The organism is Fulvimarina thalattae, assembly GCF_040239565.1.
In the GTDB taxonomy this organism is placed as follows: Bacteria; Pseudomonadota; Alphaproteobacteria; order Rhizobiales; family Rhizobiaceae; genus Fulvimarina.
The window spans coordinates 55,383-167,383 of the sequence record NZ_JBEHWS010000007.1; the positions used below are offsets into that span (position 1 = coordinate 55,383).

The 112,001-nt window shown below is 61.8% G+C and carries 113 protein-coding genes (2 of these 113 cut by a window edge); 72 read left to right on the forward strand and 41 right to left on the reverse strand.

The window, feature by feature from the left end:
• Both bchC and ABRA89_RS10945 read right to left on the reverse strand, forming a co-directional pair.
• Window positions 1–221, reverse strand: partial view of a chlorophyll synthesis pathway protein BchC gene (bchC, locus tag ABRA89_RS10940; protein ID WP_349941510.1) — the 5' end (the start) only. It extends 718 nt beyond the left edge of the window; only the first 221 of its 939 coding nucleotides appear in the window; it begins with the start codon at window positions 219–221; its stop codon lies off the left edge, out of view.
• Window positions 222–302: 81 nt separating this feature from the next.
• Entirely contained in the window at window positions 303–1,337 is a 1,035-nt protein-coding gene (locus ABRA89_RS10945; protein WP_349941511.1) for a methyltransferase, read from the reverse strand.
• Between the two features lie 211 nt (window positions 1,338–1,548).
• Between ABRA89_RS10945 and crtD the strand changes: the two genes are divergently transcribed.
• The 5 genes from crtD to ABRA89_RS10970 all read left to right on the forward strand — a co-directional run bounded on the left by crtD (window position 1,549) and on the right by ABRA89_RS10970 (window position 5,524).
• Window positions 1,549–3,111, forward strand: coding sequence for a 1-hydroxycarotenoid 3,4-desaturase CrtD (gene crtD, locus ABRA89_RS10950; RefSeq protein ID WP_349941512.1), 1,563 nt, complete (start codon window positions 1,549–1,551; stop codon window positions 3,109–3,111).
• Window positions 3,112–3,233: 122 nt separating this feature from the next.
• Complete coding sequence (locus tag ABRA89_RS10955) at window positions 3,234–3,944, forward strand: carotenoid 1,2-hydratase (RefSeq protein WP_349941513.1); 711 nt, start codon at window positions 3,234–3,236, stop codon at window positions 3,942–3,944.
• A 207-nt stretch (window positions 3,945–4,151) separates the two neighbouring features.
• A complete protein-coding gene (locus ABRA89_RS10960; protein ID WP_349941514.1) occupies window positions 4,152–4,421 on the forward strand; it encodes a type II toxin-antitoxin system Phd/YefM family antitoxin in 270 nt (89 codons plus the stop codon).
• The gene (locus ABRA89_RS10965; protein ID WP_349941515.1) at window positions 4,418–4,684 is read left to right on the forward strand and encodes a Txe/YoeB family addiction module toxin; all 267 of its coding nucleotides are present in this window, start codon (window positions 4,418–4,420) and stop codon (window positions 4,682–4,684) included. The genes ABRA89_RS10960 and ABRA89_RS10965 overlap by 4 nt, the downstream gene beginning before the upstream one ends.
• Before the next feature lie 135 nt (window positions 4,685–4,819).
• On the forward strand, window positions 4,820–5,524 hold the full coding sequence (locus ABRA89_RS10970; protein ID WP_349941516.1) for a hypothetical protein: 705 nt from the start codon (window positions 4,820–4,822) through the stop codon (window positions 5,522–5,524).
• 132 nt (window positions 5,525–5,656) lie between these two features.
• On the opposite strand, the gene ABRA89_RS10975 is transcribed toward ABRA89_RS10970, so the two are convergent.
• From ABRA89_RS10975 to ABRA89_RS10990, 4 genes are all read right to left on the reverse strand, one after another.
• On the reverse strand, window positions 5,657–6,163 hold the full coding sequence (locus ABRA89_RS10975) for a lysozyme inhibitor LprI family protein (protein ID WP_349941517.1): 507 nt from the start codon (window positions 6,161–6,163) through the stop codon (window positions 5,657–5,659).
• A gap of 231 nt (window positions 6,164–6,394) precedes the next feature.
• A complete protein-coding gene (gene bchO / locus ABRA89_RS10980) occupies window positions 6,395–7,267 on the reverse strand; it encodes an alpha/beta fold hydrolase BchO (RefSeq protein ID WP_349941518.1) in 873 nt (290 codons plus the stop codon).
• A complete protein-coding gene (locus ABRA89_RS10985) occupies window positions 7,267–9,036 on the reverse strand; it encodes a VWA domain-containing protein (RefSeq protein WP_349941519.1) in 1,770 nt (589 codons plus the stop codon). Before ABRA89_RS10985 ends, bchO begins: the two co-directional genes overlap by 1 nt.
• The gene (locus ABRA89_RS10990) at window positions 9,036–10,061 is read right to left on the reverse strand and encodes an ATP-binding protein (RefSeq protein WP_349941520.1); all 1,026 of its coding nucleotides are present in this window, start codon (window positions 10,059–10,061) and stop codon (window positions 9,036–9,038) included. The genes ABRA89_RS10985 and ABRA89_RS10990 overlap by 1 nt, the downstream gene beginning before the upstream one ends.
• 144 nt (window positions 10,062–10,205) lie before the next feature.
• On the opposite strand from ABRA89_RS10990, the gene ABRA89_RS10995 reads away from it, so the two are divergent.
• Entirely contained in the window at window positions 10,206–11,333 is a 1,128-nt protein-coding gene (locus ABRA89_RS10995) for an ATP-dependent DNA helicase (RefSeq protein ID WP_349941521.1), read from the forward strand.
• Between the two features lie 6 nt (window positions 11,334–11,339).
• Here ABRA89_RS10995 and ABRA89_RS11000 read toward each other — a convergent pair whose 3' ends face one another.
• From ABRA89_RS11000 to ABRA89_RS11025, 6 genes are all read right to left on the reverse strand, one after another.
• Window positions 11,340–11,765, reverse strand: a complete 426-nt coding sequence (locus ABRA89_RS11000; protein ID WP_349941667.1) for a DUF6691 family protein — start codon at window positions 11,763–11,765, stop codon at window positions 11,340–11,342.
• A gap of 12 nt (window positions 11,766–11,777) precedes the next feature.
• On the reverse strand, window positions 11,778–12,212 hold the full coding sequence (locus tag ABRA89_RS11005; protein WP_349941522.1) for a YeeE/YedE family protein: 435 nt from the start codon (window positions 12,210–12,212) through the stop codon (window positions 11,778–11,780).
• 87 nt (window positions 12,213–12,299) lie between these two features.
• Window positions 12,300–13,205: a hypothetical protein gene (locus ABRA89_RS11010; protein WP_349941523.1), complete on the reverse strand. Its 906-nt coding sequence runs from the start codon at window positions 13,203–13,205 to the stop codon at window positions 12,300–12,302.
• Window positions 13,206–13,423: 218 nt separating this feature from the next.
• Complete coding sequence (locus tag ABRA89_RS11015) at window positions 13,424–14,050, reverse strand: DUF1254 domain-containing protein (RefSeq protein WP_349941524.1); 627 nt, start codon at window positions 14,048–14,050, stop codon at window positions 13,424–13,426.
• Window positions 14,043–14,630, reverse strand: coding sequence for a DUF1214 domain-containing protein (locus ABRA89_RS11020; protein WP_349941525.1), 588 nt, complete (start codon window positions 14,628–14,630; stop codon window positions 14,043–14,045). The genes ABRA89_RS11015 and ABRA89_RS11020 overlap by 8 nt, the downstream gene beginning before the upstream one ends.
• A gap of 42 nt (window positions 14,631–14,672) precedes the next feature.
• Entirely contained in the window at window positions 14,673–16,853 is a 2,181-nt protein-coding gene (locus ABRA89_RS11025; protein WP_349941526.1) for a transglycosylase domain-containing protein, read from the reverse strand.
• Window positions 16,854–16,989: 136 nt separating this feature from the next.
• On the opposite strand from ABRA89_RS11025, the gene ABRA89_RS11030 reads away from it, so the two are divergent.
• The 26 genes from ABRA89_RS11030 to ABRA89_RS11155 all read left to right on the forward strand — a co-directional run bounded on the left by ABRA89_RS11030 (window position 16,990) and on the right by ABRA89_RS11155 (window position 39,690).
• Window positions 16,990–17,478 carry a YcgN family cysteine cluster protein gene (locus tag ABRA89_RS11030; protein WP_349941527.1) on the forward strand — a complete coding sequence of 163 codons (489 nt, stop codon included), beginning with the start codon at window positions 16,990–16,992 and terminating at the stop codon, window positions 17,476–17,478.
• 207 nt (window positions 17,479–17,685) lie between these two features.
• Window positions 17,686–18,075 carry a hypothetical protein gene (locus ABRA89_RS11035; RefSeq protein WP_349941528.1) on the forward strand — a complete coding sequence of 130 codons (390 nt, stop codon included), beginning with the start codon at window positions 17,686–17,688 and terminating at the stop codon, window positions 18,073–18,075.
• A 122-nt stretch (window positions 18,076–18,197) separates the two neighbouring features.
• On the forward strand, window positions 18,198–19,418 hold the full coding sequence (locus tag ABRA89_RS11040) for a DNA-packaging protein (protein WP_349941668.1): 1,221 nt from the start codon (window positions 18,198–18,200) through the stop codon (window positions 19,416–19,418).
• A 49-nt stretch (window positions 19,419–19,467) separates the two neighbouring features.
• Window positions 19,468–20,688, forward strand: coding sequence for a phage portal protein (locus ABRA89_RS11045; protein WP_349941529.1), 1,221 nt, complete (start codon window positions 19,468–19,470; stop codon window positions 20,686–20,688).
• Between the two features lie 173 nt (window positions 20,689–20,861).
• A complete protein-coding gene (locus tag ABRA89_RS11050) occupies window positions 20,862–21,383 on the forward strand; it encodes an HK97 family phage prohead protease (RefSeq protein ID WP_349941530.1) in 522 nt (173 codons plus the stop codon).
• A gap of 52 nt (window positions 21,384–21,435) precedes the next feature.
• Window positions 21,436–22,683 carry a phage major capsid protein gene (locus tag ABRA89_RS11055; RefSeq protein ID WP_349941531.1) on the forward strand — a complete coding sequence of 416 codons (1,248 nt, stop codon included), beginning with the start codon at window positions 21,436–21,438 and terminating at the stop codon, window positions 22,681–22,683.
• 85 nt (window positions 22,684–22,768) lie between these two features.
• Window positions 22,769–23,320 carry a head-tail connector protein gene (locus ABRA89_RS11060; RefSeq protein ID WP_349941532.1) on the forward strand — a complete coding sequence of 184 codons (552 nt, stop codon included), beginning with the start codon at window positions 22,769–22,771 and terminating at the stop codon, window positions 23,318–23,320.
• Window position 23,321: 1 nt separating this feature from the next.
• Entirely contained in the window at window positions 23,322–23,660 is a 339-nt protein-coding gene (locus ABRA89_RS11065) for a phage head closure protein (protein ID WP_349941533.1), read from the forward strand.
• 314 nt (window positions 23,661–23,974) lie between these two features.
• On the forward strand, window positions 23,975–24,394 hold the full coding sequence (locus ABRA89_RS11070) for a DUF3168 domain-containing protein (protein WP_349941534.1): 420 nt from the start codon (window positions 23,975–23,977) through the stop codon (window positions 24,392–24,394).
• A 90-nt stretch (window positions 24,395–24,484) separates the two neighbouring features.
• The gene (locus ABRA89_RS11075) at window positions 24,485–24,898 is read left to right on the forward strand and encodes a phage major tail protein, TP901-1 family (RefSeq protein ID WP_349941535.1); all 414 of its coding nucleotides are present in this window, start codon (window positions 24,485–24,487) and stop codon (window positions 24,896–24,898) included.
• Between the two features lie 4 nt (window positions 24,899–24,902).
• Complete coding sequence (locus ABRA89_RS11080) at window positions 24,903–25,346, forward strand: gene transfer agent family protein (RefSeq protein ID WP_349941669.1); 444 nt, start codon at window positions 24,903–24,905, stop codon at window positions 25,344–25,346.
• Window positions 25,343–25,489, forward strand: a complete 147-nt coding sequence (locus ABRA89_RS11085) for a phage tail assembly chaperone (RefSeq protein ID WP_349941670.1) — start codon at window positions 25,343–25,345, stop codon at window positions 25,487–25,489. The genes ABRA89_RS11080 and ABRA89_RS11085 overlap by 4 nt, the downstream gene beginning before the upstream one ends.
• A 12-nt stretch (window positions 25,490–25,501) precedes the next feature.
• Window positions 25,502–26,056: a phage tail tape measure protein gene (locus ABRA89_RS11090; RefSeq protein WP_463671281.1), complete on the forward strand. Its 555-nt coding sequence runs from the start codon at window positions 25,502–25,504 to the stop codon at window positions 26,054–26,056.
• A 3-nt stretch (window positions 26,057–26,059) separates the two neighbouring features.
• Entirely contained in the window at window positions 26,060–26,695 is a 636-nt protein-coding gene (locus tag ABRA89_RS11095) for a DUF2460 domain-containing protein (RefSeq protein WP_349941536.1), read from the forward strand.
• On the forward strand, window positions 26,692–27,585 hold the full coding sequence (locus tag ABRA89_RS11100) for a DUF2163 domain-containing protein (protein ID WP_349941537.1): 894 nt from the start codon (window positions 26,692–26,694) through the stop codon (window positions 27,583–27,585). Before ABRA89_RS11095 ends, ABRA89_RS11100 begins: the two co-directional genes overlap by 4 nt.
• Window positions 27,582–28,043, forward strand: coding sequence for an NlpC/P60 family protein (locus ABRA89_RS11105; protein WP_349941538.1), 462 nt, complete (start codon window positions 27,582–27,584; stop codon window positions 28,041–28,043). The genes ABRA89_RS11100 and ABRA89_RS11105 overlap by 4 nt, the downstream gene beginning before the upstream one ends.
• A gap of 7 nt (window positions 28,044–28,050) precedes the next feature.
• Complete coding sequence (locus ABRA89_RS11110) at window positions 28,051–31,944, forward strand: baseplate multidomain protein megatron (protein WP_349941539.1); 3,894 nt, start codon at window positions 28,051–28,053, stop codon at window positions 31,942–31,944.
• 27 nt (window positions 31,945–31,971) lie between these two features.
• Window positions 31,972–32,178 carry a hypothetical protein gene (locus tag ABRA89_RS11115; protein ID WP_349941540.1) on the forward strand — a complete coding sequence of 69 codons (207 nt, stop codon included), beginning with the start codon at window positions 31,972–31,974 and terminating at the stop codon, window positions 32,176–32,178.
• 173 nt (window positions 32,179–32,351) lie between these two features.
• Window positions 32,352–32,690: a hypothetical protein gene (locus ABRA89_RS11120; protein WP_349941541.1), complete on the forward strand. Its 339-nt coding sequence runs from the start codon at window positions 32,352–32,354 to the stop codon at window positions 32,688–32,690.
• Between the two features lie 29 nt (window positions 32,691–32,719).
• A complete protein-coding gene (locus ABRA89_RS11125) occupies window positions 32,720–33,379 on the forward strand; it encodes a response regulator transcription factor (protein ID WP_349941542.1) in 660 nt (219 codons plus the stop codon).
• A gap of 139 nt (window positions 33,380–33,518) precedes the next feature.
• A complete protein-coding gene (locus ABRA89_RS11130) occupies window positions 33,519–34,862 on the forward strand; it encodes an ATP-binding protein (protein WP_463671284.1) in 1,344 nt (447 codons plus the stop codon).
• Between the two features lie 109 nt (window positions 34,863–34,971).
• Complete coding sequence (locus ABRA89_RS11135) at window positions 34,972–35,340, forward strand: hypothetical protein (protein ID WP_349941544.1); 369 nt, start codon at window positions 34,972–34,974, stop codon at window positions 35,338–35,340.
• Window positions 35,341–35,505: 165 nt separating this feature from the next.
• Window positions 35,506–36,738 carry a c-type cytochrome biogenesis protein CcmI gene (gene ccmI / locus ABRA89_RS11140; RefSeq protein ID WP_349941545.1) on the forward strand — a complete coding sequence of 411 codons (1,233 nt, stop codon included), beginning with the start codon at window positions 35,506–35,508 and terminating at the stop codon, window positions 36,736–36,738.
• Window positions 36,735–37,208, forward strand: a complete 474-nt coding sequence (gene ccmE / locus ABRA89_RS11145; RefSeq protein ID WP_349941546.1) for a cytochrome c maturation protein CcmE — start codon at window positions 36,735–36,737, stop codon at window positions 37,206–37,208. Before ccmI ends, ccmE begins: the two co-directional genes overlap by 4 nt.
• A complete protein-coding gene (locus ABRA89_RS11150) occupies window positions 37,205–39,190 on the forward strand; it encodes a heme lyase CcmF/NrfE family subunit (protein ID WP_349941547.1) in 1,986 nt (661 codons plus the stop codon). Before ccmE ends, ABRA89_RS11150 begins: the two co-directional genes overlap by 4 nt.
• Window positions 39,190–39,690 (forward strand): cytochrome c-type biogenesis protein, encoded by a 501-nt coding sequence (locus ABRA89_RS11155; RefSeq protein WP_463671285.1) that lies wholly within the window; start codon window positions 39,190–39,192, stop codon window positions 39,688–39,690. The genes ABRA89_RS11150 and ABRA89_RS11155 overlap by 1 nt, the downstream gene beginning before the upstream one ends.
• 27 nt (window positions 39,691–39,717) lie before the next feature.
• Here the strand turns inward: ABRA89_RS11155 and ABRA89_RS11160 are convergent, their stop codons facing one another.
• Window positions 39,718–40,767 carry an aldo/keto reductase gene (locus ABRA89_RS11160; protein WP_349941549.1) on the reverse strand — a complete coding sequence of 350 codons (1,050 nt, stop codon included), beginning with the start codon at window positions 40,765–40,767 and terminating at the stop codon, window positions 39,718–39,720.
• A 176-nt stretch (window positions 40,768–40,943) separates the two neighbouring features.
• Here ABRA89_RS11160 and clpS point away from each other — a divergent pair, with 176 nt between their 5' ends.
• Entirely contained in the window at window positions 40,944–41,249 is a 306-nt protein-coding gene (gene clpS, locus ABRA89_RS11165) for an ATP-dependent Clp protease adapter ClpS (RefSeq protein ID WP_349941550.1), read from the forward strand.
• Window positions 41,250–41,255: 6 nt separating this feature from the next.
• Here clpS and ABRA89_RS11170 read toward each other — a convergent pair whose 3' ends face one another.
• From ABRA89_RS11170 to ABRA89_RS11190, 5 genes are all read right to left on the reverse strand, one after another.
• Window positions 41,256–42,464 (reverse strand): molybdopterin molybdotransferase MoeA, encoded by a 1,209-nt coding sequence (locus ABRA89_RS11170; RefSeq protein WP_349941551.1) that lies wholly within the window; start codon window positions 42,462–42,464, stop codon window positions 41,256–41,258.
• Window positions 42,461–42,916, reverse strand: coding sequence for a cyclic pyranopterin monophosphate synthase MoaC (moaC, locus tag ABRA89_RS11175; protein ID WP_463671286.1), 456 nt, complete (start codon window positions 42,914–42,916; stop codon window positions 42,461–42,463). The genes ABRA89_RS11170 and moaC overlap by 4 nt, the downstream gene beginning before the upstream one ends.
• Window positions 42,917–42,978: 62 nt before the next feature.
• A complete protein-coding gene (trpC, locus tag ABRA89_RS11180) occupies window positions 42,979–43,809 on the reverse strand; it encodes an indole-3-glycerol phosphate synthase TrpC (RefSeq protein WP_349941553.1) in 831 nt (276 codons plus the stop codon).
• Window positions 43,806–44,837 (reverse strand): anthranilate phosphoribosyltransferase, encoded by a 1,032-nt coding sequence (gene trpD / locus ABRA89_RS11185; protein ID WP_349941554.1) that lies wholly within the window; start codon window positions 44,835–44,837, stop codon window positions 43,806–43,808. Before trpD ends, trpC begins: the two co-directional genes overlap by 4 nt.
• Window positions 44,834–46,723 (reverse strand): peptidyl-prolyl cis-trans isomerase, encoded by a 1,890-nt coding sequence (locus ABRA89_RS11190; RefSeq protein ID WP_349941555.1) that lies wholly within the window; start codon window positions 46,721–46,723, stop codon window positions 44,834–44,836. The genes trpD and ABRA89_RS11190 overlap by 4 nt, the downstream gene beginning before the upstream one ends.
• A gap of 168 nt (window positions 46,724–46,891) precedes the next feature.
• On the opposite strand from ABRA89_RS11190, the gene tpiA reads away from it, so the two are divergent.
• From tpiA to eno, 7 genes are all read left to right on the forward strand, one after another.
• The gene (tpiA, locus tag ABRA89_RS11195; RefSeq protein WP_349941556.1) at window positions 46,892–47,701 is read left to right on the forward strand and encodes a triose-phosphate isomerase; all 810 of its coding nucleotides are present in this window, start codon (window positions 46,892–46,894) and stop codon (window positions 47,699–47,701) included.
• A 64-nt stretch (window positions 47,702–47,765) separates the two neighbouring features.
• On the forward strand, window positions 47,766–48,536 hold the full coding sequence (gene secG / locus ABRA89_RS20425) for a preprotein translocase subunit SecG (RefSeq protein WP_463671282.1): 771 nt from the start codon (window positions 47,766–47,768) through the stop codon (window positions 48,534–48,536).
• 139 nt (window positions 48,537–48,675) lie between these two features.
• Window positions 48,676–50,304: a CTP synthase gene (locus ABRA89_RS11205; RefSeq protein ID WP_349941557.1), complete on the forward strand. Its 1,629-nt coding sequence runs from the start codon at window positions 48,676–48,678 to the stop codon at window positions 50,302–50,304.
• Window positions 50,305–50,334: 30 nt separating this feature from the next.
• Window positions 50,335–51,168 (forward strand): VOC family protein, encoded by an 834-nt coding sequence (locus tag ABRA89_RS11210; RefSeq protein ID WP_349941558.1) that lies wholly within the window; start codon window positions 50,335–50,337, stop codon window positions 51,166–51,168.
• 8 nt (window positions 51,169–51,176) lie between these two features.
• A complete protein-coding gene (kdsA, locus tag ABRA89_RS11215; RefSeq protein ID WP_349941559.1) occupies window positions 51,177–52,010 on the forward strand; it encodes a 3-deoxy-8-phosphooctulonate synthase in 834 nt (277 codons plus the stop codon).
• 68 nt (window positions 52,011–52,078) lie between these two features.
• The gene (locus tag ABRA89_RS11220) at window positions 52,079–52,474 is read left to right on the forward strand and encodes a type II toxin-antitoxin system HicB family antitoxin (RefSeq protein ID WP_349941560.1); all 396 of its coding nucleotides are present in this window, start codon (window positions 52,079–52,081) and stop codon (window positions 52,472–52,474) included.
• A 140-nt stretch (window positions 52,475–52,614) separates the two neighbouring features.
• Window positions 52,615–53,895 (forward strand): phosphopyruvate hydratase, encoded by a 1,281-nt coding sequence (gene eno, locus ABRA89_RS11225; protein WP_349941561.1) that lies wholly within the window; start codon window positions 52,615–52,617, stop codon window positions 53,893–53,895.
• A gap of 104 nt (window positions 53,896–53,999) precedes the next feature.
• On the opposite strand, the gene ABRA89_RS11230 is transcribed toward eno, so the two are convergent.
• The 3 genes from ABRA89_RS11230 to ABRA89_RS11240 form a co-directional block, all read right to left on the reverse strand.
• Window positions 54,000–54,401, reverse strand: coding sequence for a response regulator (locus tag ABRA89_RS11230; protein WP_349941562.1), 402 nt, complete (start codon window positions 54,399–54,401; stop codon window positions 54,000–54,002).
• Window positions 54,402–54,723: 322 nt separating this feature from the next.
• Entirely contained in the window at window positions 54,724–55,269 is a 546-nt protein-coding gene (gene hpt, locus ABRA89_RS11235; protein ID WP_349941563.1) for a hypoxanthine phosphoribosyltransferase, read from the reverse strand.
• Window positions 55,266–56,009, reverse strand: coding sequence for a hypothetical protein (locus tag ABRA89_RS11240; protein ID WP_349941564.1), 744 nt, complete (start codon window positions 56,007–56,009; stop codon window positions 55,266–55,268). Before ABRA89_RS11240 ends, hpt begins: the two co-directional genes overlap by 4 nt.
• 234 nt (window positions 56,010–56,243) lie before the next feature.
• Between ABRA89_RS11240 and ftsE the strand changes: the two genes are divergently transcribed.
• The 4 genes from ftsE (at window position 56,244) to ABRA89_RS11260 (ending at window position 59,735) form a co-directional block, all read left to right on the forward strand.
• Complete coding sequence (gene ftsE, locus ABRA89_RS11245; RefSeq protein WP_349941565.1) at window positions 56,244–56,903, forward strand: cell division ATP-binding protein FtsE; 660 nt, start codon at window positions 56,244–56,246, stop codon at window positions 56,901–56,903.
• Window positions 56,887–57,885, forward strand: a complete 999-nt coding sequence (locus ABRA89_RS11250) for a cell division protein FtsX (RefSeq protein WP_349941566.1) — start codon at window positions 56,887–56,889, stop codon at window positions 57,883–57,885. Before ftsE ends, ABRA89_RS11250 begins: the two co-directional genes overlap by 17 nt.
• 94 nt (window positions 57,886–57,979) lie before the next feature.
• Window positions 57,980–58,714, forward strand: coding sequence for a YdcF family protein (locus ABRA89_RS11255; protein WP_349941567.1), 735 nt, complete (start codon window positions 57,980–57,982; stop codon window positions 58,712–58,714).
• A gap of 223 nt (window positions 58,715–58,937) precedes the next feature.
• A complete protein-coding gene (locus tag ABRA89_RS11260) occupies window positions 58,938–59,735 on the forward strand; it encodes a lysophospholipid acyltransferase family protein (protein WP_349941568.1) in 798 nt (265 codons plus the stop codon).
• A gap of 6 nt (window positions 59,736–59,741) precedes the next feature.
• On the opposite strand, the gene ABRA89_RS11265 is transcribed toward ABRA89_RS11260, so the two are convergent.
• Window positions 59,742–60,281: a gamma-glutamylcyclotransferase gene (locus ABRA89_RS11265; protein ID WP_349941569.1), complete on the reverse strand. Its 540-nt coding sequence runs from the start codon at window positions 60,279–60,281 to the stop codon at window positions 59,742–59,744.
• Window positions 60,282–60,334: 53 nt separating this feature from the next.
• On the opposite strand from ABRA89_RS11265, the gene ABRA89_RS11270 reads away from it, so the two are divergent.
• Both ABRA89_RS11270 and ABRA89_RS11275 read left to right on the forward strand, forming a co-directional pair.
• Window positions 60,335–61,345 carry a DUF2125 domain-containing protein gene (locus ABRA89_RS11270; RefSeq protein WP_349941570.1) on the forward strand — a complete coding sequence of 337 codons (1,011 nt, stop codon included), beginning with the start codon at window positions 60,335–60,337 and terminating at the stop codon, window positions 61,343–61,345.
• Window positions 61,346–61,396: 51 nt separating this feature from the next.
• The gene (locus ABRA89_RS11275) at window positions 61,397–61,909 is read left to right on the forward strand and encodes an ankyrin repeat domain-containing protein (protein ID WP_349941571.1); all 513 of its coding nucleotides are present in this window, start codon (window positions 61,397–61,399) and stop codon (window positions 61,907–61,909) included.
• Window positions 61,910–61,934: 25 nt separating this feature from the next.
• On the opposite strand, the gene ABRA89_RS11280 is transcribed toward ABRA89_RS11275, so the two are convergent.
• Complete coding sequence (locus tag ABRA89_RS11280; RefSeq protein ID WP_349941572.1) at window positions 61,935–62,219, reverse strand: SlyX family protein; 285 nt, start codon at window positions 62,217–62,219, stop codon at window positions 61,935–61,937.
• Window positions 62,220–62,333: 114 nt separating this feature from the next.
• Between ABRA89_RS11280 and ABRA89_RS11285 the strand changes: the two genes are divergently transcribed.
• The gene (locus ABRA89_RS11285) at window positions 62,334–62,747 is read left to right on the forward strand and encodes a cytidine deaminase (RefSeq protein ID WP_349941573.1); all 414 of its coding nucleotides are present in this window, start codon (window positions 62,334–62,336) and stop codon (window positions 62,745–62,747) included.
• On the opposite strand, the gene ABRA89_RS11290 is transcribed toward ABRA89_RS11285, so the two are convergent.
• The 5 genes from ABRA89_RS11290 to ABRA89_RS20430 form a co-directional block, all read right to left on the reverse strand.
• Window positions 62,744–63,295, reverse strand: a complete 552-nt coding sequence (locus tag ABRA89_RS11290; RefSeq protein ID WP_349941574.1) for a TIGR02281 family clan AA aspartic protease — start codon at window positions 63,293–63,295, stop codon at window positions 62,744–62,746. The genes ABRA89_RS11285 and ABRA89_RS11290 overlap by 4 nt on opposite strands.
• A 142-nt stretch (window positions 63,296–63,437) precedes the next feature.
• Complete coding sequence (gene upp / locus ABRA89_RS11295; protein ID WP_349941672.1) at window positions 63,438–64,067, reverse strand: uracil phosphoribosyltransferase; 630 nt, start codon at window positions 64,065–64,067, stop codon at window positions 63,438–63,440.
• Window positions 64,068–64,116: 49 nt separating this feature from the next.
• The gene (locus ABRA89_RS11300; RefSeq protein WP_349941575.1) at window positions 64,117–65,313 is read right to left on the reverse strand and encodes a phosphopentomutase; all 1,197 of its coding nucleotides are present in this window, start codon (window positions 65,311–65,313) and stop codon (window positions 64,117–64,119) included.
• A 78-nt stretch (window positions 65,314–65,391) separates the two neighbouring features.
• A complete protein-coding gene (locus tag ABRA89_RS11305; RefSeq protein ID WP_349941576.1) occupies window positions 65,392–65,862 on the reverse strand; it encodes a pilus assembly protein N-terminal domain-containing protein in 471 nt (156 codons plus the stop codon).
• A gap of 140 nt (window positions 65,863–66,002) precedes the next feature.
• Window positions 66,003–66,362, reverse strand: coding sequence for a hypothetical protein (locus tag ABRA89_RS20430; protein ID WP_463671283.1), 360 nt, complete (start codon window positions 66,360–66,362; stop codon window positions 66,003–66,005).
• Between ABRA89_RS20430 and ABRA89_RS11315 the strand changes: the two genes are divergently transcribed.
• The 8 genes from ABRA89_RS11315 (at window position 66,361) to ABRA89_RS11350 (ending at window position 75,088) form a co-directional block, all read left to right on the forward strand.
• Window positions 66,361–66,864: an A24 family peptidase gene (locus ABRA89_RS11315; protein WP_349941578.1), complete on the forward strand. Its 504-nt coding sequence runs from the start codon at window positions 66,361–66,363 to the stop codon at window positions 66,862–66,864. The genes ABRA89_RS20430 and ABRA89_RS11315 overlap by 2 nt on opposite strands.
• Window positions 66,865–67,016: 152 nt before the next feature.
• Window positions 67,017–67,838: a Flp pilus assembly protein CpaB gene (cpaB, locus tag ABRA89_RS11320; protein ID WP_349941579.1), complete on the forward strand. Its 822-nt coding sequence runs from the start codon at window positions 67,017–67,019 to the stop codon at window positions 67,836–67,838.
• Window positions 67,835–69,451 (forward strand): type II and III secretion system protein family protein, encoded by a 1,617-nt coding sequence (locus ABRA89_RS11325; protein ID WP_349941580.1) that lies wholly within the window; start codon window positions 67,835–67,837, stop codon window positions 69,449–69,451. Before cpaB ends, ABRA89_RS11325 begins: the two co-directional genes overlap by 4 nt.
• A gap of 18 nt (window positions 69,452–69,469) precedes the next feature.
• Entirely contained in the window at window positions 69,470–70,162 is a 693-nt protein-coding gene (locus ABRA89_RS11330) for a CpaD family pilus assembly protein (protein WP_349941581.1), read from the forward strand.
• Complete coding sequence (locus ABRA89_RS11335) at window positions 70,156–71,433, forward strand: CtpF protein (RefSeq protein ID WP_349941582.1); 1,278 nt, start codon at window positions 70,156–70,158, stop codon at window positions 71,431–71,433. Before ABRA89_RS11330 ends, ABRA89_RS11335 begins: the two co-directional genes overlap by 7 nt.
• Window positions 71,434–71,519: 86 nt before the next feature.
• Window positions 71,520–73,031 (forward strand): CpaF family protein, encoded by a 1,512-nt coding sequence (locus tag ABRA89_RS11340; protein ID WP_349941583.1) that lies wholly within the window; start codon window positions 71,520–71,522, stop codon window positions 73,029–73,031.
• A complete protein-coding gene (locus ABRA89_RS11345; RefSeq protein WP_349941584.1) occupies window positions 73,031–74,038 on the forward strand; it encodes a type II secretion system F family protein in 1,008 nt (335 codons plus the stop codon). The genes ABRA89_RS11340 and ABRA89_RS11345 overlap by 1 nt, the downstream gene beginning before the upstream one ends.
• Before the next feature lie 63 nt (window positions 74,039–74,101).
• Window positions 74,102–75,088, forward strand: coding sequence for a type II secretion system F family protein (locus tag ABRA89_RS11350; protein ID WP_349941585.1), 987 nt, complete (start codon window positions 74,102–74,104; stop codon window positions 75,086–75,088).
• 67 nt (window positions 75,089–75,155) lie between these two features.
• Here ABRA89_RS11350 and ABRA89_RS11355 read toward each other — a convergent pair whose 3' ends face one another.
• Window positions 75,156–76,298, reverse strand: a complete 1,143-nt coding sequence (locus ABRA89_RS11355; RefSeq protein WP_349941586.1) for an alpha/beta hydrolase — start codon at window positions 76,296–76,298, stop codon at window positions 75,156–75,158.
• Between the two features lie 646 nt (window positions 76,299–76,944).
• Between ABRA89_RS11355 and ABRA89_RS11360 the strand changes: the two genes are divergently transcribed.
• Window positions 76,945–77,412 (forward strand): Hsp20 family protein, encoded by a 468-nt coding sequence (locus ABRA89_RS11360; protein WP_349941587.1) that lies wholly within the window; start codon window positions 76,945–76,947, stop codon window positions 77,410–77,412.
• 136 nt (window positions 77,413–77,548) lie between these two features.
• Here the strand turns inward: ABRA89_RS11360 and ABRA89_RS11365 are convergent, their stop codons facing one another.
• Both ABRA89_RS11365 and ABRA89_RS11370 read right to left on the reverse strand, forming a co-directional pair.
• Window positions 77,549–77,776: an Rmf/CrpP family protein gene (locus ABRA89_RS11365; protein ID WP_349941588.1), complete on the reverse strand. Its 228-nt coding sequence runs from the start codon at window positions 77,774–77,776 to the stop codon at window positions 77,549–77,551.
• A 65-nt stretch (window positions 77,777–77,841) separates the two neighbouring features.
• On the reverse strand, window positions 77,842–78,897 hold the full coding sequence (locus ABRA89_RS11370; RefSeq protein WP_349941589.1) for a threonine aldolase family protein: 1,056 nt from the start codon (window positions 78,895–78,897) through the stop codon (window positions 77,842–77,844).
• 349 nt (window positions 78,898–79,246) lie between these two features.
• On the opposite strand from ABRA89_RS11370, the gene gltB reads away from it, so the two are divergent.
• The 6 genes from gltB to ABRA89_RS11400 all read left to right on the forward strand — a co-directional run bounded on the left by gltB (window position 79,247) and on the right by ABRA89_RS11400 (window position 87,822).
• Window positions 79,247–83,986 carry a glutamate synthase large subunit gene (gltB, locus tag ABRA89_RS11375; RefSeq protein WP_349941590.1) on the forward strand — a complete coding sequence of 1,580 codons (4,740 nt, stop codon included), beginning with the start codon at window positions 79,247–79,249 and terminating at the stop codon, window positions 83,984–83,986.
• Window positions 83,983–84,816 carry a hypothetical protein gene (locus tag ABRA89_RS11380; RefSeq protein WP_349941591.1) on the forward strand — a complete coding sequence of 278 codons (834 nt, stop codon included), beginning with the start codon at window positions 83,983–83,985 and terminating at the stop codon, window positions 84,814–84,816. The genes gltB and ABRA89_RS11380 overlap by 4 nt, the downstream gene beginning before the upstream one ends.
• Complete coding sequence (locus tag ABRA89_RS11385) at window positions 84,816–85,451, forward strand: glutathione S-transferase family protein (RefSeq protein WP_349941592.1); 636 nt, start codon at window positions 84,816–84,818, stop codon at window positions 85,449–85,451. The genes ABRA89_RS11380 and ABRA89_RS11385 overlap by 1 nt, the downstream gene beginning before the upstream one ends.
• Window positions 85,452–85,574: 123 nt before the next feature.
• The gene (locus ABRA89_RS11390) at window positions 85,575–85,880 is read left to right on the forward strand and encodes an antitoxin (RefSeq protein ID WP_349941593.1); all 306 of its coding nucleotides are present in this window, start codon (window positions 85,575–85,577) and stop codon (window positions 85,878–85,880) included.
• Window positions 85,877–86,281 (forward strand): PIN domain-containing protein, encoded by a 405-nt coding sequence (locus ABRA89_RS11395; protein ID WP_349941594.1) that lies wholly within the window; start codon window positions 85,877–85,879, stop codon window positions 86,279–86,281. Before ABRA89_RS11390 ends, ABRA89_RS11395 begins: the two co-directional genes overlap by 4 nt.
• 86 nt (window positions 86,282–86,367) lie before the next feature.
• Complete coding sequence (locus tag ABRA89_RS11400) at window positions 86,368–87,822, forward strand: glutamate synthase subunit beta (protein ID WP_349941595.1); 1,455 nt, start codon at window positions 86,368–86,370, stop codon at window positions 87,820–87,822.
• Window positions 87,823–87,942: 120 nt separating this feature from the next.
• Here the strand turns inward: ABRA89_RS11400 and ABRA89_RS11405 are convergent, their stop codons facing one another.
• Together ABRA89_RS11405 and ABRA89_RS11410 are read right to left on the reverse strand one after the other, a co-directional pair.
• Window positions 87,943–89,382, reverse strand: coding sequence for an SGNH/GDSL hydrolase family protein (locus tag ABRA89_RS11405; RefSeq protein WP_349941596.1), 1,440 nt, complete (start codon window positions 89,380–89,382; stop codon window positions 87,943–87,945).
• An 82-nt stretch (window positions 89,383–89,464) separates the two neighbouring features.
• Entirely contained in the window at window positions 89,465–90,703 is a 1,239-nt protein-coding gene (locus tag ABRA89_RS11410) for a lytic murein transglycosylase (protein ID WP_349941597.1), read from the reverse strand.
• A gap of 217 nt (window positions 90,704–90,920) precedes the next feature.
• Here ABRA89_RS11410 and galU point away from each other — a divergent pair, with 217 nt between their 5' ends.
• Entirely contained in the window at window positions 90,921–91,808 is an 888-nt protein-coding gene (gene galU, locus ABRA89_RS11415) for a UTP--glucose-1-phosphate uridylyltransferase GalU (RefSeq protein ID WP_349941598.1), read from the forward strand.
• A gap of 12 nt (window positions 91,809–91,820) precedes the next feature.
• On the opposite strand, the gene ABRA89_RS11420 is transcribed toward galU, so the two are convergent.
• Window positions 91,821–93,518, reverse strand: a complete 1,698-nt coding sequence (locus tag ABRA89_RS11420) for an outer membrane beta-barrel protein (protein ID WP_349941599.1) — start codon at window positions 93,516–93,518, stop codon at window positions 91,821–91,823.
• A gap of 236 nt (window positions 93,519–93,754) precedes the next feature.
• On the opposite strand from ABRA89_RS11420, the gene ABRA89_RS11425 reads away from it, so the two are divergent.
• Window positions 93,755–94,795, forward strand: coding sequence for a KpsF/GutQ family sugar-phosphate isomerase (locus ABRA89_RS11425; RefSeq protein ID WP_349941600.1), 1,041 nt, complete (start codon window positions 93,755–93,757; stop codon window positions 94,793–94,795).
• A gap of 83 nt (window positions 94,796–94,878) precedes the next feature.
• On the opposite strand, the gene ABRA89_RS11430 is transcribed toward ABRA89_RS11425, so the two are convergent.
• From ABRA89_RS11430 to ABRA89_RS11440, 3 genes are all read right to left on the reverse strand, one after another.
• A complete protein-coding gene (locus ABRA89_RS11430) occupies window positions 94,879–95,931 on the reverse strand; it encodes a magnesium transporter CorA family protein (protein WP_349941601.1) in 1,053 nt (350 codons plus the stop codon).
• An 85-nt stretch (window positions 95,932–96,016) separates the two neighbouring features.
• Window positions 96,017–97,762, reverse strand: a complete 1,746-nt coding sequence (locus ABRA89_RS11435) for an HWE histidine kinase domain-containing protein (protein ID WP_349941602.1) — start codon at window positions 97,760–97,762, stop codon at window positions 96,017–96,019.
• A gap of 283 nt (window positions 97,763–98,045) precedes the next feature.
• On the reverse strand, window positions 98,046–98,441 hold the full coding sequence (locus ABRA89_RS11440) for a DUF2780 domain-containing protein (protein WP_349941603.1): 396 nt from the start codon (window positions 98,439–98,441) through the stop codon (window positions 98,046–98,048).
• Window positions 98,442–98,622: 181 nt separating this feature from the next.
• Here ABRA89_RS11440 and ABRA89_RS11445 point away from each other — a divergent pair, with 181 nt between their 5' ends.
• The 3 genes from ABRA89_RS11445 to ABRA89_RS11455 all read left to right on the forward strand — a co-directional run bounded on the left by ABRA89_RS11445 (window position 98,623) and on the right by ABRA89_RS11455 (window position 100,934).
• Window positions 98,623–100,299, forward strand: coding sequence for a helicase HerA-like domain-containing protein (locus ABRA89_RS11445; protein WP_349941673.1), 1,677 nt, complete (start codon window positions 98,623–98,625; stop codon window positions 100,297–100,299).
• A 135-nt stretch (window positions 100,300–100,434) separates the two neighbouring features.
• On the forward strand, window positions 100,435–100,674 hold the full coding sequence (locus ABRA89_RS11450; protein WP_349941604.1) for an NINE protein: 240 nt from the start codon (window positions 100,435–100,437) through the stop codon (window positions 100,672–100,674).
• A complete protein-coding gene (locus tag ABRA89_RS11455; RefSeq protein WP_349941605.1) occupies window positions 100,671–100,934 on the forward strand; it encodes a TM2 domain-containing protein in 264 nt (87 codons plus the stop codon). The genes ABRA89_RS11450 and ABRA89_RS11455 overlap by 4 nt, the downstream gene beginning before the upstream one ends.
• An 84-nt stretch (window positions 100,935–101,018) precedes the next feature.
• Here ABRA89_RS11455 and ABRA89_RS11460 read toward each other — a convergent pair whose 3' ends face one another.
• Entirely contained in the window at window positions 101,019–102,590 is a 1,572-nt protein-coding gene (locus tag ABRA89_RS11460) for an FAD-dependent oxidoreductase (protein ID WP_349941606.1), read from the reverse strand.
• A gap of 185 nt (window positions 102,591–102,775) precedes the next feature.
• Window positions 102,776–103,522 carry a L,D-transpeptidase gene (locus tag ABRA89_RS11465; protein WP_349941607.1) on the reverse strand — a complete coding sequence of 249 codons (747 nt, stop codon included), beginning with the start codon at window positions 103,520–103,522 and terminating at the stop codon, window positions 102,776–102,778.
• 216 nt (window positions 103,523–103,738) lie between these two features.
• On the opposite strand from ABRA89_RS11465, the gene ABRA89_RS11470 reads away from it, so the two are divergent.
• From ABRA89_RS11470 to ABRA89_RS11485, 4 genes are all read left to right on the forward strand, one after another.
• Window positions 103,739–104,623, forward strand: a complete 885-nt coding sequence (locus ABRA89_RS11470) for a branched-chain amino acid aminotransferase (RefSeq protein ID WP_349941608.1) — start codon at window positions 103,739–103,741, stop codon at window positions 104,621–104,623.
• A 155-nt stretch (window positions 104,624–104,778) separates the two neighbouring features.
• Window positions 104,779–105,381 (forward strand): superoxide dismutase, encoded by a 603-nt coding sequence (locus tag ABRA89_RS11475; protein WP_349941609.1) that lies wholly within the window; start codon window positions 104,779–104,781, stop codon window positions 105,379–105,381.
• 181 nt (window positions 105,382–105,562) lie between these two features.
• Window positions 105,563–106,024 (forward strand): c-type cytochrome, encoded by a 462-nt coding sequence (locus tag ABRA89_RS11480; protein WP_349941610.1) that lies wholly within the window; start codon window positions 105,563–105,565, stop codon window positions 106,022–106,024.
• A gap of 135 nt (window positions 106,025–106,159) precedes the next feature.
• Entirely contained in the window at window positions 106,160–107,089 is a 930-nt protein-coding gene (locus ABRA89_RS11485) for a cytochrome c (protein ID WP_349941611.1), read from the forward strand.
• A gap of 81 nt (window positions 107,090–107,170) precedes the next feature.
• Here the strand turns inward: ABRA89_RS11485 and ABRA89_RS11490 are convergent, their stop codons facing one another.
• Window positions 107,171–108,607: an MFS transporter gene (locus ABRA89_RS11490; protein ID WP_349941612.1), complete on the reverse strand. Its 1,437-nt coding sequence runs from the start codon at window positions 108,605–108,607 to the stop codon at window positions 107,171–107,173.
• Window positions 108,608–108,713: 106 nt separating this feature from the next.
• Window positions 108,714–110,828, reverse strand: a complete 2,115-nt coding sequence (locus ABRA89_RS11495; protein ID WP_349941613.1) for a S9 family peptidase — start codon at window positions 110,826–110,828, stop codon at window positions 108,714–108,716.
• 276 nt (window positions 110,829–111,104) lie between these two features.
• On the opposite strand from ABRA89_RS11495, the gene ABRA89_RS11500 reads away from it, so the two are divergent.
• On the forward strand, window positions 111,105–112,001 hold the beginning of the coding sequence (locus ABRA89_RS11500; protein ID WP_349941614.1) for a putative monovalent cation/H+ antiporter subunit A. The gene runs 1,470 nt beyond the window's last position; the window shows 897 of its 2,367 coding nt (coding positions 1–897); it begins with the start codon at window positions 111,105–111,107; the stop codon falls past the right edge of the window.

A 112,001-nucleotide genomic window follows, 5' to 3' on the forward strand; every position in this document is an offset into this window, starting at 1 on the left:
GCGACGATGCGGCCGACGGCTTCGTAGCCGGGGACGAGAGGATAGCCCATGCCCGGGAAGGGAGGCATCTCGCCTGTGAAGAGAAGACGCTCGGTGCCGGTGGAAATGCCGGAGGCTTCGATCTCGACCAGCGCTTCGCCTGCTTCGACAGCCTTCAGACCGGTCGCGGCGAGCGCGATGGCATTCGGTTGTTCGATGATGATGGCTGGCGTAAGGCCCATCCCAGATGACTCCTCTGCTTTGTGTCAAGTTAACTGGACACACTCAAATGTCAATCGGGGTTGTCACGGGGTCGGGCTGTGCTACCGCGCCTGTGCTGTGAGAGCGGAGGTCGCGATCGGCATGCCTGTCGGGAGGGCTCGGATGCGCGTAAAGCCTGCTTCTTCAAGCATTTGCGTCAATTCGCGTGGCGTGCGCGGACGCCCGGAGCCCATGGCGTGGAGATAGATGTTGAAATAGGCGTCCCCAATCCGCGAGCGGGCGCGCTCGTCGGCCATCGGCTCGGTGACAAGGAGCGTGCCGCCGGTCGGGCGAAGGGCGTCGAAGACCCGCTTCAGAAGGGTGCGGACGATCTCGTCGTCATGGTCGTGAAGGATGCGCACGAGCGTGATCAGGTCACAGTTCCTCGGGAACGGACTCTGGAGAAAATCGCCGCCGTGGATCTGGAAGCGACCGTCGTCATGCCGTGTTGCGAGTGATTTCCGGGCCAGTTCGGCGACCGTCGGTCGGTCGAAGAGATGCAGTTCGGCGGTGGGATTGCGCCCTGCGACATGGGTGAGGAAACGACCACTGCCGCCGCCGATATCGAGAATGCGCCGAAAGGGTGCGACGTCGAAGACGCGGAGGGTTTCGGTGGCGACGAGGTCCTGGCTTGCGGCCATCAATGTCGTATAGCGCTCGGTCTCGGCGGTCGGTTGATCTTGTTCTGGGGCTGCGTAATCCCAGAGCCTTGCGAGTTCTCCAGCGCCGCGCTTTTGGAGCGCTGTAACCGGATCGGCGAGGTCGGCGTAGAGCGCGTCGTGGTGAAGAACCATGGCCGCGACACCGGGATTGGCGAGGAGCGCCGCGCCCTGCGGGCCGAGCATGAAACGGCCGTCTGGCAGCTTGTCGAGGAGGTCGAGAGAGGCTGATGCGGCGAGGAGACGGCGCGTCGCATCGGGCGGCAAGTCGATCTCGGAGGCGATCGTTTCTGGCTCCATCGGGCCGTCAACGAGGCGTTCGAAGAGCCCGGTTCGGACGCCGGCCAGAAGAACCTGCGAATAGATGAAGCCGGCCGTCAGATCGAAAAGTTTCTGCGCCGAGCGCCGGGCGAAGAAACGGCTGAAACCAAAACGCATAGCCAGCTTATGAAATCTCGGACTGAGCAGGATGCGGTTGCGTGTCTGCCGCCAGCGCGCGGCAAAGTGTTGGTTCGATCCGCTCAAACTTTCGTGTCTCCGCCTCTTATCATGCCTGTTCGCCTACGCTGAACGGAGTTCGAATTGGACATGAGGCGATTTGAGTGTCAAATTAACTTGACACTTTTGTCCGGTCTACGGAGCAGCGTTCATGCATGTCGTCGTCATCGGCGCGGGGATCGGCGGACTGACGGCCGCCGCGCGGCTCGCTGCAGGCGGGTTCGATGTGACCGTGTGCGAGCGGGCCGGCCATGCGGGCGGCAAGATGCGGCGGGTGAACGTCGCGGGCAGCGAGATCGATGCCGGGCCGACCGTCTTCACCAAGCGCCATGTCTTCGATGCTCTGTTCGCTGATTGCGGCGAGCGGCTGGACGAACATGTGGAGATCGTCCGCTCCGAGACGATCGCGCGGCATGTGTTCGCGGATGGCTCCGTGCTCGATCTCTTCTCCGACCGGCAGAGGTCGATCGCGGCGGTGGAGGTGTTCGCTGGGCGGCGCTCGGCGCGGGAATTCGCGAGTTTCATGGCGCGTTCGGACGACGTGCTCGATCTCCTCGATCCGATCTTCATGAGCGTCGAGCGTCCGGATAGCCCGATCGAACTCACCATGCGCGCCGGACTGAGCGGGGCCATGCGGATCGCGAAGCTGGGGGCCAACAAGAGCGTATGGGACATTCTGCGGAAAGAGTTCTCCGATCCGCGCTTGCGCCATCTTTTTGCGCGCTACACGACATATGTGGGCTCCTCGCCCTATGAAGCACCCTCGACCCTGCGGCTGATCGCGGCTGTGGAGGCGCAAGGGGTGTGGCGCGTCGCGGGCGGCATGTCGCACCTTGCGGAGGCGGTGGAAGGGCTTGCGAGACGGCAGGGCACCGACGTCCGATATGGCGCGGATGTCGCCGTAATTCTCCTTGACGGCGGTCGTGCCGCCGGCGTGCGGCTTGCCTCTGGCGAGGTGATCGCCGCCGATCTCGTGATCGCGAATGCCGATGCCGACGCGTTGTCGCGCGGTCTCTTCGGGGCCGGCGTCGCCCATGCCTTCGGCAAGCCGGCGACGACCCGCGAGCGCTCGCTTTCGGCGCTCGGCATCGCCGTGAAGGCGAAGGTCTCGGGCTTTCCGCTCTCCCATCACACCATCTTCTTCGCGCCGGACCCGATGCGTGAGTTCATGGAGATCTTCGAGGAGCGCCGGCTGCCGAGCAGCCCCAACGTTTATGTCTGCGCGGAGGATCGCGGCGACGATGCGCGCGCGCCCGATGGTCCGGAGCGGCTCTTTCTCATCGTCAACGCGCCGGCGCTTGCCGACGACAACCAGTCAATCGATCGCAGGGAGGTCGAACGATGCAGGAACGCGGCTTTATCCAGGCTTCGCGCCTCGGGGCTGACACTCGATTTGGCGGAGGGGGACATCAGCCTTTCGACGCCCTCGGAGTACTCGGAACGCTTTCCGGGGACGGGCGGAGCGCTTTACGGGCAGGTCTCTCATGGGTCGACCGCGTCGTTCCAGAGGCCCGCCGCGCGCTCGAGGATACCGGGCCTTTATCTTTGCGGCGGGAGCGCCCACCCGGGCGCGGGCGTGCCGATGGCCTCGCTCTCGGGAACCCTCGCGGTGCAGGCCATCGTGAAGGACCTCGCTTCGACCAGCCGGTCGGGCCGGGCGGCTATGCCTGGTGGTATTGCGACGCGATCTCCGATGACGGCGCGTTCGGCCTGACGATCATCGGCTTCGTCGGCAGTGTCTTCTCGCCTTATTACAAGATCACCGGGCGCGGCCGGCCGGAGAATCACGTCTCCATCAACTGCGCGCTCTATGGGCGCGGCGCGCGGCGCTGGGCGATGACCGAGCGTGGCGAAAAGGACCTGACGCGCGACGCCTCGGTGCTCTCCGTCGGCCCAAGCGCGATGGAATGGGACGGCGACTGCCTGACCGTGACCATCGATGAGATCACGCCGCTGATCCCGAAACGTGTGAGGGGAACGGTGCGGCTCTATCCGGAAGCCCTCCAGCACAATCCGATGCCGCTTGACCGGGGCGGCAAGCATTGCTGGTGGCCGATCGCCCCTTGCGCTCGGGTGGAGGCCGATTTCTCCGATCCCGGCCTTTCCTGGCGCGGGCACGGCTATCTCGACTTCAACACAGGGGCGGAGCCGCTGGAAGACCGATTCTCACGCTGGAACTGGAGCCGTGCCTGCGTGCCCGGCGGGGCGGCGGTTCTCTATGATCTGATCGAGCGCGACGGCGGCGAGCTGAGCCTTGCGATCAAGTTCGACCCGAAGGCGGACGTCACCGATTTCGAACCGCCGACGCTGAAGAAGCTCCAGACGAGCTTCTGGCAGATGAAGCGGACGACACGCACCGAAGCGCCCGAGGACACGCAGGTAAAGAAGACGCTGGAGGACTCACCCTTCTACGCGCGCTCGCTGGTGGACACGACGCTATTCGGCCAGAGGACCGTGGCCATGCACGAAAGCCTCGATCTCGACCGCTTCCGCAATCCGGTCGTGCAGACGATGCTGCCGTATAAGATGCCGCGGCGGTTCTTTTGAGAAGGCGGATGGTGGTTGGTCAGTCCATTTGGCACGAGTGGCGATGGGCCGCGTCGATCGAGTGAAGCGATGGCTCTGCCCACATCAGAGTGGGCGCTGCACTGGAGGACCAGACTTTCGAAGCTGCAGTCGCTCGTTGCCGCCCAATCCATGTACGTATATATGTACACTCTTCGGAGACTTATTTCTCAGGGAGAGGGGCTTCTCATGGCGGATGTTGGTTTCACGCAATTCCGAGCCAATCTCGCCGGCCATTTCGATGAGGTGATCCGCTCGCGAGCGCCTCTGCTCGTCACCCGGCAGGGGAGTGAGTCCGCCGTGATGATCGCGGCAAGCGAATGGGAGGGCGTGCAGGAAACGCTTCACCTTCTCAGCAGCCGGACGAACGCCGAGAAGCTGTTCGGAGCCATCGCCGAACTTGATGCCGGCCGCAGTATCGAACACGATCCGACGCTCGATCCCGACGACGCAGCATGAAGCTGATCTGGGCCGAACAGGCCTGGGACGACTATCTGTATTTTCAGAAAGCGGACGAAAATATCCGGGATCGGATCAACGCGCTCATCAAGGAAATGAAACGGACTCCGTTCTCAGGGCTTGGAAAGCCGGAAACCCTGAAAGGCGATCTCAAAGGCTGGTGGTCGCGGCGCATCACCGGCGACCATCGCTTCGTCTATCGCATCGAAGGCAAGGGTGAGGACCAGCGACTGGAGATCGCAGCGTGTCGTTATCATTATTGAATGGAGAATTCTGAAACAGAATTGGCAATTCTGTTTCAGATTACGGCTAGGCAGCTGATTTGTTCGAGGCTGTTTCTTCTCTTTGATAGTTCTGAAACTTCGATTCGGATATGATCGAGGGAGATTGTAGAGGGAATGCGTATGTCGAACGTTTGGATTTTTGTATTTTTCACGGTCTTAGTTTTAATTATTGCAGGCCTTTTGATTTATATATTGTTATTCAAGCTTCTATTTCAGCCCGTTGTAGATATTCCTGTGCCGAACTCTACAGGCACGGCCAGAGAATGGATCGCAGCGACAAGTGGATGGTTCGCGGGAATTGTCGCTATCGGTTCCGCGTTAATCACTGTCGCGGTACTTTCACAGCAGATATCGGCTGCATCAAATCAACACTTAGAACTGATGAAATTCCAGGCCTATGAAAAAATTGTTCTGGCAAGACAGTTGCAGGCGGGTGCAAGTCAAGCGCACGGCACAGTTGCACAGCTGCGCGACTCACTTTTTAATTTCGACGATGAACTGACCAACGATAAGCTAGATACCTTTCTCTCGGCAGCGAAATTAGTCTCAAAGATTATTTCCGATACAAACCTGACTGAAAATGCCAATCAGCTTTTCGGATATCGGCCTGCAATAGGTTCTTTCGATTCGGAAATTGAAGAGTGGATAGCTGCCGTTCAAATCGTGCGTGCCGTGCCAAATAACAAAGAAGCCGAAGAGACGCGTAGAGAAATGCTCGCCCGTTTGAGCGGTTCCCTTATTATGCTGGAAACCGACCTAAAATATATTTCGAGCGAGGCCAATGATTTTCTTGTAAGGTGGAAGCACTTAGCAACTTGAACGCCTATTTCTCGCATTGTCGCGGTTTGGTTGCCGGGCGGCCCGCAAACGTTCCTCGCCATCCAAACGCTCGTTTTTGAAACACTTCCACACATGCTGTTTCAACCTCCACCAAAATCCAACCACACCAATCTACCCCTGCGGTGCAACCAGCTCGATCGCTCTCTCCGCCGTCAGCCTGTTCATACATCCAGCCGTTTCGGGCAGGCGGATGGTGCCGTCCTTGTTGAGTTCGAAGATGCGGTCGCATTCGGCGTCGCGGAAGGCGATCCAGGCGCGTTGGGCGGTGCGGAGGGTTTCGGCGGCCTGGCTGGGCTGGGAGTCGCCGAGTTCAGCGCGGGTGGCGTCGATCTCCTTCGCGTCGGCCATGCGGGCCTGATAGCGTTCGTTGAGGACCGCGTCCCAGGCGTCGGATTCGGCGGTGAGGCAGTCGGTCATTCCGGTGGTTGTCTGGCCGTCGGGGCTTTCCATGCAGGCGTCCGCATAGGTCCCGATGCAGCCGCGCTGGTTACTCTCGGAGGACTGGGAGAGGCAGGAGTCGATCGCGGCCTTCGCGTCGCCGGAGCCTGATCCGGTCTGCGCGCTGGCGTGGGGTGTGAAGGCGGCGGCGAATGCCAGAGCGGTGATGAGACGAAGCATGGTGCATTCCCTCCCGAGGCGAAGCCGGACGGGCTTCGGCGATGGGCTATATCGCCGCTGACAATCGACGATTGTCAACGGACATTGCCGGAGAGGAATTGCTCGAACGCCGATCCGGCTGACGGTGACCATTCGCAAGCCTCGGTTCCCTGTGGAGATGGCATCCGAAGCGGACCTGAAGCACGCAGGCGGAGGAGGGCATGTCCTCGGTCGACACATGCGTTCGGGTTGTTAAGCGTCCGCTTGCCGCGTCGTCTCTTCGAGGATGATGGCCGCGATGCGGTCCGGGGCTTCCTCGTGGGCGAGGTGGCCGAGGCCGGGGAGGATGCGGACTTCGCCGTTAGCGACCCGGGTCGCGACGCGTTCGCTGACGCTGGTGGGGATCGCCTTGTCCTTGTCGCCCGCAAGGAGGAGCAGCGGCGTTTCCAGCCTGCCCAGCCGCGCGGCGAAGCGGTCGAGATCCCAATGGCTCATCATGGAAAGCGTGCCGGCGACATGGTGGCGGTCCTGGAAGAGGCGGGCATAGAGCGCCTTGCCTTCCGGGGTGAGGGCCGAGCCCGTGCCGTCGAGAAGGCCGGAGACGGCGCTCTCGCTTTTGGCGCGATAGGCGAAGATTCGCGGAACGATGGGGTTGCGGTAGACGACCTTCGCGATCTTCGGAAAGAGGCGTCCGGCAAGGCCCGGAAAGGGCAGGAGCGCGCCGTTGAGGGAGACGACAAGGTTCGGCGAAACGCGGCCGTCGAGAGCCATTTCAATGGCGATGACGGCGCCGGCCGAATGGCCGACGACGATCTCCGGCGCGGCGTCGAGCTTTTTGAGAAGCTCGCCGTGCATCGCCGCCATCGTCTGGAGGGTGAGCGAGCGGGCGGGCCGATCGGTGAAGCCGAGGCCGGGGCAATCGGCCATGATGACGCGGTGGGTGCGGGCGAGGATGGGCGCGAGATCGCGGAAGGAGTGCGTGGATGCGCCCGTGCCGTGGATGAGGAGGATGTCCGGTCCTTCGCCCAGAATCTGGACATGCCAGTCGATGCCGGCGGCCGAGACCGAGCGGCTGTGCCTGACGAGCGGCCAGTCGGCCGGCGGGCGTCCGCTCCTTGGGGCCATCAGCGCGCCGCCTTGGTGGCATCGGCGGCAACGGCATCGGCAAGATGGGCGGCCTCGCCGTTGGGGAGGGCGAGATAGCGCCCGCCAAGCCGGTCCGCGAGGTCGCGGGCGGCTGCCCCCGGCCGCAGGGAAAAATCGATGACCAAACTGGCGAAGCCCTCGCCACGCAGGCGGCCCGCCTCGGCTTCGACGTCCGCTTTCGCTTTCGTGCGACCGGCCATGCCGTCGAGCCCGATATTGGCCTTGCCGTCGGTAAGGAGGACGATGAGCGGCGTGCGATCCTGATTCTGGGACTGGCGGGCGAGCTCGGCGGCGAGCGCGATGCCCGAGGCGAGCGGTGTGCCGCCGCCTGCCGTCAGCCCGGCAAGTGCGCGTCTGGCGCGGGTGAGGGACTTGGTCTCGGGCAGAAGGGTTTCGGCGGAGGTGCCGCGAAAGGCGACCATCGCCACCCGGTCCCGGCGGCGATAGCATTCGGCGAGGATGCGCTCGACCGCGCCCTTGGCTTCGGAAAGCCGGGCGAGGGCCGCCGAGCCGGAGGCGTCGACGGCGAAGATGGTCGCGGTTTCGCGCTTGGTCTGGAGGCGGCGGATGCGGATATCGCTCGGCGTGAGGATGACGGGCCGGTCTGCGAGGCGGGCGAAGCGCTGGCGGCGGAAGCGCTGCCAAGGGAGGGCGGCCGTCAGCGTGCCGGATATGTCGAGTGGGCCGAGGCGCGGATCGCCAGCCCGGCTGCCGAGAGGGCGGCCGCGTAAGCCGCCGGATTTCGCGGCGGCACCCTTGCGCGCGGTCTTGCCGGCGATCTGCCGGTTGGCGATCATGGCAGCAAGCTGTTTCAGGAGATCGAGCGGGATAGCGACGTCTTCGGAGCGGATGTCCGTCGCCTGATCGGGGTCGCCGGTGGCTTTGCTGTCGTCGTCGGGGGCATCGGGCGGGGTGGCTGTGTAGTCCTCGTCCTCCGGCGGCGCGTCGTCGTTCGAGGCTTCCGGAGGGCGGTCCGGCTCCTCTGGCTGGTCGTCCGGTGCGACCTGCGGTTCTTCGAATGATGGGGCCTGGCGCGCGCGGGGCGCGAGGACGAGGCGGCAGGCGAGGAGGATGTCGTCGTCGCCGACCTCGGTGCGTCCGGAGATCGCGGCGGATGCGCGGGCGGCGGCGAGCGCATGGAGCGGCGCGCGGAGGCTCGGAATGCCGAAGGCGGCGGCCGCCTCGCAAAGGGTGGCGATCGCGGTTTCGGGGACGGTGATGGCGCGGGTGTCTAGGCGGGTCTCTGTGCCTGCTTCAAGGGTGAGATCGAGCCCGGCATCCGCATCTTCGCAAGCTGCGAGATCGAGCCAGAGACCGATACGCTCGGAAAGGGCGTCGGGCAGGCTCTCTTCTCCTAAGCCTTCGTCGAGGGCGATCACGGGATGACCGTCGCCGAGTTCGGCGATGAGATGAGCGGCTTCCATTGCCCCGTAGCGGTCGGTTCCGGGCAGGATGAGCGCGCATGCGCCTATAGCATCGTCGTTTGGTGCATCGGACGAGTCTTGCGCCGGTCCAGCCAAAGCGGCGATCGGGAAGCGTTTAGCCGCGAAGGTGCGCACGTCGCGATGAGCGAGTCGGCGGGCCTCTGCCCATGGCGCTGAGCGGCAAAGTTCGGTCATGAAGCGGTCGCGGAGCGGGCCGGGTTGGGCGCGCAGGACGAGGCCGATTTCAGGCGCGGCGCTGAGGATCGCCATCGCGGTTCGGGCGAGGGGGGAGAGGCGGAGCCGATCCTCGAAACGTGTCTCCATCAGGCGGCGTCGAGCTCGGCGAGAGCCCGTTCGATGCGCGCTTCGGAGCCGGAATCCTCCAGCGGATTACGGCGCAGGCGATGGGCGAGCGCGTAGGGCGCGAGCTCGGCGAGATGGGCGAAGGCGACCTCGCTCTCGCCCTTCAGGCTGGCCAGCGCACGGGCGGCGCGGACCAGCGTCAGCTCGGCGCGCAGGCCGTCGGTCTGGAGGGAGATGCAGAGCTGGGCGGCCTGTTCGAGAATGCGGTCGGAGACCTCCACCTGATCGAGCCGCGCGCGAGCAGCCTCAAGGGTCTCGCGCAGGGCGCTTTCTGCTTCGGTCGTTTCGGCGAGGAAGGCCGCCGGATCGCGTTCGAAGCGGTCTCGAGCCTTTACGACGGCGATACGGGTCGGGACGTCCTGCGGGGTCGTGACCGTAACGGAGAGGCCGAAGCGATCGAGGAGTTGGGGGCGGAGTTCGCCTTCCTCCGGGTTGCCGCTGCCGATGAGGACGAACTGCGCCGGATGGCGCACGCTGAGGCCCTCGCGCTCGACGACGTTCTCGCCGGAGGCCGCGACATCGAGGAGGAGATCGACGAGGTGGTCCTCGAGGAGATTGATCTCGTCGATATAGAGAAAGCCGCGATTGGCCTTGGCGAGGAGGCCCGGCTCGAAGCGGCGCTCGCCGGTGAGGAGCGCGTGTTCGAGATCGAGACCGCCTACGATGCGGTCTTCGGATGAGCCGAGCGGCAGGTCGACGACCGGCACGGGCACTTCGATGCGGTCCGGCGTTTCGCCGGTATTGAGTTTTGCCCTGCAGTCAGAGCAAAGGCGCGATTCCTTCGTTGGGTCGCAGCGATAGGCGCAGGCATTGGCGTCGAGCTTGGGAAGGACGGCGGCGAGGCCCCTCACAGCCGTCGATTTGCCCGTCCCGCGATCGCCGAAGGCCAGCACCCCGCCGATCGCCGGATCCACGGCGGCGAGTTTCAGCGCCGTGGTGAGCTCGTTTTGACCGACGATTGCGGTGAAGGGGAAATGCCGTTTCATGACCTGAGACGATACGCGATGGGGCACTGGCGTCAAACGGGAAATATCGGGGCGGTTTCAAAAGCCTGTCCGGCGTTGCGCCTTGCGGGTATGGTCGTTATTCCGGAAAGCGAACGAAACGAGAATCGGTCGGGCGGCTTTTCCGTGGAATTTTCACCTCAGCAGGATGCGGCCCTCAAGGCGGTCGCCGACTGGCTGGAGAACGGCGACAGCCCTGTTTTCCGCCTCTTCGGCTATGCGGGCACCGGCAAGACGACACTGGCGCGGCACTTCGCGGAAGGCGTCGACGGCGCGGTGCAGTTCGCGGCCTTCACGGGAAAGGCCGCTCAGGTGCTGCGCTCCAAGGGTGCGAAGAGCGCGCGGACGATCCACTCGCTGATTTATCGACCCAAAGGCGAGGAGCAGGTGGAGGACGAGGAGACGGGGACCGCCCGAGTCTCGCCAACCTTCTCGCTGAACCGGCAGAGCCCGGTCGCGAAAGCAAAGCTCGTCGTCATCGACGAATGCTCGATGGTGGACGAGGCGCTGGGGCAGGATCTCATGTCCTTCGGCACGCCCATTCTGGTGCTGGGCGATCCCGGCCAGCTGCCGCCGGTCTCGGGCGGGGGCTTCTTCACCGATGCCGAGCCGGACTTCCTGTTGACCGATATTCACCGTCAGGCCCGCGACAATCCGATCGTCAAGCTCGCGCTCGATGTCCGCGAGGGCAAGGAGATCATGCACGGCGACTACGGAACCGTGCAGGTGATCGGCAAGCGCGACGTGGAGCAAGCGAAGGTTCTGGCGGCCGATCAGGTGCTCGTCGGCACCAACAAGACGCGGCGGGCCTACAACCGGCGGCTTCGCGAGCTGAAGGGCTTCACCGACCAATTGCCGCAGGTGGGCGACAAGCTGGTTTGCCTGAGGAACGATCCCCAGAAGGGGCTCCTCAACGGCTCGCTCTGGCAGGTGATGACGGCGTCGAAAGAATCCGTAAAGCCCGGGATCAATCTGATCGTGAAGCCGGACGACGACGACATCGACAAGGGTGCGGCGAAGATACGGCTCCTGAAGGCTGCCTTCGAAGATGCCGAAGCCGATATCCCTTGGGCGACGAAGAAGCGATTCGACGACTTCGATTACGGGTATGCGCTGACGGTCCACAAGGCGCAGGGCTCGCAATGGGACGACGTGATGCTGTTCGACGAGGGCTGGGCGTTCCGCGAGACGCGCGAACGCTGGCTCTATACGGCGATAACGCGGGCTGCGAAGACGCTGACGATCGTGCGCTGAGGGCTCTTACGCGAGAGCCGGCATCCTGGTCTTCGCGATGGTGGCGATTGCCATGCCAATCAGCATCGCCGGCAGGAAGACGAGCGTGCCGGGCTCTGCGAGCGCGAGCGCCGTCCAGGCGGGACCGGGACAGAAGCCGCCGATCCCCCAGCCAATGCCGAAGAGAGCCGCGCCGGTAAGGAGCGGCGCGTCGATATCGTTGCGCGTCGGGACCTGGAAATCGGCCAGGATCAGCGGCGCCTTGCGCTTCCAGACCAGACGATAGCCGATGAAAGTCGTCACCGCCGCGCCGCCCATGACGAAGGCGAGCGAGGGATCGAAGGTGCCGAAGACGTCGAGGAAGTTGAGAACCTTGGCCGGATTGGACATCCCGGCGAGGATGAGGCCGAGGCCGAAGAGGAGGCCGGAGGCGAAGCCGAGAACGAGACGCATCATGGTTTCTCCTCAGACAGCGTGGCGCAGGATAAAAACGGTGACGCCGGCAAAGGCCATGAACGTGACGACGGCAACGAGCGAGCGGGCGGAGAGGCGGGCGAGGCCGCAGACGCCGTGGCCGCTGGTGCAGCCAGAGCCGAGTACCGTGCCGGCGCCGACAAGGAGGCCGGCGAGCGCCATCATGGACAGATTGTCTGGGACCGTCTGCCTGATCGATTCGCCGGTGAAGAGGAGAACAAAGATCGGCGCGGCGAGGAGGCCGAGGACGAAGGCGAGGCGCCAGTCCCAGTCGTCGCGACGGGCGGGCAGGGCGCCGGTCGTGATGCCTGAAATGCCTGCGATCCGCCCAAAGAGGGCCATGACCATGACGGCGGAAAAGCCGATGAGAATACCACCGAGCGTCGAGGCCAGCGGCGTGAACGCGGTGATGGTATCGAGAGGCATGGCGGTATCCGATCGAGCGCTTGCGGGCTTGCCTTCAGATACGCAAACAAGCGCCGATCACCAAGTCTGCCAAGGTGCGACTTCCGGTCAATTCCGGGTGCCGGTCCGCCGGTTCTGATTGTCGCTTCGGCGCCCGAATTCCGAGCGGCGCGGTGCCGTCGAACGGATCGGGGTGAGAAGATCGGCCGAATTGGGCTGAAGGCTGGGGCTCGGCAAGGACGGCTTCGCCTCCTTGCCGAAATGGGCTGCCGCCGCATCCGGCGTGAGGCGGTTGTAGTGGTTCTTGGCGATGGCGAAGACGACCATGTCGGAGGCGACGGTCTGATCGACGAACATCAGGACGGTCATTGCGTCCGAGGTGGGAAGGTCCAACGCTTTCAGCGCCAGCGACAAATCAGGCAGGTTGTCCGGGTCAAGAAGGGCTTCGGCTTCAGGTGGGGTGAGCGCAAGATGCTCCGCAAGGTGATCGCGAAGGGCATCGCGATCCCGGCTCTGGGCGATCTGGATGATCGGCTCTGGTGCCGGTTTTGGGGCGGCGGGACGGGCTATGAGAGCGCGGAGCGTCGTTCGGGCATCGGCAGCTGATTTGGCCGTGTTGCTTGGGTCGACCGCTGGCGATCGACGGTCGGCGAGCGTCCGCATGTCGGACATAGAGACCGGGGACGAGACCTTTTCGCTTGCGGCGGCTTCGTGCTTCTCGTCGAAGGACGACGTCTGTTTGGAAAGGGCATCGGCCAATCCGCCGACCAGATCCGAAATTGCGTCGGGAACCGTATGATGAGCCGCGAGGCGGTTGGCGATGTGCGCACGGGTATCGCTTGCGAGATGGGACCATAGTGGTTCCAGAAGCTGGGCGAAGGCATCGCACTGGCGAGAGGATGGAGACGGGATCGCGAGGAAGTTGAGGCTCGCCGCCATCGCGATGGCGTCGTAGCCTTTCGCCGAACCGCCCTTTTCAAGGGACCGGTAAAGGTCTGGCAGTTGGCTCCGCATCCGATGCTCCGATGGTTTCCCGAAGGTTTCGATGAAGTTGAGAATGCCGTAAGAAGTCTTGCCGCGCCGTTAAATGGCATGGTTAACGCGATGATTAAATTTTTATCGATTTTGCGCGAAAGCCAGGGAACGCGGAGTGTTGCGCCGAGGGTACGGTGCGCGCGGGCCTGGGTGCCCAATCTGGAAACGGGCGCCCCACGCCTAAGCGATTTGGACGCTTAGCTGTCGCGGTCCGGGCCGGACGCTGCGGCTGTGGGCCGAATATCGATCGGCAGGCAGGCAAGCGTCCGCAAGAAGCTGTCAGCGGCCGCGCGCTTGCTCTCTTCGTCGATCAGAACCCGAACCGTGACATAGCCACGCGGGACATCGACGATGACGGGAAGGGCCGGGCTGTCTTCGAGGAGAGTGGTCGTGCGCACTTCCTCGATCTGCTGGGCGGAGCCGACAACGAGATTGACGATGCCGTCGATCGCGGCGCGATCGTTGATGGAATAGATATTGCCGCCCTGACTGTCATAGATCGAGGCGGACCAGAAGTTTTCGATCGTGCCGTTGGCCGTGATCTCGACGGGCCCCTCGCCGAGTTCGAAGCGGCAACTCGCGACGATGAAGGCGGGATCGGCGAAGGCGAAACGCTCGCGGGGCGTTTCGGTCGAAGATTCCTGAGCCGGCGAAGACGTGTCGCGTAGGGGCGCGATGCGCACGACCTCGAAATAGTCGCCGAGCGAGGAGAGGCGGCTCCAGGCGCTGTTATCGGATACGCGCGGAATCATGAAGACGATCGCGATGTGGACGAGGCCGGCCCCCACAAGGCCGATGAGGAGAGCCAGAACAAACCTACCCATCGTCGCGGCATCCTTCGCGCTGGATCGATGGCATTGCGAGACCGGCCGCGCCCGTGATCGCGCTTGCCGGTGTATCGTAGAGCGCGAATGTCAGGCGAAAGGAACCGGTCTGGTTTGTTGCAAGCCAGTTGCCCGAGCGCGGCTCAGGGCCGACAGCGATCTCGAAACTGTTATCCTCTTTACGGAGCAGCGAATTGGAGGTGAGCCATCCGGGTCGTCCAGTTTGCGGGAGATCCACCCGACCGGCATCGGAATGCGCCGAAAGAGTAAAGAAGCGGGCGGCGGGCGTTCCGCCCTTGAGCTGATAGGAACATTCGAGGCGTAACCGACGCCCTTCGTCGTCATCCTCGGCCTGGAAGACGATGCCTTCGCCGCCGCCGAGCGTCAGCTGTGCGAGTTTTGCAAGGCGCGCCTTGGCGTAGGGGTCGGCAGAGCGGGTGCCGACGAGCGGGCTTGCCGTCCAGGGGCCGAGCTCGACCGAGTCGAAATTTGTGCCGCCGTCGATCGCGAGCTTGGCCGTCCAGCCGCCGAGACCAAGCGCGATCGCGATCGCCAGAAGTGAAGCTAGGAGAAAACGCATGACGGCTTCTAATCGATCTCGGCTCGGGCTCGCAGTTCCGATCTAGTTTTCGACGGTCTGCGGCGCCGTGTTGGCCGCAGCGACGGGTGTCGACCCATCGGACGAAGCGGAAGCGACACGATCGTTCGTCATCGGTGCGAGTGTTTCGAACCGCTCGCCGATCTCGGAAAGCACTTTCTCTGCGTCCACCGTGAGGCCTGTCTGGCCGGACGCGATCAGCGGGTTGTCCGTCGGTTCGGCGACATTTTGCTGCCCATCGGGGAATGGATTGTCGATATAGGGGATTGGCTTGAGTTCGATGTTCTGGTGGGCCGCCTCCATGAAGCGCTGCCAGGTCATCGCCGGGAGCGAACCGCCGGTGACGCGGTTCGTGGGACGGAAGCTGTCATTGCCGTACCAGACTGCCGCGCTGAAATTGCCGGTGAAACCGACGAACCAGCCGTCGCGATAGGACTGGGTCGTACCGGTCTTGCCGCCGGCCCGTGCCATGGAAATCTGTGCACGGCGCGCAGTACCGCTTTCGGTGACGCCGACGAGCATGTCGTTCATGTTTTTTGCGGCTTCTTCCGAGAGAATACGCTTGCGGGGCGGCAGATCGCGGCGCGCATCCCACAGGATTTGACCCTCGGCATCGATCAGCTGGGTGATCGTGTGGCGTCGTGGCGTGTAGCCGCCGTTGGCGAAGGTTGTGTAAGCGGTCGCCTGATCGAGGACCGTGACCTCCGAGGTTCCGAGCGCCATGGTCTTGTCGCCACGCAGATCGGACTCGATGCCCATTTCGTGGGCGAGCTTGACCGTGTTGTCGAAGCCAACTTTTTGGTAAAGGCGAACCGCCGGAATGTTCAGGGACCGCGCGAGGGCGTTCTGCAGGCTGACGCGGCCCGAGAAGGAGCGACCGTAATTCTGCGGTGCCCAGTTTCCGATGCGAAGCGGGCTGTCCATGATGGTGTCGGTGGGCTTCATGCCCTGTTCCATCGCCGTCGCGTAGACATAGACCTTAAACGAAGACCCCGGCTGGCGCAGAGCACGAGCAGCACGGTTGAACTGGGATTCGCCGTAGTCGCGCCCGCCAACCATGGCGCGCAGGCCGCCGTCGTCCGAGAGAACAGCCATGGCCGCTTCCTCGACGTCGTAGCTCTTGCCGAACTGACGCATGTGATAGTCGATCGTCTCGTCGGCGAGTGCCTGGAGCTTCATGTCGATCGTCGTGCGAGCGACGAGATTGCGGGTGCCGAGCTTGTTTTCACGGACGAGCCGCTGGGCTTCCTCGAAGGCGAAATCGAGGAAGTAGTCCGGCGACTGGCGCTGGGAGCGGTCTACCGCCGCTGCCGGCTGGCGGCGGGCCGCGACGACCTGACCCTCGGTCATGAAATCCGCCTGGACGATGTTCGTCAGAACCTCGTTGGCGCGGGCGCGGGCAGCTGGCAGGTTGATGTGAGGGGCATATTTCGCCGGGGCCTTGAAGAGGCCGGCGAGCATTGCGGACTCCGCAAGATTCACGTCGCGAATCGACTTGTCGAAGTAGAATTCGGCTGCGGCCGCTGCGCCGAACGTACCGCCGCCCATATAGGCGCGGTCGAGATACATCGCGAGAATTTCGCGCTTGGTGAGGTTCGACTCGAGCCAGAGCGAGAGGAAGGCCTCGTTGACCTTGCGCTCCAGGGACTGCTCCGGCGTGAGAAAAACGTTCTTGGCGAGCTGCTGGGTGAGGGTGGAGCCGCCCTGAACAACGCCTCCGGCGCGGGCATTTTCACCCATGGCGCGGGCGAGGCCGAAGAAATCGATGCCCCAATGTTCGAAGAAGCGCCGGTCCTCGGTGGCGAGTACCGCTTTGATGAACTGGTCGGGAAGCTCGTCGATGGGAACGGCCGCGGCGCGCAGGATGCCGCGCTGGCCGATCTCGTTGCCCTTGCGATCAAGGAAGGTGACCGAGAAGTCGGCTTCCTCAGGCAGGCCCTTCTCCGTCATTTTCATGGCGGGTTGGGCGAGAACAAGAAGAAGGATGAACCCGGCAACGCCGAGCGTGAAGCCTTCTCCGGCGAGCTCTGATAAGACACGGGTGAAACCGCGGGCGCGAAGCCGGCGCGACTGAATCGTAACCGTTTCCCAGAATCGAGAGAAGCCGTTCCAGAGCCTGAACATCGACGAGTCGATCCAGGCGTCGACCTCGATCAGCCGCGAAGGGCTCTTGTGCGAACGTTTGGCTTCGGATTTGTCTGCCACGTGTCGATGCTGCCGTTGATCAAAGGACTGGACAAGTCGACGCAAGCGCGTGCGACCGTTTAAAAAATTCCCGGCGTCCCCTTACTTTATAATCAAGGACGTAAAAAGTTGCGACACAAATTCAGAGAAATCGGCCATGCGTGATTCCGGCAACAAACCGTTCTGGCGGCAAAAGACCCTCGATGAGATGACCGACGCGGAGTGGGAGGCGCTCTGCGATGGATGCGGGCGCTGCTGCCTGAACAAGCTGGAGGATTACGACACCGGCGAGATCGTCTGGACCAATGTCGCGTGTAGCCTGCTTGACGGCGAGGCCTGCCGTTGCAGCGATTATGAGAATCGCCAGGAGACCGTGCCGGACTGCGTCGGGCTGAACCCGACCACGGTGCGGGAAATCGGCTGGTTGCCGCCGAGCTGCGCCTATCGGCTGGTGGACGAAGGGCGCGATCTTTACTGGTGGCACCATCTCCTGTCCGGGAGCCACGAGACGGTTCATCAGGCCGGCGTTTCGGTGCAGGGGCGGACGGTGAGTGAAGAGGGCATGGAGCTCGACGAATTCGAGGATCATGTCGTCGAGTGGCCGGAGCAGGATCCGGGCGCCGGCAACGTGTCTTCAAAAATATGAAAATAATCCTTGACACCGTCACGGTCCTCGGATAGGTAAAGGGCACAGTCGGAGAATTGGGAAAGGCGGAGCGGGATGCTTCGCCTTTTTGCGTTTCCGATCGGTTTTTTCGAGGAAAAAGTCGAGGTATTTGATGTGAAGCGAAGTGGTGTCGCGCATAAAGGAGGCGGTGCATCCGGGAGAACGGGCGCGGTCGCAGAGCGATTGATGACGCTTCTTCTGGCTGAGATCACAACGATCGAGACGGCCATAAAAGAAAATAATCCTATAACCATAAAGGCGGATACGCCGACCAAGGATCGGGGCGGCAAGGAGCGGATCGACATGATCGCCCAGATGACGCGGACGCTGGAAAAGCTGATCGATCTGAAGCGTGCCGAGATGGCGGATGAAGCTAGTCGGGAAGGTGATCCGGCCGAAACCGAGCGGTTGTCGCGGGAACTTGTGAAGCGGTTGAAGGTGCTTGATCGCAAGCGACGGGAAATTGAAAGTCGCACCGTGGATGTCGAGACGGCGTCGTCTTCGGAGAATACAAGTACAGGCTCTGGAAGAGACCTCGAGACCGATGCCTTTCGGTGGGGCGCGATGCCCGAATGACGGACGCGACGCTTCCGAGTGGCGTCGTCTGGTCGAGCGATCCAAAGGAACGGCAAAAGCAGTACTGGTCTGCGGTTTATGCGGATGCTCTGGAGCAGCGGATCGAGGTGCTGCAGGAGGTCATGCCGAAATGGTGGCATGTTGCGCGGTCCGAGCAATTACCCCCGCGAGAGGCCTGGCGGCAATGGCTGCTGATCGGCGGGCGAGGCTCCGGCAAGACCAGAGCTGGCGCGGAATGGGTCACGGGGATGGCGCTGGGGCTGTCTCCGTTTGCAAGCGGGCCACACAGGCGGATCGCGCTGGTCGCCGAGACACTGGCCGACGCGCGCGAGGTGATGATCGAGGGCGAAAGCGGCCTGAAGGCGATCGTTGGCTATCAGAGGCCCGTGTTTGAGGTGACGCGAAGGAGGCTCGTCTTCGCAAACGGGGCAACGGCTCAGATATTCTCCTCGGAGGACCCGGACTCGATCCGCGGTTATCAGTTCGATGCGGCCTGGGGCGACGAACTGGGCAAATGGGTGAGGGCGGAGGAAAGTTTCGACAATCTGATGCTGGCGCTGCGGCTCGGCGAGAAGCCACGGGCGCTATTTACGACGACGCCGCGCAACGTGCCGATCCTGAAGCGACTGCTGGCCGATCCGCAGACGTCGGTGACGCGGATGCGGACGGCGGCAAACGCGGAAAATCTGGCGCCTGGCTTCCTGGAGGCGATGGCGCGGCGCTATGGCGGCACTCGGCTTGGGCGGCAGGAACTGGACGGCGAGCTTCTGGCTGATCGTGAGGATGCTCTCTTCGAACGCTCTATGATCGAAAGCGGGCGTATGGCAGCGGCGCCTCCGCTGAAGCGGATCGTGGTGGCGGTCGATCCGCCGGCGACATCGACCAAGCGCAGCGACGCCTGCGGGATTGTGGCGGCCGGGAAGGGTGCCGACGGCGTGATCTATGTCGTCGCCGACGAGAGCCGGCGTAGTGTAAAGCCGGAGAGGTGGGCGCGGTGCGCGGTGGCGCTATTCGAAAGGCTGGAAGCCGACCGGATCGTCGCGGAGGTGAACCAGGGCGGCGATATGGTTGAGGCCGTGCTGCGGACCGTCGCGCCCGATATACCCTATCATGCGGTTCGGGCGACGCGTGGAAAATGGACGCGCGCCGAGCCAGTGGCGGCGCTCTACGAGCAGGGACGTGTGCGACATGTCGGGCGTTTTCCCGAGCTGGAAGACGAGATGGCGGATTTCGCGACGGATGGTCTGAGCGATGGACGATCGCCGGACCGGTTGGACGCGCTGGTCTGGGCGGTGACGGCATTGACCGGCGACGAAGCTGAGCCGCGGGTGCGCAATCTCTGAAGGCTTCGACGAGCCGATTATCGAAAAACTTGATGTGAGGAGAGGGCCGATGGGTCTGACTTCGACGCTTGCCGCCTTGTTTGGCGGTGGCGCCAATACGCATGCCGAAAAGGCGGCCTCCGAGGCGGGTGAGCTGAAATCGGCAGGTCTGAGCATCGGTGCTGGCGCGTTTCTGCTGACCGGACCTGCCGGGGAACAGCGGGGCTCGCGAAGCTACGAGGCGTTGGCGCGGACGGGTTTCATGGCAAATCCGGTCGTCTATCGCTCGGTCCGGCTGATCTCTGAAGCTGCCGGGGCGATCCCGCTCATCCTGCGGAAGAACGGGCGGGAATTCGATGACCATCCGGTGCTCGATCGGCTGCAGCGGCCCAATGCGGCGCAGGATCGGGCGAGCCTGTTCGAGATGCTGTGCGGGCATCTATTGCTGGCCGGAAACGCCTATCTGGAAGTGGTGGAGGCAGGAGGCGAGGTGGCCGCGCTCTATCCGCTGCGGCCGGACCGGGTGCGCACGATTGCCGGTGCGGACGGATGGCCTGAGGCTTACGAATATCGCGTTGGATCGACTGTGCGTCGGATAGCGGCGGAGACTGATGGGGATCGGCCGGCCGCGCTTCTTCATCTGCGGCTGTTTCATCCGCTGTCGGATCAGGTGGGACTGGCGCCGCTTTCGGCTGCGCAGGCTGCGCTCGATCTGCACAATGCGGCAGCGAGCTGGAATGCGGCGCTTCTGAGAAATTCTGCCCGGCCATCGGGCGCGCTGGTCTATCAACCGGCCGATGGCTCGAACCTGTCCGTGGAGCAGTTCGACCGGCTGAAGGCCGAGCTGGAGAGCGGTTATGCAGGAGCCGGCGCGGCGGGGCGCCCGATGCTTCTGGAAGGCGGGCTCGATTGGAAGGCGATGGCGCTGACGCCCAAGGACATGGACTTCATGGAGGCACGCCATGGTGCTGCGCGGGATATCGCGCTCGCCTTCGGGGTGCCGCCGATGCTGCTCGGGATACCCGGCGATCTCACTTATGCGAACTATGCCGAAGCGAACCGGGCCTTCTATCGGCTGACGGTCCTGCCGCTGATCCAGCGGATGACGGGTGCGATCGGCACCTGGCTCGGCGGCCATTTCGGGGACTCAGAACTGCAACTCGGGATTGATCTCGACGCGGTGGAAGGGCTCTCGGCGGAGCGCGAGGCATTGTGGGCTCGCGTGAGCGGCGCAGACTTTCTAACCCGGGACGAGAAGCGTCAAGCCGTCGGCTATGGCCGCGAGGGCTGAAATCAAGCTTCGCGACGGTTCGAGACACCGGACAGCACACAAAAAGACAGCACCACTCTGGAGGAGGGTGCTGTCAAATGACTGCCACGACATCAAGATTTCAGGACAGGTGCAAAGGTGCAACAGATCGTTCAAATTGTCAAGACAGAATCTGCGTGGTCGGGAATCTGACCATGGATGGCCCGTCGTCACCTGTGCTCGCGTCGAACCGGCCCGTCGTTATCAAGGGTTATGCGGCGCTCTTCGGTCGGCCGGATCTGTCCGGCGATATCATCGAACCGGGCGCGTTCGCGGCGTCGCTGATGAAACGCGGCGCCGGCAGTATTCGCATGCTCTGGCATCACGATCCTGCGCGACCTGTAGGCCGCTGGAGCATGATTCAAGAGGATCGAACGGGACTTTATGCCGAAGGCGAAATCGCGGCTGGGGCGCTGGCAGGCCGAGAGGCCGCGGCGCTGATCGCGGCGGGCGCCATCGACGGTTTGTCGATAGGCTTTCGCACCAAGCTTGCGCGTCGGGCGAGCCCTCCGCACCGGCGGCGGTTGGTGACGATCGATCTTTGGGAAATCTCGCTCGTGTCCTTCCCCATGCAGGAAGGAGCGCGCCTCAGGGCGCCGGACGAGGGAGGACGCTCGGGAATTTTCCCGAGCCGCCGGCTCGGGACGCAAGGTTTCGGCCGAAACCTGCCCAACTGATCGCGCTGCGATCACAGCCTGAAAAATCGAACAGAAGAAGGAGTTCGTGAGAATGAACGAGAGCATCAGCGCGCCTGAAATCAAGGCGCATGGAGCGGAGATGGATGCCGGACATGAGCGCTTCATGAGCGTCTTCGAGAATTTCCGCGAGGCGAACGACGAGCGGCTCGCACAGCTCGAAAAGCGGATGAGCGCCGATGTCGTGACAGAGGAGAAAGTCGATCGCCTGACCAAGGCGCTTGACGAGCAGCAGCGCCGGATGGAGCGGCTGACGCTGAAGAGCACCCGGCCGCGCATCGGTCTTGACGAGCGGCATGCGGAGACGGCTCCGAGCGAGCACAAAAATGCCTTCGAAGCCTATGCTCGTGGCGGCGACGAAAGCGGGCTGCGGCAGCTGGAGGCGAAGGCGATGTCGCAGCTGACCGGCGCGGATGGCGGTTTCCTCGTGCCGGACGAGACCGAAACGGAGATCGGCCGGCGTCTGGCTGTGATCTCTCCGGTGCGTTCGGCCGCGACCGTACGGACGGTATCTGCCGCAGTGCTGAAGAAGCCATTTGCGATCTCCGGGGCGCAGACCGGATGGGTGGGCGAAACGGAAATCCGCCCGGAGACGACCGCGCCGCAGCTGGCGGAACTCAGCTTCCCGACGATGGAGCTTTACGCCATGCCGGCGGCGACCAATGCGCTGCTCGACGATGCGGCGGTCGATCTCGATCGGTGGATCGGCGAGGAGGTGGAGCAGGCCTTCGCCGCGCAGGAGAGCCAGGCTTTCGTCAATGGCGACGGCGTGAACAAGCCGCGCGGATTCATGACCTATCCGACGGTTGCCGAAGATGCCTGGAGTTGGGGTAATGTCGGAAGCCTGAACACGGGAGCCGACGGTGCGTTTGCGGCAGGCGAGGCCGCCGACAAGCTGATCGACCTCGTCTATGCGCTGAAGGCGGGTTACCGCCAGAACGCCAGCTTCATGATGAACCGTCGAACCCAGGCGATGGTGCGCAAGCTGAAGGACGCCGACGGCAACTATCTCTGGCAGCCGCCGTCCGCCGCTGGTGCCCGTGCCTCGCTGATGGGCTTTCCGCTGATCGAGGCGGAGGACATGCCGGACGCCGAGGCCGGGGCGAACGCGATCGTCTTCGCCGATTTCAAGCGGTTCTATCTCGTGGTCGATCGCCAGGGCGTGCGCGTGCTGCGCGATCCGTATTCCGCCAAGCCGTATGTTCTCTTCTACACAACAAAGCGTGTCGGCGGCGGCGTTCAGGACTTCGATGCGGGCAAGGTGCTGACCTTCTCGGTCTGACCGCACTCTTAAGCGAATCGATACGGTGCCGGCGTTCCTCCCCGCCGGCACCGGCCTTTTCTAAAAAGCATGAAAGGATGAAGCCGTGGTCGTGATCGATCTTGGCAGTGGCATTGCGCCGGTCGGCGTCAGCGAATTGAAGAGGTGGGCCCGGATCGCGCGTGACGACGAGGACGAGACGCTCCGGCTTCTTATTGCAGCGGCGAACGCGGCGATCGAGGCTGAGGTCGGAATCGTGCTGGCACGGCGGCAGTTCCGGCTGATCGTCGACGAGAGGCCGAAGGACGGAAGGGTACAACCGACCAAGACGCCGGTCGTCAGCGTGGACGCGGTGTTCGGCTATGGTGCGGACGGCACTGAAACCGTGTTCGATCCAGAGATTGAGACGACGATTTCTCGCGATGGACTTTCAGTTGAGCTGTCGTCCGACGTCTGGGCTGCGAGTCCGAACGGGGTCGACGTCACCGTGACAGCCGGACTTGCGGCGCATGACGTCCCGGCTCCGGCGAAGCATGCGATTTTGGTCGCGGCGGCGAGCTGGTTTGAGACGCGAACCGAAGCAGAGGAGGGCGCCGCGCGGTTCCTGCCAAGCAACGCGCTGCGGCTCGTGCGATCCCTGAAAAGGGTGCGGCTCTGACATGGCGAAGAAGCTCTTTATCGATCCCGGCCTCCTCAGACATCTCGCCGTGTTGGAACAGCCGACCGAGACGCCGGATGGGATGGGCGGCGCGCGCATCGACTGGGTTCCGATCGGATCGGTCTCGATCCATGTCGAGGCGGAGTCTTCGCGGCGTTTCGAGCGGTTCGACCAGGCACAGGCTAACAGGCGACTTCGGGTTTTGTGTCGAAAGGCCGAGACCGTGGTGCGCGGACGCCGGTTCCGGTTCGATCAGCGCCTGCTTTTTATCGAAACGCTTTACGATCCTGACGAAAGCGGGCGCTATCTTCTCTGCCTGTGCAGGGAGGAGGTGGCTTGAAGGTTGCCTTCCGGACGAACCTCGATGGCCTGCAGTTACGGCTTTCGACAGCGATCGCGAGACGTTTGCGCAAGGATCGTGGCGACATATCAGAGGAGGAAGATTTTGGCTCGGACTGGACGCGCGGATTGCCTTCGACATCCGGCTTTAGGGATCAGGACCTGCGCGCGAATACGTCCGATGATGGCCCGCCTCGCGGAGGACCTACGAAAGTGTGAAGACTTTGAGTTAATTTTGTCGTGCACGCGTGATGAAAGCCGTTCATGATCACAGCATATGAAGGCTTGTGACATGGCGAGAGTTGCTCGGAGGAGATGATAGCCTTGGCGCATCCAAGTTCTGAACTGCAGCAATCGATCTTCGACGCGCTCACCGGGGATCCGGCGCTGACTGGACTTCTCGGCGGGCCGAAGGTTTTCGATCGCCGGCCCGAGCGGGCGGCGTTTCCCTATCTGACGCTCGGGCGGACGACGGTGATGGACTGGTCGACCGGGACGGAAGACGGTTCCGAACACATCCTCACCCTGCATGTCTGGGCGAAGGGCGGCGGCAAGCAGGAGACGTACGAGATCATGGACCGGGTCTCGAAGAAGCTCGACGATGCGAACCTTCCGCTGAAAGGTCACCAGTTGGTCAATCTGCGGCTTCAGTTCGCCGAAGCGCGGCAGGAGCCCGAGAGCACGACCTATCACGGCATCCTGCGCTTCAGGGCGGTGACCGAACCATTGGCCTGACGGCCCGACTGAACCATCATCCGACATTGATCGAAAGCGGCTCGCAAGGGCCGCTTTTTTGTTGTCTCCATTCATGAAAGGACCTCGCTGATGGCAGCGCAGAAGGGCAAGGATCTGCTCCTCAAGATGGACGAGGCCGGCGACGGGAATTTTGCGACCATTGCCGGGCTGAGGGCACGCAAGCTCGCCTTCAACGCCGAAACGGTGGACGTGACAGACACTGAAAGTGCCGGACGATGGCGCGAGCTTCTCGCGGGCGCCGGCGTACAACGGGCTTCGCTTTCGGGCAGCGGCATCTTCAAGGATGCGGCATCGGACGTGGCGCTGCGGTCTGCTTTCTTCGAGGGACGGATCGAAGCGTTTCAGGCGGTGATCCCGGATTTCGGGCGCGTGACCGGTCCATTCCAGGTGACAGCGCTCGAATATTCAGGCGAGCACAATGGCGAGCTGACCTTCGACATCGCGATGGAGTCGGCGGGGGTGCTGAGCTTTGCGGCCATCTGACCCGATTTTCACGAACCGGCGGCGCGGCGAGGTTCCGGCAGTTATCGATGGTGCGGAGCGGCGGTTGTGCCTGACCCTCGGGGCGTTGGCCGAATTGGAATCGGCGTTTCAGGCCGACAATCTGGCGGCACTGGCTGCGCGCTTCGATTCCGGGCGGCTTTCGGCGCGGGACCTGATGATCATCATCGCGGCGGGTCTGAGAGGCGGCGGCGAGCCTGTTTCCGCAGATGAGGTCTCGGCGATGCGGTTCGAGGACGGCGTGGCAGGTGCTGCGCGGATCGCGGTGGAATTGCTGACGGCTGCGTTCGGCGGCGGTGAGCCGGTGGATGGCGCTCCGGCGAGTGGCGACGGTGACGACGCAAACCCCGTTTCGCCGCGACGGGAGCTCGCCCAGCCGTCGCGGCCTTTCCCTGGGACGATGCCCTCCGCTTCGGCTTCGGCGTCCTGAAGCTCGGCAGTGACGCCTTCTGGTCTTTGACGCCGCGCGAACTGGCCGCGGCCTTTGCCGCCTATGCTCCGACCAGGCATGGGTTTGCCCTATCGCAGGGGGATCTCGACGCCCTGATGCGGCGCTTTCCAGACGAAAATTAGGAAACACAGGCGATGGAAGAGGATGAAACCATCCGCGTTCGCATGAGCGCGGACACGGCGGAGCTGACGGCTGCGCTCGACGATCTTTCGCAACGCGCGAGCCAGTTCGGATCGGCTCTGACCGGTGCGTTGAGGGGCGCTGTCAGCGGCGGCAAGTCACTGGATCAGGTGATGCGGGGACTTGCGAAGCGGATTTCGGACATTGCGCTCGATGCAGCGCTGAAGCCGCTCGAAAACCTGTTCAGCGGTGCGATCAGCGGTGCGTTGGGTGGCGGTGGCGTGGGGCAGATCATGCCCTTCGCGAAGGGTGGCGTCGTTGCCAGGCCGCACTTCTTTTCAAGCGGCGGCGGGCTCGGCGTGATGGGCGAAGCGGGGGCCGAGGCGATCCTGCCGCTGCAACGGGGTGCGGACGGGCGGCTTGGAGTGGCGGCGCCGGGTGGAAAGGGCGGGGGCGGCACGATCGTCTTCAACGTCTCGACGCCTGATGCCCAGAGCTTTCGAAAGTCGGAAATGCAGATCAACGCTATGTTGGCGCGGGCGGCTGGTCGCGGCCGGCGAGGGCTTTAGGCGATGGGAGCGCAGGCTTTCAGCGAGGAGCGGTTTCCGTTGCGCGTTGCCTTCGGCGCCAGCGGCGGGCCGGAGCGGCGGGTCGAAATCGTTCGTCTCTCGACGGGATTTGAACACCGCAACCAGCGGACCGCCCATGCGGTGCGCAGATACGATGCCGGATCTGGCATCCGCAATCTCGCCGATCTGGCAGAGGTGGTCGCGTTCTTCGAGGCGCGGCGCGGCAAGCTGGTGGGCTTCCGGTTTCGCGATCCGTTCGACTGGCATTCCGGCGCATTCGGCGCTTCGCCGGGCGCGTTCGACGTGGCGCTCGGAAGAGGCGACGGAGAACGGACGCGGTTCGAGCTCGTGAAGCCCTATGGGGGAGGGGCCGATATCTATTGGCGGCCGATCGAGAAGGCGGTTCCGGGAAGCCTGCTTGTCGCGGTCGGAGAAAGCGTGATCGGAACCGGCTTTCAGCTGGAGGAGAGCGGCAGTGCGGTCGTCTTCGATGTGCCGCCGGCTGACGGTTCGCTCGTCCAGGCGGGCTTTGCCTTCGATGTGCCGGTGCGCTTCGACATGAACCAGCTTTCGGTGAACGTGACGGCGTTCGAGGCCGGTGAAATCCCCTCCATTCCACTCGTGGAGATCCGACCATGAAGCAGTTCCCGGCTGCTCTGACGACTGCACTGGAAGGGCCAGTCACGACACTCGCCGAATGCTGGCGCATCACGCGAAAGGATGGCGTCGTGCTCGGCTTCACCGACCACGATGCCGATCTAGAATTCGACGGGACCCGCTTCGAGGCGCGGACCGGACTGACCGCGAGCGAGGCGGAGAGCGAACTCGGCCTTGCGAGCGGGACACGTGAAGTCGCGGGGGCGTTGAGTTCGGCGCGGATCGAGGAAGCCGATATCGCGGCGGGACGATATGACGGCGCGAAGGTCGAGACATTTCTGGTCGACTGGACGAACCCAGTCGCGGCGCACGCGCGGACCGACGTCCTCTCAGTCGGCGAGATCACGCGCGGCGATCTCGCCTTTACCGTCGAGCTGCGCTCGCGGATCGCCGATCTCGACCGGGTGCGCGGGCGGCTTTACCGGCGGCAATGCGATGCCTCGCTGGGGGATCAACGGTGTGGGCTCGATCTTTCGGGACTGGGCCTCAAGAACGCTGGTACGGTCGTCGAACAGGGCGAGAGTTCGGTGACGGTGGCTCTGTCCGCAGGGGTGGCGCACGAGCGCTATCGGTATGGGAATGTGGTCTTCCAGAGCGGCCGGGCGGCCGGCGTCAAGGCCAAGATCGCCTATGCCGAGGACGAAGTCGATGGGCTGGTTCGGCTGGTTTTGACGCAGCCTCTGCCCGTCGCGCCAAGTAAGGGCGATCGCGTCGAGGTCGCACAGGGATGCGACAAGCGCTTCGCGACCTGCCGGGATCGGTTCGCCAATCAGGAGAACTTTCGAGGCTTTCCGCATCTGCCGGGCGGGGATTCCGCGCTTGGCGTCGCAAAGGCGATCGGCGGCCACGACGGACGTCCGCTGGTTCCATGAGCACTTCGACGAATGCGGCCGAAAACGCCTTCCGCGTCCGCGTGGTGGGTTTGGCTGAAACATGGCTCGGAACGCCTTACCGCCATCAGGGGAGCCGAAAAGGCGTCGGTTGCGACTGCCTGGGTCTCATACGCGGGGTCTGGCGGGAGCTTCATGGCGAAGAGCCCGAAGTGCCTGCGCCTTATGCGATGGACTGGGTTCTCGATCGCACGGGCGAGCGGCTGCTCGATGCCGCAAGAAGGCATCTGATTGCGAGCCCGCTTGCGCACCCGGAGCTGGGATCGGTGGTACTCTTCCGCTGGCGACAGCGACTGCCGGCCAGCCATTGCGGGATCGTCGATGGCCGGGGGCGGCTGATCCACGCCTACGAGGGCAGCGCGGTCGTCAGATCCGCGATGCCGGAGGCCTGGCTGCGGCGCGTGGCCGGAATTTTCCATTTTCCAGAATGCGTGAGGTGAACGGCCGATGGCGACGCTTCTTCTCCAGACGGCGGGCTCCTTTATTGGCGGCGGGATCGGCGGTCCTATCGGTGCGATACTCGGCCGTGCGGCGGGTGCGCTCGCCGGCTCGGTGATCGACGGTGCGCTCTTTGGAAAGACCGAGAAACGCGAAGGGCCGCGTCTCGACGCGGTGCGCTTCATGCAGGCCGACGAGGGCGGCGGCGTCCCGCGGGTCTATGGAACTGCGCGTATTGCCGGGCAGGTGATCTGGGGGACGCGGTTCGAGGAAGATATCGATACCGAACGGCATGGCGGCAAGGGCGGGCCGCCGAGCGTCGAGGTGACGACCTACAGCTATTTCGGCAATTTCGCGGTGGGGCTTTGCGAGGGACCGATCGCCGGGATACGCCGCATCTGGGCCGATGGCGAGGAGATCGACCAGACTCGCCATGACATCCGATTGTATCGCGGCCACGAAAGCCAGGAACCCGATCCGCTGATCGAGGCAAAGCAAGGTGGGGGCAATGCGCCGGCCTATCGCGGGATTGCCTATCTGGTCTTCGAGCGGCTGCCGCTGGAGCGCTGGGGCAATCGCATTCCGCAGATATCCTGTGAGGTGCTGCGACCCGTCGGCGACCTGGAAAACCGGATCGAGGCGATCACGATCATTCCCGGCGCGACGGAGCACGGCGTCGACCCGGAACCGGTGCGCGAAGAGATTGGCGAAGGAGAGGACCGCATCCTCAACCGGAACGTCGCCTTCGGCGAAAGTGATTGGACGGCCTCGATCGACGAGATGGACCGGCTTCTGCCGCAGCTATCCCGCGCCGCGCTGGTGGTCGCCTGGTTCGGGGACGATTTGCGAGCAGGCCATTGCGAGATCATGCCCGGCGTCGAAATTCGCGAGCGCAAGGAGGACGAGGACTGGCTCGTCGGCGATGTCGATCGATCGGAGGCGCGGCTGGTTTCGCGGATCGACGGGTCTCCGGCTTATGGCGGGACACCGAGCGATCGGGGTGTCGTACGGGCGATCGAGGATCTGCGGGATCGCGGTCTTGCGGTCACTTATTACCCGTTCCTTTTGATGGACGTGCCGCCGGTTAACGAGCTTCCCGATCCATACGGCGGAACCGAACAGGCGGCGTTTCCGTGGCGCGGGCGCATGACGCTCGATCTGGCGGAGGGACTTGCTGGAAGCGCCGACAAGACGGCGGCTGCGCGGAGCGACATCGAACGGTTCGTCGGTACGGCCTCGCGGCACGATTTCGCCTGGGAGGGCGACCGGCTGCGCTATTTCGGGCCGAACGAATGGTCCTATCGCCGGATGATTTTCCACCAGGCACATATAGCGGATCGCGGCGGTGCCGCCGCTTTCGTCATCGGTTCGGAGATGCGCGGGCTGACCCGTATCCGCGACGAGACAGGGCGCTTTCCGTTCGTTGAGGCGCTGATCGCGATCGCCGCGGAAATCAAGGCGATGATGCCCGGCCGGATCGTCACTTATGCGGCTGATTGGAGCGAATATGCCTGTTACCGGCCGGCGGACGGGACGAGCGAGATCCATTTCAATCTCGATTCGCTCTGGGCGTCGGACGCGATCGACGTGGTCGGGATCGACAATTACCTGCCCCTGTCCGACTGGCGGGGCGAGGGCGAACCGGGGGCGGAGACGCCTTCGCAATATGATCGCCAAGCGCTTGCCGAGGATCTCGCCAGCGGGGAATGGTACGACTGGTATTATGCGACGAATATTGACCGGCAGGCAGGCATCAGGACGCCGATCTCCGATGGCGCTGTCGGCAAGCCTTTCGTCTATCGCGATAAGGACATCCGAGGTTGGTGGTCGAAGCCCCATTATGACCGGGCGAACGGTGTCGAGACCGGCGCGGCATCTCCCTGGGTGCCGATGTCGAAGCCGATCTGGTTCACCGAACTCGGCTGCCCTGCGATCGATCGCGGCAGCAACCAGCCGAATGTCTTCGTCGATCCGAAGTCTTCGGAGAGCTTCACGCCCTATCATAGCCGTGGCTTTCGTGACGATCTCGCGCAGCGGCGGTTTCTGGAGGCTTCGCTCAAGGGCTGGAGCGAGGGCGTCGGGCTGCTCGGAGCCTCGCTGAACCCGATTTCGCCGCTCTATGGCGGCCCGATGGTCGATCCGGGTGCCATTCATGTCTGGACTTGGGATGCGCGGCCCTATCCGGCGTTTCCGCAGCGTACCGACCTCTGGACGGATGGCACGAACTGGCGGCTTGGCCATTGGCTGAACGGGCGGCTCGCCAATGCACCAGCCGATGCGCTGGTTGCTGCTATTCTCCAGGATCACGGCATTGCCGATTTCGATGTCTCGGCCTTGGAGGCGATGCTGGACGGCTATATCGTAGACGGACCGCGCACAGCGCGAGAGGAGATCGAGACGATTCTCTCGTTGATCGGTGCCGTTGCCGTCTGTTCGGATGGCGTACTCAGTTTCCGCTCGCTATCGTGCAAGGTCGGCGATCACAGGATCGAGGCCCTGGTCGACGGGGATGGTCCGTTGGTCGAAAAGCGGCGCGGCGACGCGGGCGAGCCGCCCGACGAAATAGCCATCCGCTATCTCGACCCGGATCGGGTCTATCAGCCGGGCACTTCGACAGCGGCAAGGGATGGCGTTCTGACACCGCGTACGGGCGTTTCGAGCTTCCCGGCGGTTCTCAATACGGAGCTGGCCGAGCGCTATGCGGCGAGGCTGATGGCGGAGAGCGGACCGGCGCGCGAAGAGATGCGCTTCGCCCTTGCGCCCAACCAAGCGGCGGTCGAGCCCGGAGACGTTCTGACGGTCGATGGGCGAGAGGGCCGCTGGCTGACGATGCGGATCGAGAGCGGAGACGAGCGCCGGATCGAAGCGCGGCGGCTTGATCCGACCGAGGCTGTCGGCTCCGGTGTGGGACGATCCGCGGAAGGCGTCGTCGTTCCAAAACCGCCTGAAATTGCATCCCGGCCAGCCTATGGTCTTCTCGATCTGCCTATATTGCCAGGTCGGAATTCGGGTGGTGCTTCGGTCGCTCTTCACGCAAAACCCTGGATGCCGTTCGTCGTTTTTGCCGGCAGCAGCGAGGGCCGGCTGACGCGGCGTTCCGTTGTCGATGTCCCAGCCGTGATCGGCCGTCTGACCGAAGGCTTCGCGGCCGGTGCCTTCGGCGTGATCGATCATGCTGCGAGGCTGACGGTTCGGCTTGCTCGCGGCACTCTGTCGTCAGTCACGCTCGACAGTCTTTTGGCGGGCGAGAACGCCGCCGCCGTGACGACCGAAGATGGGCTCCTCGAAATTCTTCAGTTTTTGGACGCCGAGGAAGTTGCGCCTGGCGTTTTCAGGCTTGGCGGTTTTCTGCGCGGTCAGGCCGGCACGGAGGGAGCCGCGCTCCTTCCGTTTCCGACCGGCTCGCGTTTCGTCCTTCTGAATGAGGCGGTGCGCTCCCTCGACTTCGACACCAGCGAGATCGGGCGGACCCTACAGATCAGGCTCGCGCCCGCGGGTCGGCCAGTCGACGACCCAGCGGTGATCGAGACGAGCGCGGACATGGGGCTTCGATCGGTCAAACCCTATTCGCCCGTTCATCTCAGCGGATGTTTCGAAGCGAACGGCGATTGCCGGCTCGGATGGATACGGCGCACACGGATCGGCGGCGACAGCTGGGAGGCCGAGGAGGTGCCACTCGGGGAAGACCGTGAACTCTACCGATTGGCCATCGCTCCGGCCGATGCATCGGCGCCGGTGTTCACGACCGATGTGGCGAGCGCCGAATTCCTGTTCGATCGGGATCGGCAGATCGATGCCTTCGGCGCGCTCAAGTCCGGGCTTGCCGTGAGCGTTGCGCAGGTTTCGCCGGTATGGGGCTCGGGCGACCCTGCCTCCAGGACGTTCGAGCGTCCTAAAACTTGACCTCAACCACCAGGAAAGGCGTAAGTCATGCAGGACGAAAAGAAATGGTACGAGTCGCGAACGGTCTGGGGTGGGCTCGTGGCACTTGGCGCGGCGCTCGCCGGCCTGGCAGGGCTTCAGGTGCCCGGTCCGGCGCAGGAAGCACTGACTACGGCACTGTTCGATACGGCCGCGGCGATCGGAGCTTTGGTTGCAATTTATGGACGTCTGGCTGCGGACAAAACGCTTCGCTGACAGAACGAAAGGTGACGTGTTATGCTGCTGGATGTGCGTTTGATCTTGACATGAAAATCAATCACTTATGGTTAATTTACCCTTTCGGTCGTTCATTCAGACGGGGTTCACTGAGTGAGCTATAGGTATGCGGTCCGGCCGGGAACGGCTGGCTGAATCGAACGGCGAACAAGATGACTGCAACGAACATTCTATCTCGTCTGCTGATCACCGTCGCGCTCCTTGCGTCCGCGGCGGACGGCGCTTTTGCGCAGGGGAAGGGTCAAGGTCGCGGCCAGTCGAATGGCGGCGGGCAGGGCCAGTCCCAGGGTCAGGGTGGAGGACAGGGTGGCGGCAAGCAGAAAAGTTGCTCGCAGTCGGAAGTGCGCGAGGCGGAAAGCCGTAGCGGCGGCCGCATGATGTCGGTCAGTCAGTCATCGGAGGGCGGATCGACAGTTTGTCGTGTCACCGTCCTCGTGCCGTCTCAAGGCAATGGCAAACCGCGCCGGACCGTGGTGACCGTTCGCCCTTAGTGGCGAAGCGACGATGAAAGGGATGTGATATGCGGGTTCTCGTTGTCGAGGATGACGACAATCTGCGCCGCCAGTTACGGGAGGCGCTCGAGGCCGGAGGCTATGTCGTCGACGAGGCGTCCGACGGCGAGGAAGGCCATTTTCTTGGCGATACCGAGCCTTACGACGCGATCGTGCTGGATGTCGGGCTGCCCGTCATGGACGGGATCAGCGTGCTTGAGCGCTGGCGCCGCGACCAGAAGAAGACGCCGGTGCTGATCCTCACCGCGCGCGATCGCTGGAGCGACAAGGTGGCCGGCATCGATGCTGGCGCGGACGACTACGTCACGAAGCCGTTCCATATCGAGGAAGTGCTAGCACGCGTGCGGGCTCTGATCCGCCGCGCCGCCGGTCATGCAACGTCCGAACTTGAATGCGGTCCGCTACGGCTCGATACGCGCACCGCACGTGTGAGCGTCGATGGAACTCCGCTGAAGCTCACCTCGCACGAATACCGGCTGCTCGATTATCTGATGCACCACAAGGACAGCGTCGTCTCGCGTAGCGAGCTCATCGAGCATCTGTACGATCAGGATTTCGACCGGGACTCCAACACGATCGAGGTCTTCGTCGGTCGTTTGCGCAAGAAGATCGGCATCGATCTTATCGAGACCATCAGAGGCCAGGGATACCGCCTGCGGCATGAGTGACGCCGTCGCCGACAGCGACTTAGACAGGAAAAGCGTCGGGACGGCTGAAGGCTCGTCCCGGCGCACCGACCCCCGCCGCTCTAAATTCGGGCGGATCTGGCGCATTCTCGGCCGGTCGCTTGCCGTCCGTGTCGTCGGAATGTCGAGCCTGTGGACGATCGCCGCGCTTTTGGCGGTCGGTATTCTCATCTCCGCACTCTACCGCCAAGCAGCAGAGGACGGCTTTTCCGCGCTGCTCGAAGCCCAGCTCTTCAACCTCATCAACAGCGTCAGCATCAACGATGCCGGTTATTTGAGCGGCAGCCCGAATCTCGGCGATCTGAAATATGTCCAGCCGCAATCGGGATGGTATTGGGAGATCGTGCCGGTCAGCCAGGATTTGCGCGGTCGTCTGAGTTCGTCCTCGCTCGGATACTCGTCGATCCCGTCCGAGCCGGTCCAGCAGGTTCCTTTCGAGTTCGACTATCAGCGAAGCTACAGCAAGCCCGGTCTGAACGGCGAAGAACTTCAGATCCTTGAGACCGAGGTTGTGCTCGACGATTCAAATCGCGCCGCGCGCTTTCGGGTGATGGGGAACAAAAGCGAGCTGGCGCAGGATATATCGGCTTTCGACCGTCGGCTGGCGCTCTATCTGGCGATCGTCGGACTTGGCAGCGTCATCATCAATGCCGGCGTGATTCTGCTGGCTTTGCGGCCTCTTCGGACCGTCCGGCGTGCACTGGCCAAGGTGAGGGCCGGCGAAGCTGAAAAGCTGGAAGGAACGTTTCCGATCGAAATCGCTCCCCTTGCCGAAGAGATGAACGCCCTCGTCGCCAATAATCGGCGTATCGTCGAGCGCGCGCGTACTCAGGTCGGCAATCTCGCCCATTCGCTGAAGACGCCGATCGCGGTTCTGGTCAACGAAGCGGACCGGATCGGCGGTTCAAGTGGTCAGATCGTCAAGGATCAGGGTGCCCGGATGCGCGAGCAGGTTCAGCATTATCTGGATCGCGCGCGCGTCGCAGCACAGAGCGAAAGCGTCATCTATCGCACGCCTGTATCGCCGGTGCTCGACCGGCTGGTGCGTGTGATCGACAAGCTTAATCCCGACCTCGATATCCTCTTCGAGAAAAAGACCGCGTCGGATCTCATCTTCGCGGGCGAACGGCAGGATTACGAGGAAATCGTCGGCAATCTCCTCGAAAATGCGTCGAAATGGGCAAAGAGCCGGGTTTCGCTCAGATGCCGCGTTGCCGGCGAGGGCTTGTTCGAAACCATTATCGAAGATGACGGACCAGGTCTTTCTCAGGATGAACGCAAGCGGGCCGTCAAGCGCGGTCAACGTTTCGACGAGACGACACCTGGAAGCGGGCTCGGCCTTTCCATCGTCTCGGACACCGCGAAGGAATATCAGGGTAACCTGCGGCTCGAAGAATCGAAACTCGGCGGGTTGGCGGTCATCGTGGCGCTGCCGCACTTGCGCGCTTCCTCCGGCTTGACATGATAGCCGAGACGCAAGAACCAAGACGCACGCTTTCGTGAGCGTGACGCTCCGCCATTTCGACCGAATTCGAAGTTGAACATCGATGATTTCTCGACGCCTGTCCTGTCCCGTGATCGCTTGCATTTTTCTGACGCTCGGCGGCTGCCTGAGCGCCGGTTCCGGGCTCGCGCCATCGTCTCCGGGAGCGGCGTCTCTCGACGGAGGGATAATCGGTCGCAGCTCTTACGCTGCGCAGCTTTCGTCCGGAGCAAAGGCGCGGGCGGTCGAAGCGGAATATCAGGCGCTTCAGTTCACGCCGGCGGGCGAGGCAATCAGCTGGTCTGCGGGTGGCGCGTCCGGTCGTGTCGTTCCGACACAGGTTTATCGTGTCGGTTCGCAGGATTGTCGCGGTTATACCCAGTTTCTCGATGGCGGCGGCCCTGATGGTCTCACCGCAACCGCTTGCAAGGCAGGCGACGGAAAGTGGGTTCTGGTCTGAGGAACGCGAGTCGGGCTCGCGTCCTCAACGCCTTTATGACGAATTCGTAAGCCCGGATTTGCTTGGGGGTGCCGGGCCCTTCTGCTAGAGAGAACCGAAGCCAAGACCCGCGATCAGCCGAGAGGGCGCGCGGGCCAAGAGAAGAGACGGGTTCAAGTCGGTTCAATGGTCTTCTGGTTCATCGTAGCGGCCATGACGCTCGGCGTCATTCTGCTCCTCGTCTATCCGGTTATTTCATCTTCCATTGATCCCGCTGCTGACCGCGCGTCGCATGACGTGGAAGTCTATCGTTCACAGCTGAACGAGCTCGAAGGCGATGTCGAGCGTGGCACGCTGTCGAAGGAAGAAGCCGAAACCGCGAGGGCCGAAATCGGCCGGCGGCTGCTGAAGGCGAATGCATTGGCGGAAGCCGACGGCAAGCGGCGCGGCGGCATGGCTGCCGCAAGCGGAAAGAGCTTTGCGGCTGGACTTGCGATCGTCGTTCTCGTTCCTGTCGTTTCCCTTTCGGCCTACCAGTATTTCGGTGCGCCAGGTCTGCCCGATCTGCCGCTGGCAGCGCGATCCCAACCTGCACCCAGCAACGGAAACGGCGCGCCGAACGAGATCATGCGTCTCGTCGCCGGCGCGGAAGAGCGATTGAAGAGCAATCCCGATGATGGGCAGGGCTGGAACGTGGTCGCCCCGATCTATCTCAGGATGGGCCGGTCCGAGGATGCGGTCGAAGCGTTCAGGAACGCCAATCGTCTGCTGGGACCGAGTGTCTCGCGCAATGCGGGGCTCGGCGAGGCGTTGGCGCAGGCCGCCGACGGTGAAGTGACCGACGAAGCCCGCCGATATTTCGATCAGGCGCTCGATGAGCAACCGGATTACCTGCCGGCCCGCTTCTTCGTCGCGCTCGATCTCAGCCAGGAAGGCGAGAATGCCGATGCAGCCGATGCCTGGGCTTCGCTGATCGAAAAGAGCCCGGCCGACGCCCCTTGGCTGCCAATCGCGACACGCGCGCTGAGCGATGCGCGGCAGAAGGCCGGTCTGCTGGAGCTTGCCGAAATGCCGCAGCCCCAGCAGTCCAGAAGTGCGGCGCCGTCCGGTGCCGCGTCAGGTCCGTCACCGAGCCAGGAACAGGTTGCGGCGGCCGCTGATATGAATGCGGGTCAGCGCCGCGACATGATCGAAGGCATGGTGTCGCAACTCGCCGCCCGTCTTGAAGCCGACCCGAATGACGCGCAAGGATGGCAGCGTCTCATCCGGTCCTATTCCGTCCTCGGAAAGGACGAAGACGCCGCGAAGGCTCTGAACACTGCGCTGGGCGTCTTTTCGAATGATGCCGAAGCGCGCGAGCAGATTGCAGCGCTTGGCCGTTCGCTCGGGATCGAAGGCAATGAGGGAGAGAACCAATGACGCGCAAAGGCAAGCGCCTGCTCTCGATCGGCGGCATGTTCTCGGTGGTCGCGCTTGCGGCCGGCCTTGTTCTGACCGCGATGTCGGACTCGGTCGCCTATTTCAATTCGCCGACGGATATCGTCGAGAATTCGCCCGGACCCGGTCAGCGCATTCGGCTTGGCGGCATGGTCGAGGCGGGCAGCGTCGTGCGTGATCAGGGCGAGACGATCACCTTTCGTGTAACCGATACCGTGCAGAGCGTGCCGGTCACCTATACCGGCATCCTGCCGGACCTTTTTCGTGAGGGGCAGGGCGTCGTCGCCGAGGGCACGCTTGGTCCCGATCGCCTTTTTCTCGCTGATACCGTGCTCGCGAAGCATGATGAGAACTACATGCCGAAGGAGGTCGTCGACGACCTGAAGGCGCGCGGCCTTTGGGATCACGAAAGTTCGCGGCCGAAAGCGGCTGCCGAGGGAGCCGGAACATGATCGTCGAACTCGGACATTACGCACTTATTCTGGCGCTTGCTGCCTCGCTCATCCAGTCCGTCATTCCAGCGCTTGGCGCCTATCGCGGCGATGCGCGGATGATGGAAGTCGGGCAATCGTCCAGCCTCGGCGTCTTCCTTCTTCTGGCCTTCGCGTTCTCGGCGCTGACGGTGGCCTATGTGACCTCCGATTTCTCCGTTCTCAACGTCTACGAGAATTCACACTCGGCCAAACCGCTTCTTTTCAAATTCTCCGGTGTCTGGGGCAACCACGAAGGATCGATGCTTCTCTGGGTGCTGATCCTGGCCTTCTTCGGCGCCCTGGTCGCGAGCTTCGGCCGTGATCTGCCGCCAACGCTGAAAGCCAACGTTCTCTCCGTGCAGGCCTGGGTTCTGACGGCCTTCCTCGCCTTCATCCTCTTTACCTCGAACCCGTTCACCCGGCTGTTTCCGGCGCCGTTCGAGGGGCAGGATCTCAATCCGATCCTCCAGGATGTCGGCCTCGCGATCCATCCGCCGCTGCTTTATCTCGGCTATGTCGGCTTCTCGATCGCCTTCTCCTTCGCCGTCGCCGCGCTGATGGACGGCAAGATCGATGCTGCCTGGGCGCGCTGGGTGCGGCCGTGGACTCTGGCGGCGTGGATTTTCCTCACTCTCGGCATCGCTATGGGCTCTTACTGGGCCTATTACGAGCTCGGCTGGGGTGGCTGGTGGTTCTGGGACCCGGTTGAGAACGCCAGCTTCATGCCCTGGCTTTCGGGCACGGCGCTCCTGCATTCGGCCGTCGTCATGGAGAAGCGATCGGCGCTGAAGGTGTGGACGATCCTTCTGGCGATCCTCACCTTCTCGCTTTCGCTTCTCGGTACGTTCCTGGTCCGCTCGGGCGTTCTGACCTCGGTGCACGCCTTCGCGACCGATCCATCGCGCGGCATCTTCATCCTGATGATCCTCTGCCTCTTCATCGGCGGATCGCTGGCGCTCTTCGCCTTTCGCGCCTCGTCGCTGGAAAGCGGCGGACTGTTCCAGCCGGTGAGCCGGGAAGGGGCGCTCGTTCTCAACAACCTCTTCCTGACGACCGCTGCAGCGACCGTCCTCATTGGCACGCTCTATCCGCTGCTTCTTGAGATGGTGACGGGCGAGAAGATCTCGGTCGGTGCGCCGTTCTTCAATCTCACCTTCGGGCCGCTGATGGTGCCGCTATTGCTGGCCGTACCTTTCGGGCCGCTGCTCGCGTGGAAGCGTGGCGATATCGCCGGCGCGACGCAGAGGCTCTACTGGGCCGTCGGCGCCGCGCTGCTCACGGCGATCATCGCGATCGCTCTGACGCAGGGCACCGAAGTTCTGGCATCGCTTGGTCTGGGTCTCGGGGTATGGCTGCTGATCGGCAGTCTCACCGATCTTGCGGAACGCGCCAATTTCCGGAAAGCGGGCCTCTCGAAGGGGTTTGCCCGCCTGAAGGGTCTGCCGCGTTCGGCCTTCGGAACGACGCTCGCCCATTTCGGTCTCGGCGTCACGGTCATCGGCATCGTCTGCGTCTCGGCTTTCGAGACCGAGATCATCACCTCGATGGAGCCGGGCGGAACGCGTGAGGCCGGCGGCTACGAAATCCGTTTCGACGGCATAACCGATCGCCAAGGACCTAATTATTCGGAAGAGGTCGGCAACTTCACACTGCTCGACGCCGGCCAAGCGCTGGGCACCATGGAGAGCGCCCGCCGGCTCTATACGGCCCGACAGATGCCGACAACGGAAGCGGGCATCCGCACGAACTGGTTCTCGCAGCTTTATATCTCGCTTGGCGATTCCGCCGCGAATGGCGGCGCGACCGTAGTCCGCATCTGGTACAAGCCCTGGGTTACACTCATCTGGATTGGTGCGCTGTTCATGGCGTTCGGCGGCACAGTGTCCCTGGCCGATCGGCGTCTGCGCGTCGGCGCGCCGGCAGCACGCAAGCGCTTGCAGGCCTCGGGCGCAGAGACATGATGATGTTTCTTGCGCGGTCGTTCAAAGCAGCGGCTTTCGCCGTCATTCTCGCGATCGGTGTTCCAGGAGTGGCGCTCGTTCCGACCGTCGCCTATGGGGTCGAGCCGGACGAGGTGCTCGACGATCCCGCGCTCGAGGCGAGGGCGCGCGAACTTTCCACTGGTCTGCGCTGCATGGTCTGCCAGAACCAGTCGATCGACGATTCCAATGCAGGGCTCGCCAAGGATCTTCGCGTGCTCGTCCGCGAGCGTCTTGTCGCTGGCGACACGAACGAAGAAGTCATCGATTATCTCGTGTCTCGCTACGGTGAGTTCGTGCTACTTCAGCCTCGGGTCTCCGCCGGCACGATCGCCCTATGGGCGACGCCGATCGCGGTGCTGCTGGCCGGCGTCGGCTATGCCTTTGTCTCGATGCGCCGCCGGCGGAAGGATCAGCCAAAGGCGCCGACCCTCTCCGAGGCGGAGCAGCGCGAGCTGAATGAGGTTTTGAAGAACGGGTGAGGAGGCCGGGGCTGAACGCCCCGACGATCACATCGGGATCGGCCAGCGCTTGTAGACCGCCGCAATATCCTCAAGCACCGCATCGCTCAGGGTGACGTCCGCAGCATCAATGACGTTGTCGAGCTGCTCCATTGTCGTCGCGCCGATGATGACGGAGGCCATGAATGGCCGCGTCAGGCAGAAAGCGATCGCCATCTGGGCCGGGTCCAGCCCGTGCTTCTTCGCGATGGTGACATATTCGTCCGCCGCTTCGATCGCGTTGCCGGTGGAGGTCAGGCGGCCACCGAGCCCCTCGTTGATCGAGGCGCGCGAGCCCTCTGGAATGGCGCCGCCGGAATACTTGCCGGTTAGAAGGCCTGCTGCCAGTGGTGTGTAGCACATGAGGCCGACATCCTCGTGGATGGAAGTCTCGGCGAGATCGAGATCGAAGTAACGGCAGAGCAGGCTGTATTCGTTCTGGATCGAAACCGGGCGGGGCAGGCCATGGGCTTCCGCGAGCGTGCAGAAGCGTGTGGTGCCCCAGGCTGTGTCGTTCGAGAGGCCGAAGTGCTTCACCTTGCCGGCCCTTTGAAGATCGCCGATGGTCTCAAGGATTTCCAGCATCTCATCCTTGGCCCGCTCGCCGTCCTGATCGCTCGGATCGAAGGTCCAGGACTTGCGGAAATGATAGGAGCCACGATTCGGCCAGTGCAGCTGGTAGAGATCGATCACCTCGGTCTGTAATCGCTTCAGGCTGCCCTCCACCGCTTCCGTCATCGTTTCCCGGTTGATGCGCGCGCCATCGCGGACCTTCATGTTCCCTTCGCCGGTGATCTTCGTCGCGAGAACCACCTTCTCCCGGTTGCCGGGCTTGGAAAGCCACGTGCCGAGATATTCCTCCGTGCGGCCCACCGTCTCCTTTGCCATTGGTGTCGTCGGGTACATCTCGGCGGTGTCGACGAAATCGACGCCGCGCTCGACAGCCCGGTCGAGCTGCGCATGTGCTTCGGCTTCGGTGTTCTGGCTGCCGAAGGTCATCGTGCCGAGGCAGATTTCGGACACGGAGAGGCCGGTGCGGCCGAGCTGGCGTTTCTTCATGGGGAACCCTTCCGAATGCGGGAGATATTGCGGTGCGGCGTTGGGCGCGCGTTGGTGAGCTATATACGCGAACCTCGCTTTCAAGCGAGCCGTTGTGAATGAACGCCGCGTTGTAAGCAGCGTCCATAAGGGATAGGGGAGCGACAAGTCTCTGAGATGAAAACCTGGAGCCCGCCATGCCCGACACCACTGTCGATCGCAAGACCCGGGTGAACCCGAAGGTCGAACGGCCGAAACTCTACAAAGTCCTGCTGCTCAACGACGATTACACGCCGCGCGAGTTCGTGGTCATGGTCTTGCGCGCGGTTTTCCGCCTGAACGACAGCCAGGCCGAGACCGTGATGATGACGGCGCACCAGAAAGGCTCCTGCGTCGTCTCGGTCTATCCACGCGATGTCGCCGAGACCAAGGCCACCGAGGCGACGGATCTTGCGAAGGAGCACGGCTATCCGTTGCTGTTCTCGACAGAGCCGGAGGAATAGGCAGGATCAGTCGATCGCGACGTAGTGGCATGGATCGCCGGCTTTCGCCGCCGGCGCATCGACCGGGCGCATCAGAAGTGCATCGGCCTTGGCGTAGACCGATAGCAGCGAGGAATCCTGTTTGTCGAGCGGCCGGAGGCGCGGTCTCGTTCCATCGAAACCATCGAAGACAGCGCGCACGAAATTGGCGCGCGCTCCGTTGGCAGGCATCGCCTCAGCCAGAAAACCCTCGTGATAGAGTGGCCGATCTTCAAAGCCTGCGAGCCGGCGGATGAGCGGCGCCAGAAATAGTGTCGCCGCCACAAGCGAAGACGCCGGATTGCCCGGCAGACCGGCGATCCGCATCGCGCCCTTGCGCCCCGCCATGAAAGGCTTGCCGGGGCGCATGGCGACCTTCCAGAAATCGAGGTCGACATCCCGCGAGGCGAAGACCTTGCCGACAAGATCGTGCTTGCCGACCGATGCTCCGCCGATCGTCACGAAGACGTCGGCGCCGTTTTCGAGGGCATGATCGAATTGCGCGACGATCTCTCCCTGGTCATCCCGCGCGATCCCGCAATTCAGGACTTCACCGCCTGCTTCTTCCGCAAGTGCGGCGATCCCGAACGTGTTCGAGGCGACGATCTGGTGTGGTCCGACGTTCTCACCCGGCAGGACGAGTTCGTCACCGGTCGCAAGGATCGCGATCCGGGGCCTCGCGCGAACCGCTAATTCAGGATGCCCGCCACTTGCAGCAAGCGAGATCGCTCCGACGGAGAGAGCCGTCCCTGCCGACAGAAGCCGAGCCCCTTCGAAAAAATCGACGCCAGCTTTGCGGATGTGATCGCCAGTCGCCGGCGCTTCGTTGACGCGAACCTGTCCTTCACCCGCAGGTTCGGTGTCCTCCTGAATGAGAACCGTATCGGCGCCTTCAGGCATCGGGGCGCCGGTGAATATCCGAAGCGCCTCGGCCTTTCCGATCGATCCGCTCCAGCCGTGCCCGGCGGCCGCTTCTCCCTTGACGGTGAGCAAAGCGCCGACAGAGGCATCTTCGGCCCTGACGGCGTAGCCATCCATGGCGGAGGCGTTGAAGCCGGGTTGCGTCCGCGTTGCGAACAGGTCCGCCGCCAGAACACGGCCACGTGCCGCTCTTAGCGGAAGCTTGTCGGTTCGCTCGATCGGTTCGGCCCCGTCGAGCACCCGTGCATAGGCTTCTTCGACGGGAAGCAGGCTCATGTGTCGCTGGCCTTGCGCGCTTCAGCCTGGAAATCGCCCGACTTTCCGCCGGATTTCGTCAGAAGCCGGATGCCGCCGATTTCCATCTTGCGATCGACGGCCTTCGCCATGTCGTAGACTGTAAGGCATGCGACGGAGACGGCGGTGAGCGCCTCCATCTCGACGCCCGTCTTGCCGGAAACGCGGGCAAGCGCGGTGATACGCAGGCCGGGCAGGGCCTCGTCCATATCGATCTCGACGCCGATCTTGTTGAGCAGGAGCGGATGACAGAGCGGGATCAGTTCATGGGTCCGCTTGGCCGCCATGATGCCGGCAATCCGCGCGATGCCGACGACGTCGCCCTTCTTGGCCTGACCGTCGCGGATCAGCGCTAGCGTCTCAGGCTTCATCTTCACGAAGCCCTCGGCGGTCGCGACGCGCACGGTCTCGGACTTGTCGCCGACATCGACCATCGAGGCCGAGCCGGTCTCGTCGAGATGGGTCAGCCGGTCGCCCGCCTGTCGACTCGCATCGCTCAACGGGGCATGTCCGGGCGCTGTTCGCCGAGAAGAACGCGTGTCGCGGCCTCGACGTCCTGCTGTCGCATCAGACTCTCCCCCACGAGGAAGCTTCGGATGCCACGATCGCTCAGGCGCAGGCAGTCGGCATAGGTGAAGATACCGCTCTCGCCGACGATAGTTCGCTCGTCGGGGATCATTGCGGCCAGTGTTTCGGCCGTCGCGAGATCCGTCGCGAATGTCCGCAGATTCCGGTTGTTGATCCCGATCAGCGGCGACCGCAGCTTCAGCGCACGCTCCGTTTCCGCTTCGTCGTGCACTTCGACGAGAACATCCATGCCGTAGGCGATCGCCGCGTCCTCCAGCGCAAGCGCTGTCGCGTCGTCGACCGCCGCCATGATGACGAGGATCGCATCAGCACCCCAGGCCCGCGCTTCGGCGACCTGATAGGGATCGTACATGAAGTCCTTGCGCAGCGCCGGCAGCTGCGTCGCGTCCCGTGCGGCCTTCAGGTAGTCCGGGCTGCCCATGAAGCTCGGTTCGTCGGTGAGCACGGAGAGACAGGCTGCGCCACCACGCTCATAGGCCTTCGCGATCTCTACCGGATCGAAGTCGTCGCGGATCACGCCCTTCGACGGACTCGCCTTCTTGACCTCAGCGATCAGCGCGAGGCCGCCGGTCTCCGTCCGGTTGCGGATCGCGTCGATGAACCCGCGCGGCGGCTCGCAATCCGCGATCTCGCTTTCGAGTTCATCCAGGCTCTTGCGGGACTTGGCTGCCGCGATTTCCTCGCGCTTGTAGGTCTCGATCCGGTTCAGGATGTCGATGGCAGGTTGAGTATCGCTCATGCAGCATTCTTTCCGAGACGCTGGGTCACGCTGACCAGCCGGTCGAGCGCGGCCTGCGCTCGTCCGCCGTCGATCGCGTCCTGCGCCATCCGCACGCCTTCGTTGAGGTCGCTGGCCTTTCCCGCGACGACTAGCGCGCCGCCGGAATTCAGGCAGACGATATCGCGATAAGCGCTGGCTTCACCCGCCAGAAGCGCAGAGAGGCGCAGAGCATTGTCAGCTGCTTCGCCGCCGCGAATGTCGGAAAGATGCGCGACCTTGAGGCCGACGTCTTCCGGAGTCACGGAAAAGGTCCGGATTTCACCGTTCTTCAGTTCGGCGACCTTCGTCTCACCGGTCGTCGTCATTTCGTCGAGGCCGTCGCCGTGGACGACCCAGGCCGCTTCCGTGCCGAGTTCCCGCAGCGTCTGGGCCATCGGTTCGATCCATTCGGGACCGAACACGCCGATCAGCAGCCGTGTGACGCCCGCCGGATTGGTCATGGGGCCGAGGATATTGAACATCGTGCGGGTGCCGAGCTCCTTGCGGGACGGACCGACATGGCGCATCGCGGAATGGTGGTTCGGCGCGAAGAGAAAGGCGAGCCCCGCTTCCTTGATGACTTCAGAGAGCTGGTCCGGCTTCAGGTCGATGTCGACGCCGAGAGCAGCGAGCACATCCGCTGCGCCTGAGCGCGAGGAGAGGGCACGGTTGCCGTGTTTCGCCACCGGCACGCCGCAGCCGGCAATGACGAAGGCCGAGGCTGTCGAGATATTCACCGTGCCGGAATTGTCGCCGCCCGTGCCGACGATATCGACGGTACCTTCCGGCGCTTCGACACGCTTCATATTCGCTCGCATCGCCGAGACGGCGCCGGCGATCTCGTCGACACTCTCGCCGCGCACCCGGAGCGCCATCAGAAGGCCCCCGATCTGCGCCGGCGTCGCTTCGCCGGACATCAGGATCGAAAAGGCAGCTTCCGCTTCGGATCGCGTCAGCGCCTTGCCGCCTGCAACCTTTGCGAGATAGGGTTTGATCCGTTCACTCATCGCATCAGGCTCTTGGCGTTCTCGATCCCGTTCGGATAGATCTGTAGCGGGTATTCTTGCTGAACCCGCGTCACATAGCTCTGCACGAGATCGTTGGTGAGCCCGGTCTGCACCTGGCCGATCTGCGTCTGGTTCACGTTGTCCAGCGGCGCGGCGGGCGGTGCGACCTCGTCGATCTTCAGGACGACCTGCTCGAGAGCACCTCTGCCTTTGGCTGCGGATACCGAGCCCTTGCCGCCGGAAAAGGCAGCCTGGCTTGCCTGTGAACCGATTTCGCCCGCGCCGCTTTGGCGCGTGATGCCCATTGCGCTCTGAACCTGAAGACCATTTTCTTCCGCGATGGCCTGAAGCGATTTGCCGCTCCGCGCCTCCTCGGCAAGCGCCCGTGCCCGCTCTTCGACGAGCCGGAGCATTTCATTCTGCGTCCAGTCGCCGACGACCTGCTCGCGCACTTCGTCGAGCGTTCGGTCGCGCGCCGGCTGAATGTCAGTCACGTCGAAGAAGAGGTAGCCGTTGTCATCGGTCGTGATGGGAATGTTGTCGAAGCCTGGCTCCGTCTGGAAGGCTTCTTCGAGAAGATCGCCGTTGCCCGAAACGCCTTCGATCGGCTCGCCGGCTGGATTGCGCCCCCGGCTGTCGACCGCCTCATAAGTCTCGACTTCGATGCCGGCTTCCTGAGTCGCCTCCTGGAAAGTCGCACCGCTGGCGCGAGCATCCTCGTAGGTCTGGTAGGCCGCGTTCAGGGCGTCACTCGCATTGTTGAGGGCGAGGTCGCGGCGAATATCGCCTTCGACCTCTTCGAGCGGCGTGACACTGGCCTCTTGAATTTCGGAAACCCGAACGATCGTAGGACCGAACCGGCCGTCGATGACGTCGGAGCTCTGGCCGCTTTCCAGGGCGAACGCCGCCTCGCGGATATTTGGATTGGGAATCTCTTCGCGGGAAACGAGACCTATCGCCGTGTCAGCCGGGTCCTTCCCCGCCGCGCGTGCAACATTCTCGAATGTGGCGCCATCGGCGAGTTTCTGTGCGGCCTCTTCGGCTGCTGCCCTGTCGGAAAAGACGATCTGGCTAACCTTGCGTCGCTCCGGTTCGCCATAGCGGCTCTGATACTGCTCGTAATCGGCCGCCACCTGTTCGTCGGTGATCGCGCTTTCGTCGGCGATCGTATCCCGCGTCAGCCGTGCGATCTGAAGTCCACGAAATTCCGGCGCCGCGTAATTGTCCTTGTTTTCCTCGAAATAGGTCTGGAGCTGTTCGTCGGTCGGTTGCGGTTCGCTCTCCAGAGCGCCCGGTCCAACCGAGATGTAGCTGACGTTACGCCGCTCGCCATTGAAGAGGCCAAGTGCCTCCTCGTAAGCCTTGGGAAGTGTGATGCCGTTGCTCACCGCATCGACGATCTGCGTCCGCATCGCGGCGTCTTCCTGATACTCGATGTAATCGGATTCACGAAGGCGGGCCTGATTCAGAAGAGTGCGGAACTGCCCACGCGAGAAATTGCCCGACGCGTCCTGGAAGCTTGGATCTTCGGCGATCAGCCGCGCGAGGCGTTCATCCGAGATGCCAAGCCCGATGTTTCGAGCCTGTTCGGTGAGAACTGCACCGGAGACAAGCTGCGAGAGCACAGCCTGATCGATGCCGAAGGTCGCGGCCTCTTCGGGTGTCAACTGACGCCCCAGCTGCCGGGTGATGCCGGCACTCGCCTGATTGTAGGTGAGGGCGTATTCGGCCAACGGTACATCGGTCTCGCCGACGCTCAGGACTGCGTTCTGATTTCCCGCGCGAAAGACGTCGCCAATACCCCAAACGGCAAAACTCACCACCAGAAGGCCGAGCAGGATCTTGGCAGTCCACCCGGTCGTCGCTTTGCGTAGCGAATTGAGCATGTCACTCCCTCAATCTCTGGCCGCTTCTTTGAGGGCGGCGTATCTATCTTCTTATTAGGAAACAAGGCTCGACCGGCGCAAGACACCGGCTGCCGATTGATTTCAGCCTTCCCAGGCGGTAGTTCCAAGGCCGAGTTTAGAGCTTTAGCGATCCCGGAAGGGGTAAATATGACGACGCCACTGATTGCCGGTAATTGGAAGATGAACGGCACGCTGCGATCCCTGACCGAGCTGAAGGGGATTGCCGATGCGATCAAGGACGGCCGGACTGAGGGCACGGACGTGGTGGTGTGTCCGCCGGCGACGATGCTTTCGGCGAGCCGAGGCATCTTGCACAACGCTGCGAAGGTGGGCGGTCAGGACTGTCACGCAGAGGCAAGCGGCGCCCATACGGGCGATATCGCTGCGGAAATGCTGAAGGATGTGGGCGCGACCTACGTCATCGTCGGCCATTCGGAGCGTCGCGCAGATCATGGCGAGAGCGACGAGATCGTCCGCGCCAAGGTGGAGGCGGCCTGGCGGGCGAAGCTCGTTGCGATCGTGTGCATCGGCGAGAGCCAGGAAGAACGCGACGAGGGACGGACCCTCGACCGGCTCGGCGAGCAGCTGGCCGGATCGCTTCCCGATGGCGTAAAAGCCGACAATCTCGTTGTCGCCTATGAGCCGATCTGGGCGATCGGCACCGGCCGCACGGCGACCGCGAAAGATGTCGAAGAGGCGCACGGCTTTATCCGCAAGACCCTCAACGAGCGCTTCGGCGGCGAGACCGGCTCAGCCATTCGTCTTCTTTACGGAGGGTCGGTGAAGCCCGACAATGCCTTCGATCTCTTGCACACTGAGAACGTCGATGGCGCACTCGTTGGCGGGGCGAGCTTGAAGGCTGAGGATTTTATTGCGATATGCGAGGCGGCGGCGCGGCCTGATGGCCGCGATCCCTTCGAACCCGACTTTTCTGACCTTGAAATCGGCTTGGAATAATAAGCCCTTTTCTTTAGAAGGCGCGCCATTCACGTAAGACTGCACGGCGCGTCCTGGAACATTCATGGAAACCATTCTTATCGTCGTCCACCTGATGATCGTCATCGCGCTCGTCGTGGTGGTGCTCCTCCAGCGCTCCGAAGGCGGTGCCCTCGGCATCGGCGGCGGTGGCGGTGGCATGATGTCGGCGCGCGGCGCGGCGAACGCTCTTACGAAAACGACGGGCATTCTGGCAGCGGGCTTTTTCATCACCTCGCTTTCGCTCGGCATCCTCGCCCGTTACGGCTCGCAGCCGACGGATATTCTCGACCAGCTTCCCGCGAACCAGGGGCAGTCTTCGGATGGCGGCAGCCTGCTCGATCAGCTCGGCGGATTGTCGGACGAAGAGGACGGTGCCGATGGCGCTGCGACGGGTGATGCTGGCGCAAGTGACGATGCTGCTCCGGCTGATGCCGGTTCTGCTGCGGACGACACGTCCGGCGCTGCGGAAACCGATTCGCAGTCGCTGATTCCCGATGCATCCGGTGGCAATGGCAACGGTGCGACGACTGCTCCCCAGACCGAAGCGCCGGAAACCGATTCGCCGGCCGACGCGACGGGTGCCGATAGCAGCCTGCTGCTCGATCAGCCCGCCCAGTCTGGCGATGGCGACCCGGCCAGCGAACCGCCCGCGAGCGATGTTGGCGAAATCCCGGCCAATCCGGGCGAAAGTGCGCCGAATGCGGCCGACCCGGCCTTCGTTCCGCCGGTTGAGGACCAGCCGGCCGTCGAACAGGCGCCGGAAGAGCCACTCTCGGACGACGAGCCGCAGGGCGAAACCCAGACGGGCCAGTAAGCGCCTGAGCTATCAGCGCTTTCATAAGCGCATCGAAAATCGACGGGGTGCCTTTGGCACCCCGTTTTCTTTGTGAATAAGAGACCCGTCCGGTTTTTTGACTGGCATCGCCACGCGTCTCGCGATAACGGGAAGGCCCATGGCGCGATATATCTTCATCACCGGCGGCGTGGTCTCCTCACTCGGCAAGGGCATTGCTTCGGCAGCCCTCGGCGCACTTCTTCAGGCGCGCGGCTACCGCGTGCGCCTCAGAAAGCTTGACCCGTATCTCAACGTCGATCCGGGCACGATGAGCCCGACCCAGCACGGCGAAGTTTTCGTGACTGATGACGGGGCCGAGACTGATCTCGACCTCGGCCATTACGAGCGCTTCACCGGCCGCTCGGCCAACAAGCACGACAACGTCACGACGGGCCGCATATACCAGAACATCATCGCCAAGGAGCGGCGCGGCGACTATCTGGGCGGTACCGTACAGGTGATCCCCCACGTCACCGACGCGATCAAGGAATTCGTCCTCGAGGGCAACGAGGACTACGACTTCGTTCTCTGCGAGATCGGCGGCACCGTTGGCGACATCGAAGCGATGCCGTTCATGGAGGCGATCCGCCAGCTCGGAAACGATCTGCCGCGTGGCGGCGCGATCTATGTCCACCTCACGCTGATGCCGTTCATTCCGGCGGCGGGCGAGTTGAAGACCAAACCCACCCAGCATTCCGTGCGCGAACTGCGCGCCATCGGCATCCAGCCGGACATCCTCCTCGTGCGCGCGGACCGACCGATCCCGGCCGACGAGCGGCGCAAGATGAGCCTTTTCTGCAATGTCCGCCCGACGGCGGTCATTCAGGCGCTCGATGTTGCGACGATCTACGATGTGCCGATCGCCTATCACAACGAGGGCCTCGATTCGGAGGTGCTCGCCGCCTTCGGCATCGATCCTGCACCGAAGCCCCAGCTTCAGCTCTGGCATCAGGTGGTCGACAATATCCGCAATCCGGAGGGCGAGGTCACGATCGCCATCGTCGGCAAATATACCGACCTCAAGGATGCCTATAAGTCGCTCATCGAGGCGCTTCAGCATGGCGGCATCGCGAACCGCGTGCGCGTCAAGCTCGACTGGATCCCGTCGGAAGTCTTCGAGAAAGAGGACCCGGCCCCCTATCTCGAGCGCGTCAACGGCATTCTCGTTCCCGGAGGCTTCGGCGAGCGCGGCTCGGAGGGCAAGATCCTGGCGGCCGGCTTCGCGCGCGAGCGCAACGTGCCCTATTTCGGCATCTGCTTCGGCATGCAGATGGCGGTGATCGAGGCAGCCCGATCCCTTGCCGGCATCGAAAAGGCGTCCTCCACCGAATTCGGCGAGACGTCGGAGCCCATCGTCGGTCTGATGACCGAATGGCTGAAGGGCAATGAGCTCGAACAGCGCGCGGCCGAAGGCGATCTGGGCGGCACGATGCGGCTCGGGGCCTACAAAGCAGCTCTGAAGGACGGCTCGCGCATCGCCGAGATCTACGGCGACACCGAAATCAGCGAACGCCATCGTCATCGCTACGAGGTCAACCGCGCCTATCGCGAACGCCTCGAAGAGGCTGGCATGATCTTCGCCGGCATGTCCCCGGACGGCCTTTTGCCGGAGACGGTCGAACTCCCGGACCATCCCTGGTTCATCGGCGTGCAGTACCACCCCGAGCTGAAATCACGGCCCTTCGAGCCCCACCCGCTCTTTACGAGCTTCATCCACGCGGCGGTCGAACGAAGCCGGCTGGTCTGATTTCGACGCCGGAAATTTGGAAGGATTTCCATGCGCCAGCTCGATCATGTCGTCATGCCGTTCGCCGGGCTTTCCGATGCGCGCGCCTTCTTCGAAAGCCTCGGCTTCACCGTCGCGGCGGATGCGCAGCATCCGTTCGGCACGGGGAACGCCTGCATCTATTTTGCCGATGGCCTCTTCATCGAGCCGCTTGCCCGTGTTGATGAAAACGCTTGCGCAGCGGCGGATCGGAGCGGCAATCTCTTCGTGCGCCGGGATGCAGCCTTTCGGGAGAACCATCCGGCCGCCTTTTCGGGGCTTGCACTGAAGTCCGGGGATGTGCTGGCCGATCGCGAGAGCCTCGCGCTCGTCGGGCTCGCCGAAGAGGCGACGGTCGATTTCGAACGGACGCTGACCCTGGCTGACGGCACCACGGGCGAACTCGCCTTTCGCCTCGCCTTCGTGAAAGATTTTGCACCCCGGGCACCGAGCGTCTTCCTGTGCGAGCAGCGCCACAGCACACAAATCGATCGCAACGCTCTCACCCAACACGCGAACGGCGCATCGGGCATTTCCGCCGTCGAATTTGCGACGACCGATCTCGATGCCGCTGAAGCCTATCTGGCCGCCACCCTCGGTGGCGAGGGAGAGGAAGATGAGGATGGCGTGATCCGCTTCTCTCTGCCGAACGGCGTCGTTACCCTGGTCGAGGTCGGCGGCGAAGGCGTTCCTTCGTTTTCGCTGAGCGCCATCACCATCGCAACCGCCGATCCCACCGCCCTGAAGAGATGCCTTGAAACGAATGGCGTCGACTTCGAGGCGGAAAACGATAGTTTTGCCATCACCTGCCCGAACGGTGCGGGCCGAATCGCATTTTCCGGCTGAATGATCCAATGAACCTCATCAACAACAAGGTCGCGGCAGCGTCCGTGAACTTCGCCAACGACAAGCCCCTGGCGCTGATCGCAGGCCCCTGCCAGATGGAAAGCCGCGACCATGCGATGATGATCGCCGAGCGGATGAAGCGGATCACCGAGGACCTCGGCATCGGTTATGTCTTCAAGGCGAGCTTCGACAAGGCGAACCGCACGAGCCTGAAGGGCCGTCGCGGCATCGGGCTCGGCGAGGCCCTGCCTGTCTTCGAGGAAATCCGTGATCAGCTTCAGCTCCCGGTGGTGACGGACGTCCATACCGAAGAGCAGTGCGAGGAAGCGGGCAAAGTCTGCGACATTCTCCAGATCCCGGCCTTCCTCTGCCGCCAGACGGACCTCCTGATCGCCGCCGCGAAGACCGGCTGCGTCGTCAACATCAAGAAGGGCCAGTTCCTCGCGCCCTGGGACATGAAGAACGTCCTCGCCAAGGTGACGGAGAGCGGCAATCCCAATGTCCTCCTCACCGAGCGCGGCGTCTCCTTCGGTTACAACACGCTGGTCTCCGACTTCCGCGCCCTGCCGATCATGGCCGAGACCGGCGCGCCGGTCGTCTTCGACGCCACCCATTCGGTGCAGCAACCCGGCGGCCAGGGCGGCTCCTCAGGCGGCGAGCGCCGCTTCGTCGAGACGCTGGCGCGCGCTGCGGTCGCGGTTGGCGTGGCTGGGCTCTTCATCGAGACCCACGACGATCCGGACAACGCGCCATCCGACGGGCCGAATATGGTGCGGCTTGACCGGATGCCGGAGCTGCTAGGTCGGCTGAAGGCGCTGGACGAACTGGTGAAGGGATTTTGAAGCCGTAGTCCGATTTCAAGCTTTCACGAGCAAACCGCGCAGCCCGCACTCCAATCTAAGGAAATCAGTTGACGTGTTACATCGCGCTTCTCCACAAGGATGAAGGAACCGATTACGGCGTTTGTTTCCCCGATTTCCCGGGTTGCACATCCGCAGGGAGCGATATGGAAGAAGCGCTTGAACACGCGGAAGAAGCGCTCGCACTCCACACGACCGCGATGATCGAAGAAGGGTACGAAATCCCCGAACCCTCGTCCCTCCAAGTGGTCATGTCCGATCTCGAAAACCGAGACGGTGTTGCGGCGCTCGTCAGGCTTCCCTCTCAAATTGACCCGCTTGTTCGGATCGGAATTTCGATTCCGGTCGAGGAAGTCCGCCATATCGACGACTACGCGGAAAGCCACGGCTTGCGGCGCTCGGAAGTCCTGGCGATGGCGGTCAGGAAGACAGTCGGCATCGAGTGATCTCGAAAGGCGCGAAATGCCGTCTTGGCTGGGGGGATGGGGACCGATTTCGCCCCCGCCCGCTGTTCATCACAGGTCCGTTGCCCTAGAAGCATGGCCGAAATCGTCTTACGCAAACGCTCTCCGCGAGGAACACCCCCATGACCGCCATCATCGACATTATCGGCCGTGAGATTCTCGACAGCCGGGGCAACCCGACCGTCGAGGTGGACGTGGTCCTCGAAGACGGCTCCATGGGCCGCGCGGCGGTCCCGTCGGGTGCGTCGACCGGGGCTTACGAGGCGGTCGAACTGCGCGATGCCGACGAGCGCTACATGGGCAAAGGCGTCCAGAAGGCGGTCTATGCGGTCAACAACGAGATCGCCGAAGAGATCGTCGGCATGGAGGCCGAAGACCAGCTGATGGTCGATGCCGCGCTCTCCGATCTCGACGGCACCGACAACAAGAGCCGCATCGGCGCGAACGCCATTCTCGGCGTTTCCCTCGCCATCGCCAAAGCCGCGGCCGAGTCCGCCGGCCTGCCGCTCTACCGCTATGTGGGCGGCCCGTCGGCCCACGTCCTGCCCGTTCCGATGATGAACATCGTCAATGGCGGGGCGCACGCTGACAACCCGATCGACTTTCAGGAATTCATGATCATGCCTGTCGGCGCGGAGCGGTTCTCCGACGCCCTGCGCATGGGGGCCGAGACCTTCCACACCCTGAAGAAGATGCTGAAGGATGCCGGCCACAACACGAATGTGGGCGACGAGGGCGGTTTCGCGCCGAGCCTTGGCTCGCCGAAGGAAGCGCTCGACTTCATCATGAAGGCGGTCGAGAAGGCTGGCTACAAGCCGGGCGACGACATGTTCATCGCGCTCGATTGCGCTGCGACCGAGTTCTGCGAGGACGGCACTTATGATCTCGCCGGCGAGGGCCGCAAGCTCTCAGCCGACGACATGGCCGGCTATCTGAAGGAGCTCTCCGACGCCTATCCGATCATCTCGATCGAGGACGGCCTCGACGAGGACGACTGGGACGGCTGGACCAAGCTGACCAAGGCGATCGGCTCGAAGGTGCAACTCGTCGGCGACGATCTCTTCGTCACGAATTCCAAGCGCCTGAAGAAGGGCATCGAGATGGGCGCAGCCAACTCGATCCTCGTTAAGGTCAACCAGATCGGCTCGTTGTCCGAGACCCTCGACGCGGTCTCCGTCGCCCACCGGGCCGGCTACACTGCTGTCATGTCCCACCGCTCGGGCGAAACGGAAGATTCCACCATTGCCGACCTGGCGGTCGCGACGAATTGCGGACAGATCAAGACCGGCTCGCTCGCCCGCTCGGACCGGGTCGCCAAGTACAACCAGCTTCTTCGCATCGAGGAAGAGCTCGGCAGCCAGGCCGAATACGCCGGCCGCAGCATCCTGCGCTTAGGCCGGTAAGAGCGGCGGCGACAAACCACAATTCGGCACCTGAAAAAGCCCGGGCCGGAGACGGCGCGGGCTTTTTATTGCGATTTGGATGTTCGCAATAAGCTGCGATAACGTCAGGCGCAGACCGCTGCCGAGTGCGGCTCAGGTCCGCCTGCGGCCAGGATCTCACCGACGCGCATGCGCACGTCACCGATGGCGAACGGCTTGTCGAGCACATCCTCGATGATTTTGCTCAGTTCGGTGGCCGCTTCCTTCTGCTCGGCATAGCCGGTCATGAGGAGGATCTTGATGTTCGGCCATTTCTGCGCAGCCTCGTGGGCGAGCTCGATGCCCGTCATCGCTGGCATGCGGATGTCGGATAGGATCAGGTCGAAGCGACCGCCGGCTTCGTCCAGAAGATCGAGGGCTTCCTCGCCATCCTCGGCTTCGGAAACGTCATGACCGTCCATGCGAAGCGCACGTGCGACGAGATGGCGGACCGCCTGTTCGTCCTCCGCGATCAAAATGTTCGCCATGATCTGCACCTCCGATGCCGGCTTCGATATTCACCTCGAAACCGAATTTGTTTGCCAGACACACGCTTCGGTTCGATGATGGCGACAATGAGTCTAGTCGAGTCGCCCCAACGCATTTCAACACTTTGTGAAGCGCAGGTCGGTCTTTAGGGTCAAAAATTGCACGCCGAAGCTGACCCGGAACTGTATTGCCGCCTATTGAACCGAAGAACAGGTCGTTTTCCACAGCTTCTCCATCGCAAGTCTAAGGCCTTCAAATCGCGTGGAAAACGCTGAAGACCGGTAGCTCTCATAAACCTGGTCATGCTCTCTCCAGAGCCGCTTATTCTTCGACGAGATATCCGATGAATGGCAGTTCGCGAAACCGATAGCCCGCGTCGAGGCCATAGCCGACGACGAACTTGTCCGGACAAGAAAAGCCGACATGATCGGCCTCGATCTCCACCTTGCGGTGACCGGGCTTGTCGAGAAGGACCGCGAGACGCACCGATCTTGCCCCGCGCTCCCACATCAGCTTCTGAGCAAGTGCGACCGTGCGCCCGCTCTCCAGAATATCCTCGATCAGGATTACGTCGCGACCGTCCACCGGCCGCTCGATATCGCGGAAGAGGCGAACCTCTCCGCCTTCGGTGCCGGCGCCATAGCTCGACAGCGAGATAAACTCCACCTCGGCCGCGATGCCCTTCGTGCTCAAGGCGCGCATAAGGTCGGCGGTGAAGACAAAGGCGCCTTTCAGAACCGAAACCAGCATCAGATTGCCGGCGTCGTCGCCGTAATGTGCCGCAATTTCCTCGGCGATCCGATCGACCTCGGTCTTGATCTGGTCTTCGCCGAAGAGTTCGAGGACGGTGCGTCCGTGTCGTCTCATCTCAAATTTCCATTGGTCGGAGCAGCCGGTCGCAGTGAGAGTTCGAGCCGCCCTTTCATATCGTCAGGCAAGAGGACGGAAGAAGAAAAGCCAAGCCGCTCGCCAGTTCTCAGCGCGCTGCGTGTCACTTCGATCCGCCGCACCACGCGTCCGCCTTCGCCATCAGTCAGCACGATCTCGATCGGCGGCACAGTCTGATCGCTTGCAGCGTTCGAGACTTCGCCTGTCAGCGTCAGCACTGACGCGCCCTCTCTGGCGAGGAGATCTGCTTTGATGTTCGAAACATCGAGCCCGTTTCCAAGCGAAGCGTCGCGTGCGCTCGTCGAAATGCGCGCTGCCACCGCGCCGCCTGCGAGATCAAAGAGATTGGGTAGAATGAAGAGAACCGCCATCACCACCCCTGCGATACAGGCGATCTTCAGCGGGGCATTGGAGGGGGGCGCAATCTCCTCGTCAGGCGCATCGTCGGCCGGCTTTGCGTCGCCATGGCGAAATAGATCCACCTCCGGCTCTGGGCGGCGTCCGAAGAACGTGGTCCGCTTTCCCGCTTCACCTTCGAGCGTCTGAGACGGCTCCGTCCAGCGTGGTGTGCCGAGAGGTCGGTAGCCGGCGCTTCGCGATAAGCGGTTGCGTGGCGCTGCCTCGTCGAGTCGCCGCGCATGGCCTTCGATCACGAGCGGCTTGCGCGGTCGCTCGCTCCGCCGCCGGTCGTTTGGTGTCTTCATCGCGTGATCGCTCATCGGATCGGCCTGTTTTGCCGACTTCACTTAAAGAGCCTATACCAAGCATTCAAAGCTCGTGCGAGGCTCACGCAGGGTGGGCGGACGATAGTTCGCCGATGCGGCCTTCACCTGAGGATGGAGGGCCTGCTTGCCCCGGATATCCGTAAGCTGAAATCGTCGGAGTTTCGCCGCTTTTTCCGCCAAGGTCGCGGGCAGTAGAAACGGTCAGAGACTTTAGGAAAGCGGCGTTTCGTGATCAGGTTCGATAATGTCGGTTTGCGCTACGACGCCGGGGAGGAGATCCTGCGCGATCTCAACTTCGAAATTCGGAAGCAGTCCTTCCAGTTTCTCACCGGCCCCTCCGGTGCGGGAAAGACAAGCCTTTTGCGGATGCTTTTCCTCGCGCTGCGGCCGACACGTGGTTCGATCAGCGTGCTCGACCGCGACGTCTCGACGCTCTCGCGGCGGGATCTTCCATCGATCCGCCGCCGTATCGGCATCGTCTTTCAGGATTTTCGTCTTCTCGATCATCTGACGACTTTCGAGAACATTGCGTTGCCGCTCAGGGTGCGGGGCCGGTCCGAGGAGAGCTATCGCCAGGACGTCGTCGACCTCATCGAATGGGTCGGGCTTGGCGCACGCATGAACGCCTTTCCGGTCACGATGTCGGGCGGCGAGAAACAGCGCGCGGCGATCGCCCGCGCGCTCATCGATCAGCCCGACATCCTGCTTGCCGACGAACCGACGGGAAACGTCGACCCGCCGATGGCTCGCCGACTGCTCCGCCTCTTCCTAGAGCTCAACCGAACCGGAACCGCCGTCGTCATCGCGACCCATGATTTCGGCCTGATGGATCAGATCGGCGCGCGTCGTCTCATGCTGGAGGAGGGGCGTCTTGCGATCCAAGACTGACTATGTGGCGGTTCTCCAGCCGGTCTTCGATCGCATCCGTGATCTTCTCGCGCGCCGCAAGGCCGAGCGCCAGGCACCCATCGTCCCGTCTTCGAGCGTATCTGGCCGCGCACTCGTCATCACCGTCGCGATCATGACCTTCCTCGCCAGCCTCACGGTTGGCGCCGTTACCCTCGTCTCGGAAACAGCGGAGGACTGGCAGAACGACATTTCGCAGGAAATTACGGTCCAGATCATTCCGCGCGAAGGTCTCGCCATGGACGCGGCGCTCGAGACGGTAGAGCAGATCGCGCGTGAAACGTCTGGTGTGACCAGCGCGTCCCGGCTCACCGACGCAGCGACTTCGCGGCTTCTTGAGCCATGGCTCGGTGCCGAGCTCGAATTGACCGAATTGCCGGTTCCGCGCCTCGTCGTGATTTCCATCGATGGCGACGCTCCGCCGGATTTCGATGAACTTCGAGCCGAGTTGCAGGAGGCGGTTCCGCAGGCCGAGCTCGATGACCACCGCGCCTGGGTATCGCGCCTCGTCGCCATGGCCAATGCAATGATCCTCACCGGCGCGGGGGTTCTCGTTCTCGTTCTCGTCGCGACAGCGCTGACCGTCGTGTTTGCAACGCGCGGCGCGATGGCCGGCAATCGGCAGATCGTCGAGGTGCTGCATTTCGTCGGCGCCCGCTCCGAATTCATCGCCGAGCAGTTCCAATGGCATTTTCTGCGGATGGGCCTCATCGGGGCGCTGGCCGGTGGTGCCTTTGCGATCATTCTCTTCTGGACGATGGGACTCTGGACGGCCAGCAATCAGGCACGGCCCGAGGCCGATCAGATATCCGCGCTGTTCGGCTCTTTTGCGATTGGCTGGACAGGCTATCTCGGCGTCGCGCTGCTCATCGCGATCATCGGGCTTTTGACAGCTTTAACGTCGAGGTTCACAGTTCTGAAACAGCTTTCGCTGATCGATATGCTATCGCCTGTGGAAAACTAAGTCCTATATTCCTCAGACAAACCAAAGACGCAGGTCCGGCATCAGCCTGCGATTCTAGGCTCCACGCGATTGAGACGCGTACCGAACGGAGACGTTGAGACACGATGTCGATGGGGCAAACATGATAGGCCGGGGCGGCCGAAAAGAAGGCGCGGTTCAGCCGGAAAGGGCGAACTGGGCCGAAATGCTGCGACGCGGTCGTAAGCGGCGCTTCGCGCTGATGTGTCTTGCCATCCTTCTCGTCGGCGGTTTCACGGTCGGCAGCTTCCTTCGCTACACCGAAACGACGGCAGCCGTCTCGCGCCTCGAAGACGTACCGCGCGCAGATGCGATCGTGGTTCTCACCGGCGGTGCTCACCGGATCGAACGCGCTCTGTCTCTCCTCAAGAGCGGCTATGGAAAGCGCCTGCTGATCAGCGGCGTCAACGAGAATACGAGTGCCCGTGCCATTGCGCGCATGACCAATACCGACCTCGATCTCTTCAACTGCTGCATCGATATCGACGTCGCCGCGCTCGATACGGTCGGGAACGCGATGGAAGCGGTGCGCTGGGCGGCGGAGAACAATTTCAATGAGCTTATCCTCGTTACCAGCGACTATCACATGCAGCGTTCGTTGATCGAGTTCGACCGAGTGGGCGATCTCGACCGGATAACGCCTGTCGCGGTGCGCCTCGACGAACTCTGGCAGGACGATGCCATTCCGAGCCGGCGCGGGCTCGAAGTTCTGGTGACCGAATACGCAAAGCTTATGGCCGCGCGTGTCAGGGCTGCGATTGTCGACGTCGACCCGATGGTGTCTTCCGCCAATGCGGAACCCTCGGCCTGATATTCCTGAGCGATTCTCAATTCTTGGCCGATTTGAGAGCCGGTGTCGCCGACACTTGCTCTGCAAAGTTCGTTCCCGCGAAACCATTGACCTTCGCACCTCGATCGGCTTTCGAAGATTGCGTCCGGTACCGGTGCGGCGCTGCGCTCCGTGCGGATGCAACGACCTTTTTCGACTGGGCCCGACTTGCCCGTAGACAGATTCCGCCCCAAAGGCCCTTTCCATGCTGATCGTGCGTTCAGTCCTTTTCCAGATCGTTTTCTACATCAACTTCATCGTCCGGTTGCTGGCAGCCCTGCCGCTCATGTTCTTCGTGTCGGAAGAAACCAACTGGCGGATCATCAACAGCTGGTGCCGATCGAGCCTCTGGATACTGAAGACCTTTGCCGGCACGCGCTCGCAAATCTCTGGCCTGGAACACGTTCCGGAAGGCCAGTCGATCATCGCTTCGAAGCACCAGTCCTTCTGGGATATCATCGCTCTCGTTCCGACCCTGGACCGCCCGTCCTTCATCCTGAAAAAGGAACTCATGAGCATCCCGGTCTTCGGCCAGTACGCGAAGATCATGGGTATGATTCCTGTCGATCGAAAAAAGCGCGGTGGCGCCATCGCCTCCATGCTGGAAAACGCCAAGGCCGCGGCCGCCGAGGGGCGCCAGATCGTCATCTTTCCGGAAGGCACCCGCAGCGAGCCAGGCTCGGCGCCCGACTATCGTCAGGGCATCTACCGGCTCTACGAGATGCTCGATCTCCCGGTCGTGCCGGTCGCGCTCAATTCCGGCCTCTACTGGCCTCGGCATGATGTGCGGCGCTGGCCGGGCACCATCCATGCGGATTTCCTGGAGCCCATTCACCCCGGCCTGTCGCGCATCGATTTCTTCAACCGGCTTCGCGGATCGATCGAGGAGCGTTCGGGCGAACTTCTGGCGGAATCCTACCACCGGGATGGTTTGAAACCGCGCACTGATGAGGGGCGGCGCAAGCTGGAAAACGCGATCGCGCCAGAAAGCGCCGGGGAGTAAGCCCGATCAGCCGTGATGAGGCTGGTGCAGACGGCTGACCACACTTTCGAGCCAGCTGTCTTTCAGACCCATACGATGAATCTCTTGAAGAGCGTTCGTCACATACTCGACATTGGGCCCTGAGCGACCGTGCGACCGCATCACGATCCGTGCGGCATCTTCCGCCGAAATCTTGCCGCCATACTGGGTGTGCCCGCGATCGACAACATAGGTGACCGCACGCACGCCGGTTCCTTCTGCCAGTCTGATCGAGACGGTCTTTTCAAGATAGACATGGGTGACGAGTTCGCGCGCCCTGAGATAGGCCATCACGGCATCATGATCGCCGCCGGCAACCTTGTAGGCCATGCCGACACAAGAACCGCCCCGATCGAGGCCGAAGACGAGGCCGGGCTGTTCAGGCGTACCGCGATGCACATGGCTGCGAACACAGAGAGCACGATGGAAACCGGCGAGGCGTGCAACCGATCGTTCCTTGAAATCAAAACCGGGATTCCAGATCAGCGAGCCATAGCCGAACACCCAGAAGTCATTATTTCCGCCCATTCCTGTCCGCTATTCCTCTCGCCACTTCGTCCGTCTTTCAAAGGGGAGCTTCGTTGTCTTCGTCAACCTCGGAACCACGCCGTGTCCGCCGCGCCTATATCTGGATCGTCGCGATCGTCGTCGTTCTTTTCGCGATCCTGACGGGATTCTGGTTCTTCGCCGCTTCCCAGCTCGAGCAGGTCACCAGCCGGGCAATCGACGATGCGGAGCGCAACGGAGTCATCGTTTCCTGTCCGGGCCGCGACGTCGTCGGCTATCCGTTCCGCATTGGTCTCGTCTGCGATGATCTTGCGATCGAAGTGCCGCGCAATGGGGTGGCGGTCGATGCCGGCTCGTTCCGCAGCGCGGCCCAGATCTACCAGCCGAACCTCGTCGTCAGCGAGCTCGACGCTCCGGTGCGGATCGAAACGGCCGATGGTCCACCGGTCGATCTGAGTTGGGAACTTGCCCAGGCGAGCACGAGCTTCTGGACGGAAGGGCTCGACCGGATTTCCGTCGCGACAGATGCTCCGCGTATCGCGATCGGTGGTCAAGCGGTCTTCAACGCGAGCGCAGGTGAAGTTCATGCCCGGCGCCGCGAGGGCGATCTCGATATCGCGGGCAACCAGCGATCGGCGAAGATCGAGGTGCCCCAACTGAGTAATATCCCAAACTTTGATCTCTCGACCGATCTGACCGTCCAGGGCGCGGCGGACTGGCTGTCTGGTGGTGCCTCTGGGCGCACGGCACGAGAACTCTTCGCGGGGCGAAGCGGAACCTTGCGCTCGCTGAATCTTCAGTTTCACGGTGATCCCGCCGGCGCCGATCTGTCCGGCGATTTTGCGTTTTCCCAGGAGGGGCTCCTGTCGGGAACCTTCGATCTCGCCGTGACGTCTCCCGAGAGGCTGGCTTCGATCGTCGGCTCGATCGCGCCGGAGGCTGCATCGATCGCCAACACGGTTGCCTCCGTCATTCCCTATGTCGGGAAGACGGAGAATGGCCGAACGACAATTCGGGTCACCGCCGATGACGGGCAGCTGACGGCCGGCGTCATTCCGCTCGGCGAGATACCGCCGCTGGAGTGATCGGGCGTCTTGAGGAAAAAGGCGGAAACAGAACAAAAAGGAGAGCGGTCGATGGACGGCACCAATTCCGAGCCGGATCAGGAAACCCTCGAATTCGCCGCGAAGGTCTTTCAGGCGGCGCGCGATGGTGATGCACAGACATTGGGCCCGCTGCTCAAACAGGGACTGCCGGTCGATCTGCGCAACGACAAAGGCGACACGCTCCTGATGCTGGCGAGCTACCATGGCCAAGAGGCGGCGACCCGGACGCTTCTCGAAGCCGGTGCCGATCCCTCGATCCCCAATGATCGCGGCCAGACACCGCTCGCCGGAGCGGCCTTCAAGGGCGAGCAACGCATTGCCGAACTCCTGATTGGCCACGGAGCCGCGGTCGACGACGGCGGACCGTCGGGCAAGACCCCGGCGATGATCGCCGCAATGTTCGACCGCGTCGCGATGCTGAAGATGCTGGAGCGGCACGGCGCCGATCTTCACGCCGCCAATGCCGATGGCGCGACGCCACTTGCCGCCGCCAAGATGATGGGTGCAGCCGAGGCGGCGAACTTCCTTCAGCAGAATGCTTGATGTGGCTTGAGCACTGACGGGAGGGTCAGTAGTGCGGCGGCTTCGTCGCTTCCGGCTTGCCGCCGCCGTCCTCCACAGCGCCGACCCGGTCTGTCAGATGCTCGACCTTCAGCTGGAGATGCCGGATCGCGGCAAAAGCCTTAGCCAGCTCTTCCGACAGTTCCTCGATCGTGTTCGACTGGTGGCTGGTTAGCACCTCGAGATCCTCCAGCCTGCTTTCCACGGATGAATCGGTTTCGGCCATGGCACTCGCTTCATTCGCCTGTTCGTCCCAATTCGAGAATTGAAGAAAAGCGCCGGTCTTGTCCATGGCATGATCTCAAGATTGGCTATAACGCTTACGAGCGGTCGACAATTTCAGCCATCGAGTATCCTATGGCGTCGAAGCGACAGACCCGAAATTCCATTGAAGCGAGACGATGACATGGCCGACGACCTCTTCGCCAAGGCCAAATCTGCAATGCGCAAGGCCCATGCGCCCTACTCTAAATTTCCGGTCGGGGCGGCTTTGCGGACCTCTGACGGGCGTATCTATGCCGGCTGCAACGTGGAGTCGGTCAGCTTTCCCGAGGGCTGGTGTGCGGAAACGACGGCGATCGGCCATCTCGTCATGGATGGGGGAGGGCGCATAGCCGAGCTTGCGGTCGTTGCCGCGAAGCTACCAAGTTGCAGCCCCTGCGGCGGATGCCGCCAGCGGATCGCTGAGTTCGCAAATGCTGAGACCAGGATTCATCTTTGCGACGTCGATGGCGGCGTGGTGAAGTCCGTGACAATGGGTGACCTCCTGCCGCTTGCCTTTGAGGCCGATGAGCTCGCTGCAGGCGACGGCGTCGCCTAACGCTCCATCGTCAACCGGCCATCGCGCACGGAATAGCGGTCGAGCTGGGACAGAAAGCTCATTCCGAGCAGCGTTACACCGAGTGTTCCTTCCTCGAGTACCAGCGCATCGACGTCGCGAACGACAATCGTGCCAATCTCGACCCGATCGATCCGTGCGTTCGCTGCCTTCGCCATGCCGTTCGCGGTCTGGACGGGAACGGTCCAGTCGCTCGGTTGTGGGTAGATGCCGATCTGCCTTGCGGTCTTCTCGTCGATCGCGACCTTTGTCGCGCCCGTATCGATCAGAACGGAATTACGCATTCCGTTCAGCCTGACATCTGCCCGGAAATGACCCGTCTCATCAGCGTCCAGAATGACGTTCCGGCCGAATCCGTCGCTCTGCGCATCCGCAGGAGCAGGCCGGGTTGCAGCTTTCAGTACAGGCGTTGCCGGATCGAGCCGCTCCGGACCAGAGCGCTGATTGCTGAGATAGTTCTCGAAGACCGAGGGAGCGGCCAATCCGCCCAGAGAGCAAACGGCCAGGAGAAAAATCGCACGGGACATCATGGCGGGGCGCCTCAATTCTCACTGAATAAAGTGCGCCGAGAGTAGCGATGCGGAGCTTACGGAGTTTGAACCGATAGGCTTATCCAGAATCCTCGTTGCGAAGAGGGTAAAGGAGCCGAAAACGCCATTCAGTTATCTGGGCCTATTTGGTCCCGTACATGCGGTCGCCGGCGTCCCCGAGACCCGGTACGATATAGCCAAGATCGTTGAGATGGCTGTCGATCGCGGCAGTGAAAACCGGAACGTCCGGGTGGGCTTCGCGAAAACGCTCCACGCCTTCCGGTGCCGCGAGAAGGCACAAGAAGCGGAGATTGGATGCGCCCTGCTGCTTCAGCCGCTCCACGGCCAGGATCGCCGAGTTCGCAGTTGCAAGCATCGGATCGACTACGATCACAAGGCGGTCGCCCAAATGCTCCGGCGCCTTGAAATAGTATTCGACGGGTTCGAGTGTCGTCTCGTCGCGGTAAAGCCCCACATGGGCGACCCGCGCAGCCGGCACGAGATCGAGCATGCCTTCGAGCAGACCGTTTCCGGCTCGCAGGATCGAGGCGAAGACAAGCTTTTTCCCCTCCAGAACCGGCGCGTCCATCTCCATGAGAGGTGTTTCGATGCGTTCTGTCGTGATTTCGAGCTTACGCGTCACCTCGTAGCAGAGGAGCGTCGATATCTCGCGAAGGAGGCGCCGGAAGCTCGCCGTCGACGTCTCCTTCTTTCGCATGATTGTCAGCTTGTGCTGAACGAGAGGGTGATCGATGACCGTGACGCCGTCCATGCCGGTTCCCATGCGTTGATTCCATCCGACCGCAGATAAAGCGGACTCGTCAGAGAAAGGAAGTTCCGAATCGACCGGGCTTCAATCCAAGATGGGCCGCGACGCTTGCTCCGATATCGGCGAAAGTGTCGCGTTCCCCGATATCGCGCGGCTCGATGTCCGGCCCTAGCCCAAGGATCGGAACGCGTTCCCGTGTGTGGTCGGTGCCCTGAAAGGTCGGGTCGCATCCATGATCGGCGGTGATGATGCAGAGGTCGCCCGGCCGCAAAGCGCTCTCGATTTCCGGAATGCGCGCGTCGAAGGCTTCCAGAGCCGCCGCATAGCCGGCGATGTCGCGCCGGTGTCCATACACCATGTCGAAATCGACGAGGTTCGAGACGATGAGGTCTCCGTCTTCTGCCCGCTCTATCGCATCGAGCGTCGCATCGAGGAGCGCCATGTTGCCGTCGCCCTTGATCGACACGTCAACACCGCGATGGGCGAAGATGTCCGCGATCTTGCCGATGCCGTAGACCCTTCGTCCCGATGTCTGCGCGGTGTCGAGAATCGTTTCGCCGGGCGGCGGCACGGAAAAGTCCCGGCGATTGGCTGTTCGCTTGAAGTTCTCGGCGCTCTCTCCTCGAAATGGTCGGGCAATCACACGCGCGATGTTGAGTGGATCGCAGTGCTTCCGGGCCGCTTCGCAGAGCGTCATGAGCCGGTCGAGCCCAAAATGCTCCTCATGCGCCGCGATCTGAAGCACGCTGTCGCTGGAGGTATAGAGAATCGGCTTTCCCGATCGTACGCTCTCCTCGCCGAGTTCCCGCAGGATGTCGGTGCCCGAGGCTCGCTTGTCGCCGAGAATACCGGGAATGCGCGTATCGTCCATGATCTGTCGCACGAGAGAAGGTGGCAGCGAAGGTTCGGTATCGGGGAAGGTGCCCCATTCGAAAGGAACCGGAACGCCAGCGATTTCCCAATGACCGGAAGGCGTATCCTTGCCGCGCGATATTTCTCGGGCAAGGCCGTGCAAGGCCTCCGGCCGTTGCTGGCCGTCGTCGAGGCCTGCAACATGCATGAGCCCGAGCCGGGTGAGGTTGGGAAGCTGTAGCGGACCTTCGCGAAGCCCAGCTCGATCGCCTTTTCCGTCCTTAGATGCCAGAAAGATCGAACCAAGCGTATTGGCGCCTTCATCGCCGAACTCGGCGGCGTCAGGCGCACCGCCTATGCCAACGGAATCGAGAACGATGATGACGGCTCTGGGCATCGGACGCATCCCTCGTAAAGACGTGTCCGCTTACACATATCGCGCCTTTTCAGCCGACAAGAACCTTTTAAACTGTCGTTAAGGCTTTGCGGCCTCTTCGGCGATCCGGCGACGCTCCTGATATTGCGAGCTCGAAAGCTGGAAAACCTGTTCGTTGTCGCCGATCGTGACGGTGGGCTCGCATTTGGGTGCACAGGCATAGGTCTGGCGCTGGGACTGCCGGTAAATGCGCACCGTGTTTTCTTCGAAGGTCTGCACCGCTACCTGTTCGTCCATCAGGACGTCGTTGTTGCGGTCGAGGATCACGACATTTGTTATGCCGTAGCTCTTGCCCGTCAAAACGAGGCGGTGCTCGCTGAGGACCTCGATATCCACGATCGCGGGGTTGCCGATTATGACGGTCCCGGCACCGCGATCGATTTGCAGGATACGCGCGTGATCGACGGCGACTGCTATCGGCTCCTTGCTCGCCTCCGCTCGGGCAAGGCCCGAGACTGCCAGGACAAGGACGGCTCCGAGAAGACCGGCTCTGATGAGAGGGCGACGCATCGGCGCTCCAAATGATTTGCGTGTGAGGACGATTGCGACCGACCGTCCCACAGCATGATGAATCTCAAGTAAATGCCGATTTATGGATTGGTTAACCATGAAACCGCTTCCCAATCCTTAGAAAAGAGTAAGGATAAACTTTAAGTCGATCGAAACAGGCGGTGGCTAGGGTCGAAAAATCCGATCGATGCTGAACAATCGACGGACGTGCTGTCCAGTGAAGAAAGGTATTCACCGTGTCCAAGACTTTTGCGCGTTTCCTCAAAAATGAATCCGGCGCCACCGCCATCGAATATGCTCTGATCGCCGGTATCGTCGCTGTTGGGATGATCACCATTCTCGGGACCCTCAGCGACAACATGGTCACCGGTTTCACGAAGATCTCGAATGAAGTTGCAGGCGATTAAATAAGCCGACTGTTTATCGAGAAGCCTTGGAGGGAGCGCATGGCGCTCCCTCCACGCAGATATTTCGACTTTCAAAAAGAGGAAAGAGACCATGTCGTATCTTTTTCTGACAACAGTCTTTCCCCTCTGCATGATTTACGCCGCGATTTCGGACATCATGACGATGACCATTCCGAACCGCCTGTGTATCTTGCTCGCGATCGCTTTTCCTATGGCAGCCTATCTTTGCGGCATGTCGACGTCCGATTTTCTCGGGCATTCTAGTTTTGGAATTCTCGCATTCCTGATCGGTTTTGCAATGTTCGCAGCAAATCTGATGGGAGGGGGCGATGCCAAACTGTTGGCAGCGACGGCTTTCTGGATAGGACCATACGATGCGATGACCTATCTCGTGATCGCCAGCGCTCTGGGCGGCCTGATGGCGATCGGGATTCTCTACGCTCGCAGCCTGGCTGTTCCGGTAACGGGTTATGTGTTCGCCGATCGGTTGCTCACCGATAAGACGGGCGTTCCCTATGGCGTTGCGCTGGGTATCTCAGGGCTCTACGTCTATGCTGAAGGACCGATCCTGGAAGCGGCCATGCGCCTGTCCTGATCGCCGAATTCGATTTTGTTTCGGCTTTGTTTCCGAGGCTGCCGAGACATTTCTCGGCAATTTTCATGCTTGATTAACCATACATTGAGGATTGCCGGGCGATAACCGACGCGAAGACTTGCGGGATGCCGCAGGAAACGCGGGAGTTATCGATGAACCGAAGCCAGATCATCGTTATAGGCGTGGCTGCTTTGGCCGCGATCGGCGCGGGTTTTGTCGCGCTGAATTTTTCGACTCCCGCCGAGCAGGAACCGGTCATCATCACCGCGGCCCCAGCGCAGCCGCCGGTCAAGCTCGAAGATGTCCTCATCTCCTCGAACGACGTGCCGATGGGCATGCGTTTCAATGGCGGCTTCGCCTGGCAGAAATGGCCGGTCGACGGCATCGGCGAAGGCTTTATCCTCAAGAAGGAACAGCCCCAAGCCATTAGTGAACTCGACGGCACGATCGCCCGGCAGGCCTTCTTTGCTGGCGAGCCCGTGCGCTCCAGCAAGCTGATCAAATCCGATTCCGGTTTTCTCTCCGCGCTTCTTCCGGCTGGCAAGCGGGCCGTTGCTGTTCAGATTGCGGCCGCCACTGCGGCTGGCGGTTTCATCCTGCCCAACGACCATGTCGACGTCATCATGACCCGTCGCGCAGAGGGCAACGACGGAGCAGGTTCGAAAATTCTCACCGAAACCGTGCTGCGCAATCTGCGTGTGCTTGCGATCGATCAGACGATCGAGGACACCGAAGGCCAGCGTAACGTCGTTGGCTCTGTCGCAACCCTTGAAGTCGATGGCGAACAGGCTGAAGCCCTGACCGCAGCCCAGCAGCTCGCCGATCGCTTCGTCCTGTCTCTGAGATCCCTTGCCGACTCGGTTCCCGGCTCGCCCGGCTACGCAGCCTTTCTCCTTGCCGAAGAGAAGGCCAAACGCGGGCCTGTGCGGATTGTCCGCTACGGCACGGTCGAAGATGTGAAGGTCCCAGAATGAGCGTCTCACTCCGTCCAGTGACCAAGATCGAGGAGCGTGCGATGTCGATCAAAACCCTTTCCCAAGCGCTCGCCCTCGCGGCCGCGGTAGTGCTTTCGCCGCTCGCGGCTACCCTTCCGGCCTATGCTCAGCAGAACATCGTTCAGGTCGGAGCTGGTCATACTCGGATCGACCTTGGGCTCGATAAGTCCAAGGTGCTGGTTCTGTCCGCCGACGCACACGACATTCTCGTTGCGAACCCATCGATTGCCGATGCGCTTACGCGCGACAAGCGGCACATCTATCTTTTCGGTAAGCAGGTTGGGCAGACGAACCTCATAGTCTTCGACCAGGCCAATCGTCAGATCGCTTCGATCGACATTCGCATCGAGCGCGACATCGCCGGCCTCTCGGCGGCGATCAGCAAATACGTCCCGGATTCCAACGTGAAGGTAGAGATCATGAACGACAACGTCGTTCTGACCGGCCGCGTTCGCACTCCGCTTGACGCTAAACGGGTCAGCCAGATCGCAAACGCTTATCTTACAGGTGGTGAGGCGACGACCGGCCAGTATATTCGTTCGGCCTCGGCGGGCGGCGAGGCGGAGGGGTCTAACGGCGATGTCGCATTCGCCAGCGAGGCACGCCGGGAAAGCCAGATCATCAATCTGCTGCAGATCGAAGGTGAGGATCAGGTGACGCTGAAAGTGACCGTCGCGGAGGTGCAGCGGTCTGTTGTCAAGCAGTTGGGGCTGAATGGTGCCGTCGGAAGCACGATAGACGGAATGACGTTTAACGCGATCTCCGACAATCCGTTCGGTTTAGGTAAAGCATTCTCGCAGTCCGGTGCTTCGCTTGGCGGTATGATTGGCAACACGGATATTGATGCTCAGCTGGCTGCTCTCGACCAGGCTGGGGTCATGCGCACGCTCGCAGAGCCAAGTCTTACCGCGATCTCAGGCGAGAGCGCGAGTTTCAAGGTTGGCGGTGAATTTACTCTGGCAAATGGTAAGGACGAAACTCCTGAAACCCGGACGCCAATTATAAATAACGCTGGAGAAATCGTCGGCTACGATACCACGCCGGCTTCCGTCGAGTATAAGAGCCGCGAAGTCGATTATGGAATTGGTCTCGATTTTACGCCGGTAGTTTTATCGCCGGGACGTATCAGTCTTAAGATACGTACGAGTGTATCTGAACCGACCTTCGAAAATCCTTTCAATACGCCAGCTGGTGTCGCGCCCGGTGTCAATACAATCGGTATCCGCAAACGCCTCGCCGACACCACCGTCGAACTCCCCTCCGGCGGCTCCCTCGTCATCGCAGGTCTCGTACGCGACGAAGTCCGTCAGGTCGTGTCAGGATTTCCGGGGCTTTCGAAGCTTCCGATCCTTGGATCGCTTTTCCGCAGCCGCGATTTTCAGCGCTACGAGACCGAACTCGTCGTGATCGTCACGCCCTATCTCGTACGACCCGTGGGTCGCGAGGCGCTCGCCCGACCGGACGATGGACTCGCTTTCGCTAGCGATGGTGCCGGCAACTTCCTGGGTAAGATCAACCGCGTCTACGGTCATTCCGAGACCAAGCTGCCCCCTGGCCGGTATCACGGCGTTGTCGGTTACATCTACAAATAGGCCGGAGATTTGAACATCATGATGCATTCCCTTCTCCGGCCGCTGGCCAAGGTCTCGCTCGTCGGTCTCGCTTTTGCGCTCGGTGCTTGCGGCAATGTCCACCATATCGAGGTGGGTTCGGTCCCCGATGACTACCGGACGCGCCACCCGATCGTCGTGTCGGAGGCCGACGAGGCGATCGATATTCCCGTGGTCTCCTCGGACCGCGAACTGGCGATGTCGGATAGCGGACGTATTCAGGACTTCGCCAGTCGTTTCCGCCGCTCCGGAGCGGACACGATGACCGTTCTTGTGCCTTACGGTTCCCGAAATTCGGCGGCAGCGACGAGCATCGCCCACGAGGCGACGCGGACGCTGATGAAGGCGGGTGTCTCACGCGATCGGATCATTCTTCAGAGCTATGCGGCTCACGATGCGTTGCGGGCGACTCCGGTGAGGCTGGCTTACTCCACGCTGGTTGCCCAGACCGGCCCTTGTGGTCGTTGGCCGGAAGATCTCGGCAGCACGCATGAGAACAAGAACTACGCCAATTTCGGCTGCGCCACACAGCAGAATCTTGCCGCCCAGATCGCCGATCCGCGAGACCTCCTGTCGCCTCGCGGCATGGGCCCGGTCGATGGCGAGCGCCGGGATCAGGTGATCGAGAAGTATCGCCAGGGTGAGCGCTTCTCGTCCGAACAGCCCCCGATGGAGAGCGAATACCAATGGTAAGCCGTTCCGAAAACAATCCGGCTGAGCTGCATGAAGATTATGAGGTCGGCGAGGTCGTGGAAAACGTCCGCCCGATCCCGCGCGTCTCGATTCAGGCCTTCTGCGAAAGTGACGCCGTCTGCAACACCCTTCAGAATGCGGCGGGGGACCGGCGCGTCGCAAAGGCGAACTTCAAGGTCAATATGGGCGGCCATCGTGCCGCGATCGACCACTTTTCGTCGTCGCCGACCCCTAATCTCGTCATCCTCGAGACGCGGATGGAACCGGTCGATCTGATGAAAGCGCTCGACACGCTCGCCGACGTCTGCGATCCGGGCTCGAAGGTCGTCGTCATAGGGCATTACAACGACGTCCACCTCTATCGTGAGCTGATGCGCTGCGGGATTTCGGAATATCTCGTCGCACCGATCTCTATCGCCGATATCCTGGGTGCGATCTCCGATATCTTCACCTCGGCGGACGCCGAGCCGCTCGGCCGTTCGATCGCTTTCCTCGGCGCGCGCGGCGGCGTGGGATCTTCGACAGTCGCACATAACGCCGTCTGGTCGATTTCGCAGCTCTTCGAAACGGAATCGATTCTCGCCGACTGCGATCTTGCTTTCGGAACGGCGAATATCGATTTCGATCGTGACCCGCCCCAAGGCATGTTCGAAGCACTGGCGTCTTATCAGGAGATGGACGAGACCCTGCTCGATCGCCTTCTCTCCAAGTGCGGCGAGCATCTGTCGCTTCTGGCCGCCCCGTCGGTCGTCGACCGCACCTATGAATTTGATCTCGAGGCTTATCGAATCCTCATCGAGACCGCCCAGCGGACTGCGCCGATCGTCGCGCTCGACATGCCGCATCTCTGGACGGACTGGACACGTTCGGTTCTCTCCGAGGTCGATCAGGTCGTTGTGACTGCGGCGCCTGATCTTGCAAATCTCCGCAACGCAAAGAACATCATCGAGACTCTTACGAAGCTGAGACCCAATGATGGGCCGCCGATCCTGGTAATGAGTCAGGTTGGTATACCGAAGAAGCCCGAGATCGCCATCGAGGAATTCTGCGAACCGCTGAACCTTCAGCCCGCGATCGTCCTGGGCTTCGAACCTGAGCTCTTCGGCGAGGCTGCGAATGGCGGACTGATGATCAGGCAGAGCGCGCCCAAGCACGACGTCGCCAAGCTGTTCGACGATCTGGCCCACCAGCTCACGGGACGCGGCATCGCCAAGGCCCCGAAGAAGCCCAGCCTGCTCGATCGTCTCGGTTTCAAGAAATCGGCGGCATGAAGTCCCGTCCCGCCGTACGGCACGGCTTGATCATGCTCTCAGAACCTCAGTGAGGGAGAGAGATAGGCAACATCTGGAGAGGTTGAATGTTCGGTAAACGCACCCAACAGAGCTCTTCGCCCGGCGGTGCGGTCGTTAAGGAGCGCTCGGTCGGCGAAGCGCCGAAACCCAAACCGAGCGCGCCTCCGGTTGCCGAACCCCCGCGCCGTGCTGCGAGCGAAAGCCGGTCGCGCGAGACTTATATGGTTGCAGAGGCGACGCCCGCGAAACCGGCAGCTTCCACGCGTGCGACCGGCAAGCGGGACGAGGCCTTTTACGACCGCAAGAGCCAGGTCTTTGCCGCGCTGATCGATACGATCGATCTGTCCCAGCTTGCCGGCATGGATATCGAGACAGCGCGAGAAGAAATCCGCGATATCGTCAACGACATCATCGCCATCAAGAACTATGCGATGACGATCGCCGAGCAGGAGGACCTGCTCGCCGACATCTGCAACGACGTTCTGGGCTATGGTCCACTCGAGCCTCTACTTGCGCGCGACGATATCGCCGATATCATGGTCAACGGAGCCAAGCAGACCTTTATCGAAGTCGATGGCAAGACCGTCGAAACGAACGTTCAGTTCCGTGATAATCAGCAGCTCCTGAATATCTGCCAGCGTATCGTCAGTCAGGTCGGGCGCCGCGTCGACGAGACCTCGCCAATCTGTGACGCTCGTCTTCCCGATGGATCGCGCGTCAACGTCATCGCACCGCCGCTTGCCCTCGATGGTGCAGCGTTGACCATTCGTAAGTTCAGGAAGGACAAGCTGACCCTCGATCAGCTCGTCAAATACGGAACGATCACGCCCGAAGGCGCCCAAATTCTTCAGATCATTGGCCGCGTTCGCTGCAACGTCGTAATCTCCGGGGGTACCGGCTCCGGTAAGACCACGCTTCTGAATTGTCTGACGCACTACATCGACCGCGACGAGCGCATCGTCACCTGCGAAGACTCGGCCGAACTTCAGCTTCAGCAGCCCCATGTGGTGCGCCTCGAAACGCGTCCGCCCAACATCGAAGGCGAGGGCGCGATCACCATGCGCGATCTCGTCAAGAACTGCCTGCGTATGCGTCCCGAGCGGATCGTGGTCGGCGAGGTGCGCGGACCAGAGGTCTTCGACCTTCTCCAGGCAATGAACACCGGCCATGACGGCTCCATGGGCACGATCCACGCCAACTCCCCGCGCGAATGCCTCAACCGTATGGAGTCGATGATCGCGATGGGCGGCTATTCGCTGCCTTCGAAGACCGTGAAGGAAATCATCTGCGGGTCGGTGGACGTTATCGTCCAGGCCGCGCGTCTTCGCGACGGTTCCCGCCGCATTACCCACATCACCGAGGTGGTGGGCATGGAAAGCGACGTGATCACCACCCAGGATCTGTTCGTCTACGACATCGAGGGCGAGGACGCGAGCGGCCGGCTCATCGGCAAGCATCGCTCGACGGGCATTGGACGTCCGAAATTCTGGGACAAGGCACGCTATTACGGCGAAGAAGGCCGGCTCGCCGCCGCGCTTGACGCCAGCAGCCCGGATAGCGAACGGGACGGCTTCTGATGACGCCTCTTACGATGATTTTCTTTGTTGTTCTGTCGACGCTAGCGGCCGGCGGCGTGGCCTATGCGCTCATGCAGCCTAAACTGGCGGCTTCGAAGCGCATGGCAGCGCGAAAGACCGCCTATTCGCGCGACGAGGCAGACCGCTCGCGGATGAGCGAGGCCAAGGAGCGCGTGCAGGAGCAAGCCAAGCGTCGGCGCGCGCTTCAGAGCAATCTCAAGGATCTGGAGGATCGCGCAAAGGAGCGAGGCGACCATTCCTCCAAGCCAACGCTTCAGCAGCGCATCAACCAGTCCGGTTTGAAGATTACGCCCAAGCAGTTTTACGTGGTTTCAGCGTGCCTCGCGTTCGCGGCTTTTCTCGTTTCGGTGGTCTTCGGACTGCCCCTCCTTGCCGCAGCTGGTATCGCCGTGATTTCCGGACTTGGATTACCGCATTTCTTTTTGGCGAACCGCAGAAAGAAGCGGATCAATGACTTCTCCAACAGCTTCCCGACCGCGATTGACCTGATCGTGCGCGGTGTGAAGGCCGGATTGCCACTCAACGACACGCTTCGAACCGTCGTCAGCGATGTGCCGGAGCCGGTCTCGGGTGAATTCCGCAAGATCGTCGAGGCGCAGCAGATGGGCGTCACGCTCTCCGATGCCTGCGAACGTCTCTACAAACAGGTGCCGCTTCCTGAAACGAACTTCTTCGCCATCGTCATCGCGATTCAGTCCCAGGCCGGCGGTAACCTGTCGGAGGCGCTTGGAAACCTTTCCAAGGTTCTACGTGAGCGCAAGAAAATGCGTCAGAAAATCCAGGCCGTGTCGATGGAGGCGAAAGCGTCTGCCAGTATCATCGGTGCCATCCCGCTCTTCGTTGCCGGCATGATTTACATCACTGCACCGGATTACATGAACGTACTTTTTCAGGACCCGCGCGGAAATTTCGTACTCATCGGTGCGGTGTTCTGGATGATCACCGGCGTTCTCATCATGAAGAAAATGATCAATTTCGATATCTGATATCGGCTTCCGCCATTTGTTGTCGACCGTCTGCCGTCCAGTTGACTGAAAGAACTGATCTCAATGCAAGAATTATTCGCATTATTCGGTATCCGACCAGAGGTCTTCTTCAGCATCGTCCTGTCGTGTGCTGTCTTTGTCAGTGTGCTCGCTGTCGTCCTGCCACAGCTTTCTCGCAGTCGTCTGCAGAGTCGCATGAAGTCGGTTGCGATCGAGCGCGACGAGATGCGGGCGCGAGAACGCGCCAAGCTCGGACGGGAAAAGGGCGGCAAACAGAGCCTTCGACAAATTGAGCAGAAAGGCGTTGCCTCAAAGGTCGTCGACTCACTCAATCTGAGGAAAGCGCTCGTCGACGAGGCGACGGTTGCCAAGCTCCGGGTCGCAGGCTTTCGCAGCCAGCGCAACCTGACTCTCTTCCTCTTTTTGCGGATCGTTTTGGCCTTGGCCCTGCTGGCCTTCGCACTGCTTTACATTATGGGATTTGGCTTTCTCGAAGGACAGCCGTTGATGATCCGGGTCGTCGCCTGTCTTGCTGTAGCCTATATCGGCTTCGTGCTGCCGGTGATGTACATTCGCAATGTGGCTACCAAGCGCCAGGCGTCAATTCAGCGGGCGTGGCCCGATGCACTCGACTTATTGCTGATCTGTGTGGAGTCCGGAAAGTCGATCGAGGCGTCCTTCAAGAAGGTCGCGGAAGAAATCGGCGTCCAGTCTGTCCCCTTGGCGGAGGAACTGGTCCTGACCTGCGCGGAGCTGTCATATCTTCCCGAGCGGCGTGCGGCATACGACAATCTCATGGCAAGAACGGATCTCGACGGTGTCCGCGCGACGATGACCGCGCTGACGCAGGCCGAGCGCTACGGTACGCCAGTCGGGACCGCACTCCGCACCATGGCTCAGGAAAACCGGGATCTGCGGATGAACCTTGCAGAAAAGAAAGCGGCTGCGTTGCCGCCCAAACTCACCGTGCCAATGATTGTTTTTTTCCTGCCGGTGCTTTTGGCTGTCATTCTGGCACCTGCCGCAATCAGCATCATGGATCAGATGTAGAAAAATGCGCTGCGTTGGGTCGCCAGCGCTGCCGGCTGCACTCCAGGTTTAAAGGCACGCTCGATCGTCAAGCCGTTTCCCGCTGGGCCTCTCCTTTTTCGCGGGTCTGATCCGTCATGTCGAAAAGCGGCGGGGCTTTCCCTGTCTTTGCGCCTGTGCCTGCTGGTCGAGGTCCATCTGCCGTCGTTTCACTTTGGCTCTCCAAAGCCATATCGGGCATAGCTTCACCGAGAAAGGTTTCCACAGCAGCTAGCAGGGGTTCACGGTAGCGATCCTTTTCTTGCAGCAATTCGTGCCGGGCTTCCGGGAGCGTCAGACTGGAGGCGGTGCGCATACGCCAGGCAAGTCTTTCTGCGGCGCGTGTCGAAACCACGCGATCCGAGCCCGCACAGATGAAGAGCGTCGGAATGGAATGCCGGGCGATCACTGTCGACCGGTCGAACCGTCTCATAGCGCTCGTCATGCTGGCGACCCAGCCGAAGGTCGGGGCGCTCAGAAAGAGCCCTGGATAAGTTTTAGCCAGCAGCTTGTTACGCTCGAAGCGTCGCGGGTCGCTCGTCAGGGGATTGTCAGCTGGTGTGCCGACGGCTCCCGGCAACGCGCCGATCTTGACCGGAACGCGACCGAAACCGACGAGCCGCGCGATCCAGGCGACGCCCGAAACCAGACCGGCGGGTATCCAGCTTTCCGGGAGGGAGACGAGCGGGGCGGTCAGGACCATGCGCTCGATGCGGTTCGTCAGTTCGTCAGCTGCGACGAGGGCGACAAGCCCGCCCATCGAATGAGCAAGGACCGAATAGGGCGGGCGGCAGTCCGGCAAAAGAAGATTCTTAACGACGCATTCGAGATCGGTACGATAGCCCTTCATTCGGCGAACATGTCCGATCCGCCGTCCGGTCTTTCGCGGGGGATCTGCTTTCTCGGCGGCTTTAAGACGCCGGGCTGCCGAAGCTCCCTGGCCGCGCCAGTCGAAGGTCGCGACTGTAAACCCACGCGCGTTGAGATCGGCCATGGTCTCAAAATATTTCTCGACTGTCTCGTTCCGCCCCTGAAGCAGCAGGATGGTGCCGCGATTGCCGTCGTCTGGCTTGGATATGGCGCATCTGAGTTCGACGCCGTCTGTCGTCGTCATGATTTTCGCAACGAGGTTCGGCGGGGCAGGATTGCCCTTGATCTCGACGAACCCGTCCGGCGTCATGTTTTCGCTCATCGAAGAATATCCAGGTAACCGGCCGTGCTGACTTTGAATATCGGCCTGTCGCGGCCAGCGCATATCCTTATCGCCGGTCGTGGCGAACCGTCAAAATCTCACTGTCCTTTGGTGCGGATCTGAGCTCCCAAAGAGCGAACCGGGAGCCCCGCGAGGGTCTCCCGGCTCTAGCGGCCACAGCGGAAGGGACGGGACGCTGCGACCGATTTCGTGCGACCTGCAAGCGTCTAGCTCCGCGGGCCACAGATCGGGTCGCGCTCGGTGTTAAGCTTTATATAGCAAATCAACGGGCGCGTCGAAGCGCGCCCTCACCGAATTGCCGAAACGTAGTGATCGCGGAATGAATGGAACCGGACATATCCGTTCATTTTCTGTTCATATCAGCTGCGCGATCGGCTGATAGCCGATCAATTTGCCGAATTGCCGCCTGTTAAACGGAACCGGCGTCCCGATAGAATGAATAACGATATACTCCCGAAAATTTTGTAGCTCCCCAACGGCATCCTCTCTTGAATCGAAAATCGCGGAAAACCATTTTTTGTTTATGGCCGCCGAAAGGGGTCACGGGCCGGGAAGCGTCGCCAGATGGGGCGTTTGGAACCGGTTCGATATTCACGCACACCGTTGCTTCTTAAGGAGAACACCTATGCGTCACGTTGATTTTGGTCCGCTGTACCGCTCGACCGTCGGCTTCGATCGTCTGTTTTCGATGCTCGACAATGTCTCGCAGCCGGAAAGCGGCCAAACCTATCCGCCCTATAACATCGAGCGTACCGGCGAGAACGACTACCGCATCACCATGGCGGTCGCGGGCTTTGCCGAAGATGAACTCTTCATCGAGTCCCGCGAGAACACGCTTCTGGTGAAGGGCGAAAAGGCCGAGAACGAGAGCGATAAGCAGGTCGAATATCTGCATCGCGGTATTGCCGGGCGTGCCTTCGAACGGCGCTTCCAGCTTGCCGATCACGTCGAGGTTCGCGGCGCGAGCCTCAAGAACGGCCTTCTGCACGTCGAACTCGAGCGCGTCATCCCCGAGCAGATGAAGCCGCGCAAGATCGAGATTTCGACCGCTGGCAATCAGAATGCCAAGAAGATCGAGACCGAAGCAGCCTGATCCAAGGCCCGCTTCCACCTATTCTGCGGCGTCCCGAAAGGGGCGCCGTTTTCGTATGGTTTCCGGTCTTTTCCTTCTTGAACAAAAAACGGCGGCCCGAAAGCCGCCGCTGCTTGCATTCAACCGGATGAACGCGTCAGCTCTGGCGCGGCACCGAGGGTCCGCGCGTCTGGCTGCGGGCGAAATCGGCCATCATCCGTGAGGTCGGCTCCGGATGGATGCCGCGCTCGTCATTCCGGCGTAGCGCCGTCCAGCCCGCGAGCCATTGGGCCCGGAAGTCGGAGCCGCGCGGATATTCGCAGGCCGACATCGGAAGATTGGTTTTATAGGCAAGCTTGCCCTGTTCGAATGCACTGATGGACATCAGATTTCTCCTCCTGTCTCAAATCCGTCATTCGAGGCGGATCACTCCGAAAGATACGTCGCTTCTCAAGCACGATCAAGGAGTTGGAGGAAATGATCGATATCCGCAGGTTCCGTCGACCATGAGGTGACGAGCCTTGCGAGCATCTCGTCCGGGCTCGTCAGGTCGTGCATGCCGTGCGGGGCATTCCAGTCATAGAAGACTGCGCCTTCGGCTCTCAGAGCCTCAGCTTGCGCCTTTCCAAAAACTGCGAAAACCTCGTTGGATTTCGTCGCCCAGGCCTGCCTCGCATTCGCAGAGGCGTCCAGCCCTTCGCGCAATCGATCGGCCATGGCGTTCGAATGGTCGGCGAGGCGCAGCCATAGATCGTCTTCCAGATAGGCAGTAAACTGCGCGGCGACGAAGCGCGTCTTCGAAAAGAGCTGCGCCCCTCGCTTGCGGATAAACGGAAACTGGGTCGCCTTCTCAGGATCGAATACGACGATCGCTTCGGCACACCAGCAGCCGTTTTTCGTCGCGCCGAAGGAGAGGATGTCGACCCCGAGTTTCCAGGTCATCTCGGCCGGCGACATGTTTGTCGCGCTGAGGGCATTGGCGAACCGCGCGCCGTCCATGTGAAGCGTCAATCCGCGCTTGTGGGTGATCGCCGCGATCGCCTCTACCTCGCTGGCGGTGTAGATCGTACCGGCCTCACCGGGCTGGCTGATCGTGACCGCCATCGGCTGCCCGGCATGAACGAAGTCCGGTTTGAAGCGCGCGAGCTCGCGTTCGAGATTCGCCGGGTCGATCTTCCCGTCGGGACCGTCGACCGGAGCCATCCGCGCGCCGTGCGTGAAGAACTCCGGCGCGCCGCATTCGTCCTCGATGACATGAGCCTCGCGATGGCACATGACGACGCCGCCCGGCCGGTTGACCGAGGCGAAGGCGAGCGAGTTGGCTGCCGTGCCCGTACCGACGAAGAAGACGGCCACTTCCCGCTCGAAGAGTTCGTCGAAGCGCCGCTCGACAGCCTTGTCGAGGTCACTGGCGCCGTAGGCCGCGGCCATTCCGGCGCTCGCGCGTGCGATAGATTCGTTGATGGCGGGATGAGCGCCGGACCAGTTGTCGGATGCGAAGTTCATGAGACGGCGGCGTATAGCGGAGCATCGCGAGGCGCAAGCCGGATCACTGTCGCAGACCGCCTCTAGGCAGGTTCAGCGCGGCTTTTCGCCTGCTTGCTCACCTCTTGCGCATCTGGCATATTTCCGGTAATAGGACAGCAATGCTGCCATAATTTTCGGTCCGGGGTCGCCCGCTCCGGAAAGCCTGACAAATAAAGGGTGCCGCCATGATCCTCATGGTCGACGTGCCCTTATGGCGGATGGAGACACTTGCGGACCGGGCGATAGGCCCGTAACCGCGTCACCCATCAGAGATGATTTTTGAAGAATCGCGTCGGCTCAGGCGACGCGTGGAGAGGACGACGACGCGATGACGAAGATGACGCCATCCCTCGAACTCAGCGCTTCGAGCGCGCCCATCGCGCTGAGCGCGAACCTCACGGTTCCAGCCGTCAAGGGTGAGTTTGACCGGACCCGGCCGACGCGTGCCGGTCTCTATGATCCGCGCAACGAGCACGATGCCTGCGGCGTTGGCTTCATCGCCCATATGAAGAACGAGAAGTCCCATTCGATCGTCGCGAAGGGCCTGGAAATTCTGGAAAACCTAACCCATCGCGGCGCGGTGGGCGCCGATCCTCTGATGGGCGACGGCGCGGGCATGCTGGTCCAGATCCCGCATGAATTCTTCAAGGCCGTCATGGCGGAGCAGGGCGTCGAACTCCCCGAGCCGGGGCACTATGGCGTCGCGCATATCTTCATGCCGCAGGACGAGCAGATGCGGGCCCGCATCCTCGATATCGTCGAAGAGTCGGTTGCGAGCGAGGGGCAGTCGATCCTCGGCTGGCGCGACGTTCCGGTGTCGAACGATTCGCTTTCCACCGCGCCGGAAATTGTCGCCACCGAGCCGGTTCACCAGCAGCTGTTCATCCGCCGGTCGGCCGATATCGCTTCGGATGACGACTTCGAACGTAAGCTCTACATCCTGCGCAAGGTGATCTCGAACCGCGTGCAGGCCGAAGAGGACGGGCGCGATCACGGCTTCTATCCGGTCTCGTTCTCCTGCCGCACCATCGTCTACAAGGGCATGTTCCTCGCCTATCAGCTCGGCCGCTATTACGCCGATCTGAAGGACGAGCGTTTCACGTCCGCGCTCGCGCTCGTTCACCAGCGGTTCTCGACCAACACCTTCCCGTCCTGGAAGCTGTCGCATCCCTACCGGATGATCGCGCATAACGGCGAGATCAACACCCTGCGCGGCAACGTGAACTGGATGGCGGCGCGGCAGGCCTCGGTCGATTCCGAACTCCTCGGCAACGACATCTCCAAGCTCTGGCCGATCTCCTACGAAGGTCAGTCGGACACGGCCTGTTTCGACAACGCTCTCGAATTCCTCGTCGAGGGCGGCTATCCGCTCGCCCATGCGATGATGATGCTGATCCCGGAAGCCTGGGCTGGCAACAAGCAGATGGCGCCTGAAACCAAGGCCTTCTACGAATATCACGCTGCGCTGATGGAGCCCTGGGACGGCCCGGCCGCCGTCGCCTTCACCGACGGAAGGCAGATCGGCGCGACGCTTGACCGCAACGGCCTGCGTCCGGCTCGTTATATCGTCACCGACGACGATCTCGTCATCATGGCCTCCGAGGCCGGCACGCTTGCCATCGACGAGTCCAAGGTCGTCAAGAAGTGGCGTCTCCAACCTGGCCGCATGCTCCTCATCGACCTCGACAAGGGACGCATCGTCTCTGACGAGGAGATCAAGAAGGAGATGGCCGAGGCGCACCCCTATGCGGACTGGGTGAAGAATACCCAGATCATCCTCGAAGACCTGAAGCCCGTCGCTCCGCGCGCTTCGCGCTCGGATGTCTCGCTGCTCGATCGCCAGCAGGCCTTCGGCTACACGCTGGAGGATACCCGTGCGCTGATGGCTCCGATGGCCACTACCGGCCAGGAAGGCATCGGCTCCATGGGGACCGATACGCCGATCTCGGCTATGTCGGGCGAGGCGAAGCTCCTCTATACCTATTTCAAGCAGAACTTCGCGCAGGTGACGAACCCACCGATCGATCCGATCCGCGAAGAGCTGGTGATGAGCCTCGTCTCCTTCATCGGCCCGCGTCCGAACATCTTCGATCTGGAGGGCCTGTCGCGCAAGAAGCGGCTCGAAGTGCGCCAGCCGATCCTGACGAACGGCGATCTCGAAAAGATCCGCAATATCGGCCACACCGAGGACCGCTTCGATACCAAGACCATCGACATGACCTATCCCGCGGCCCAAGGGGCTGACGGCATGGAAGGCGCGCTCGATCGGCTCTGCGAACGGGCCGAGGCGGCGGTCGTCGGCGGCTACAACATCATCATCTTGTCGGATCGTCAGGTCGGCCCTGACCGCCTGCCGATCCCGGCGCTGCTCGCCTGCGCGGCCGTCCACCATCACCTGATCCGCAAGGGTCTGAGGACGGCGGCAGGTCTCGTCATCGAATCCGGCGAGCCGCGTGAAGTGCATCACTTCGCCTGTCTTGCGGGCTACGGCGCCGAGGCGATCAACCCCTATCTTGCATTCGATTCCCTGCTCGCCATGCATCAGCGTGGGGAGTTCCCGCCAGAGGTCGACACCAACGAGGTGGTGACCCGCTACATCAAGGCGATCGGCAAGGGCATCCTGAAGGTCATGTCCAAGATGGGCATCTCGACCTACCAGTCCTATTGCGGCGCTCAGATCTTCGACGTGGTCGGCCTCAACACCGAATTCGTCGAGAAGTATTTCACGCGGACCGCAACCACGATCGAGGGCATCGGCCTCGCCGAGGTCGCCAAGGAGAGTGAGCAGCGTCACAGCGCCGCATTCTCCGACGATCCGGTGCTGGCCCGTTCGCTCGCCGTCGGCGGTGAATACGCCTATCGCATCCGCGGCGAGAAGCACATGTGGACGCCCGACAACGTGGCGACGCTTCAGCATGCGGTGCGCACCGACAGCTGGGATCGCTATCAGGAATACGCCGCCCAGGTGAACGAGGCCACGACGGAGCAGCAGACCATCCGTGGCCTGTTCCGGGTCAAGAGCGCGGAAGAGCAGGGCCGCAAGCCGATCCCGATCGATGAGGTCGAGCCGGCCAAGGACATCGTCCGGCGCTTTGTGACCGGGGCCATGTCCTTTGGTTCGATCTCGCGTGAGGCGCACACCACGCTCGCCCGCGCCATGAATCAGATCGGCGGCAAGTCGAACACGGGTGAGGGCGGTGAAGAGGCCGATCGCTTCCAGCCGATGCGCGACGGCTCGTCGAACCCGGAGCGTTCCGCCATCAAGCAGATCGCCTCGGGGCGTTTCGGCGTGACGACGGAATATCTCGTCAACGGCGACATGCTGCAGATCAAGATCGCGCAAGGGGCCAAGCCCGGCGAGGGCGGCCAGCTGCCCGGCCACAAGGTGGACGCGACGATCGCCAAGACCCGCTTCTCGACACCGGGCGTCGGCCTCATTTCGCCGCCGCCGCACCACGACATTTATTCGATCGAGGATCTGGCCCAGCTGATCTACGATTTGAAGAACGTGAACCCGGCGGCCGACGTCTCGGTGAAGCTCGTCTCGGAAGTCGGCTGCGGCACGGTCGCGGCGGGCGTTGCCAAGGCGCGCGCGGACCATGTCACGATCTCCGGTTATGACGGCGGGACAGGCGCTTCGCCGCTGACCTCGATCAAGCATGCCGGCTCCCCTTGGGAGATGGGCCTTGCCGAGACCCAGCAGACGCTGGTGCTCAACGGCCTTCGGTCGCGCATCTGCCTTCAGGTCGATGGCGGCCTGCGCACGGGCCGCGACGTTCTCATCGGCGCGTTGCTGGGAGCCGACGAGTTCGGCTTTTCTACCGCGCCGCTGATCGCCGCCGGCTGCATCATGATGCGCAAGTGCCATCTTAACACCTGCCCGGTGGGCGTCGCGACCCAGGACCCGGTCCTGCGCCAGCGCTTCAAGGGCGCGCCGGAGCATGTGGTCAACTACTTCTTCTACGTTGCGGAAGAGGTGCGGATGTTAATGGCCGAGATGGGCGTGAAGTCCCTCGCCGAGCTCATCGGCCAGTCCGACTGGCTCGACAAGCGCGAGGTCATCGAGCACTGGAAGGCGCGGGGTATCGACTTCACCAACGTCTTCTTCAAGCCGAAGGCCGAGAAGGAGGAGATGCGCTGGACCAAGCTTCAGCAGCATCCGATCGATGACATTCTCGACCGCAAGCTCATCAAGGAGGCCGAAGCCGCGCTTACGGCCCGCCAGAAGGTCGAGATCGAGACCAAGATCATCAATGTCGACCGCTCGGCCGGCGCGATGCTCTCCGGCGAGGTCTGCAAGCGCTTCGGGCTCAAGGGCCTGCGCGACGACACGATCCACGTGAAGCTGACCGGCACGGCCGGCCAGAGCTTCGGCGCGTTCCTCGCCCACGGCGTGACGTTCGAACTCTCCGGCGAAGCCAATGACTATGTCGGCAAGGGCATTTCCGGTGGGCGGATCATCGTGAAGCCGAGCGAGGAAGCACGGATCGTTCCCGAGGAATCGATCATCGTCGGCAACACCGTGCTTTACGGCGCGATCTCCGGCGAGTGTTACTTCCGGGGCGTCGCCGGCGAGCGCTTCGCCGTTCGCAACTCCGGCGCGATCGCGGTGGTCGAGGGCGCGGGCGACCATGGCTGCGAGTACATGACCGGCGGTGTCGTCGTCATTCTCGGCAAGACCGGCCGCAACTTCGCGGCGGGCATGTCGGGCGGCGTGGCTTACGTGTTCGACGAACTCGGCGACTTCTCAGAGCGCTGCAACATGGCGATGGTCGATCTCGAACCGGTGCCGGAGGAGGACGACCTCCTCGAAAAGCTGCACCACCATGGCGGTGACCTGCAGCACAAGGGCCGTGTCGACGTCTCCTCCGACATGACACGCCACGACGACGAGCGGCTCTTCCAGCTGATCTCGAACCATCTCCATTACACCGGCTCCAGCCGCGCCAAGGAGATGCTCGACAACTGGGAGCACTACCGCCCGAAATTTGTAAAGGTCATGCCGGTCGAATACCGCCGCGCGCTACAAGAGATGGAACGCATGAAGATGGGTGTCGCTGCGGAGTGAAGCAGCTACTCCTCTGGATTAGTGGCAATGTCACGCAAGCTATCGCCGGCTTTACGGCGATAGCGGTTTTCTTGTCTTTCTCTTTTATTGTTGGATATTATGGCGTTTTTTCTCGGAATGTAATCTCTTTGCTTTCAGTGAATGAGATGTTTTATGCCTTAGCGTATAGCGCGTCAGTAGTATTTCCGGGCATAGTTGCCGGCTTTATTATAAATAATTGGAAAACACCATTTGCGTTCTTGGAAGAAGCTCAAAACCTGAACACGGAAAAAGAATTAATTAACAAAACGCAGCTCTCTCGATTAGAAGGCGTAATTTATCGAATATTAAAGTCCATACTTAGTCGATTCGGATTTTTTCTGATTTCTTCGATCTGTTTTATTTTTCACTCTTTAGTGTACGATTTGCTGAGTGCTATTATTGTATTTTTTATTTTGTATTTTTTCTTGGGGTTTTATGTATTTTTTGGAATTATTACTGGTGGAATCCAATCTGTTGTTGCAATAGCTAGCTTGTTTCTGGCTGGCTTTTTAATGTCCTCTAGTTATGGGAAGTATGTATTCTTTTCTGACTTAAATTCTGCGAAGAACGGAATTGTTTGTGTGATGTTTAAAAAAGAAAATAAAGTCGTTTCAGGAGGTCTAATTAACATGACATCTAATTTTTCTCTTGTTTACCGAGCCGGAAAAACAGAATTAGTGTTCAAGAGCAATATTAGGGGGGCGTCCAAGGCGATAGAGACGGAATTTTTGGGTGGCCTCCTTGAGCAAGGCGGCGTCGCTTCTACCTGTCACGCCACCGAAAAGACTACGAAAAAAGGAACAAAATAGTGGCCGATTACAAACTCTGGGGCTTCGATGGCTCCACCTATGTTCGCACCGTGAAGATGCTCTTCGCCGAAAAGCATGGCGGCAATTACGAGCAGGTTCAGGTAAACGTTCTCGAAGGCGAACCGAAGAGCGAGGAGCATCGCGAGCGCCACCCGTTCGGCAAGGTGCCGGTGCTCGACCACAAGGATTTTCGCATCTACGAGACGCCGGCGATCTGCCAGTATCTCGACGTGCTGCTGCCGGGGATCGCACTGATCCCGTCCGACCCGAAGAGCCGGGCGCGCATGGACATGGTCACCAATATCGTCGACTCGTACACCTATGGCCCGGCGATCGGTGGTGTCGTCGCCTATCATCTCTTCCCGGATTTCGTCGGCGGCAAGGACGAGGACGCCCATAAGCAGGGCATCGCGGACACCAAGCACGCGCTGATCCAGCTGATGAAGATCAAGGGCAGCGACCATTATCTTGCCGGCGAGCAGATATCGATCGCGGATCTCTATCTCGCGCCGATCGTCGCCTACATCGCCATGACGCCCCACAAGGACGAGTTCCTGAATGAGATCGACGGTCTGTCGGATTGGTGGGAGCTGATCTCCAACCGTGAGAGCTTCAAGGCGACCGATCCGTCCTGATTCATGCGGCTTGTTCTGCTACCGGAATAAGCGTATATTTCTGGCATATGCCATTGGCATATGCCAGTTTTCGTTTGCAGGGTTTGGCGTCGGTTTCGGGCCTTCTGCGAGGGAGGTGCTTCCATGGTTGCACTGAAGGAAAGGCGCGCGAAAATCTTCAAGAACGGCCGCAGCCGGGCCGTGCGCATTCCGGCGGAGTTCGAATTCGATGCGCAGGAGGTGATCCTGCGGCAGGCAGAGAACGGCGAGATCACGATCTCTCCGATGTCACCAAAGGAAAAGAACCAGGCATTTCGGGAAATGCTCGAGCGTTTTGCCGCGGAAGGCCCACTCGGTCCGGAGGGTGAGTTTCCGGACATCGACGACAGCGATATGCTGCCGCTCGATGAGAGCCATCTCGGAGATTTTCCTGAAGACGAAGAGCGATGATCAGCTTTTTGTTGGACACTAATGCGTTCAGCGAGTTGACCCGATCGAAATTCGGAGCCGTGGGACGCAGGGTTATCGATCAGGGCGTAGGTGTCTGTGGCGTCAGTGTCATCAGTGCCGGAGAAATTTACTACGGTGCTGAATGGAAGTCCGGGCGCCGCCTTCGCCAGCGGATTGATGAGGCTCTTGAATATCTGGCGGTTCTTCCCTTCGAACCACCAGCCGATCGCATCTACGGAAAGATCCGAGCCGATCTTCGCCACAACGGCACTTCCATCGGCCCAAACGACCTCCTTATTGCAGCGCACGCGCTTGCACTCGATGTTGTTTTGGTGACAGACAACGAGAACGAATTCTCACGTATCCCCGACCTACGCATAGAGAACTGGTTGCGGGGCTGACGCGGGCATGAAAATCGATTTAGAAGAGATTTGAGGACGCGTCCCGCAGCGCATCAAATCAGCACGCAGGTTGGATAGAGACGGACATGGGTAAGGTTACCGGCTTTCTTGAAATCGATCGGCAAACGCCGAAATACCAGCCGGCCTCCGACCGTATTCGACATTTCAAGGAATTCACGCTTCCGATGTCGGAACCGGAGGTCGCCAAACAGGCGGCGCGCTGCATGGATTGCGGCATTCCGTACTGCCATGGGCCGACGGGCTGTCCGATCCACAATCAGATTCCGGACTGGAACGACCTCGTCTATCAGGGCGACTGGGAAGCGGCGATCCGCAACCTGCATTCCACGAACAACTTCCCGGAGTTCACCGGTCGCATCTGCCCCGCGCCCTGCGAAGAGGCGTGTACGCTGAACCTTGAGGATACGCCGGTCGCCATCAAGACCGTCGAGCAGGCGCTGGCCGACAAGGCCTATGAGCTCGGCATGATCCAGCCGCAGCCGCCGAAGGCAAAGACCGGCAAGAAGGTCGCCATCATCGGCTCCGGACCTGCCGGCATGTCGGCGGCTCAGCAGCTTGGGCGCGCGGGACACGACGTTCATGTCTATGAGCGCGAGTCGCGGCCGGGCGGCCTGATGCGCTATGGCATTCCCGACTTCAAGATGGAAAAGCACTACATCGATCGCCGCTGCGAGCAGATGGAAGCCGAAGGCGTGCAATTCTTCTGCGGCGTGAATGTCGGTGTCGACAAGACGGTAGAGGTGCTCCTCTCCGAATACGATGCTGTCCTTTATTGCGGTGGTTCCGAGAAGCCGCGCGCGTCCGGAATTCCGGACAATGGTCTCTCCGGCGTCTATGACGCGATGCCCTATCTCGTGCAGCAGAACCGGCGCGTCGGCGGCGAGAACTCCGAGAGCGTCGGTTGGCCGCAGGAGGAAATCTGGGCCGGTGGCAAGCATGTCGTCGTCGTCGGGGGCGGTGATACGGCATCGGACTGTGTCGGCACGGCCTTCCGCCAGGGTGCGGTGAAGGTCACGCAGCTCGATATCCGTCCGCAGCCGCCACAGATGGAAAACAAGCTGACCGTCTGGCCCTATTGGGCAACGAAGATGCGCACCTCCTCATCCCAGGCCGAGGGTGCCGTGCGCGAATTCCAGATCGCCACGCTCGAATTCGTCGGCGAGGACGGCATTCTGACCGGTGTCAAATGCGCCGAAGTCGACGAGAAGCGGCAGCCGATCGAAGGCACGGAATTCATTATCAAGGCTGACCTCGCCTTCATCGCCATCGGCTTTGCCGGGCCCTTCGAGACCTCGGTCATGACCGAACTCAAGGGCTCACTGAAGACCAATGCCGACCGCCGCGGCAATATCTCGATTGCGGCCGACGATCGTGAATACAAGACCTCGGTCGACAAGTTCTACGCGGCAGGCGACATTCGCCGTGGCCAGTCGCTCGTGGTCTGGGCGATCCGCGAGGGCCGGCAGGCCGCCCGCTCCATCGATCTGGCCTTGATGGGGCAGACGACGCTTCCGCGCTGATCGGCTTCCAAACAATCAACCCCTTCAAAACGAAACGGGCGGCTGCTTGGCCGCCCGTTTTGTTTATTGGTCTCATACTGCTTATCGCGAAGAGAAAACGCCGCGAAAGTCTCTTCCAGCTCAGCCGGAGGAGGCTGATCCCGCCTCGTTTTCCGTGTCGGCATCCTCGCCCGTTTGCCAATCCTCGATGATTGCATCGAGGATCGTCGGCATTTCCTTGGGCGGCTCGATGCCGGACGACTCGTTGATCGTTTTCAGGTCGATCGTGCCCCGATAGACCACCGGCGGATCGCTGCGGATTGCGCTCGATTTGGTGTTCCAGGCGAAATTATCGGCGCGGCCTTCCTGGTTGCTGACCTGATCTCCGTTGAGAACAAGCCGGTCGCGCGGCGACATTTCGAGGGAAAAGGCCGTCTGGCTCGATCCTGTGCCGAGCAGAGCTTCGCTGCCATCGAGACCGGGATCGCTGAGACCTACAGGTGCAGCAACCTGCGCGCTTGCGGCATTCGAGAGCGGCTGAAGCTGGATCGTCGGCAGCGATTTGTCGTCGAGGGCGATATTCGGGGCGACGTTGCCGAGAATGGGCAGGAGAGCCTTTTCAGTGAAGAAGGCGAGCTTGTCGTCGCCCGCCGCCGTCATGCTCAACCCGTCGCTTCCTCGAAGGCGCGTCGTCTGCCCGTTCACGTCGGGGCCTGAATAGACGAAGTCGCCATTCTCGTCGACGAAGCCGTCCCAGATGCTGACGAACTCACCGGATACCCGCTCCGCGGCGCGGCGATAAATATCGTTGAAGAACACCATGTCTTCGCTCATGGAGTCGTACTTGAACGAAGGCATGCCTACCCAGATCAGGGGTACGTTCTTTTCTTCCGCGATCTTGGCGAGATCGGTCGCGCGCTTTTCGTATTCGGCGGTCCAACCATCGGAGCGGACGGACAGCGTCGTACCGGATACCCGCATGGGCTGCCGGTCGTTAGCGCCAAGCATCACAGCGACAACGGCGGGTTCGGTTTCCTCGATGATGGGGGCGAGATTTTCGCCCCAGTTGTAAAAATCATCGCGGACGAGGCCGGATGAACCGTTGGTCTTCGATGCGACGACCACCATCTCGTCGTCGGCAAAGGCGTCCTTGAGCCCATCGGCAAGAGAGTCGGCCATGAAATCCCCGACGACGAGGATCTTTTTGGCGTTGTCCTTCTTCCCGCTCGCAGCGCTCGCGGTTTCTTCCGGGGCTGAGCGGGCGGGTGCCGCGCGCGTCGCACTACGCGAGCTCGAGCTCTTTTTCTTGTTCACACTGCGTTTCTGGCTCGTCGTCGAGCGTTTCTGCTTTGTCGCGTTCTTGCGCTTGCGGATTACGCGCTTCTTGATGACCCGGCGCGGCCTTTCGGCGCTAGCGCCACCACCGAAGATCATGTCGACGATTGTCCGGGGCCGCTGCTGCGCCTCGGCTCTGTGAACGGGCAGAATCGCAGTAATCGCCACCGCGACGGAGACGAAAACCACCATCGCACGGATCCATGTCTTCGTCACATGTCTGCGGCTGATCGCCAATGCGGTCATTTGGCTCGCTCCATCAAGAAGATCGGCATGGCTCACTTACTCTGTGTCAAAGCCATGCCGACATTCATTGTTCCTGCGGCTCTCAGTTCTGGCGCAGATAGTTCAGAACCGCCTTGGAGGGATTTCCGTCCGCCGTCATCCCGGCCCGGTTCTGGATGGCTGTGATCGCGCCCTTGGAGCCTGAGCCGATCTTACCATCGATCTTGCCGTCATAAAGCCCCCGGGCGGCGAGTCGCTTCTGGAGCTCGAAGCGCTCGTCCATGGAAAGCGGTGTGTAGCCCCGCGGCCAGTCGTTTACGAGGCCGCTGTAGCCGCCGATCTGATCGCCCAGCATGCCGACCGCAAGCGCGTATTTGTCCGCGTTGTTATAGCTCTTCAGGACGAAGAAGTTCTTCATCATGAGGAAAGCCGGACCGCTGTCACCGGCAAGCCGGACGAGGTTCGCCCGGTCACCGATATTGGGAAGAGGTCGGCCGTCGGCCCGCGTGAAGCCGAGCGATGCCCACTGGCTGATCGTGCGGTTGTCGCGCTCCAGCCGGCCACCACGATACTGGGCCGGAACCCGAACCTCGTAGCCCCAGGTCTTGCCGGTCTGCCAACCGTTCTTGCGCAGAAGATTGGCGGCAGTCGCAAGTGCGTCCGGCACCGACTCCCAGATGTTGGCGTGACCGTCCCCGTCCATATCGGCCATGTAGGCGCGGTAACTCGTCGGAATGAACTGGGTATGGCCCATCGCGCCGGCCCAGGAGCTGATGAGCTCGTTCGGCTTGATGTGTCCGTCCTGGACGATCTTGAGCGCCGCGATCAGCTGCTGGCGGGCGAACTTGGCACGGCGCTTATCGAGATAGGCGAGCGTTGCCAACGAGCGCGGCAGGCTCTTCATTACGTCGTCGCGCTTGAGAATTTCGCCGTAATTGGTTTCCATCGACCAGATGGCGAGCAAAATGTCGCGATCGACGCCGTAGCGGCTCTCGATCCGGTCCAGCCAGCTGGAGAGGCGACTGCGATAGGCCTGTCCGGTCCTGACCTGCATCTCGTTGACGCGGTTGTCGATATAATCCCAGACCTTCGATTTAAATTCGGGCTGGTAGCGCGCCTTTTCCAGAACATCCGGATCGGGCGAGGTCACGCCGGCAAAGGCGTTGCGATAGACGTCCCGCCGAACGCCGTTCTGCGCCGCCGTGTTCTCGAACGACTGAATCCAGTTGCGGAAGCCGGCATCCGCATGCGCGCTGGCGGGAACGAGGCTGGTGGCGACTGCGAGCGCCAATGCCGCGCCGAACGTTCTCAGCCGCGTGTGTAGATTTTCGAAATACTTCATGACTTCAAGCGTTTCCCTCGATAGCTCGATATCAATCGATACGATGCGCTAAGAGCATTAACTTTTCGTTTACCCTGAGGATTTGTTCGCCCAAATCCTCCTGACCCCAGCATGGCTCCTCGCAGCTTTTTTCGGCAAAAGAGAGACGGCGTTGCCTTTTGCGTGGGAAACCTATTCTTCAGGCAGCAAGGGCATGACGACATCTGGAGGTTTATCAATGAAGCGTGTGCGCAAAGCTGTTTTTCCGGTCGCGGGTCTTGGCACGCGTTTTCTCCCGGCGACGAAGTCGATCCCGAAGGAGATGCTAACGGTCGTCGACCGTCCGATCATCCAGTATGTGGTCGACGAGGCACGTGAGGCCGGCATCGAGCACATGATCTTCGTGACGGGGCGCTCCAAGGAGGTGATCGAGGACTATTTCGACATCCAGATGGAGCTCTCGACGAGCCTCGCCGAAAAAGGCAAGACCGATCGCCTCAAGATTCTGAACGATCTCCAGCCAAAACCGGGCACCACCAGCTTCACGCGCCAGCAGGCACCGCTCGGGCTTGGCCATGCAGTGTGGTGCGCCCGCGAACTCGTCGGCAACGAGCCCTTCGCGCTTCTTCTGCCGGATATGATCATGCAGGCGGAGAAGGGATGTCTCGCCTCGATGATGGAGCTTTATCAGAAGAACGGCGGAAACGTTCTTTCGGTCGAGGAATGCGACCCGGATGAGACGGACAAGTACGGAATTGTAGGCAAGGGTGAAGCGATCGGCGAGGGCTTCCGGATCACCGGAATGGTCGAGAAACCCGATCCGAAGGACGCTCCCTCCAATTTCTATCTGTCTGGCCGCTATATCCTTCAGCCTGAGATTTTCGAGATTCTCGCAAACACAGGACGCGGCGCGGGCGACGAGATTCAGCTGACGGACGGTATGGAGACCCTCTTCAAACAGCAGGAGTTCGCCGCCTATCCATTCAAGGGGCGGACCTTCGACTGCGGTTCTCCGGAAGGTTTCATCGAAGCCAATATTGCGTTCGCGCTGTGGCGTTCTGACATTCGGGACAAGGTCATCGACGACATAGAACGGCTGATGGAGACGGTCGAGCCACGCGGCTGACCACTTTTCGCCTCACCGTTGCAGACGAAGACCGATGGTGACGGTGTTGGCGGCCCAGTCTTCGCTTGGGTCGGGTTCGAAGCGTTTTTCGTATTCGTATCCACCTGACAGGGCGAGGGTGCGGTTGAGCCAGTAGGTGAAGCCGACCTCCGCCGCGAGGCCGAGTGGGTCTTTTTGCGGCCCCTCGCTCGTCTCGAGCTCCGCCGTCAGCGTCGCGTTCAGGTCTAGCTGGGCGTTGAGCGCATGAAGCAGTCCGAGCGAAGCCTCGTAATTGGCGGTCGATGTGCCGCTGTCCTTGGGTTCGAAAATCGTACGCGCTTCAAGAACCAGGTCGGTGCCGCGACGCGGCGACCAGGTCAGCGTGGCATCCACAGTCGGTGCGCTGGTCGTCTCGCCTTCTTCCGGCATGCTCCAAGCGTAACCGGCTGCCACTTCGCCGCGAACTTTCTCGGCAAGATCGAGCTGTAGGCCCGTTCTCAGCGCGGGTATCGTCGCATCCGCGTTGATCAGGCCCTTTTCATCGAACATCCGCCGGCCGACGCTCGTCTCCACGAAAGGCTGGATCGCAGGCGAAAGTCCGTAGGCGGCTCGCGCCGTCGCCGTTGCGGTCGTGTAACTCGGATCGGGAATGCCGGGTACGGTGGTGATGTAATGTTCGCGAGCAACTGTCACGCCGCCGGTGAGCGTCGTGCGTGCGATTTCGTGGCTAAGTTCCGCACCGATCGAGCCTGACAGGATTTCCGGCGTACCCGAAGCAAGATCCGCGCCCAGATCGACCTCGTCGTCGCGGCGATAGGCGATTGCGCCGCGCAGCGTGCCGTTGGTGAGAGCGCCGAATTCGAGGCGCAACCGTCCGTCCAAGGCGGCTTCCGGATTGTTCGGATCTTCTTCGCCACCAAAGTCCCGGCGATAGGTAAGGCGCCCGTTCAGTTCGCCTTCGTGCCTCGACCAGTCGGTTTCCGCCCGAATTCGAAGCTCGGTTTCAGAAAACGCACCGCTTCCTCCGCCGGCCTTCTCGTCGATATTGGTCGTAACGCCGACGCCCTGATAGAGCTCGGGGTAGATCGTCAGTGTGCCTGCCCTGAGGCCAACCGGCGCGAATGGCTTGTCGTCCAGCTTCGGGCGAAGGATGCGTTCGATTGCGCGGGCGCGATTGTTCTCGCCGAGCAGCGAATTCGACGACAGCGTTTCACCCGCGACGCCTGCAGCGAGAGGTTGATTGCCGAGTTCGGGATCATCCTGCTCTTCCGAAACCGGTCTGGCAGGCTCTACCGCGGATCGGAGAGGGGAAAACGCATCCGATGTTTCGTCTTCCTCGGTCGTGAGGCTGGACTCATCGTCCTCATCCCGGCGTTTTTCCGGCGCAACTGCTCCTGCCGGCGCAGCCGGGGCGTCAGCCTCATAGGGGTCGAGAGTGTCGGAGCTTTCCTCACGACCTGCGAATATATCGAAGTCCTGGCTTTCTGGCTCTTTTGCCTCTTCCGGCTCCGGTCGGCCATATTCTTCGTCGTCCAGCCGATCGACGGTGGCGCCTTCCTGATAGAGTTCGCGCAGCAGCTCGCGCTCCGAGGTGGTCAGCGCTTCGTTGTTCTTCATGAAGAGTGAGCTGCGCTGTCCGAGCGGCTCACGGTCGCGGTCGCTGGTTTCGTTCACGCCTTCGCGTTCGAAACGGTCGCGAGGGGCGGATGGAACCTGCCGGAGGTCGCGCATAGCGCTGTCCTGAGCGTGAATGGGCAAGGGGAGCAAGAGAACGCTGGACAGGGCTGTGCAGGCGGCGAGAAAGCCGGTCCGTCTGCGTCCGCTCCGGTGTTTTGTCCCAGCCATCTTCGAAGACGGACTCTCGTATTTGCCGCACAAGTTCGGCCACGCGAAGAGCAGCCTTTGGAGAAGATGAAGATTTATGGTTAAGAAATCATATACCGCGCCGAAGCCGGCTCGCGGCCTGAATGCCAAAGCTTAAGAGACCCCCCGTGTCCCAGATCACCACGAGTGCACTGCGTACGTCCGCCGACGACGAGAGCCAGACGACCGCGATTCTGTCCGCCCTAAGGACGATTGCGACGGAAGCCGAGGGGCTGAAGGCGCTCAGCGAAGATCTGGTCGGCGACCGCGCCGCCGCTTTCGAACGCACGATCGCCCGAATTCTGGAGATGCGTGGCCGCATCGTCGTGACCGGAGTCGGCAAGAGCGGCCATATCGGGACGAAGATGGCGGCGACCTTCGCCTCGACCGGGACCCCGGCCTTCTTCGTTCATGCAGCCGAGGCCAATCATGGCGATCTCGGAATGATCGGACGCGAGGACATCATTCTCGCCCTTTCATGGTCCGGCGAAACGAGTGAGCTCAAGGGTATCCTCGATTATTCGCGCCGCTTCGGGATCACCTTGATCGCGATGACCTCGAAGCCGGATTCAGCGCTCGGGCGCAGCGCCGACGAGCTCCTGCTATTGCCTCAGGCGACCGAAGCGTGTCCGCACGGCCTAGCGCCGACAACTTCCACCACGCTGCAGATGGCGCTTGGGGATGCGCTCGCGGTCGCGCTTTTGGAGCAGCGCCGATTCACGCCGCAGGATTTCCGCATCTATCATCCGGGCGGAAAACTTGGAGCCAGCCTCGTGCGGGTCGGGGACGTCATGCATGCGGGCGATGAGATGCCGCTCGTCGCCTCGGGTGCGCTGATGTCGGAAGCGATCCTAATGATGTCGCGCAAGAGCTTCGGCTGCGTCGCGGTGACCGATGATGGGGGGCGCCTCACCGGGATCATCACCGACGGCGATCTGCGGCGGCACATTTCATCCGATCTTCTTGCGAAGACTGTCGACGATGTCATGACGCAAAATCCGAAAACCGTCGAGCCGGACACCCTCGCAATGACCGCGCTTGAGACGATCAATGCCTCGAACATCACATCGCTGATGGTCGTGGACGATAAAAAGCCGGTCGGCATCGTGCATCTGCACGATCTTCTGAGGATCGGAGTGGCCTGAGGGTGCGGCCGGTCGGCTAAAATCCTGACCCGCTGCGAGTGATTTTCGCTCAGTGAGCACCGGTCCAGGTATCGAACAAACCTCTAAAACCACCCCTTCGAGCGGAAATAGACCGTCGGCAGCAGGCCCGAAAGCACCATCAGCACGATCGCCATCGGATAGCCGAAGGACCAGTCGAGCTCGGGCATGATGCGGAAGTTCATGCCATAGATCGATGCAATCAGCGTCGGCGGCAGGAAGGCGACCGAGGCGACGGAAAACACCTTGATGATGCCGTTCTGCTCGATCGAGATCATGCCGACGGTCGTATCAAGCAAAAAGGTCGTCTTGTTCGAGAGAAACGAACAGAAGTCGTTGAGCGAACGAACGTCCCGCGACATGATCTTAAGACGCCGCCTCAGGTTCTGGGCGCTCTTCTCCCGGCCATCGAGAACGAGTTGCAGGAATGGGGTGAGCCGGTCGAAGATTGCCAGAGCCTCGCGTACGCGAGAGGCGAGATCACCGGCCTCGCCGATTCGTTGCAGCAGTTTCTTGAATTCGGCCGTTCCGATCGGCTTCTTGCGGCTCGACGATGAGAAAATGTCCGTGGCGATCTGATCGAGATCGGACGATATCGTCTCCAGAAGGTCGGCGACCCGATCGACCACCGTTTCCAATATTCCGACGAGCAGGCTCTCCGCCTTGTGATCTTCTCCGGTGCCGGCAATAGCGGAGGAGGTGCCGGGCAGCGGTTTCTCGTCCTTCTTCAAGCCCATGATGGACGGGTCATGGCAGAGCCGGGCTGCGAAGATCTTGAAGCTCGTCGGATCGCTGTAGCGGATCGTCACCAGCCGTTTCGACGCCAGCATGAAAGTCACCGGCGCGAAGGAGGGCTGATCGCTGTGCAGCCCGTGGATCACCGGAATGTTCATCACCTCGGCGGTCTCGTCGCTATAGAGCCGGCTAGAGATTTCGATCTCCATCATCTCAGCTCGGGACGGGATCGTCGCCTCTACGAAGGCCTGAACCTTTTCGATCTCCGCCTCGCTCGGCTCCGCAAGATCGATCCAGACGGCTGCGTCCGGAATAGCCTCGTCCTCGATGTCGATGGATTGACGGGCCATCCGAAGACCATCGGAGACGTAGACGCTGATCATTGCGGAACGGCCATCCTCTCGCTATTCGGCCGCGGCCGCGAACGCCACGTCAGTGGACCGGCCTCGCGACCGGCGCGGACGGCCGTCATAGGTTCTTTCCGGCTTCGCCCGAAACAGTTTCCACGATCGGTTCGGCGCTTTCGGGCGGTGCTTCCAGACTCCAGATGACGCCCGTCTGCTCAAAGCTCATGGAAGCGGACCCGCCAAGACCGCGCGCGGTCATTTTCTGTGTGACGAGCGTTCCGAAGCCTGACCGGCTGGGCTTCTTGACAGGCGGGCCGCCGCTTTCGCGCCATTCCATCTCGAATTTCTCGCCATGAGACCACGTGATCTGCACTTGCCCGTCTTCGACGGACAAGGCGCCGTATTTCGCTGCATTGGTGGCGAGTTCGTGGAGCGCGAGGCCGATCGTCTGAGCGACGGAGGCGTTCACCCGGAGCTTCGGACCCTCGTAGCGTATCCGCTTGCTCTGAACGCCGAAGGCTGAAAGCTGGTTCTCGATGAGAGCGGAGAGTTCCACGCTCTCCCAGCCCTTGTTGGAGAGAAGCTCGGCCGAGCGCGCGAGCGAGGCAAGAGCATCCGATAGGGTGTTGAGGAATTCGCCGGTATCGGCGCTTTCCCGCGCCGCGCGCCGAGCGATGGCGGCGACGAGCGCATACTGGTTTTTCGCCCGATGGGTCATTTCCCGCATCAGCAGGCGGGTCTGCTCCTCGGCCTCGATGCGGTCGCGCGAGGCGCGGTTCAGAACCTTCGAGACCTCGCCGATCTCAGCGATATCAGTCGCGACGGTGAGGGCTGGCTCGCCGCGACCGATCGCGTGGGCCTGTTTTGAAAGAGCCAGTATCGGACGGGACACCCGGCGCCCCATCATGATTCCGAGGAAAACGCTGAAGGCCGTGAGCACGAGGCCGAAGGCGATCAAGGTGTACCAGGACCGCATGATCGGCCGTTCGATCGCGGCGGTCGATACGGTGACGATCGTGCGCCAGCGGGTGAGTTCGGAAGTCTTCGAGGCGTCGATGAGATCGTCGTCCTCGTTGAAGGCGGGGAGGGACGGACCGGCACCGTCCTCGATCCGGCGCGGTCCGAACATCTGTCCATCCGCGGCCCCGCCTGAGAAAACCTGCTCACCGTCCGCGTCTTCGACGATCACGGACCACGCGCCGGGGAGGTTCTGTTCCTCGATGACGTTGTCGAGACTGTCCAGCGGCTTGGTCAGCGCCAAGACGTAACGCGTGCCTTCGAGTTCCGTGGTCGGAACTGCGACGAAGAAAACCAGCTCTTCGAGCCTTGGATCGAAGGCGACGCCGGAGACGTCGGGATCGCCGGTCGCCCGCGCCGCGTCGATGATCTGCCGTTCGTGTTTTTGGACGACCGGTTCAAACGGCGCGCTGCTCGTCGATACGATGACGTTACCCTGGTCGTCGACAAGATCGGCGACGATGCCGCTGCCCTTCAAGGCGCGGACGGAACGCTCTCGAAAATTCAGAAAATCTTTGCTTTCGATGGTCCCGGAAGTCGCCAGAACCCGGGCGGTCGCAAGCAGCCCGACCACTTCCCGGTCGAAAGCGTTCGAAACGATTTCTGCCATGTCGCCCACCTGAGCGCGGGCAAGTTCCTGCTGCTGATCGGAAAAGCGGAATATGAGAAAGGCGCTGAAGAGAAGGGCCGGCGCGAGAACCGTCAGTGTCAGCGTGGTCAGGTGGACGAGAAGCGAGGGGCGAAGCATGGCATGGGCGAGGCGTCCGGTCCGCAGGCGTCCCCAGGGCGGCGACACGCGCCCCCATCGCAGAAGCCAATTCGACTGGCCCGCCTTTTTGCCGAGGCTCATGAAATCAGGTGCCCTGCCGCTTCGCCAAAACGAAGCCATCATCGTTCCGGCTTTGCCCCATTGATAGCCCATGCCAAAGCTCAAGGCTCGGCGAATGCCACAAGCCTCGCGCACAGCGCTATCGCTCATGAAGGACTAGACCTGACTTGAGTTGGCGTGACAAGCGCCGGAAAAGCCGAGGAAATCGGCCCTGCGTTGAAAAATGCGGTTCACCGGGGGCTTCCCCGAATGTGACCGATTCGGCGCCTTGCCGGAATGCCGTCAGGCTGTTGCTCATCGGCAACTACATGTAGTCGCTCAGCCCCGGCACGGATTTCAGTGCGCGATCGACCGTCTCTTCACCAGCATGCTGCTTTGCAAAGGTGACGAGTTCCTTTGCGACGGTGCGGATCTGCTCGACATCGAGGCCGAGTCCAGTCAACTTCGACCCGAGCGCCATGATCGCGCTGGAGCCGGCGAGGCTGCCCATCAGCCCGCCGAGGAGGCCGCCACTTCCAGTCTGCGTTTTGCCGGCTTCGACGATCGCGTCTTCCGATCCCGGCATTGCGCCGAGCATCTGGTCGACCTCCGGCCCTTCTCCCTGAGCCTTGATGAAAGCCAGGATGTGGCCGACGGCAGCCTTCGCCGTCTGCGCGTCGAGCCCGGCCTCGCTGGAGATGCGGGTGAGAAGTTGTTCCATAGTGGCGTCTCTCCTTATGGATCGAAGGTGCTCGTAATCGCAGCGCCATTCCAGAATAGGACGTGCGCTTGAAACACCAATAATCGCCGCTAAAGCCGCGCCATACGGCAGAACGTCCAACTTGTTCCGCGATACCGGCTGAGGCTAAACCTGAACGGATTGAACGAGAGGGGCCGTGGCCATGCTTGAAGAGGGCAAAATCTATATCGGCACGAGCCGCGATCCGTCGAACGCCAACAAGAAGGGCGAATATCTCCACCTGAAGCTCGCCAACCGGCACGGGCTCGTGACTGGCGCGACAGGCACCGGCAAGACGGTCACGCTCCAGATTCTCGCCGAGGGCTTTTCCGAAGCCGGCGTTCCCGTCGTCTGCGCCGACATCAAGGGCGATCTCTCCGGCATTTCGGTGCGCGGCGATGAGAAGGACTTCCTCACGAAGCGCGCGAGCGATATCGGACTCGATCCCTATTATCGCGACTACTTCCCCGTCGCCTTCTGGGACATCTTCGGCGAGAAGGGCCATCCTATCCGCGCCACCGTCACCGAGATGGGGCCGCTCCTCCTTTCGCGTCTGATGGACCTTTCCGATGCGCAGGAAGGCGTTCTCAACATCGCCTTCAAAATCGCCGACGATGAGGGACTTCTCCTCCTCGACCTGAAGGATCTTCAGGCGATGCTCGCCCATGTGGCGGAGAACGCTTCCGACATCTCCAAGACCTACGGCAATGTGGCGAAGTCCTCGGTCGGCGCGATCCAGCGCTCGCTCCTCGTGCTCGAACAGCAGGGCGCCGAGCGGTTCTTCGGCGAGCCGGCGCTCAAAATCGAGGACCTGATGGAGACCGATCGCGATGGTCGCGGCGTCGTCAATATCCTCGCCGCCGACAAGCTGATGATGAACCCGCGGCTCTACGGCACCTTCCTCCTCTGGCTCCTCTCCGAACTTTTCGAGGAACTGCCCGAGGTCGGCGATCCGGAAAAGCCTAAGCTCGTCTTCTTCTTCGACGAGGCGCATCTTCTCTTCGACGACGCGCCGAAGATCCTCCTCGAACGCGTGGAGCAGCTGGTGAAGCTGATCCGCTCCAAGGGCGTCGGTATCTATTTCGTCACCCAGAACCCGCTTGACGTGCCGGACAGCGTGCTCGCCCAGCTCGGCAACCGGGTGCAGCACGCGCTGCGCGCCTACACCCCGCGCGAGCAGAAGGCCGTGAAGACCGCCGCCGAGACCTTCCGCCCGAACCCGGAATTCGATGCCTTCGAGACGATCACCAATCTCGGCGTCGGTGAGGCGCTCGTCTCGACTCTCGGCGCGAAGGGGGTGCCTTCCGTCGTTGAGCGCACGCTTATCCGTCCGCCTGCGGCCAGTCTCGGGCCAATCACCGACGAGCAGCGCGCCGAGCTGATCCGCAAGAGCCACGTGGCCGGCAAATACGATTATCCGATCGATCGGGAGTCGGCCTATGAGATGCTTATCGGCCGTGCGGAAAACGAACTGAAGCGCGAGGACGAGGCCCGTCGCCGCGAAGAAGAAGAAGCTGAATCCCGTCGCAGAGAGGAAAGCGAGAGACGTGCCGAGGCCGCGCGTCGCCGTGAAGAGGAATACGAGGAGCCGCGCCGCACCCGTACGGGCTTCCAGCTCCCCGATTTCGGCTTCGGCGGACGTGACGACACCCAGGATTACGACGACGAGGAGAGATCAGAGAGCCGTCGCGCCCCGCGCCGCAAGCGCCGGTCGTCTTCCCGCTATCAGCGCCAGTCGGTCTCGGAGACGATCATAAAGCAGGTCGGGCGCACGCTGGCCTCTACCGTCACCCGTGCCGTCGTGCGCGGCATTCTCGGAAGCCTGAAGAAGGGGCGGTAGCGCGCTCCGCTATCGGGCTGTCCCTGCCTGGGCCGAGCGGGGGCGGGAGTCTTTAATTCCAACCCTCGAAGCACCACATCGCAGGGTAAGATGCCGCAGCACAAAAGCGGCTAAATTTGTGATGGAGCAGTGCAGATGAACGGTGAAAAGTCCCAGGCAACCTCATATCTCTTGTGGTTCTGTTGCCTGTTCATCGTATGCGGCCTGCATCGCTTTTATCTCGGCCGGCCATGGACGGGCCTTCTCTGGCTGCTCACCGGCGGACTGCTCGGCATCGGCCAGATCATCGACCTCTTCCTCATCCCGGGCATGGTCCGCGAGCAGAATATGCAGAGCCGTCTTTCGGGCTATGAGAACGACAGGATCCGCAGATGACAATCATCGACGAACCCTTGCCCGAAGAGAAGTCGAAGGCGATTTCCTATCTTCTCTGGTGCTCCTGCTTCTTCGGCGTCTGCGGCATTCACCGTTTCTACAACGGCCGTCCGGTCTCCGGGACGATCTGGCTGCTGACGCTCGGTTTTCTCTATATCGGTCAGATCATCGATCTGTTTCTGATTCCCGGGATGGTGCGAGAAGAAAACCTTGAGCGCCGGATCGCGCTGCGTGAGCGCGACGAGCGCAGGCTCCGCTGATGGATGCTGATCCAGTCGCATAATTTGCCAGCATGAAGAAAAGGGGCGCCTCCCAAGCGCCCCTTTTGTATTCTCAAGCAGCCTTCAATCAATCAGCGTCAGCGGCTTCCAATCCGCCGCCTTCAGCTTCTCCGCGTTCGGCACTGGATTGAACAGCATCGCGGCGTGAAGCTCGGCGGTCACATCCGCCTTGCCGCGGCCTATGCCGGCGATCACCTTGCCGTTCTTGATGTAGAAGGCAGTGTAGCTGCCGTCCTCGATATCGCCTTCGATATGTACGTCGTCATAGCTTTCCGCATGCCCGACATAGTGGATCGGCCCATATTGCGCCGACCAGAAGAACGGTACGCCGGAAAACTCGCTCTCGTCACCCAGCATCGCGCGCGCCGCATGTCGGCCGTGCTGCTCGGCGACGCGCCAGTGTTCGATGCGGGTGGAGTAGCCGCGCTTGTGGAGCGGAAATTCCGCGACATCGCCGCCGACCCAGAGCCGATCTGCCGCCTTGAGATTCGCGTCGACCGAGACTGCGCCGTCTTTGGCGAGATCGCCGAACGCATCGAGATTGGGCTTCGCGCCGACCGCGAGGATGAACAGTCCTCCACGGATCGTCTCGCCGCCTTCGGTCGTCACACCCGTTGCCATGCCGTCCGAAGCCTCGATCGCCGAGACCTTCTCTCCGAGCTTCATGGTGATGCCCTTGGCCTTATGCTGCTCGGTGATCTGTTTGGCGACGGCTTCGCCCCATTTCGAGGCGAAAGGCAGTTCTTCCGGCGTTACCACTGTGATGTTCTTTTCATCGCCAGCGAGCGCGGCGGCTGCCTCCATACCGATGAAGCCGGAGCCGATGATCACGATCTCGGTCTCGATCTCCGCCGCGCTTTGAAGTGTCTTGCCGTCCTTCAGGCTGCGGAGACTGAAGACGTTCGGCATGTCGGCATTTTCGAGCGGCAGCTGTGCCGACCCGCTGCCGGGCGCGGCGAAGCAGGCGTCATAGGTCAGTTCGGATGGCGCGCCCTTGCCCTCGAGCGTCAGATGCCGCGCCTCGGCGTCGATCTTCGTGACACGCGCATGGATGCGCTCAATGCCGAGGTCATGGAGCTCTTCGGCGCTGGCAAGCGTCATCTTTTCCGGCGTCGTGGCGCCCTTGAGATAAGCCTTTGATAGATCTGTACGGTCGTAGGGAGGAGCATCCTCCTGACCGATCATCACGATCCGTCCGTTGAAACCCTGCTTCACGAGCTCCTGCGCGCAGGCGAGACCCGCTGCGCCCGTACCGATGATCGCGAATACGGCGTCACCACCGGTCTTGCGTTGGCTATTCTCGACCTCGGGCCGGGACATCTTGGCGCCCTCCGGCACCTCCACCATGATCCGGCCGTTCTGAACCGAGACGACGAATCGCGTCAGGCACCCCTGTCCCGGTGGCTCGATATGATCGCCTGAGTCGAGATCGAAGATCGCGTGATGCCAAGGGCAGATCACCGTATTGCCAACCCGCGTGCCGTTCTTCAGCGGTGCGCCCTTATGGGTGCATTTGGCGCCGGTCGCGAAGACCCGGTCGCCGTCGCGGGCCAGAAGCAGCTTGGTTTCGCCGACTTCGACTTCCTTCAGCTCGTCTTGCCCGAGTTCATCGAGGCCGAGGACATCGTGCTGCATTTGTCGTCCATCCTTTCGGCGCGGAGGCGTGCTGCCGCGATCCGTGTTTGTCATTCATGATCAAACTCTAAAGGTGGAACGGGCGTTCCGGCTGAAAACCCGTTTCGATCATCGGCTGTCCTGCGAAACGAAAAACGGGCCGCCGACGGCGACCCGTTCAAATCGGCTCGGAACGACCTCTCAGGTCAGGCGATACCGCCCTGCGTGACCAGAACCTGCGTCCCAGACGGCACGCGGTCGTAGAGATCGATGATGTCCTGGTTCATGAAGCGGATGCAGCCGGACGAGTTGTTCGTACCGATCGTCCAGTATTCCGGCGAACCATGCAGGCGGTACAGCGTGTCGCGTCCGTTCTGGAAGAGGTAGAGCGCCCGCGCACCGAGCGGATTGCCAATGCCCGGCTCCATCCCGCCGTTTTCGGCGGAATATTCCGAAAGTTCCGGCTTTCTCTGGATCATCTCGGCCGGCGGCGTCCAGGTCGGCCACTTCTTCTTCCACTCGACCTTGGCGCGGCCCGACCACTCCATGCCGGCCCGGCCGACACCGACGCCGTAGCGCATCGCCCGGCCGCCCGGCTGGACGAGATAGGCGAACTTGTTGGCCGTATCGACGACGATCGTCCCAGGCTTTTCGCCGGTCGGGTCCGAAACTTCCTGGCGATAATAGATTGGGTTGACGCGGGAGAGATCGACGGCCGGGATGCGGAAGCCGCCGTCATACATCGCATCGTACATTTTCCGATAACGCGCATCGGGTGCCCCAAAGGATTCGCGGGAGCGGCTGTCATAGCCGGACGGCCCGCCATCGGCATTGAAGGCCGACATGCCAATGACACGGGCGCGCGGGCCAGAGGACGAGCAGCCGGTGAGGGCGGCGCCTGCGGTCAATCCAAGACCCATAAGGAATGTGCGTCGCGAGTGAAGCGAGGTCATGTTCAATTTTCTCCAGCCAGTCTGTGACGCGCTCTTTTCGGCGCTGACACTTGTTCTTTCGACACCTAAGCCTTGCATGATACATCCGGTTCCGCACGCTCTTCCCAAAGTCACGTTCAAGTGATGCGGCAGACGGGTTGTCTTTTTCCGGACCCTCCTTGTCTAAAGGCGGCTGCCCGGGAAGCGGCAGAAAAAGACGCAGGCAGGATCGATCGGATGGCTCAGGACGCTCACGGCAAGGCGGAACTCCGCTCGCGCACCTTTTTCGAGGGCGAGTGGCACGAGGGCGCGCTGAACTGCGTAAGCCCGGCGACCCACGGCCTCTGGCTCGGCGGCTCGGTTTTCGACGGCGCGCGTTGGTTCGACGGCATGTCTCCCGACCTCGATCTTCACTGCCAGCGCGTCAATCGTTCGGCCCGGGCGATGGGTCTCGAACCGACCAAGACACCGGAAGAGATCGAGCAACTCGTTCTCCAGGGCGTCGCCGAATTCGACGGCAAAACCGCGATCTACGTCAAGCCGATGTATTGGGCGACGACCGGCGGCTTCATGGGCGTTCCGCCCGAGCCGTCCTCAACGGTGTTCTGCCTCTATCTCTCCGAATCACCGATGATGGAGCCGACCGGCTTCACCGTCGGTCTATCGCCTTTCCGCCGTCCGACTCATGAAGTCGCGATGACCGATGCCAAAGCCGGTTGCCTCTATCCGAATTCAGGCCGGGCGATCACGGAGGTCCGCTCCCGGGGCTTCGACAATGCGCTGATGTGCGACATGCTCGGCAATGTCGCCGAGACCGCGACCTCCAACGTCTTTCTCGCAAAGGACGGCGTCGTGATGACACCCATCCCGAACGGCTGTTTCCTGTCGGGTATCACCCGCGCCCGCGTCATCGAATGCTTGCGGGCCGATGGTGTCGAGGTGATCGAAAAGACGCTGAAGCCGCAGGACTTCCTGGAAGCCGACGAACTCTTTTCGACCGGCAACCACTCCAAGGTCGTGCCGATCACCCGCTTCGAGGAGGTCTCCTTCCAGCCCGGCCACTTCTACAGGCGTTCACGCGAGCTCTATTGGGAATTCGCGCGGGCTGGCGCCGCTGCCTGAGGCCTCGCCATCCAGCGAAATACTGACAGGGAATTCACGCGCGACCGGTGGCATTGCGCCATTTCGCCTCTACCTTGTCTGTCAGCGACGGGTGCACGGCCGGAAGGCGTCCGCCTGTCACAGAAACTCTTGCGACCCAAGAAGGAGATGAAACAATGGCTTTCGAGCTTCCGGACCTTCCTTACGCCTATGATGCGCTCGATCCTTACATGTCCAAGGAGACGCTCGAATATCATCACGACAAGCACCACAACGCTTACGTGACCAAGGGCAACGATCTCGCCAAGGAAGCCGGCATGGACGGCAAGTCGGTCGAAGAGATCGTCAAGGCCTCCCATGGCAGCAATCAGGCGCTTTTCAACAACGCGGCCCAGCACTACAACCACGTTCACTTCTGGAACTGGATGAAGCCGAACGGCGGCGGCAAGAGTCTGCCTGGTTCACTTCAGACCGCATTCGACTCTGATCTCGGCGGCTACGATAAGTTCAAGGCCGATTTCGAAGCCGCTGGCGCCGGCCAGTTCGGTTCGGGCTGGGCCTGGGTCGCCGTTAAGAACGGCAAGCTGGAAATCATGAAGACGCCAAACGGCGAGAACCCGCTCGTCCACGGCGCGACGCCGATTCTTGGCGTCGATGTGTGGGAGCATTCCTACTATATCGACTACCGCAACGCGCGTCCGAAATACCTTTCGGCCTTCGTCGATAATCTCATCAACTGGGAATATGTCGAGGAAATGTATCGCAAGGCGACGAGCTGATCGGTAGCTTTCCTTAAGGCAATGAAGGCCCCGTCGGTGCTACCGGCGGGGCCTTTTCTTGCGCTGGACGCGGATTCTCTCACGAACACGTCATGACTTGTCATCGTCGGAGAATTGCCGCCGGTGAAAACTTGCTTATCCTTGTTTGGATTAATTCCAAAGAAGGAGGCTTGAACGACCCATGCGCATTCCCTCCCTATCGATAACCCTATTCACCATCGCTGCTTCCGGAATGCTGTTTGCCGCTAGTGCGGTGGCCCAGAACACCGCTCCCATCGAAGAGCGCCAGGAACTGATGGAGTCGAACGGCGACTCCGCAAAGGCGGCCGGCGCTATGCTGAAAGGCGAGGCGGAGTTCGACGCCGCGAAAGCAAACGAAATCCTTGCGTCGATCCACGATGTCGCGATGAAGTTCGGCGACTATTTCCCTGAAGACTCCAAGACCGGCAACAAGACCGAAGCCGCGCCCGCCATCTGGGAGCAGCCGGAGGAATTTCAGACCGCGCTGACGAAGTTTGAGGAGGATTCCGCGGCGGCCATGGAGGCTAATCCGCAGGATCTCGATGCGTTCAAGCAGCAGTTCGGCATGGTCGCCGAGAACTGTAAAGGCTGCCACGAAGACTTCCGCATCGACGACGACTGAGCTTCGGAAAGAGAATTTCGGCCGGTGGTCATCGACGGTCGCCGGTCGTCCGCGCGGGCTCCGGCAAAAGCTCGCAATAACCGCCGCTGGTTAGGCAACAAGTCTCCCGCGTGATCAGGACTATTCGCCGATCTCATGAAGCGTGCGCTCATCGCCGTTCTTGTCGTCTTCGTCGTCGTGCTCGGTGCTGGCTGGCTTCTGACCACACCAACCCGTCTCGATGCGGCTTCATTGCCCGATCCCGAAACCGGTGATGCCGGGCGCGGCGAACGTGTCTTCTGGGCCGGGGGCTGCGCGTCCTGTCATGCGGATGGAGACGCGGAAGGCGAAGACAAGCTCCGCCTTGGCGGCGGCGATCCGATTGAATCCGATTTCGGCACCTTCCACGGACCGAATATTTCCCCTGATCCTGATGTGGGGATCGGAAGCTGGAGCTTTGCCGACTTCGCCAATGCGGTGAAGCGCGGCGTCTCTCCAGAGGGGGCGCACTACTATCCGGCTTTTCCCTATTCCTCCTATGCGCGCATGTCGGATCAGGATCTGACCGATCTCTGGGCGTTCATGCAAACGCTTCCGGCAGTTACAGAAGCCGCGCCGGAAAATGACATACCGTTTCCGTTCAACATCCGCCGCGGCATCGGTGCCTGGAAGCTTGCCTTCCTCGACGATCCATCCGAACCAATCGTCGCGCTACCCGACGGCGCAGGCGAGGTCGCCGAACGCGGACGTTATCTCGTTGAAGCATTCGGCCATTGCGGCCAATGCCATACGCCGCGCTCGCTTGCGGGCGCTGGAGGCCTGATCGAAAGCGAATGGCTCGCCGGTGGCCCGAACCCGGACGGCGACGGACGAATCCCCAACATTACGCCGTCTGATGAAGGCATCGGTTCATGGTCGGAACCCGATATTGCCTACTATTTCGAAAGCGGCTTCACGCCGGACTTCGATTCCGTTGGCGGCTCCATGGTCGATGTGCAGGAAAACCTCGCCGAACTTCCAGCCGAGGATCGAGAGGCGATCGCCGCATATCTCAAGGCCGTGCCACCGATTGGCGGTGAAGAATAGCTGGACCCAAGACGAACACACCGCGGAAGTCGAGGCATGCAAGGGAGGCAGGATACCGAGTGTCTGTTTCAGAGTGCATTGTCATTGCTCGACACCCGCCGGCAACCGGCTTGCGAGAAAAGCCAGCGTGAGGAACAGCGCAATCTGGAGACTGAGGGCAGCCTCGAAGCTCGCTTTGTAAGCCTCGGGGGATGACGCGCCGGCAAGGACCCCGAAGAATATCTGGCCGAGCACAGCGACTCCGAGCGCGCCACCGATCTGTTGGAAGGTCTGCAACGCACCGGACCCAGACCCGGCATCGCGGTTCTCGACGACGGTCAGGATCGTCGCAAAGAGCGGCGCGACGGTGATGCCCATGCCGAGGCCGGCGAGTACCAGCGGCGGGAGGAAGGCCCAGTGATCGACGGTCTCGGTGACGCCGAAGACCACATAGAGAAGCGATCCCATGCCGCCCGCCAAGATCAATGGTCCCACCATAAGCCGCGCCTTCGCGTAGGTCGATCCGAAGCGGCCGGAGACGAGGGAGGCGATGAAGACGCCGACGGAGAACGGCGTCGTCGTGAGACCGGACTCCAGCGGCGTGAAGCCGTAGCCGATCTGCAGAAAGATTGCGATCACGAAGAAGAAGCCCGGGATGCCGGCGAACAATGTCGCGGTCATCGTGAGACCGAGCAGGAAATGGCGGTTGGTCAGAAGGCTGACCGGAAGGAGTTGCGTCTCTTGCCGCCGCGCGCGCCTTGCCTCCCATTTCACGAAACCGGCGGCGAGCGGCACGGTGAGTGCCATCATTGCGAAGCACCACCATGGCCAGCCGAATTCGCGGCCCTCGACCAGCGGAAAGACCACCGTGAAGACGGTGAGGGCGGCAAGCGCCACGCCGCCGAAATCCACCGGCTCGTAGTCGCCACGCTTTGTCCAAGGGATCAGCCGCCAGCCCATGACCAGGGCGAATAGACCGATCGGAATGTTGACGAGGAAGATCGGCCGCCATTCGAGGCCATAGAAGTCGGCGGCGATCAGAGCGCCGCCGGCGAGCGGCCCCGTCACCGCTGCCATGCCGGCGGTCACCCCGAAAAGCGAAAAGGCGAAGCCACGCTCCTCGCGCGAAAACGTCACCTGAACGAGGGCGAGAACCTGCGGCATCATCATCGCGCTCGACAGGCCCTGAACGAAGCGCGCCGCGATCAGGAGGCCGACGGTGGGCGCGAGGCCGCACAGGGCCGAGCCGATGGTGAAGCCGGAAATCCCGATGAGAAACATCCGCTTGCGGCCAACGATGTCGCCGAGCCGGCCGAATGGCAGAAGTCCAAGCGCGAAGGAGAGGATATAGGCGGCGACCACCCATTCGATCTCGGAACTCGACGCATCAAGATCGGCCGTCAGGCTGGGGATCGCGACGTTAACGATGGTCACGTCGACGAGATTCATGAAGCCAGCCAGAAGCAGCACGGCGAGGATGATCCAGCGACGTGGGTCTGCTTCCAGGCTTTCTTCGCTCTCAGCGGTCGTCGTGGACATCGGAGTCTTTCATTATCCTCCGGTGCCACGGACGAAGACCGCCCACCTTTCGGTTAGGCGGTCTGGCGGCACGGGGGAGGGATGCGGCAAAAACCGTCTTCTGGGACTAGATCGTTCCCGTCATCTTCAGCGCGAAGGCGTAGATATAGGCGACCTCTTCGAGCTTGCTGAAGCGGCCGGAAGCGCCTCCGTGTCCTGAGTCCATATTGGTACGCAGGATTATGGGGTTGTCGTCGGTCTTCGTCGCCCGCAGCCGCGCGACCCATTTCGCCGGCTCCCAATAGGTGACGCGCGGATCGGTGAGGCCGGCCAGCGCCAAAATCGGCGGATAGGCCTGCTCCGTCACGTTGTCGTAAGGGCTGTAGGACGCAATCACCTGATAGTCCTCGCCTGAGAGGATCGGATTGCCCCATTCGGGCCATTCCGGCGGAGTCAGGGGCAGCGTGTCGTCGAGCATCGTGTTGAGCACGTCGACGAACGGAACGACCGCGACGATCGCGCCGAAGGTTGCCGGCGCCATGTTCGCGACTGTGCCCATCAGCATGCCGCCAGCCGAACCGCCGTGGGCGACGATCTGGCCCTTGCTGGTGAACTTCTCCGCCGCAAGGTGATCGGCGGCGGCAATGAAATCGGTGAAGGTGTTTGCCTTGTTCTGGCGCCGGCCGGCCTCGTACCAGGCAAAGCCTTTGTCCTTGCCGCCACGGATATGGGCGATGGCGTGGACGAAGCCGCGATCAACGAGCGACAGGATGTTGGTGTTGAAAGACGCCGGGATCGACATGCCGTAGGACCCGTAGCCGTAGAGCAGGCATGGCGCCGAACCATCCGTCGGGGTATCCTTGTGATGGACCAGCGAGACCGGGACCATCTCACCGTCTTTCGCGGGTGCGAAAATTCGCCGCGCCACGTAATCGTCCGGGTTATGGCCGGAGGGCACTTCCTGGGTCTTGAGCAGCGTTCGCTCGCGGGTCTCGACATTGTACTCGAAGGTCTGGGCCGGCGTCGTCATGGAGGAGTAGGAGAACCGAATAATGTCGGTGTCGTATTCGTAGGTGCCGATCAGACCCAGCGAATAGGCCTCTTCGTCGAAGGCTATCGAATGCTCCGGCCCGTCGGTCGGATCGTCGTTCGAGTTGAATTTCTTGATGACGATGCGCGGCAGACCGTCGCGCCGCTCAAGCCAGACGAGATGCCGTTTCAACGCAAAATGGTTGAGGATCAGACGTCCGTCCTCATGCGGCACGACATCCTGCCAGGCGGATCTTTCGGGCGCGTCCATCGGCGTCGTGACGATCTTGAAGTCGCGGGCGCCGTCAGCATTGGTGCGGATGTAGAGGCAGTTCTCGCCTTCGTCCACATCGTATTCGACGCCGGTCTCGCGCTCGGCGATCAGCCTCGGCTCGGCCGCCGGATTGGAGCCTGGGATCATCCAGCACTCGGAAGTCTCGTGATCGTGGATGTCGATCAGTACGAGACGGCCGGACTGGCTGTTGCCGACGCCCATAAAGAAGCCTGTGTCGGTTTCCTCGTAGATCAGCTGATCGTCGTCCGGCTCCGTGCCGAGGGCGTGGTAGTAGACCTTGCTGGGCCGGTGATTCTTGTCGAGGCGCGTATAGAAGAAGCCGCGCGAATTGGAGGCCCAGGCCGCCCCGCCACTCGTATCGTGGATCACCGTGCCCGTATTCTCGCCGGTCTCGGCATCTCGAATGGCGAGGAGATAATATTCCGATCCCTTGTCGTCATAGGACCACGCCAGCATCGAATGGTCTGGCGAATGGCTGACGCCGCCAAGCGAGAAATAGGGCTTCTCGGCGGCTTCTTTCGGTCCGTCGACGAGGATATGCGGCTCGCTCGAAGTCTCTTCGCCACGCCGGTAGCGCACGAATCGTGGATATTCGGCCCCGGCTTCGTAGGCTACGCCGTAGGAGAAATCGCCATCGGGCGCCGGAACGGACGAATCGTCCTCCTTGATGCGGCCTCGCAGCTCCGCGATCAGCGTTTCACGCAGCTCCTTCGTGTCGCCCATAACCGCTTCTGCATAGGCGTTTTCCGCCTCGAGATGCTTGCGGATGGCCGGATTGAGAACGCTCGTATCCTTGAAGACATCTTGCCAGTTGGGTGCCCTCAACCAGGCATATTCATCCGATCTTTCAATACCATGGCGTGTATCGCGCTCGATCAGGCGTTCGGCCGTGGGTGGGCTGGGAAGGTCAACGGGCATTCAACTCGCTCGGGACTTTTACGGGATGTCTTGAAGCCGGCAGCGCGACCGCGCCGCCGAAAGCACGGAGGTTTCACGATAGCCGATCGGGCCGCCCGTGCAAAACTGCGGCCAGTTCGGCGCCTACGGACTCGTGAACAGATGTTATCGCTCGGGGCGAGCTGAGTGCGCTTTCGCGGCCACTATGGCTTGCCCCGAGCGGACGCGGTTTCTATGAAGAAAGGGATCGATGCGTTCGGGTGACCGGGTGCGAGACCAAGGAGGGATGAGGCGCTGATGGACGAATTGAACGGTTTCGTCTCCGATTTCGGCTATGTGGCGCTGATCCTGCCTTTCCTCGCCGCAGCCATCGCCCCGCTTCTCACCTCCGTTCTCAAATCCCATTCCACCTGGCTTCTGGCGCTGGCACCGGCCGCAGCCTTCGTGATCTTTCTGCGCGGCATCTTCGAGGTGGCCGAGGGCACGGTTTATCGCTGGGGCTTCGAGTGGATTCCGAGCTTCGACATCGCCTTCTCCTTCCGGCTGGACGGCCTGTCGATGGTGTTCGCGCTGCTGATCACCGGCATCGGAACTTTCATCATCCTCTATGCTGGCGGCTACATGAAGGGGCACAAGGACCAGGGGCGGTTCTATTCCTTCATGCTGATGTTCATGGGCTCGATGCTGGGTCTCGTCGTCGCCGACGACCTCATCACCCTGTTCGTCTACTGGGAACTCACCTCGATCACCTCCTTCCTGCTGATCGGGTTCGACCATACCCGCGAGCGTGCGCGGCGTGGCGCTGTTCAGGCGCTTGTCATCACCGGCGGAGGCGGTCTCGCCCTGCTCGCCGGCCTCATCGCGATTCGCGAATTCCATGGCCTCACATCGCTCAGCGATATTCTCGAAGCTGGCGACATGCTCCGCGAGAGCCCGTATTATCTCGCGATCCTGATCCTCGTTCTTTGCGGCGCCTTCACGAAGTCGGCGCAGATGCCATTCCACGTCTGGCTGCCGAACGCGATGGAAGCGCCGACGCCTGTCTCGGCCTATCTGCATTCCGCCACCATGGTGAAAGCTGGCGTCTACCTGCTGCTGAGGCTCCATCCGGCGCTTGGCGAGACGATGCTCTGGATGACGATCCTGCCGATCTTTGGCTCCATAACCCTCGTCGCCGGCGCGCTGCTCGCGGTG

Coding starts and splice junctions, on each gene's coding strand:
- ABRA89_RS10945 (WP_349941511.1), bottom strand. CDS start 1,337: ATGCGTTTTGGTTTCAGCCGTTTCTTCGCCCGGCGCTCGGCGCAGAAA.
- crtD (WP_349941512.1), top strand. CDS start 1,549: ATGCATGTCGTCGTCATCGGCGCGGGGATCGGCGGACTGACGGCCGCC.
- ABRA89_RS10955 (WP_349941513.1), top strand. CDS start 3,234: ATGACCGAGCGTGGCGAAAAGGACCTGACGCGCGACGCCTCGGTGCTC.
- ABRA89_RS10960 (WP_349941514.1), top strand. CDS start 4,152: ATGGCGGATGTTGGTTTCACGCAATTCCGAGCCAATCTCGCCGGCCAT.
- ABRA89_RS10965 (WP_349941515.1), top strand. CDS start 4,418: ATGAAGCTGATCTGGGCCGAACAGGCCTGGGACGACTATCTGTATTTT.
- ABRA89_RS10970 (WP_349941516.1), top strand. CDS start 4,820: ATGCGTATGTCGAACGTTTGGATTTTTGTATTTTTCACGGTCTTAGTT.
- ABRA89_RS10975 (WP_349941517.1), bottom strand. CDS start 6,163: ATGCTTCGTCTCATCACCGCTCTGGCATTCGCCGCCGCCTTCACACCC.
- bchO (WP_349941518.1), bottom strand. CDS start 7,267: ATGGCCCCAAGGAGCGGACGCCCGCCGGCCGACTGGCCGCTCGTCAGG.
- ABRA89_RS10985 (WP_349941519.1), bottom strand. CDS start 9,036: ATGGAGACACGTTTCGAGGATCGGCTCCGCCTCTCCCCCCTCGCCCGA.
- ABRA89_RS10990 (WP_349941520.1), bottom strand. CDS start 10,061: ATGAAACGGCATTTCCCCTTCACCGCAATCGTCGGTCAAAACGAGCTC.
- ABRA89_RS11000 (WP_349941667.1), bottom strand. CDS start 11,765: ATGCGTCTCGTTCTCGGCTTCGCCTCCGGCCTCCTCTTCGGCCTCGGC.
- ABRA89_RS11005 (WP_349941522.1), bottom strand. CDS start 12,212: ATGCCTCTCGATACCATCACCGCGTTCACGCCGCTGGCCTCGACGCTC.
- ABRA89_RS11010 (WP_349941523.1), bottom strand. CDS start 13,205: ATGCGGAGCCAACTGCCAGACCTTTACCGGTCCCTTGAAAAGGGCGGT.
- ABRA89_RS11015 (WP_349941524.1), bottom strand. CDS start 14,050: ATGGGTAGGTTTGTTCTGGCTCTCCTCATCGGCCTTGTGGGGGCCGGC.
- ABRA89_RS11020 (WP_349941525.1), bottom strand. CDS start 14,630: ATGCGTTTTCTCCTAGCTTCACTTCTGGCGATCGCGATCGCGCTTGGT.
- ABRA89_RS11030 (WP_349941527.1), top strand. CDS start 16,990: ATGCGTGATTCCGGCAACAAACCGTTCTGGCGGCAAAAGACCCTCGAT.
- ABRA89_RS11035 (WP_349941528.1), top strand. CDS start 17,686: ATGACGCTTCTTCTGGCTGAGATCACAACGATCGAGACGGCCATAAAA.
- ABRA89_RS11040 (WP_349941668.1), top strand. CDS start 18,198: ATGCCGAAATGGTGGCATGTTGCGCGGTCCGAGCAATTACCCCCGCGA.
- ABRA89_RS11045 (WP_349941529.1), top strand. CDS start 19,468: ATGGGTCTGACTTCGACGCTTGCCGCCTTGTTTGGCGGTGGCGCCAAT.
- ABRA89_RS11050 (WP_349941530.1), top strand. CDS start 20,862: ATGGATGGCCCGTCGTCACCTGTGCTCGCGTCGAACCGGCCCGTCGTT.
- ABRA89_RS11055 (WP_349941531.1), top strand. CDS start 21,436: ATGAACGAGAGCATCAGCGCGCCTGAAATCAAGGCGCATGGAGCGGAG.
- ABRA89_RS11065 (WP_349941533.1), top strand. CDS start 23,322: ATGGCGAAGAAGCTCTTTATCGATCCCGGCCTCCTCAGACATCTCGCC.
- ABRA89_RS11070 (WP_349941534.1), top strand. CDS start 23,975: ATGATAGCCTTGGCGCATCCAAGTTCTGAACTGCAGCAATCGATCTTC.
- ABRA89_RS11075 (WP_349941535.1), top strand. CDS start 24,485: ATGGCAGCGCAGAAGGGCAAGGATCTGCTCCTCAAGATGGACGAGGCC.
- ABRA89_RS11090 (WP_463671281.1), top strand. CDS start 25,502: ATGGAAGAGGATGAAACCATCCGCGTTCGCATGAGCGCGGACACGGCG.
- ABRA89_RS11095 (WP_349941536.1), top strand. CDS start 26,060: ATGGGAGCGCAGGCTTTCAGCGAGGAGCGGTTTCCGTTGCGCGTTGCC.
- ABRA89_RS11100 (WP_349941537.1), top strand. CDS start 26,692: ATGAAGCAGTTCCCGGCTGCTCTGACGACTGCACTGGAAGGGCCAGTC.
- ABRA89_RS11105 (WP_349941538.1), top strand. CDS start 27,582: ATGAGCACTTCGACGAATGCGGCCGAAAACGCCTTCCGCGTCCGCGTG.
- ABRA89_RS11110 (WP_349941539.1), top strand. CDS start 28,051: ATGGCGACGCTTCTTCTCCAGACGGCGGGCTCCTTTATTGGCGGCGGG.
- ABRA89_RS11115 (WP_349941540.1), top strand. CDS start 31,972: ATGCAGGACGAAAAGAAATGGTACGAGTCGCGAACGGTCTGGGGTGGG.
- ABRA89_RS11120 (WP_349941541.1), top strand. CDS start 32,352: ATGACTGCAACGAACATTCTATCTCGTCTGCTGATCACCGTCGCGCTC.
- ABRA89_RS11125 (WP_349941542.1), top strand. CDS start 32,720: ATGCGGGTTCTCGTTGTCGAGGATGACGACAATCTGCGCCGCCAGTTA.
- ABRA89_RS11130 (WP_463671284.1), top strand. CDS start 33,519: ATGTCGAGCCTGTGGACGATCGCCGCGCTTTTGGCGGTCGGTATTCTC.
- ccmI (WP_349941545.1), top strand. CDS start 35,506: ATGGTCTTCTGGTTCATCGTAGCGGCCATGACGCTCGGCGTCATTCTG.
- ccmE (WP_349941546.1), top strand. CDS start 36,735: ATGACGCGCAAAGGCAAGCGCCTGCTCTCGATCGGCGGCATGTTCTCG.
- ABRA89_RS11150 (WP_349941547.1), top strand. CDS start 37,205: ATGATCGTCGAACTCGGACATTACGCACTTATTCTGGCGCTTGCTGCC.
- ABRA89_RS11155 (WP_463671285.1), top strand. CDS start 39,190: ATGATGTTTCTTGCGCGGTCGTTCAAAGCAGCGGCTTTCGCCGTCATT.
- ABRA89_RS11160 (WP_349941549.1), bottom strand. CDS start 40,767: ATGAAGAAACGCCAGCTCGGCCGCACCGGCCTCTCCGTGTCCGAAATC.
- clpS (WP_349941550.1), top strand. CDS start 40,944: ATGCCCGACACCACTGTCGATCGCAAGACCCGGGTGAACCCGAAGGTC.
- ABRA89_RS11170 (WP_349941551.1), bottom strand. CDS start 42,464: ATGAGCCTGCTTCCCGTCGAAGAAGCCTATGCACGGGTGCTCGACGGG.
- moaC (WP_463671286.1), bottom strand. CDS start 42,916: ATGGTCGATGTCGGCGACAAGTCCGAGACCGTGCGCGTCGCGACCGCC.
- trpC (WP_349941553.1), bottom strand. CDS start 43,809: ATGAGCGATACTCAACCTGCCATCGACATCCTGAACCGGATCGAGACC.
- trpD (WP_349941554.1), bottom strand. CDS start 44,837: ATGAGTGAACGGATCAAACCCTATCTCGCAAAGGTTGCAGGCGGCAAG.
- ABRA89_RS11190 (WP_349941555.1), bottom strand. CDS start 46,723: ATGCTCAATTCGCTACGCAAAGCGACGACCGGGTGGACTGCCAAGATC.
- tpiA (WP_349941556.1), top strand. CDS start 46,892: ATGACGACGCCACTGATTGCCGGTAATTGGAAGATGAACGGCACGCTG.
- secG (WP_463671282.1), top strand. CDS start 47,766: ATGGAAACCATTCTTATCGTCGTCCACCTGATGATCGTCATCGCGCTC.
- ABRA89_RS11205 (WP_349941557.1), top strand. CDS start 48,676: ATGGCGCGATATATCTTCATCACCGGCGGCGTGGTCTCCTCACTCGGC.
- ABRA89_RS11210 (WP_349941558.1), top strand. CDS start 50,335: ATGCGCCAGCTCGATCATGTCGTCATGCCGTTCGCCGGGCTTTCCGAT.
- kdsA (WP_349941559.1), top strand. CDS start 51,177: ATGAACCTCATCAACAACAAGGTCGCGGCAGCGTCCGTGAACTTCGCC.
- eno (WP_349941561.1), top strand. CDS start 52,615: ATGACCGCCATCATCGACATTATCGGCCGTGAGATTCTCGACAGCCGG.
- ABRA89_RS11230 (WP_349941562.1), bottom strand. CDS start 54,401: ATGGCGAACATTTTGATCGCGGAGGACGAACAGGCGGTCCGCCATCTC.
- hpt (WP_349941563.1), bottom strand. CDS start 55,269: ATGAGACGACACGGACGCACCGTCCTCGAACTCTTCGGCGAAGACCAG.
- ABRA89_RS11240 (WP_349941564.1), bottom strand. CDS start 56,009: ATGAGCGATCACGCGATGAAGACACCAAACGACCGGCGGCGGAGCGAG.
- ABRA89_RS11260 (WP_349941568.1), top strand. CDS start 58,938: ATGCTGATCGTGCGTTCAGTCCTTTTCCAGATCGTTTTCTACATCAAC.
- ABRA89_RS11265 (WP_349941569.1), bottom strand. CDS start 60,281: ATGGGCGGAAATAATGACTTCTGGGTGTTCGGCTATGGCTCGCTGATC.
- ABRA89_RS11275 (WP_349941571.1), top strand. CDS start 61,397: ATGGACGGCACCAATTCCGAGCCGGATCAGGAAACCCTCGAATTCGCC.
- ABRA89_RS11280 (WP_349941572.1), bottom strand. CDS start 62,219: ATGGACAAGACCGGCGCTTTTCTTCAATTCTCGAATTGGGACGAACAG.
- ABRA89_RS11285 (WP_349941573.1), top strand. CDS start 62,334: ATGGCCGACGACCTCTTCGCCAAGGCCAAATCTGCAATGCGCAAGGCC.
- ABRA89_RS11290 (WP_349941574.1), bottom strand. CDS start 63,295: ATGATGTCCCGTGCGATTTTTCTCCTGGCCGTTTGCTCTCTGGGCGGA.
- upp (WP_349941672.1), bottom strand. CDS start 64,067: ATGGACGGCGTCACGGTCATCGATCACCCTCTCGTTCAGCACAAGCTG.
- ABRA89_RS11300 (WP_349941575.1), bottom strand. CDS start 65,313: ATGCCCAGAGCCGTCATCATCGTTCTCGATTCCGTTGGCATAGGCGGT.
- ABRA89_RS11305 (WP_349941576.1), bottom strand. CDS start 65,862: ATGCGTCGCCCTCTCATCAGAGCCGGTCTTCTCGGAGCCGTCCTTGTC.
- ABRA89_RS11315 (WP_349941578.1), top strand. CDS start 66,361: ATGTCGTATCTTTTTCTGACAACAGTCTTTCCCCTCTGCATGATTTAC.
- ABRA89_RS20430 (WP_463671283.1), bottom strand. CDS start 66,362: ATGGTCTCTTTCCTCTTTTTGAAAGTCGAAATATCTGCGTGGAGGGAG.
- cpaB (WP_349941579.1), top strand. CDS start 67,017: ATGAACCGAAGCCAGATCATCGTTATAGGCGTGGCTGCTTTGGCCGCG.
- ABRA89_RS11325 (WP_349941580.1), top strand. CDS start 67,835: ATGAGCGTCTCACTCCGTCCAGTGACCAAGATCGAGGAGCGTGCGATG.
- ABRA89_RS11330 (WP_349941581.1), top strand. CDS start 69,470: ATGATGCATTCCCTTCTCCGGCCGCTGGCCAAGGTCTCGCTCGTCGGT.
- ABRA89_RS11335 (WP_349941582.1), top strand. CDS start 70,156: ATGGTAAGCCGTTCCGAAAACAATCCGGCTGAGCTGCATGAAGATTAT.
- ABRA89_RS11340 (WP_349941583.1), top strand. CDS start 71,520: ATGTTCGGTAAACGCACCCAACAGAGCTCTTCGCCCGGCGGTGCGGTC.
- ABRA89_RS11345 (WP_349941584.1), top strand. CDS start 73,031: ATGACGCCTCTTACGATGATTTTCTTTGTTGTTCTGTCGACGCTAGCG.
- ABRA89_RS11350 (WP_349941585.1), top strand. CDS start 74,102: ATGCAAGAATTATTCGCATTATTCGGTATCCGACCAGAGGTCTTCTTC.
- ABRA89_RS11355 (WP_349941586.1), bottom strand. CDS start 76,298: ATGAGCGAAAACATGACGCCGGACGGGTTCGTCGAGATCAAGGGCAAT.
- ABRA89_RS11360 (WP_349941587.1), top strand. CDS start 76,945: ATGCGTCACGTTGATTTTGGTCCGCTGTACCGCTCGACCGTCGGCTTC.
- ABRA89_RS11365 (WP_349941588.1), bottom strand. CDS start 77,776: ATGTCCATCAGTGCATTCGAACAGGGCAAGCTTGCCTATAAAACCAAT.
- ABRA89_RS11370 (WP_349941589.1), bottom strand. CDS start 78,897: ATGAACTTCGCATCCGACAACTGGTCCGGCGCTCATCCCGCCATCAAC.
- gltB (WP_349941590.1), top strand. CDS start 79,247: ATGACGAAGATGACGCCATCCCTCGAACTCAGCGCTTCGAGCGCGCCC.
- ABRA89_RS11390 (WP_349941593.1), top strand. CDS start 85,575: ATGGTTGCACTGAAGGAAAGGCGCGCGAAAATCTTCAAGAACGGCCGC.
- ABRA89_RS11395 (WP_349941594.1), top strand. CDS start 85,877: ATGATCAGCTTTTTGTTGGACACTAATGCGTTCAGCGAGTTGACCCGA.
- ABRA89_RS11400 (WP_349941595.1), top strand. CDS start 86,368: ATGGGTAAGGTTACCGGCTTTCTTGAAATCGATCGGCAAACGCCGAAA.
- ABRA89_RS11405 (WP_349941596.1), bottom strand. CDS start 89,382: ATGACCGCATTGGCGATCAGCCGCAGACATGTGACGAAGACATGGATC.
- ABRA89_RS11410 (WP_349941597.1), bottom strand. CDS start 90,703: ATGAAGTATTTCGAAAATCTACACACGCGGCTGAGAACGTTCGGCGCG.
- galU (WP_349941598.1), top strand. CDS start 90,921: ATGAAGCGTGTGCGCAAAGCTGTTTTTCCGGTCGCGGGTCTTGGCACG.
- ABRA89_RS11420 (WP_349941599.1), bottom strand. CDS start 93,518: ATGCGCGACCTCCGGCAGGTTCCATCCGCCCCTCGCGACCGTTTCGAA.
- ABRA89_RS11425 (WP_349941600.1), top strand. CDS start 93,755: ATGCCAAAGCTTAAGAGACCCCCCGTGTCCCAGATCACCACGAGTGCA.
- ABRA89_RS11430 (WP_349941601.1), bottom strand. CDS start 95,931: ATGATCAGCGTCTACGTCTCCGATGGTCTTCGGATGGCCCGTCAATCC.
- ABRA89_RS11435 (WP_349941602.1), bottom strand. CDS start 97,762: ATGAGCCTCGGCAAAAAGGCGGGCCAGTCGAATTGGCTTCTGCGATGG.
- ABRA89_RS11440 (WP_349941603.1), bottom strand. CDS start 98,441: ATGGAACAACTTCTCACCCGCATCTCCAGCGAGGCCGGGCTCGACGCG.
- ABRA89_RS11445 (WP_349941673.1), top strand. CDS start 98,623: ATGCTTGAAGAGGGCAAAATCTATATCGGCACGAGCCGCGATCCGTCG.
- ABRA89_RS11450 (WP_349941604.1), top strand. CDS start 100,435: ATGAACGGTGAAAAGTCCCAGGCAACCTCATATCTCTTGTGGTTCTGT.
- ABRA89_RS11455 (WP_349941605.1), top strand. CDS start 100,671: ATGACAATCATCGACGAACCCTTGCCCGAAGAGAAGTCGAAGGCGATT.
- ABRA89_RS11460 (WP_349941606.1), bottom strand. CDS start 102,590: ATGCAGCACGATGTCCTCGGCCTCGATGAACTCGGGCAAGACGAGCTG.
- ABRA89_RS11465 (WP_349941607.1), bottom strand. CDS start 103,522: ATGACCTCGCTTCACTCGCGACGCACATTCCTTATGGGTCTTGGATTG.
- ABRA89_RS11470 (WP_349941608.1), top strand. CDS start 103,739: ATGGCTCAGGACGCTCACGGCAAGGCGGAACTCCGCTCGCGCACCTTT.
- ABRA89_RS11475 (WP_349941609.1), top strand. CDS start 104,779: ATGGCTTTCGAGCTTCCGGACCTTCCTTACGCCTATGATGCGCTCGAT.
- ABRA89_RS11480 (WP_349941610.1), top strand. CDS start 105,563: ATGCGCATTCCCTCCCTATCGATAACCCTATTCACCATCGCTGCTTCC.
- ABRA89_RS11485 (WP_349941611.1), top strand. CDS start 106,160: ATGAAGCGTGCGCTCATCGCCGTTCTTGTCGTCTTCGTCGTCGTGCTC.
- ABRA89_RS11490 (WP_349941612.1), bottom strand. CDS start 108,607: ATGTCCACGACGACCGCTGAGAGCGAAGAAAGCCTGGAAGCAGACCCA.
- ABRA89_RS11495 (WP_349941613.1), bottom strand. CDS start 110,828: ATGCCCGTTGACCTTCCCAGCCCACCCACGGCCGAACGCCTGATCGAG.